General features: G+C 70.3%; 99 protein-coding genes and 6 pseudogenes (2 of these 105 running past the window's edge). 54 read left to right on the forward strand and 51 right to left on the reverse strand.

What is annotated here, in order from left to right; translation table 11 throughout:
• Positions 1–1,033 carry the 5' portion of an SDR family NAD(P)-dependent oxidoreductase gene (locus AB0469_RS00760; RefSeq protein ID WP_366449109.1) on the reverse strand. Its footprint begins 449 nt before the window's first position, so only the first 1,033 of its 1,482 coding nucleotides appear in the window; its start codon is at positions 1,031–1,033; the stop codon falls past the left edge of the window.
• A 280-nt stretch (positions 1,034–1,313) separates the two neighbouring features.
• Here AB0469_RS00760 and AB0469_RS00765 point away from each other — a divergent pair.
• Positions 1,314–2,138: pseudogene (locus tag AB0469_RS00765) on the forward strand (DMT family transporter); the annotation flags it as partial.
• Positions 2,139–2,162: 24 nt separating this feature from the next.
• On the opposite strand, the gene AB0469_RS00770 reads toward AB0469_RS00765, so the two are convergent.
• From AB0469_RS00770 to panD, 3 genes are all read right to left on the reverse strand, one after another.
• Complete coding sequence (locus AB0469_RS00770; RefSeq protein WP_366449110.1) at positions 2,163–3,554, reverse strand: transglycosylase family protein; 1,392 nt, start codon at positions 3,552–3,554, stop codon at positions 2,163–2,165.
• A gap of 314 nt (positions 3,555–3,868) precedes the next feature.
• A complete protein-coding gene (locus AB0469_RS00775; protein WP_366449111.1) occupies positions 3,869–4,510 on the reverse strand; it encodes an aspartate/glutamate racemase family protein in 642 nt (213 codons plus the stop codon).
• Between the two features lie 15 nt (positions 4,511–4,525).
• Entirely contained in the window at positions 4,526–4,945 is a 420-nt protein-coding gene (gene panD / locus AB0469_RS00780; protein ID WP_363176125.1) for an aspartate 1-decarboxylase, read from the reverse strand.
• Positions 4,946–5,598: 653 nt separating this feature from the next.
• On the opposite strand from panD, the gene AB0469_RS00785 reads away from it, so the two are divergent.
• Together AB0469_RS00785 and AB0469_RS00790 are read left to right on the forward strand one after the other, a co-directional pair.
• Positions 5,599–5,769 carry a helix-turn-helix domain-containing protein gene (locus AB0469_RS00785; protein WP_078909523.1) on the forward strand — a complete coding sequence of 57 codons (171 nt, stop codon included), beginning with the start codon at positions 5,599–5,601 and terminating at the stop codon, positions 5,767–5,769.
• Positions 5,770–5,841: 72 nt separating this feature from the next.
• The gene (locus tag AB0469_RS00790) at positions 5,842–6,663 is read left to right on the forward strand and encodes a serine/threonine-protein kinase (RefSeq protein WP_366449112.1); all 822 of its coding nucleotides are present in this window, start codon (positions 5,842–5,844) and stop codon (positions 6,661–6,663) included.
• A 59-nt stretch (positions 6,664–6,722) separates the two neighbouring features.
• On the opposite strand, the gene AB0469_RS00795 is transcribed toward AB0469_RS00790, so the two are convergent.
• Entirely contained in the window at positions 6,723–7,859 is a 1,137-nt protein-coding gene (locus tag AB0469_RS00795) for a site-specific integrase (RefSeq protein WP_366449113.1), read from the reverse strand.
• Positions 7,860–8,334: 475 nt separating this feature from the next.
• Here AB0469_RS00795 and AB0469_RS00800 point away from each other — a divergent pair, with 475 nt between their 5' ends.
• From AB0469_RS00800 to AB0469_RS00820, 5 genes are all read left to right on the forward strand, one after another.
• Entirely contained in the window at positions 8,335–9,510 is a 1,176-nt protein-coding gene (locus tag AB0469_RS00800; protein ID WP_366449114.1) for a serine/threonine-protein kinase, read from the forward strand.
• A 310-nt stretch (positions 9,511–9,820) separates the two neighbouring features.
• Complete coding sequence (locus AB0469_RS00805) at positions 9,821–12,643, forward strand: SNF2-related protein (RefSeq protein ID WP_366449115.1); 2,823 nt, start codon at positions 9,821–9,823, stop codon at positions 12,641–12,643.
• The gene (locus tag AB0469_RS00810; protein ID WP_366449116.1) at positions 12,643–18,090 is read left to right on the forward strand and encodes a hypothetical protein; all 5,448 of its coding nucleotides are present in this window, start codon (positions 12,643–12,645) and stop codon (positions 18,088–18,090) included. The genes AB0469_RS00805 and AB0469_RS00810 overlap by 1 nt, the downstream gene beginning before the upstream one ends.
• Positions 18,087–24,818: a DEAD/DEAH box helicase gene (locus AB0469_RS00815; protein WP_366449117.1), complete on the forward strand. Its 6,732-nt coding sequence runs from the start codon at positions 18,087–18,089 to the stop codon at positions 24,816–24,818. Before AB0469_RS00810 ends, AB0469_RS00815 begins: the two co-directional genes overlap by 4 nt.
• Positions 24,815–27,142 carry a UvrD-helicase domain-containing protein gene (locus AB0469_RS00820; protein WP_366449118.1) on the forward strand — a complete coding sequence of 776 codons (2,328 nt, stop codon included), beginning with the start codon at positions 24,815–24,817 and terminating at the stop codon, positions 27,140–27,142. The genes AB0469_RS00815 and AB0469_RS00820 overlap by 4 nt, the downstream gene beginning before the upstream one ends.
• Positions 27,143–27,190: 48 nt before the next feature.
• On the opposite strand, the gene AB0469_RS00825 is transcribed toward AB0469_RS00820, so the two are convergent.
• The 6 genes from AB0469_RS00825 to AB0469_RS00850 form a co-directional block, all read right to left on the reverse strand.
• Positions 27,191–27,994: a class I SAM-dependent methyltransferase gene (locus AB0469_RS00825; RefSeq protein WP_366449119.1), complete on the reverse strand. Its 804-nt coding sequence runs from the start codon at positions 27,992–27,994 to the stop codon at positions 27,191–27,193.
• 89 nt (positions 27,995–28,083) lie between these two features.
• Complete coding sequence (locus AB0469_RS00830; protein ID WP_366449120.1) at positions 28,084–28,407, reverse strand: hypothetical protein; 324 nt, start codon at positions 28,405–28,407, stop codon at positions 28,084–28,086.
• Positions 28,408–28,618: 211 nt separating this feature from the next.
• Complete coding sequence (locus tag AB0469_RS00835; RefSeq protein WP_366449121.1) at positions 28,619–29,467, reverse strand: DUF1932 domain-containing protein; 849 nt, start codon at positions 29,465–29,467, stop codon at positions 28,619–28,621.
• Positions 29,464–30,828 (reverse strand): hypothetical protein, encoded by a 1,365-nt coding sequence (locus tag AB0469_RS00840; RefSeq protein WP_366449122.1) that lies wholly within the window; start codon positions 30,826–30,828, stop codon positions 29,464–29,466. The genes AB0469_RS00835 and AB0469_RS00840 overlap by 4 nt, the downstream gene beginning before the upstream one ends.
• Before the next feature lie 368 nt (positions 30,829–31,196).
• Complete coding sequence (locus AB0469_RS00845) at positions 31,197–31,685, reverse strand: TrmO family methyltransferase (protein ID WP_366449123.1); 489 nt, start codon at positions 31,683–31,685, stop codon at positions 31,197–31,199.
• A gap of 72 nt (positions 31,686–31,757) precedes the next feature.
• Positions 31,758–33,158: a Tat pathway signal protein gene (locus AB0469_RS00850; protein WP_366449124.1), complete on the reverse strand. Its 1,401-nt coding sequence runs from the start codon at positions 33,156–33,158 to the stop codon at positions 31,758–31,760.
• 203 nt (positions 33,159–33,361) lie between these two features.
• On the opposite strand from AB0469_RS00850, the gene AB0469_RS00855 reads away from it, so the two are divergent.
• From AB0469_RS00855 to AB0469_RS00980, 26 genes and pseudogenes are all read left to right on the forward strand, one after another.
• On the forward strand, positions 33,362–34,834 hold the full coding sequence (locus AB0469_RS00855; RefSeq protein WP_366449125.1) for an SAM-dependent methyltransferase: 1,473 nt from the start codon (positions 33,362–33,364) through the stop codon (positions 34,832–34,834).
• On the forward strand, positions 34,831–35,145 hold the full coding sequence (locus AB0469_RS00860) for a hypothetical protein (RefSeq protein WP_366449126.1): 315 nt from the start codon (positions 34,831–34,833) through the stop codon (positions 35,143–35,145). Before AB0469_RS00855 ends, AB0469_RS00860 begins: the two co-directional genes overlap by 4 nt.
• A gap of 142 nt (positions 35,146–35,287) precedes the next feature.
• The gene (locus AB0469_RS00865) at positions 35,288–35,743 is read left to right on the forward strand and encodes a hypothetical protein (RefSeq protein ID WP_366449127.1); all 456 of its coding nucleotides are present in this window, start codon (positions 35,288–35,290) and stop codon (positions 35,741–35,743) included.
• Positions 35,740–36,198 (forward strand): hypothetical protein, encoded by a 459-nt coding sequence (locus tag AB0469_RS00870; protein ID WP_366449128.1) that lies wholly within the window; start codon positions 35,740–35,742, stop codon positions 36,196–36,198. The genes AB0469_RS00865 and AB0469_RS00870 overlap by 4 nt, the downstream gene beginning before the upstream one ends.
• 481 nt (positions 36,199–36,679) lie before the next feature.
• Positions 36,680–36,853: an FxLD family lanthipeptide gene (locus tag AB0469_RS00875; RefSeq protein ID WP_366449129.1), complete on the forward strand. Its 174-nt coding sequence runs from the start codon at positions 36,680–36,682 to the stop codon at positions 36,851–36,853.
• Positions 36,854–36,931: 78 nt separating this feature from the next.
• Positions 36,932–40,000, forward strand: a complete 3,069-nt coding sequence (locus tag AB0469_RS00880) for a lantibiotic dehydratase (protein ID WP_366449130.1) — start codon at positions 36,932–36,934, stop codon at positions 39,998–40,000.
• Entirely contained in the window at positions 40,000–41,265 is a 1,266-nt protein-coding gene (locus AB0469_RS00885; protein WP_366449131.1) for a lanthionine synthetase C family protein, read from the forward strand. The genes AB0469_RS00880 and AB0469_RS00885 overlap by 1 nt, the downstream gene beginning before the upstream one ends.
• Before the next feature lie 57 nt (positions 41,266–41,322).
• A complete protein-coding gene (fxlM, locus tag AB0469_RS00890) occupies positions 41,323–43,392 on the forward strand; it encodes a methyltransferase, FxLD system (RefSeq protein ID WP_366449132.1) in 2,070 nt (689 codons plus the stop codon).
• 86 nt (positions 43,393–43,478) lie between these two features.
• Entirely contained in the window at positions 43,479–44,579 is a 1,101-nt protein-coding gene (locus tag AB0469_RS00895) for a hypothetical protein (protein WP_366449133.1), read from the forward strand.
• Between the two features lie 516 nt (positions 44,580–45,095).
• Positions 45,096–46,967, forward strand: a complete 1,872-nt coding sequence (locus AB0469_RS00900) for an ABC transporter ATP-binding protein (RefSeq protein ID WP_366449286.1) — start codon at positions 45,096–45,098, stop codon at positions 46,965–46,967.
• A gap of 163 nt (positions 46,968–47,130) precedes the next feature.
• A complete protein-coding gene (locus AB0469_RS00905) occupies positions 47,131–48,474 on the forward strand; it encodes an MFS transporter (RefSeq protein WP_366449287.1) in 1,344 nt (447 codons plus the stop codon).
• The gene (locus tag AB0469_RS00910; protein ID WP_366449134.1) at positions 48,446–49,993 is read left to right on the forward strand and encodes an NUDIX domain-containing protein; all 1,548 of its coding nucleotides are present in this window, start codon (positions 48,446–48,448) and stop codon (positions 49,991–49,993) included. The genes AB0469_RS00905 and AB0469_RS00910 overlap by 29 nt, the downstream gene beginning before the upstream one ends.
• 52 nt (positions 49,994–50,045) lie before the next feature.
• Positions 50,046–50,450: a hypothetical protein gene (locus tag AB0469_RS00915; protein WP_366449135.1), complete on the forward strand. Its 405-nt coding sequence runs from the start codon at positions 50,046–50,048 to the stop codon at positions 50,448–50,450.
• On the forward strand, positions 50,402–50,911 hold the full coding sequence (locus tag AB0469_RS00920; protein ID WP_366449136.1) for a hypothetical protein: 510 nt from the start codon (positions 50,402–50,404) through the stop codon (positions 50,909–50,911). The genes AB0469_RS00915 and AB0469_RS00920 overlap by 49 nt, the downstream gene beginning before the upstream one ends.
• Positions 50,908–51,309, forward strand: coding sequence for a GFA family protein (locus tag AB0469_RS00925; protein WP_033215663.1), 402 nt, complete (start codon positions 50,908–50,910; stop codon positions 51,307–51,309). The genes AB0469_RS00920 and AB0469_RS00925 overlap by 4 nt, the downstream gene beginning before the upstream one ends.
• A 32-nt stretch (positions 51,310–51,341) precedes the next feature.
• Positions 51,342–52,148 carry a class I SAM-dependent methyltransferase gene (locus AB0469_RS00930; RefSeq protein ID WP_063782558.1) on the forward strand — a complete coding sequence of 269 codons (807 nt, stop codon included), beginning with the start codon at positions 51,342–51,344 and terminating at the stop codon, positions 52,146–52,148.
• A complete protein-coding gene (locus tag AB0469_RS00935) occupies positions 52,145–53,524 on the forward strand; it encodes an NUDIX domain-containing protein (protein WP_366449137.1) in 1,380 nt (459 codons plus the stop codon). The genes AB0469_RS00930 and AB0469_RS00935 overlap by 4 nt, the downstream gene beginning before the upstream one ends.
• 38 nt (positions 53,525–53,562) lie before the next feature.
• Positions 53,563–54,042 (forward strand): GNAT family N-acetyltransferase, encoded by a 480-nt coding sequence (locus tag AB0469_RS00940; RefSeq protein ID WP_366449138.1) that lies wholly within the window; start codon positions 53,563–53,565, stop codon positions 54,040–54,042.
• Entirely contained in the window at positions 54,039–54,545 is a 507-nt protein-coding gene (locus AB0469_RS00945) for an NUDIX domain-containing protein (RefSeq protein WP_033215659.1), read from the forward strand. Before AB0469_RS00940 ends, AB0469_RS00945 begins: the two co-directional genes overlap by 4 nt.
• A pseudogene (locus tag AB0469_RS00950) lies at positions 54,546–55,208 on the forward strand (M15 family metallopeptidase).
• Positions 55,209–55,238: 30 nt separating this feature from the next.
• Complete coding sequence (gene fxlM / locus AB0469_RS00955) at positions 55,239–57,611, forward strand: methyltransferase, FxLD system (RefSeq protein WP_366449139.1); 2,373 nt, start codon at positions 55,239–55,241, stop codon at positions 57,609–57,611.
• A complete protein-coding gene (locus AB0469_RS00960) occupies positions 57,608–58,183 on the forward strand; it encodes an AAA family ATPase (RefSeq protein ID WP_366449140.1) in 576 nt (191 codons plus the stop codon). The genes fxlM (AB0469_RS00955) and AB0469_RS00960 overlap by 4 nt, the downstream gene beginning before the upstream one ends.
• Positions 58,183–59,142 carry a hydroxymethylbilane synthase gene (gene hemC, locus AB0469_RS00965; protein ID WP_366449141.1) on the forward strand — a complete coding sequence of 320 codons (960 nt, stop codon included), beginning with the start codon at positions 58,183–58,185 and terminating at the stop codon, positions 59,140–59,142. The genes AB0469_RS00960 and hemC overlap by 1 nt, the downstream gene beginning before the upstream one ends.
• On the forward strand, positions 59,139–60,029 hold the full coding sequence (locus tag AB0469_RS00970) for a hypothetical protein (protein WP_366449142.1): 891 nt from the start codon (positions 59,139–59,141) through the stop codon (positions 60,027–60,029). The genes hemC and AB0469_RS00970 overlap by 4 nt, the downstream gene beginning before the upstream one ends.
• 85 nt (positions 60,030–60,114) lie before the next feature.
• A complete protein-coding gene (locus AB0469_RS00975) occupies positions 60,115–60,903 on the forward strand; it encodes a PIG-L family deacetylase (RefSeq protein WP_366449143.1) in 789 nt (262 codons plus the stop codon).
• A 116-nt stretch (positions 60,904–61,019) separates the two neighbouring features.
• On the forward strand, positions 61,020–62,222 hold the full coding sequence (locus AB0469_RS00980; RefSeq protein WP_366449144.1) for a hypothetical protein: 1,203 nt from the start codon (positions 61,020–61,022) through the stop codon (positions 62,220–62,222).
• A gap of 247 nt (positions 62,223–62,469) precedes the next feature.
• Here the strand turns inward: AB0469_RS00980 and AB0469_RS00985 are convergent, their stop codons facing one another.
• Complete coding sequence (locus tag AB0469_RS00985) at positions 62,470–62,940, reverse strand: NUDIX domain-containing protein (protein ID WP_366449145.1); 471 nt, start codon at positions 62,938–62,940, stop codon at positions 62,470–62,472.
• Between the two features lie 78 nt (positions 62,941–63,018).
• Positions 63,019–63,930: an FkbM family methyltransferase gene (locus AB0469_RS00990; RefSeq protein WP_366449146.1), complete on the reverse strand. Its 912-nt coding sequence runs from the start codon at positions 63,928–63,930 to the stop codon at positions 63,019–63,021.
• Between the two features lie 105 nt (positions 63,931–64,035).
• On the opposite strand from AB0469_RS00990, the gene AB0469_RS00995 reads away from it, so the two are divergent.
• Positions 64,036–64,518, forward strand: coding sequence for an ATP-binding protein (locus tag AB0469_RS00995; protein WP_366449147.1), 483 nt, complete (start codon positions 64,036–64,038; stop codon positions 64,516–64,518).
• Here the strand turns inward: AB0469_RS00995 and AB0469_RS01000 are convergent.
• The 6 genes from AB0469_RS01000 to AB0469_RS01025 form a co-directional block, all read right to left on the reverse strand.
• Positions 64,476–65,369 (reverse strand): hypothetical protein, encoded by an 894-nt coding sequence (locus AB0469_RS01000; RefSeq protein ID WP_366449148.1) that lies wholly within the window; start codon positions 65,367–65,369, stop codon positions 64,476–64,478. The genes AB0469_RS00995 and AB0469_RS01000 overlap by 43 nt on opposite strands.
• Positions 65,370–65,390: 21 nt before the next feature.
• Positions 65,391–66,596, reverse strand: coding sequence for a hypothetical protein (locus tag AB0469_RS01005; RefSeq protein ID WP_366449149.1), 1,206 nt, complete (start codon positions 66,594–66,596; stop codon positions 65,391–65,393).
• The gene (locus tag AB0469_RS01010) at positions 66,593–67,297 is read right to left on the reverse strand and encodes a hypothetical protein (RefSeq protein ID WP_366449150.1); all 705 of its coding nucleotides are present in this window, start codon (positions 67,295–67,297) and stop codon (positions 66,593–66,595) included. Before AB0469_RS01010 ends, AB0469_RS01005 begins: the two co-directional genes overlap by 4 nt.
• A complete protein-coding gene (locus AB0469_RS01015) occupies positions 67,294–68,454 on the reverse strand; it encodes a glycosyltransferase family 1 protein (RefSeq protein WP_366449151.1) in 1,161 nt (386 codons plus the stop codon). Before AB0469_RS01015 ends, AB0469_RS01010 begins: the two co-directional genes overlap by 4 nt.
• A gap of 617 nt (positions 68,455–69,071) precedes the next feature.
• Entirely contained in the window at positions 69,072–69,491 is a 420-nt protein-coding gene (locus AB0469_RS01020) for a hypothetical protein (RefSeq protein WP_366449152.1), read from the reverse strand.
• A gap of 8 nt (positions 69,492–69,499) precedes the next feature.
• Positions 69,500–69,679 carry a hypothetical protein gene (locus AB0469_RS01025; protein ID WP_366449153.1) on the reverse strand — a complete coding sequence of 60 codons (180 nt, stop codon included), beginning with the start codon at positions 69,677–69,679 and terminating at the stop codon, positions 69,500–69,502.
• Positions 69,680–70,003: 324 nt separating this feature from the next.
• Between AB0469_RS01025 and AB0469_RS01030 the strand changes: the two genes are divergently transcribed.
• The 3 genes from AB0469_RS01030 (at position 70,004) to AB0469_RS01040 (ending at position 72,188) form a co-directional block, all read left to right on the forward strand.
• Complete coding sequence (locus AB0469_RS01030; protein ID WP_366449154.1) at positions 70,004–70,867, forward strand: DUF5753 domain-containing protein; 864 nt, start codon at positions 70,004–70,006, stop codon at positions 70,865–70,867.
• Positions 70,864–71,055, forward strand: coding sequence for a DUF397 domain-containing protein (locus tag AB0469_RS01035; RefSeq protein ID WP_366449155.1), 192 nt, complete (start codon positions 70,864–70,866; stop codon positions 71,053–71,055). The genes AB0469_RS01030 and AB0469_RS01035 overlap by 4 nt, the downstream gene beginning before the upstream one ends.
• A 293-nt stretch (positions 71,056–71,348) precedes the next feature.
• Positions 71,349–72,188, forward strand: coding sequence for a hypothetical protein (locus AB0469_RS01040; protein ID WP_366449156.1), 840 nt, complete (start codon positions 71,349–71,351; stop codon positions 72,186–72,188).
• On the opposite strand, the gene AB0469_RS01045 is transcribed toward AB0469_RS01040, so the two are convergent.
• The 5 genes and pseudogenes from AB0469_RS01045 to AB0469_RS01065 all read right to left on the reverse strand — a co-directional run bounded on the left by AB0469_RS01045 (position 72,176) and on the right by AB0469_RS01065 (position 75,281).
• Positions 72,176–72,439: a hypothetical protein gene (locus AB0469_RS01045; protein ID WP_366449299.1), complete on the reverse strand. Its 264-nt coding sequence runs from the start codon at positions 72,437–72,439 to the stop codon at positions 72,176–72,178. The genes AB0469_RS01040 and AB0469_RS01045 overlap by 13 nt on opposite strands.
• A 174-nt stretch (positions 72,440–72,613) precedes the next feature.
• Positions 72,614–72,985: pseudogene (locus AB0469_RS01050) on the reverse strand (aldo/keto reductase); the annotation flags it as partial.
• Positions 72,895–74,106, reverse strand: a complete 1,212-nt coding sequence (locus AB0469_RS01055) for a cupin domain-containing protein (RefSeq protein WP_366449157.1) — start codon at positions 74,104–74,106, stop codon at positions 72,895–72,897. The gene AB0469_RS01055 and the pseudogene AB0469_RS01050, both read right to left, overlap by 91 nt.
• Positions 74,107–74,115: 9 nt before the next feature.
• On the reverse strand, positions 74,116–74,289 hold the full coding sequence (locus AB0469_RS01060; RefSeq protein WP_285528417.1) for a hypothetical protein: 174 nt from the start codon (positions 74,287–74,289) through the stop codon (positions 74,116–74,118).
• 569 nt (positions 74,290–74,858) lie between these two features.
• Complete coding sequence (locus AB0469_RS01065) at positions 74,859–75,281, reverse strand: TIGR03618 family F420-dependent PPOX class oxidoreductase (RefSeq protein WP_285528416.1); 423 nt, start codon at positions 75,279–75,281, stop codon at positions 74,859–74,861.
• 813 nt (positions 75,282–76,094) lie between these two features.
• On the opposite strand from AB0469_RS01065, the gene AB0469_RS01070 reads away from it, so the two are divergent.
• The 3 genes from AB0469_RS01070 to AB0469_RS01080 are packed head-to-tail and all read left to right on the forward strand — an operon-like array spanning position 76,095 to position 78,865.
• Complete coding sequence (locus tag AB0469_RS01070; protein WP_366449158.1) at positions 76,095–76,547, forward strand: hypothetical protein; 453 nt, start codon at positions 76,095–76,097, stop codon at positions 76,545–76,547.
• Positions 76,548–77,654, forward strand: coding sequence for an MAB_1171c family putative transporter (locus tag AB0469_RS01075; protein WP_366449159.1), 1,107 nt, complete (start codon positions 76,548–76,550; stop codon positions 77,652–77,654).
• A gap of 35 nt (positions 77,655–77,689) precedes the next feature.
• Entirely contained in the window at positions 77,690–78,865 is a 1,176-nt protein-coding gene (locus AB0469_RS01080; protein WP_366449160.1) for an amidohydrolase family protein, read from the forward strand.
• 100 nt (positions 78,866–78,965) lie between these two features.
• Here the strand turns inward: AB0469_RS01080 and AB0469_RS01085 are convergent, their stop codons facing one another.
• Together AB0469_RS01085 and AB0469_RS01090 are read right to left on the reverse strand one after the other, a co-directional pair.
• Positions 78,966–80,552: a hypothetical protein gene (locus AB0469_RS01085; RefSeq protein WP_366449161.1), complete on the reverse strand. Its 1,587-nt coding sequence runs from the start codon at positions 80,550–80,552 to the stop codon at positions 78,966–78,968.
• Between the two features lie 110 nt (positions 80,553–80,662).
• On the reverse strand, positions 80,663–81,523 hold the full coding sequence (locus tag AB0469_RS01090; RefSeq protein WP_366449162.1) for a helix-turn-helix domain-containing protein: 861 nt from the start codon (positions 81,521–81,523) through the stop codon (positions 80,663–80,665).
• 574 nt (positions 81,524–82,097) lie between these two features.
• Here AB0469_RS01090 and AB0469_RS01095 point away from each other — a divergent pair.
• The 10 genes and pseudogenes from AB0469_RS01095 (at position 82,098) to AB0469_RS01140 (ending at position 90,279) form a co-directional block, all read left to right on the forward strand.
• The gene (locus tag AB0469_RS01095; protein WP_366449163.1) at positions 82,098–83,186 is read left to right on the forward strand and encodes a hypothetical protein; all 1,089 of its coding nucleotides are present in this window, start codon (positions 82,098–82,100) and stop codon (positions 83,184–83,186) included.
• Positions 83,183–83,944, forward strand: a complete 762-nt coding sequence (locus tag AB0469_RS01100; RefSeq protein WP_366449164.1) for an ATP-binding protein — start codon at positions 83,183–83,185, stop codon at positions 83,942–83,944. Before AB0469_RS01095 ends, AB0469_RS01100 begins: the two co-directional genes overlap by 4 nt.
• Before the next feature lie 159 nt (positions 83,945–84,103).
• Positions 84,104–84,826, forward strand: a complete 723-nt coding sequence (locus AB0469_RS01105) for a WhiB family transcriptional regulator (protein WP_366449165.1) — start codon at positions 84,104–84,106, stop codon at positions 84,824–84,826.
• Positions 84,817–84,942, forward strand: a complete 126-nt coding sequence (locus tag AB0469_RS01110; RefSeq protein ID WP_285528405.1) for a hypothetical protein — start codon at positions 84,817–84,819, stop codon at positions 84,940–84,942. The genes AB0469_RS01105 and AB0469_RS01110 overlap by 10 nt, the downstream gene beginning before the upstream one ends.
• Positions 84,939–85,349, forward strand: a pseudogene (locus AB0469_RS01115) (DUF2637 domain-containing protein); the annotation flags it as partial. The gene AB0469_RS01110 and the pseudogene AB0469_RS01115, both read left to right, overlap by 4 nt.
• Positions 85,350–86,422: 1,073 nt before the next feature.
• The gene (locus AB0469_RS01120) at positions 86,423–86,614 is read left to right on the forward strand and encodes a hypothetical protein (RefSeq protein ID WP_366449166.1); all 192 of its coding nucleotides are present in this window, start codon (positions 86,423–86,425) and stop codon (positions 86,612–86,614) included.
• 552 nt (positions 86,615–87,166) lie between these two features.
• On the forward strand, positions 87,167–87,457 hold the full coding sequence (gene mobC / locus AB0469_RS01125) for a plasmid mobilization relaxosome protein MobC (protein WP_366449167.1): 291 nt from the start codon (positions 87,167–87,169) through the stop codon (positions 87,455–87,457).
• Positions 87,454–89,184: a relaxase/mobilization nuclease domain-containing protein gene (locus AB0469_RS01130; protein WP_366449168.1), complete on the forward strand. Its 1,731-nt coding sequence runs from the start codon at positions 87,454–87,456 to the stop codon at positions 89,182–89,184. Before mobC ends, AB0469_RS01130 begins: the two co-directional genes overlap by 4 nt.
• 156 nt (positions 89,185–89,340) lie before the next feature.
• Entirely contained in the window at positions 89,341–89,688 is a 348-nt protein-coding gene (locus AB0469_RS01135) for a hypothetical protein (protein ID WP_366449169.1), read from the forward strand.
• Positions 89,689–90,024: 336 nt separating this feature from the next.
• Complete coding sequence (locus AB0469_RS01140) at positions 90,025–90,279, forward strand: hypothetical protein (RefSeq protein WP_366449170.1); 255 nt, start codon at positions 90,025–90,027, stop codon at positions 90,277–90,279.
• 16 nt (positions 90,280–90,295) lie between these two features.
• On the opposite strand, the gene AB0469_RS01145 is transcribed toward AB0469_RS01140, so the two are convergent.
• From AB0469_RS01145 to AB0469_RS01160, 4 genes are all read right to left on the reverse strand, one after another.
• Positions 90,296–91,108 carry a methyltransferase domain-containing protein gene (locus AB0469_RS01145; RefSeq protein ID WP_366449171.1) on the reverse strand — a complete coding sequence of 271 codons (813 nt, stop codon included), beginning with the start codon at positions 91,106–91,108 and terminating at the stop codon, positions 90,296–90,298.
• A 518-nt stretch (positions 91,109–91,626) separates the two neighbouring features.
• A complete protein-coding gene (locus AB0469_RS01150) occupies positions 91,627–92,376 on the reverse strand; it encodes a DUF317 domain-containing protein (protein ID WP_366449288.1) in 750 nt (249 codons plus the stop codon).
• A gap of 16 nt (positions 92,377–92,392) precedes the next feature.
• On the reverse strand, positions 92,393–92,686 hold the full coding sequence (locus AB0469_RS01155) for a hypothetical protein (protein ID WP_366449289.1): 294 nt from the start codon (positions 92,684–92,686) through the stop codon (positions 92,393–92,395).
• 52 nt (positions 92,687–92,738) lie between these two features.
• On the reverse strand, positions 92,739–93,101 hold the full coding sequence (locus AB0469_RS01160; protein ID WP_366449172.1) for a DUF317 domain-containing protein: 363 nt from the start codon (positions 93,099–93,101) through the stop codon (positions 92,739–92,741).
• A 478-nt stretch (positions 93,102–93,579) separates the two neighbouring features.
• On the opposite strand from AB0469_RS01160, the gene AB0469_RS01165 reads away from it, so the two are divergent.
• Positions 93,580–95,403: an AAA family ATPase gene (locus tag AB0469_RS01165; RefSeq protein WP_366449173.1), complete on the forward strand. Its 1,824-nt coding sequence runs from the start codon at positions 93,580–93,582 to the stop codon at positions 95,401–95,403.
• Positions 95,393–97,102 carry an ATP-dependent helicase gene (locus tag AB0469_RS01170; protein WP_366449174.1) on the forward strand — a complete coding sequence of 570 codons (1,710 nt, stop codon included), beginning with the start codon at positions 95,393–95,395 and terminating at the stop codon, positions 97,100–97,102. The genes AB0469_RS01165 and AB0469_RS01170 overlap by 11 nt, the downstream gene beginning before the upstream one ends.
• Positions 97,103–97,419: 317 nt before the next feature.
• On the opposite strand, the pseudogene AB0469_RS01175 reads toward AB0469_RS01170, so the two are convergent.
• From AB0469_RS01175 to AB0469_RS01210, 8 genes and pseudogenes are all read right to left on the reverse strand, one after another.
• A pseudogene (locus AB0469_RS01175) lies at positions 97,420–98,802 on the reverse strand (transposase); the annotation flags it as partial.
• 134 nt (positions 98,803–98,936) lie between these two features.
• Positions 98,937–100,367, reverse strand: a complete 1,431-nt coding sequence (gene ltrA / locus AB0469_RS01180; protein ID WP_366449175.1) for a group II intron reverse transcriptase/maturase — start codon at positions 100,365–100,367, stop codon at positions 98,937–98,939.
• Positions 100,368–100,977: 610 nt separating this feature from the next.
• Positions 100,978–101,253 (reverse strand): annotated as a pseudogene (locus tag AB0469_RS01185) (transposase); the annotation flags it as partial.
• A 131-nt stretch (positions 101,254–101,384) separates the two neighbouring features.
• On the reverse strand, positions 101,385–102,353 hold the full coding sequence (locus tag AB0469_RS01190; RefSeq protein ID WP_366449176.1) for a bile acid:sodium symporter: 969 nt from the start codon (positions 102,351–102,353) through the stop codon (positions 101,385–101,387).
• 139 nt (positions 102,354–102,492) lie between these two features.
• Positions 102,493–102,969 (reverse strand): DUF6069 family protein, encoded by a 477-nt coding sequence (locus AB0469_RS01195; protein WP_366449177.1) that lies wholly within the window; start codon positions 102,967–102,969, stop codon positions 102,493–102,495.
• Between the two features lie 396 nt (positions 102,970–103,365).
• Positions 103,366–103,812 (reverse strand): MerR family transcriptional regulator, encoded by a 447-nt coding sequence (locus AB0469_RS01200; protein ID WP_366449178.1) that lies wholly within the window; start codon positions 103,810–103,812, stop codon positions 103,366–103,368.
• Positions 103,809–104,144, reverse strand: a complete 336-nt coding sequence (locus AB0469_RS01205) for a hypothetical protein (protein WP_366449179.1) — start codon at positions 104,142–104,144, stop codon at positions 103,809–103,811. Before AB0469_RS01205 ends, AB0469_RS01200 begins: the two co-directional genes overlap by 4 nt.
• A 282-nt stretch (positions 104,145–104,426) precedes the next feature.
• Positions 104,427–105,425 (reverse strand): SpaA isopeptide-forming pilin-related protein, encoded by a 999-nt coding sequence (locus AB0469_RS01210; protein WP_366449180.1) that lies wholly within the window; start codon positions 105,423–105,425, stop codon positions 104,427–104,429.
• Positions 105,426–105,629: 204 nt separating this feature from the next.
• Between AB0469_RS01210 and AB0469_RS01215 the strand changes: the two genes are divergently transcribed.
• On the forward strand, positions 105,630–106,112 hold the full coding sequence (locus AB0469_RS01215; protein ID WP_366449181.1) for a hypothetical protein: 483 nt from the start codon (positions 105,630–105,632) through the stop codon (positions 106,110–106,112).
• A gap of 301 nt (positions 106,113–106,413) precedes the next feature.
• Here AB0469_RS01215 and AB0469_RS01220 read toward each other — a convergent pair whose 3' ends face one another.
• From AB0469_RS01220 to AB0469_RS01280, 13 genes are all read right to left on the reverse strand, one after another.
• Positions 106,414–107,259, reverse strand: a complete 846-nt coding sequence (locus AB0469_RS01220; RefSeq protein ID WP_366449182.1) for a DUF317 domain-containing protein — start codon at positions 107,257–107,259, stop codon at positions 106,414–106,416.
• 20 nt (positions 107,260–107,279) lie between these two features.
• Positions 107,280–108,536, reverse strand: coding sequence for an ATP-grasp domain-containing protein (locus AB0469_RS01225; RefSeq protein WP_366449183.1), 1,257 nt, complete (start codon positions 108,534–108,536; stop codon positions 107,280–107,282).
• Positions 108,533–108,760, reverse strand: coding sequence for a hypothetical protein (locus AB0469_RS01230; protein ID WP_366449184.1), 228 nt, complete (start codon positions 108,758–108,760; stop codon positions 108,533–108,535). The genes AB0469_RS01225 and AB0469_RS01230 overlap by 4 nt, the downstream gene beginning before the upstream one ends.
• Positions 108,761–108,777: 17 nt before the next feature.
• Positions 108,778–110,043 (reverse strand): MFS transporter, encoded by a 1,266-nt coding sequence (locus AB0469_RS01235; protein ID WP_366449185.1) that lies wholly within the window; start codon positions 110,041–110,043, stop codon positions 108,778–108,780.
• Between the two features lie 59 nt (positions 110,044–110,102).
• The gene (locus AB0469_RS01240; protein ID WP_366449186.1) at positions 110,103–110,423 is read right to left on the reverse strand and encodes a hypothetical protein; all 321 of its coding nucleotides are present in this window, start codon (positions 110,421–110,423) and stop codon (positions 110,103–110,105) included.
• A gap of 119 nt (positions 110,424–110,542) precedes the next feature.
• Entirely contained in the window at positions 110,543–111,076 is a 534-nt protein-coding gene (locus AB0469_RS01245) for a regulator (RefSeq protein ID WP_366449187.1), read from the reverse strand.
• Positions 111,073–111,951, reverse strand: coding sequence for a winged helix-turn-helix transcriptional regulator (locus AB0469_RS01250; protein ID WP_366449188.1), 879 nt, complete (start codon positions 111,949–111,951; stop codon positions 111,073–111,075). Before AB0469_RS01250 ends, AB0469_RS01245 begins: the two co-directional genes overlap by 4 nt.
• 32 nt (positions 111,952–111,983) lie before the next feature.
• The gene (locus tag AB0469_RS01255; RefSeq protein WP_366449189.1) at positions 111,984–112,385 is read right to left on the reverse strand and encodes a hypothetical protein; all 402 of its coding nucleotides are present in this window, start codon (positions 112,383–112,385) and stop codon (positions 111,984–111,986) included.
• Positions 112,386–112,832, reverse strand: coding sequence for a hypothetical protein (locus AB0469_RS01260; RefSeq protein WP_366449190.1), 447 nt, complete (start codon positions 112,830–112,832; stop codon positions 112,386–112,388).
• Complete coding sequence (locus AB0469_RS01265; RefSeq protein WP_366449191.1) at positions 112,829–113,284, reverse strand: hypothetical protein; 456 nt, start codon at positions 113,282–113,284, stop codon at positions 112,829–112,831. The genes AB0469_RS01260 and AB0469_RS01265 overlap by 4 nt, the downstream gene beginning before the upstream one ends.
• Before the next feature lie 160 nt (positions 113,285–113,444).
• A complete protein-coding gene (locus tag AB0469_RS01270) occupies positions 113,445–114,173 on the reverse strand; it encodes a hypothetical protein (RefSeq protein ID WP_366449192.1) in 729 nt (242 codons plus the stop codon).
• A 38-nt stretch (positions 114,174–114,211) separates the two neighbouring features.
• Positions 114,212–114,754, reverse strand: coding sequence for a hypothetical protein (locus AB0469_RS01275; RefSeq protein WP_366449193.1), 543 nt, complete (start codon positions 114,752–114,754; stop codon positions 114,212–114,214).
• Positions 114,755–114,970: 216 nt separating this feature from the next.
• A protein-coding gene (locus tag AB0469_RS01280; protein WP_366449194.1) for a GNAT family N-acetyltransferase crosses the window boundary here: on the reverse strand, positions 114,971–115,343 show its 3' portion. It continues 80 nt past the right edge of the window; the window shows 373 of its 453 coding nt (coding positions 81–453); its start codon lies off the right edge, out of view; the stop codon is at positions 114,971–114,973.

The raw sequence follows: 115,343 nt of genomic DNA on the forward strand, positions 1-115,343 counted from the left end.
GCTCCACCGGGGAGATCTGGTCGATGGTCTGCACCCAGGTGTTGCTCTCGACGACGTCCGGCAGCAGGCCGCCCGCGTCGATGGCGGTCCCGGCGAGGTGCCGCTCCAGGCTGGCGTTGCCCGCCACGAGGGCGAGGTCGGCGACCTTCTGCGCCTCCAGGCCGCTCACCCCGAGGGGCAGTGCCGCGAGGCCGTCGACCGCGCCGGAGTTGAAGGCGCCGATGACGTGGTGGGCGGGGAGCTCTCCGGCCGGCAGCGGGGCGCTCTCGCCCTCGACCAGCGCGGCGTAGGCCGTGGGCAGGCGGCGCACGGTCTGCGTCGCGTTGTTGATCAGGATGTCCAGCGGGCCGGCCGCCGCGACCTGCTCGGCGAGCGCCACGGACTGGGCCGGGTCGCGCAGGTCGATGCCGACGACCTCCAGGCGGTGCATCCAGTCCGCCGAGTCCTCCATCGCCTTGAAGCGGCGGATGGCGTCCTTGGGGAAACGGGTGGTGATCGTCGTGTGGGCGCCGTCGCGCAGCAGGCGCAGCGCGATGTACATGCCGATCTTGGCGCGGCCGCCGGTGAGCAGGGCGCGCTTGCCGGAGAGGTCGGCGCGGGCCTCGCGCTTGGCGCGGTTCTGGGCGGCGCAGTCAGGGCAGAGCTGGTGGTAGAAGTAGTCGACCTCGACGTACCGCGTCTTGCAGACGTAGCAGGAGCGCGGGCGCTGGAGTATCCCGGCGATCCGTCCGGCCTCGGTGACGGAGGAGGGCAGGATGCCCTCGGTCTCGTCGTCGATGCGCTGGGCGGAGCCGGTGGCGGTCGCCTCGGTGACGGCCTTGTCGTTGGCGGTCTTGGCGGCGCGGCGCTCCTGGCGGCGGCGCTGCTTGACCGTCCGGTAGATGCCGGCGGTGGCGCGGCGTACGGTGATGGCGTCCGGGTGGTCGACGTCGATCGTGTCGAGCTCGTCGAGCACGCTGAGGCAGACGGCGAGGCGCTCGGGGTCGATGCCCGGCCCGTATGCCTGGTTGTCTTCGGTATCGGTCACCGTCATGGCCGCTGCCGTTCCTTGCTCGCTCGTCCGCGTCCGCCTGCTGCGGAAGTCCCCAAAACGGAAACTGTACGGAGCCGACACGCCCGGGACCAAACCCGTTCGCGGGACCCTCACCGACCGCGAGCGGCCTGTCACGGTATGGAGGGGATCAAGGGCGTTCGTCCCCGGGGGTGCGGCTTGCGCGTACTCCCTCTGGTGTATGCCAGGAGGATGACTCGGCCCGCGATCAAGGGGTCCGCGGACGGATGTACCGGGGGCCGGGGTGGGGCATGGTGGATCCATGAGTGCCCTGGCCCTGTCGGTTCTGCTCTGCCTGGTGTCGGCCGTCGCTTACGCGGGCGGCGCGATCGTCCAGGAACACGTCGCGGTGAGCTCCCCGGACCGCCGCGCCCTGGCCCCGCTGCACCGCCCGGGCTGGTGGGCGGCGGTCGCGCTGAACGGCCTGGGCGCACTGCTGCACGTGGTGGCGCTGGCGTACGGGCCGCTGAGCCTGGTCCAGCCGCTCGGGGCGCTGACCATCGTCTTCGCGCTCCCGATGGCGGCCGTGTGCGTGAGGCGCCGGGCGGGCGCGGCGGCCTGGCGGGGGGCGGTGCTGGCGACCGTCGGCCTGGCCGGCCTGCTGGCCCTGACCGGCGGCGAGGGCCGGGGGCGCCAGGCGCTGGCGGGCGGCGAGCGGAGCCTGCTGCTGACCGCGACGGCGGTGGGGGCGGCGGTGCTGGTGCTGGCGGCGGGGCGGATGCGGCGGCCGGTGCTGCGCAGCGTGCTGCTCGCGGCGGCCGCCGGTACGGCCTTCGGAATGGCCTCGGTGTTCACCAAGTCGGTGGCCGAGACCGTCACCCGGCCCGCGCCGGGCGGACCGGGCGGGCTGTGGCCGGACCTGGCGGCGATCGCCGTGCTGGCGGCGGGCGGCCTGCTGCTGTCCCAGGCCGCCTACCGGGGAGCGGGGCTGACGGCGCCGCTGGCCACGGTGACGGTGGTGAACCCGGTGGTGGCGGCCGCCGTGGGCGTCTCCCTGTTCGACGAGGGCTTCCGGTACGGGACCGCCGGGGCCGCGGCGGCGCTGGCGAGCGGCGCCGTGGCGGCGGCCGGCCTGGTCCTGCTCACGGCCGTGCCGCCGCACGTGCGGGGGTCAGATGTCGACGCCCTTGCCGCGGAGGTACTTCAGCGGGTCGATGTCGGAGCCGTATCCGGGGCCGGTGCGCATCTCGAAGTGCAGGTGGGGCCCGGAGGTGTTGCCGGTCGAGCCGGAGCGGCCGATGCGCTGGCCTCCGGAGACCTGCTGGCCGGCCTTGACCCCGAGCGCCGAGAGGTGGGCGTACTGGGAGTAGCGGCCGTCGGCGTGCTTGATGACGACCTGGTACCCGTAGGCCCCGGCCCAGCCGGCCGACTCGACGGTGCCGGGCCCGACGGCCTTGATGCTGGTGCCGGTCGCCACCGGGAAGTCGACGCCCGTGTGGTACCCGCTCGACCAGGAGGAGCCGGCGACGTGGTAGGCGGTGCCGAGTCCGGCGTCGACGGGGGCACTGAACCCGCCCGGGGCGGGCTTCTGCTCCGCTGAGCCGGGCTTCTCTGCGGGCTTGGCGGGCTTGGCGGCCTGCTCGGGCTTGGGCTTCTCGGCGGGCTTCGACGGCGCGGGCGCGGGCTTGGACTGCTCGGGCGCGGGCTTGGACTGCTCGGGCTTGGGCTTGGACTGCTCGGGCTTGGGCTTGACCTCGTCCTGCTGCTGCTTGTTCGGCTCGACGGGCTTGACCGGCTCGGCGGTGCGCGGCGGCTTCTCCGGGTTCTGCGCGGGGGGCGCGACGGTGACCCGGAGGGTGAGCCGCTGCCCGGGGAAGATCAGGTTCGGGTTGCCGCCGACGGTCTCCCGGTTGGTCTCGTACAGGGCCTGCCAGCCGCCTTCGACGTGCTGCCGACCGGCGATCGAGGACAGCGAGTCCCCGGGCGCCACGACGTACGGGTTCGGCAGGACGGTGGTCCCGGTCGGGCTGGGCATGCTGACGGGGGTGCCGGTGGTGGCCTTGGTGGGCTGGATCCGGTCCATGGGGGCCTGCGTCTGCGGCTTCGCGGAGGGCTTCGCGGACGGTGTCGAAGCCTTCGTGGACGGCTTCGCGGAGGGCTTCGCGTCGCCGGCCGGTGCGGCGGCACTCCGGCTGAGTCCGGCCTGGGGGCCGCAGGTCGGCCAGGCGTCGGGACCCTGTCCCCTGAGCACCTTCTCCGCGACGGCGATCTGCTGGTCCTTGGTGGCCAGGTCGGCGCGCGGGGCGTAGGCGGTGCCGCCGAACGCGCGCCAGGTGCTCTGGCTGAACTGGAGCCCGCCGTAGTAGCCGTTCCCGGTGTTGGTCTGCCAGTTGTCGGTCGACTCGCAGGCGGCGACCTTGTTCCAGGCGTCCACGGAGGCGGCCTGGGCGTCCCCGGCGCCGATGAGGGGGAGCGCGATACCGGCGCCACCCGCGGTGACGACGAGCGAGGCCCGGTTGATGCTGCTCGGCTGATACCGGCGGTGCCGGCCCCGTACACCCATGGGAGTCCCCCTGGAAGACATCAGGAACCGCACAACCTAACGGCGCCCCGACATCCTGACAAGGGCCACAACCGGCCGTTCGACAACCGGAGTTGACGTCAGCTCAACGGACCCGGCTGGGGGATCGGCGCGGGGCCGGGCGGCGGGGGAACGGGGTCGGGCTCGGGGACCGGCGAGGGGACGGGCGGCACCGGCCGCGGCACCGGCCCGGGCTCCGGCAGCGGCGGGCCCGGCGAGGGGACGGGGTCCGGCTCGGGGACCGGCGGCTGCGTCTGTTCTGCGTTTCGCACCATAGTCCCCACCTTCCCCCGATCTCAGCCCGTACGCTCCCCGAGCAGCGCGGCCGCCAGGCCGGGGGCCGGGCTGGACAGCACGGGCAGGCCCGTCCGCACGAGGTGGGCGGCTCCGGCCATGGAGGCCTGGGCCAGCACGATCACGTCGGCGCCCGCGACCGCGTCCGCGGCCCGGGCCACCGCCTCCAGGTACCCGCGGTCGTCCCCGGCCTCGAACCGCTCCCAGGCCCCTTCGACGACCTCGCTCCGGACGCTCACGGCCCGCCCGCCCGCCTCCTCGGCCAGCAGCTCCTCGGTGGGCCCGACCGTCGACGCGAGCGCGGCCAGCACGACGATCCGGGGCCCTACGCGCACGGCCTCGGCCGCCATGGGCCGGTCCACCCGCAGCACGGGCACGCCGAGCCGGGGCCCCAGCGACTCGGCGACCGCCCCCACCGTCGAACAGGTGACGAGCACGGACCCGCGGATGCCCTCCAGCACCTCGCGCATCCGCGCCGCCACGGCTCCGGGACCCGCCTTCCTCGCCAGGTCGAGCAGCTCCGGCACCACGAGGTGGCGCAGCACGGCCCCCGGATGCCGCTCGTCCCGCAAGGCGTCGAAGACGGGCACGTGCACCGGGGAGGTGTGGAGCAGGGTCAGCCCGGCCGGCGGCACGGGCGCCACGGTCCCCGACTCCTCTCAGACGGCCACCGCGTGGGGGCTGCGCTCCTGGTCCGTACCGGGCACGGGAGCGGACGGGTCCGCCCCCAGCTCGATGATCCTGTTGTCCCCGTCGACGTGCACGACCCGCGGCTTCAGCGCCCGCGCCTCGGCGTCCTCGACCTGCGCGTAGCTGATGAGGATGACCAGGTCCCCGGGGTGCACGAGGTGCGCGGCGGCCCCGTTGATCCCGATGACCCCGGACCCCCGCTCCCCCTCGATGACGTACGTCTCGAGTCGCGCGCCGTTGGTGATGTCCACGATGTGGACGAGCTCCCCGGGCAGCAGGTCGGCGGCGTCGAGCAGATCGGCGTCGATGGTCACGGACCCGACGTAGTGCAGGTCGGCCTGGGTGACGGTGGCCCGGTGGATCTTGGACTTGAACATGGTGCGCATCATCGAGGTACTCCTGGATCTATGCTCCCTGCCTGCGTTTTTGCAGGTCAAGTGCGGTTTCCCTACCCTACAACGAGTCGCAAGTTTGGTCAGCTTTCCCCATGTTTTTGAGGACTGATGCTGACTAATTGCTGACTTTTCTGACTCCCCGTCAGCTGACTTCGGAGGGGCTGAGTAGCCTCACCCGCTCCCCCGCCACGACGACGACGCCAGCCTACGCAACGACCTTCGGCAGCCATCCAGGACCACCGTCACTGTGACGGGAGCCACGCGAGCAGGTCGCCAGTCAGTACACCCCGTGGGCCACCTGGCGGCGGCCCTAGCTCGAGAAGCGCAGTACCCCCAGCCCGGATGACGCTGGCCTTGGATCGCACAGCAATCACCGGACCCGGACGGCGGAGCAAGGTAACGGCAGATCCCCGGTTAGCCAAACCGGGGATTCTCGTGACCATTGCTGTAGTCCGCACGACGACAGGGCGCCCACTGGGTGCACCTAACCCTGCCGCCGCCCGCCGGGCTGCAGGCCGATCCATTCCGAATCGGCGTGGCCGCCAAACCGAAGGAGATCCTTGCCCATAGATCCACAGACGCCCCTCGGCAGAACAAACACCACAGCAGACGGGCCTCACGGGAGGCGCGCCGTCGAGCCCGTGCTCATGAACACGTCCGAGGTGGCAACCATGCTGAATATGTCCACGAGCTGGGTGTACAAGGAGGCCGCCAAGCTCGGCCTGAAGGGTTACAAGCTCGGCCGAGGCAGGAACGCGAAGGTCCTCTACAAGAAGACCGAGGTCTTCAAGTGGCTGGAGCAGCAAAAGATCCATTAGCGCCGATCGCCAGCCAGACATCGCATCACCGATATCACTGCGGACCTGCACGCAAACTGACAGCTTCCGGAAATGAAGACGCACCCGTTCGAGGACGTTACTCACGTCCCGGCGCTCGAGCCACTGCTGGCCCGGCTGGGCACCGTGTTCCAGCGGTTCGACGATCAAGACTCCGGCTGCACCTCCTACGGATTGCTGGCATCGGGACAGCGCTGGTTCGTGAAGACCGCGTCGGCACCCGAAGCCGTCCCGTCATTGGACAGGGCGATGGCCGTTCACAATGCCATCTCACATCCGTGCATCGTGGCCTTGGCGCACTCCTTCACGTCGGACATCGGCCCTGTGCTCGTCTATCCGTGGACGAGCGGTGAGGTTCTCTACCACCCGACCCGGTCACGCCACGGCGGACGCGCCGCTCCCGGCAGCCCCATGGCACGGTTTAGGGCCCAGCCGCTCGCCCAGATCAATATCGCTCTGGAAGCGCTGCTCAACGCCCATCTGGCTGTCGAAGATGCTGGATATGTAGCCGTGGATTTGTACGACGGCTGCATGCTCTACGACTTTGATCAGCAACGCATGATGCTCTGCGATCTGGACGAGTACCGCCCCGGCCCCTTCACCCTGGAGGGGGACCGGCTCCCCGGCTCCAGCCGCTACATGGCGCCCGAGGAGTTCGTCCGGGGTTCGCTCATCGACATCCGCACCACGGTCTTCAACCTGGGCCGGGCACTGCGCCTCCTCCTCGACGCCGGCGACGAGGAGACGCAGTGGCGCGGAACCCCGGCCCAGCTCGCTGTCATCGTGCAGGCGACCGCACCTGAGCCGCAGAATCGACTGCCGTCCGTAGGCGCGCTCATCGATGCCTGGCAGGCAGCAGGAGACCAAGCTGGCTGACGCGGCGGTGTCCACGCATCACCGCCTCTGAACCAGGCCACCACAGGCGCCATACCTGATCACGCTGAGCTGGCGCCGGGCACTACCGCCCCCGTTGGGACGACCAACTGGGAGTCCAGTCGTTCCCAGGCTCCAATGACCGCCTGGTGAGCGCCCGGGGCGAGGTGTGCGTACCGCTGTGTCGTCTGATAGCTCTCGTGGCCGAGTAGGTGCTGGACGTCGTAGAGCGAGACGCCCTTCTGGACGAGCCACGACGCACATGTATGGCGGGTGGAGTGCGGCGGGTACTGCGGGACGCGCACCAGCGCACCGTCAGCGTCCATGGAGTGCGCCCGCCTCATCGCGGGCCACCATGCCTGGACCCGCCAGTTGCCGTCGTCAAGGAGCCGGCCCGACCGTCCCTTTGTGACGGTGGTGAAGACGACGCCCTCACGGTCGCGGTCGTGCATGTGTCGGGCCAGCGCGTCGAGGACGTGATCAGGAATCGGAACCTCGCGGCAGCTCTTGGAGGTCTTCGGATACTCCTTGATCCCCGATTTTGTATTGACCTCCACCACGAACAAGCGGCCGCGGCGCCAGTCAATGCGGTGCCCGTGCAGGCCGGCAAGCTCGCCCCACCGAAGGCCGGTATAGAAGGCAAGCAGCACCATCGTCTGCCACGGCTGGTCAAGCTCGTCCAGGATGGCCTGGGCCTGCGCGATCGTGAACCACTGCGGCGGCTTCACCGCCTGCGGCGGCAGAGCGATACGTCGGCATGGCGTCACCGTGATGAGCTCTTCGTCCACCGCCGCTCGCATGATGGAGGACAACAGGTTGTAGGCCCGCCGGATGGCCGAAGGACCCTTCCCGTCCACGACAAGCCTCCGGACCCAGGCCTGCACGTCCAGCCTCGAGATCGCACGCACTTCCCAGTCCGACCAGTACGGCGTGAGGTGGGTGCGGATGCACGAGGCATCGCCCCTGAGCGTTTGAGGCCCGACCAATCGGGCCTCCCACCAGCGGTCGTGCCACTGCATAAACTTGATCTTGCTGGCCGGGTGACACGGCGACGCACCTCGCCTGACCTTCGCTTCTTCATCCAAGCCCCAGCCGCGGGCCTGCGAGCGCAAAGGGAATGTTCGGCTGAACCGCTTGCCAGCACGATTCCTGACCGTGGCCTGCCAGTTTCCGGAGGGCAGCTTACGCAAATAGGGCATACGTACCGTCCATTGCCTTCGGCGTACTCGGTGGCTGCGGGAAGGACGGAGATCAGCAACCTCCCGGACACTTGCGCCCTCGCCTCACGCCTCGGATGTCCGCGAGACTGTCCGCCGCCCCACTCGACCAATCCTGAGGAGAGGACGCAGCGAGGCCTCGGACGGTCGCGACGCTGGCGAGCAGCCACCGCCGCTATCTGGCAGTCCCCGGTGGTCACGGAAGGGCACGTCGAAGCGACAGAAACTTCTGCCGTCCTGCGCCGCCTCAGCCAGGCCGCTCCTACCCCGAGAACGTCGAAACCGCCCCGCCGCATGGTCTGCCGCAGGCACGGCGAGGCGCGAGATCCGGCCAGGCTCGTCTCCCTCGTGCCCTGATCACGCCGAAAGGCCCCCAGCCTGGCCTTTTGGCCGATTAGAGTAGCCCCCGGAACGGCGCCGATCGGGTGAGGCGCACCGGAAAGGTGAGTCGGTACGGATGAGCGGGGTACCCACGCGGATCGGTCGCTACACGGTGGCGCGGGAGCTCGGCTCAGGCGGGATGGGCGAGGTCTACCTGGCCTATACCCCGGCCGGCGACCCGGTCGCCGTTAAGGTGATCCGCAACGACAAGCTGGACCCGCTGACCCGCGCCCGGTTCGAGAAGGAAGCCTTGATCGCCAGGACGGTGATCGGCACTAACCGGGTAGCCCGGTTCCTGGACGCCGACCCGTACGCGGACCAGCCGTGGCTGGCCATGGAATACGTGACCGGGCGCACGCTGCTGGCCTGCGTGGACGCCGGCGGCGCCCTGCCGCTGCCTCTCGTCGCCAGCCTCGGCGCGCTCCTCGCGGAGGGCCTGGCCGCTGTACATGCTGCGGAGCTGCTGCATCGGGACCTGAAACCGCAGAACGTGATCATGGGCGGCGATGGTCCGATGATCATCGACTTCGGGCTGGGGGCGTTCATGGACACCTCCAAGGAGACCCTGTCGCATAGCGGGATGATCATCGGCACGGTGCGGTGCATGCCGCCTGAGCAGGCCGGTGGACGGCCGCAGGTGTCTGCGGCTGCAGACGTGTACGCGCTCGGAACGGTGCTGTTGTATGCCGCGACGGGCCACTACCCGTATGACGGCACGCGCTGGGAGGCCATCGCAGCGCAGGTGACCAATCCCGAGATCGCCCCGGACCTGTCCGGGGTGCCGACACCTCTGGTGCCGCTGCTGGAGTCCATGCTGGCGCATGAGCCGGAGGACCGGCCGGACCTTGAGACGGTGTCCGACGTGTGTGCGGAGGTCATCGTCGGCTGCGGGTCCAATCCGGCGGCCGCACGGCTGGCATTGATCGCGCACACCACTGCTGGGGCTCCCACCACCGCTGGGGAGCCGCTGACTCCCTCGTTCGAGAAGCTACTCCAGGAGCAACCCGGCCTTGCTGACGAGGCCGCGGAGAGCCCACTGGATGATCCCGCCCGGTCCGCGCGCACCGAGGATGCCGGTCTGGAGCAGGTGAGCGAGGAGCCGGTCGGGCCGGATGCGGAGCCTGAGCCCGCTCCCGGTCCCGGAGCTGGTTCAACTCGGACTCGGGCGGGCTCGGCACGGGGCCGGGCGCCGGCCTCGAAGCGAGTCGCGGATGAGCTGCGCTCGCTGTATGCCGCGGATCGCGTTCTCTGACTCCTGCACTGACAGTGCCTGGTGAGAGTCTTGTCGGAATGTGCTCGTGCCGCGTGACGTGTCGGCGGGTGCATGTGGGGTGTAGGCGGCTGTTGGTGCCGCTGGTGAGGGATCGGAGCTGAGGGTGAGCGTCGAGGCGGAGGCCATGGGCGGGCCGGACGATGCGCTGTGGGCTGCCTGGCAGCCGGACGATGTTCCCGCCGCTCGTCCGGTTTCCGGTTCCTCCGGGTATGCCCCAGGTTCCCAGGTGCTGGTCCGGGACGAGCTGTGGCTAGTCCGGAACTGCAAGGATGTCGGCAGGGACGGCTGGATGCTGGAGGTCACCGGCGTCTCCTCCTTCGTCCGTGGCACCGACGCCGTCTTCTACAGCCGCCTCGACGCCATCCACGTGCTGGACCCGCGCGAGACCCAGCTGGTCGCGGACGACTCTCCGAACCACCGTCGGGGTCGGCTGTTCCTCGAAGCGGTGATGCGCAAGACGTTCCTGCCGCAGACCGAGCACGGGCTCGCACTGGCCGACGGCTTCCTCATGGACCAGCAGGTGCACCAGCTGCGTCCCGCCGAGCTGGCCCTGTCGATGAAGAATCCGCAGCCGCGCATCCTGATCGCCGATGTGGTGGGTCTGGGCAAGACTTTGGAAATCGGCGTGCTGCTGGCCGAGCTGATCCGGCGCGGGCGGGGTGAGCGGATCCTGGTGGTGACTCCGCAGCACGTGCTGGAGCAGTTCCAGCGGGAGCTGTGGACCCGCTTCGCGATTCCGCTGGTGCGGTTGGACTCCACTGGTATCCAGCGCATCCAGCAGGACATCCCGGCCGGCCGCAACCCGTTCGCGTACTTCAAGCGGGCGATCATCTCCATGGACACGCTCAAGAGCGACGTGTACGCGCATCACCTGGAGCGTACGGACTGGGACGCCGTCGTCATCGACGAGTCCCACAACCTCGTCAACCGGGGCACCAAGAACAACGCGCTGGCCCGGCTGCTGGCCCGGAAGACCGACGCGCTCATCCTGGCGTCGGCGACCCCTCACAACGGTGACGCCGGCTCTTTCGCCGAACTGATCAAGATGCTGGACGAGGCGGCGATCACGGACCCGTCGAAGTACGAGGTGAAGGACCTCGAACACCTCTATATCAGGCGGACCAAGACCTCCACGGAGGTCCGGGACTCCCTCAAGGGCGCCTGGGCGGACCGCGGCCCGTCCCAGCCCCTCCACGTGTCGGCGGGCGAGAAGGAACTCGCGGTCTTCCGCGAGCTGGCCACCCGCTGGATCCCGGCCGACCCGGACCAGCCCTCCGTCAGCCGGCACCAGCTGGTGCCGTACCAGCTGCTGAAGTCCTTCCTGTCCTCGCACCGGGCATTGCTGGAGACCGTCGGGACCCGTCTGAAGACCCTGGACGCACCGCAGACGCGCGCCCGGGAGACCGCACGGCAGGCGGAGCTGGCGGCGCTGCTGGAGCTGCGGGAGCTGGCCGGGCAGATCCAGGACGAGGACTCCGCGAAGCTCTCGGCCTTGGTGGAGGAGCTGCGGAGGATGGGGGTCGGGCCCGGCTCGGACACCCGCGTCGTGGTCTTCTCCGAGCGCATCCCGACCCTGAAGTGGCTCGCCGAGGCCGTCCCGGCCGCCCTGGGCTTCCGCCGCAGCACGACGGGCGACGAGAAGAAGCCGTGGCTCGCCTTCGGCGGCGCGGTGCAGGTCATGCACGGTGAGGCAAGCAGCGACGAGGAACAGCAGGCCATCGTCGAGAAGTTCGGGCTGCGCGACGACCCGGTGCGCATCCTGTTCACCGGTGACGTCGCCTCCGAGGGCGTCAACCTGCACCAGCAGTGCCACCGCCTGATCCACTTCGACCTGCCCTGGTCGCTGATCCGCATCGAGCAGCGCAACGGCCGCATCGACCGCTACGGCCAGGAGCACCAGCCGCAGTTCCGGGCTCTGATCCTCACCAGCGACGTCCCCTGGCGTACGGATCCGCAGACCGGCCAGGCGCGCACCCTGGACGACCGCCTGGTCGGCGAGAAGCTCCTCAGGCGCGAGGAGGAGGCCCACAAGATCGAGGGATCCGCGGAGGCCGTCACCGGGCTGTACCGGGCGAAGGAGGAGGAGAACCGCCTCACCCAGGACCTGATCGCCGGCCGGACCGTCGAGGAGTCCATCAAGCAGTCCCAGCAGGGTGGCGCTGCGTTCCTCGCCGGTCTGCTCGGCCAGGTCGGCGCCGTCCCCGATCACCCCGAGGTCCCCCGCGCGAACGTGCCCCGCCTGTTCTCCTCCACCGCCGACTACTTCGACGAGGCACTGCACCAGATCTGCCGACCCAACCCCGAGGACCAGCTCTCGCTGCGCCGCGACGACGACGGCACCATCGCCTTCGAGCCGCCGCGTGACCTGCTGTACCGGCTGAAGGCCCTCCCGAAGTCCTACCTGGACGAGCAGAAGATCCTCCCCCGGAAAGCCGAGCCGGGCCGCATGCGCATCACCTTCTCCAAGGACCTGGCCGACCGCCGGCTCAAGGCGGCCCGGGAGTCGTCCAAGTCCCAGTGGCCGAACGTCTCCTACGTCAGCGACGTCCACCCCGTCCTCGACTGGCTGACCGACAAGGTGCTCGTGGAGATCGGCCGCCACCAGGCACCCGTACTCGCTGCCGCTGTGGACACCCCGACCTTCCTCGTCCAGGGCATCTGCTCCAACGCGCTCGGCCGGCCCACCTTGGTCGAGTGGATGGCCGTCCACGGCGATCCCTCGAACCTCCAGGTCACGGCCCTGACCCCGCAGGTCCTGGACGGCTACGGAGTCGGCCCCGCCATGCCTGGCCGCGACGTACCCGACAGCCGCCGCGCCGCCCTCGGCTCCCACGTGCCCGCCGCCGTCGACCGGGCCGAGCGGCACCTCACCGAGCTGAGCGCCGTCTACGCCGCGAGGATCGAGGCCACCTTGGCCCCGTACCGCAAGCGCGTCGTGCACTGGCAGCAGGAGGCCCTCTACTCCACCGACGGCACCGGAAAGCAGGGGGTCAACCTCAGCGCGAGCAAGCGCCTGAGGCTGATCAAGTCCCTGCAGACCACCGGCAAGCCGATGCTGCGCCTGCTCGCCGTCCTCGAACCGCTCACCGCCGCTGAAGGGGGCACCCGCTGATGAGCACCGACTTCGACTCCTTCAGTAACCGCGGCGAATACTTCTCCGCGCACTACTTCGCCGAACAGCTCGGCGCCGACCTCAAGAAGGGCGTTTTCGCTACCTGGGCCACGCGGGAAGGCGACGAGCACGATCAGCGCAAGACGCCGCGCGAGCTGATCCGCTCCCTGCGCGGTAGCTACCTCTCCGACGACGTCCGCGCCTACTTCGCCGAGGCCGCCGCGCGTGATGCCGACAGCGACGTACGCCTATATACCGACGGCAACCCCGAGTGGCATAAGCGGCTGACCGAGTGGCACCAGGAGGTTCTGCGCGCCCTCGGCTTCGAGGCAGCGCCGACCGAGATCACGGTCCACCGCGCCGGACGCGACCACACGGTGACCGTCGCCTACCACGGCCACGGCATCGTCGCGCTGGACTGCGGCTGGGCGTCCGACAACGACGCCGCGGTGAACACGGTCGGACCCGGACGTCTGCTCCACCCGCTGCGCGTCAGCGCGAGCGAGACCTACGAGACCGGCACCGCCCTGGCGGCATGGCTGTTCCAGAGCGAGCTTGGCAAGGCCGGCGGCCCCCACCCCCGCTTCGTCCTGCTGCTCTGCGGCGGCGTACTTGTCCTCGCCGACCGGCAGTCCTGGAACGAGGGCCGCTACCTGGCCGTCAACCTCGACGCGGCCCTGGAACGCAACGACCGCGCCCAGCAGGGCGAACTCTCCACCATCGCCGCCCTGTTCAGCCTGGACATGCTCCGCCCCGGCGAGAACGACCAGAGCCGGGGCATCGACGGCCTGCTGAAGTCCTCCAGCACGAACGCCGCTGGCGTCTCCGGAGAGCTCCGGCACGGCCTCCAGCGCTCGGTCGAGATCATCGCCAACGAAGTCCTCGCGCGGATGGCCGAGCCGAACAACGACGTCGCCCCGGAGGACATCGAAAGCCCCAAGATCCCCTTCGCCCGGGAGCTCACCCGAGAGTCTCTGCGCTACCTGTACCGCATCCTGTTCCTCCTCTACGCCGAGGCACGGCCCGAACTCGGCATTCTGCCCTCGGACGACGGCAGCTACGAGGCCGGCTACTCCATGACCCGGCTGCGCGAGCTGGTCGAGCGCGACGAAGAGCTGGTCGAGGAGGAAGCCCGCAACGGCTTCCACCTGTTCGAGTCCCTGTCCGTCCTCTTCAACAAGGTCAACTTCGGCCACCGCCCGTACGGCACCGAGGACACCGACGACCAGCCCGGCGACGACGAGGAGACCCGCAAGGCCAAGGCCGCCCGCCGCAGCGAGGACCGCGGGCTGCGCTTCGAACCCCTGCGCAGCGAGCTCTTCGAGCCGAAGGCGGTCCGCCTCATCGGCCGGAACGTCATCGACCCCCGCAGCGACGAGGACAACGACCCCCGCTGGCTCGACCTGCGCCTGCGCAACGCGGCCCTGCACGAGGTGCTGCGCCTGCTCACCATGAAGAAGGGCAAGCGCGGCGAACGCGGCGGCTTCATCTCCTACCGCAACCTCGGCATCAACCAGCTCGGCGCCGTCTACGAGGGCCTGATGTCGTACACCGGCATCATCGCCGACGAGGAACTGTGCGAGGTCGCCAAGGGCGGAGACCCGGAGAAGGGCTCCTGGCTTATCCCCTCCCACAAGCAGGACCAGTACCCGGACAAGACCCTCGTCCACTACACCGAGGACGACGCCCGCAAGGGCCTGCGCGGGGTCATGAAGTACGAGAAGGGCTCCTTCGTCTACCGCCTCGCCGGCCGCGACCGCGAGACCTCGGCGTCGTACTACACACCGGAGTCCCTGACCCAGGTCACGGTCGAGCTCACGCTCAAGCACCGCCTCGACCAGAAACGCGACGTCGAGGACAAGGTCATCAAGACCCGGGCGTCGGAGCTGCTGAAGTACAAGATCTGCGAGCCTGCCCTCGGCTCCGGCGCCTTCCTCAACGAGGCGATCAACCAGGTCGCCGAGGAGTACCTCCGCCGGAGGCAGGAAGAGCTGGGCGTCACCATCCCGACCGCCGACGCCCTGGCCGAGAAGCAGAAGGTCAAGGCATACATCGCCCTGCACAACGCCTACGGCGTCGACCTCAACGCCACCGGTGTCGAGCTCGCCGAGGTCTCCCTCTGGCTCAATACCATGCACCCCGGCATGCGCGCCCCGTGGTTCGGCCTCCACCTTCGCCGCGGCAACAGCCTCATCGGCGCCCGCCGGGCCGTCCACGCGGCCGACGATGTCACGGGCAAGGAGTGGCTCAAGGCCAAGGGGGCCCTGGCGCCGACCTGGCTCCCCTTCCTTGAGCACGGCGAACCGCAGCCGCTCCCCCAGGACTCGATCCACCAGTTCCTGCTGCCGAACCCCGGGTGGGCGGCGGTCGCCGGCTCGAAGGAAGCCAAGGAGCTGGCCAAGGAGGGCGTGGAGCAGCTCGCCGCCTGGAAGAAGGGCATCCTCCAGCGCCCCAAGCGCGGCAAGGTCAGCCGGGGCAAGGAGCCGATCTCTCAATTCACCAAGCTCAGGGACGCCGCTCAGCGGGTGGAGTTCCTCTGGTCCCTCGTGGTCAAACGCATGGAGCTCTCCGAGCAGGCCATCGCCCGCCGCATCGACGTCTGGGGCGCCGATCCCAGCGAACCCGAGTACGCCTTCCTCGAGCACACGGGCCATGCGGTGACCAAGGAGCAGGTCCTCGAAGACCTCTTCAACGCCGCGGACACCCCGTACTGGCGACTGAAAAAGATCATGGATGCCTGGAGCGCGCTGTGGTTCTGGCCCGTGGACAAGGCCGGGCTCCTCGACGGCACGGCGAGCGAGTACGCAGTGCGCACGTCGGTCACCGAGGCAGACAGCCTCGTGCGGGTCCTCGACGGTGCACCCCTGTCCGAGGAACCGCCGACTCCTGCGACCACGCCAGAGCTGGCCACCACTCCCGAGCCCACGCCTATGCCACGATTCGTCGAGGCGACGGCGCTCTTCGCCCTCGGCCCCGAGCAAACGACCTTCGGGGACCTTGAGCTGTCCGCGGATGACTCGGTCGTGGAGGTGCGGGAACTCGGAACGAAGGCGGGGAAGAAGCCCACCACCCCCAAGCCGAAGACACCGGAGCGCCGGGCCGTCGTTCCTCTCAAGGACCTGGACGACTGGCTGGAGTTCCTCGAAGCGATGGTGGGCACGGCCGACGTCCCCGAGGGCACCCTCATCGACAGCTTCACCAGCCTGGACGACCTCAAGCGCTACGAGGAAACCCTGCCCGGCTTCATGGGCATGGACCTGGGCGATCCGGAGGACCGGTTCCCGTGGCTCCGCGAAGTTCGCGACATTGCCGTGGAACAGGGCTTCCTCCACTGGGAGCTGGAGTTCGCCCTGATCTTCGCGCGGGGCGGGGGGTTTGACCTCCAGGTAGGGAACCCGCCGTGGGTGCGACCTCGTTGGAACGAGTCGGCTGTATTGGCGGAGTACGAGCCTTGGTTTGAGCTGGAAGACAAGGTGTCGGAAAACGCAAAGGACCGTCGGCGACGGAGCGTGCTGGCAGCCGAGGAAGCTAGGCGGTACGTCGTGGGGGAGCTGACGAGCACAACGGCCCAGGTAGCCGTGTTCGCCTCACCGCAGGTGTACCCGCTGCTGACAGGCACCCAGCCGGATCTATACCGCGCATTCATGTGCCAGGTGTGGTCTCACGCCTCGTCCGAGGGGACCGCCGGGATGGTGCATCCGGATACCCACTTCACCGGGGACAAGGAGGGCGCGCTTAGAGAAGCAGCGTACCGACGGCTTCGGATTCATGGTGACTTCGTCAACTCCGGTCAGAGGTTCTTCCCCCGGCCAGTCGGTGATACAGCCCACTTCGGGGTGCACGTCTACGGCCGTCCCTCGGAGATCGGTTTCGACCATCTCTCCTGGCTCGTGTCCACGGAGGCTCTGCGCCATTCGGCCGACCATGACGGATCGGGCGAAGTACCAGGAGTCAGGTATCGCAACGGCGAGTTCGACGAGCGCCCGCATCGGGCCCGCGTGGTCCGGCTGGATGCCAAGCAGCTATCAGTTTGGCAGCGTCTGTTGGACGAATCGGACCAATCTGTGGAGCAGGCTCGCCTGCTCTTCCCCGTCAGCACGGCGGAAGCCTCAGCCATCGAAGCACTTGCTGCATACCCCCTGCGCCTCGGCACCCTCTCGCCGCAGATCTCTGCTGGATATCACGAGAGCGGGTCTAAGGAAGCCAACCTGATCGACTACAACCGGCCCGATTCGGTCACGGGGCACGAGTTTCGGCCTGCACGCTGGCGGCACGTGGTGCTCAAGGGGACCCAGCTCAGCGTCGCTACCCCTGTCTTCAAGCGTCATGACGCCAACAGCAACGATCCCTACGGAGCCGATCTGGTCAGCCTGGCACCGGATTTCGTGCCCGACACTGCCTACGTACGCTCCGAGGAGAGGACGGCTGCCTTCCTCGCAGCACAGGATCGCTGGGTCGACTACCGCGCGCTTGCCCGGCTGCGTGCCGACGACAAGGCCGTCGGCCGTGCTCGCGAACAAGTGGCAACGCGCGAGGGAGTGGCTGAGCATGAAGCCGATCCCGTCCAAGTCGACAGACTGCTCGAAGACCGCGCCCGTCGTCGCTACGCAACATTCGTCCGCCTGGCCTGGCGCCGGCAGGTGGCTCCCAACACCGAGCGGGCGTTGTACGCGGCTCTCGTACCGCCAGGTACTACCCATATCCACGCCATGCACAGTTTGGCGATGCCTGACCCTGGCCTGACAGCATTGGTCAGCGGATTTTGGGCCTCGCTTCCGCTCGACTATTTTCTCCGCGCGACTGGCCGAGGTGACCTCCAAGTGAGGGGTGCGCGGGCTATGCCCGCCCCCAGCCCCGGCCACCCCCTCGCCTCCGCCCTCCTCCTCCGCACCCTCCGCCTCAACTGCCTCACCAACGCCTACGCCGAACTCTGGGCCGAGCTCTACGACCCCACCTGGCCGGCGTACGAGCCATGGGCCTGCGACTGGCCCGGGCTCCAGCCGCTCCACGACGTCACCCCGGACTGGCGTCCCGAGACGCCGCTCCGTACCGAGCGCGCCCGCCGCTCCGCCCTGGTGGAGATCGACGCACTCGTCGCCGTCTGGCTCGGCATGGACGCCGACGCGCTCATTGCCGCGTACCGGGGCCGCTTCCCCGTGCTCCAGAAGTATGAGGCGGTGACCTGGTTCGATGCCGAGGGGTGGAAGATCGCCGGGAACGCCCGCACGATCGGGCAGCGGCAGACCAAGGAGAGCTGGGCGCAGTTCGAGGCGTACCTGGCGGACCGAGAGAACAAGCCCGTCCCCGACGGGTACACCGCTCCCTTCCACAAGGCGAAGCGTGAAGACGAGATGCGGGCGGCGCATGCCGTGTTCAAGAAGCGGCTCGACGAGGCCGTGGCCCGCGGTGAGTGGGATCCGGTGAAGCAGGAGGTGCCGAAGCCGTGAGGCCGACGCTGCAGGCGCGCGGGCTCAAGGAGAGCCTGCTCCAGTACCTGTCCACGACCTACGCGCTCACCGACGAGGGCGCGCGTGAGGCGCTGCACCGATTTTTGGGAGATGAGACATCCGGGATGTTCCGGGGGCCGTACCTGCGGGTGCGAACGCCGTTCACCGTGGCCGACGACAAGCAGTGGCGCCGGCACCTGGAGTGGCAGCCGGAGGGGTTCAGGCCGTACGCACACCAGGCCGTGGCCTTTGCCCGTCTCACCTCTGCGCGCGGGCACACCCCGCAGCCGACGCTGGTCACCACCGGCACCGGGTCCGGCAAGACCGAGTCGTTCCTGTACCCGGTGCTCGATCACTGCCGGCGGGAGCGGGAGGCGGGCCAGCCCGGCGTCAAGGCTGTCTTCCTGTACCCGATGAACGCCCTCGCCACCGATCAGGCGCAGCGCATCAACGAGCTGCTCACCGAGAACGCCGAGCTGGGGAAGCTGTCCGCGGGCCTGTACATCGGTGAGCAGGCGGCGACGCAGTACGAAAAGGTGCGCACGCGGCGGTCGGACATGCAGTTGTCGCCGCCGGACATCCTGATCACCAACTACAAGATGCTCGACCTCCTGCTCCAGCGCGCCGACGACGCCCCGCTGTGGCGGGAGTCGGACATCCGATACGTCGTCGTGGACGAGTTCCACACCTACGACGGAGCCCAGGGCACGGACGTCGGCATGCTGCTGCGCCGCCTCGCGGCGGCCGTCGGGGCTTCCGAGGAAGGGCGTCCGCTCGGGCGGATCTGTCCGGTGGCGACATCGGCGACGCTCGCGTCCGGGACGGACGAGGACGGCGTGGCGCGGCTGCTCGAAGTGGCCACGCACGTCTTCGGGACGGAGTTCACCCCTGACGCGATGGTCGGGGAGAACCGGCAGTCGGTCGAGGAGTTCGTCCCGCGCCGCGATGTGACCATGCAGCCGATGCCGACGCCGGACGAGTTGCTGGCGCTGCCGGATCCGACGACCGGGGACGAGGCGCTGCTCGACCTGATCGAGAAGGTGACGGATGTCCGTGACCTGGATCCGTTCGTGCTCGGTGGGAACCTCAAGCGGCATCTGTTCACGCATGCCGTGATGGAGGCGCTCGGTGGTGAGGTGAAGACCTCCGCCGAGGTGCTGGACGTGATGTGGCGGGTCGGCGCGGCCGGCTGGTCGCAGGCGGTGGCCCGGCAGCCGGAGAAGGCGGCGGAGGCGCTGGCGCGGTTCGTGGCGCTGCTGTCGTACGCCCGCGATCCGGAGTCGACGCCCGCCTCGCCCCGGCCGTTCGTGCACGTCGAGGTACACCAGTGGGCGCGGTCGGTGTCGCGGCTGCTGCGCGGGGTGCTGCCGTGGCCGAAGGCGGAGTTCCGGTGGGATGCCGCCGGCTCGGCCGATGCCGGTGGGGCCGACAACGGGCGGACGGCTCCGGTGACAACGGCGACCTCGGGGCAGAGCGCGAACCTGTTTCTGCCTGCGGTGTACTGCCGTGACTGCGGGCGTTCGGGGTGGGCGGTGTTCTCGCCGGAGAGCGACGACCACGACGTCCTGTTCGACACGTACAAGATCCGCCGGTCCTCGCTGGGCCAGGACAAGGCCCGGGTGCGGAATCTGATCGCGGCCACCGACCAGCAGGCCCGCGAGGGCTCCGGTGCGGCTCCAATGTCGGCCGCCGGCGGCAAGGGCAGCCCGGCCGGATCGCAGGGTGCGGGCGGGACCCTGATGGTGCTGGACGGCACCCGTAAGCGGCTGCGGTTGCCCGACCCGCTGAACGACTACGACCAGGAGACCAAGCAGCCCCGTCTGACGGCGCGTGACTCGGCGTTCGTTCTGGTGAACTTCGGCGAGACGGCCAACACGGCGGCCAAGGAGGACTGGTGCCCGGCCTGCGGTGAGCGCAACGCCATCCGCTACCTCGGTACCGGTGCCGCCGCGATGGCGGCGGCCTCGATCACCCAGCTGTTCACCGGCGGGGAGCTCGACAGGGAGCTCCGCGAGGACAAGACGCTGATGTTCAACGACTCGGTGCAGGATGCCGCGCACCGGGCCGGTTTCGTCGCCAACCGCTCGTACACCTTCTCGCTGCGTGCTCTGCTGGCCGACCACCTGCGGCACGACGAGCCGACGGCGCTGAACGACCTGATCGCGAACGTGGTCGAGGCCACGACCGACAAGGACACCCTCTCCGCGGTGGTCCCGCCGGACCTGCACGGGTTCAAGGGCGTGGACCGGCTGTTGTCCGGGCAGGGCCGCGGCGGGGACCTGAAGACGTGGCGGCTGATCGGGCAGCGGCTGGCGTTCGAGGCGCTGATGGAGTTCGGGTTCCGGTCGCGCAACGGCCGCACCCTGGAGCTGACCCGGACCGCCGCCGCGCAGGTCCGCATCGACGACCCGACGGCCGTCGTGGCACTGGTACGGGAAGCGCACGAGGAGTGCGTGCGGGACGGGCTGCCGCTGGTGCCTCAGGACGACGCCCGCTACCTGGCGTTCGTACGGATCCTCCTGGAGCGGCTGCGCACGCGCGGGGCCGTGGCACACCAGTGGCTGGACAAGTACGTCGACGAAGCCGGCACCAGCCGGTACTACGTGTGGGGGAAGCGGCCCAAGGGGATGCGGGCCTTCCCCAAGGGCATCGCGGCGCCGGTGTTCCTGCTCGGGCAGCCGAAGAACGGCAGCGAGTTCGACTTCGCGTCGGGCCGGCTGTCCTGGTACGAGCGGTGGGCCGGGCGCTGCCTGGAGCTGCCGCGCGAGCTGGCGCCCGAGCTGTGGAGCCGGTTGCTGCCCGAGCTCGCCTCGATGGGGCTGTTGTCGGTGCGTACGCCGAATGACACCTCGGCGCGGGTGTACGGGCTCAAGCCGGGTGCGATCGAGGCGCGGCTGCTGGACGACGAGCAGGTCCGCATCTCGTATGTGCGCTGCCCGGTGTGCTTCTGGGAGCAGACGGTTCACCCGGCCCTGCTGGACCAGTGGCATGGCCAGCCCTGTCCTTCGTACCGGTGCCGAGAGGGTCGGCTGGTGGCCGGCGACCGTCCGGAGGGTCTGGGCATCCACCACCGGGACCGGGACTACACGCACGACTACTACCGGCGGCTCTACCTCGGCGCGGGCACCTATCAGGTGGTGACCGCCGAGCACACGGGGATGCTGACGCGTCCTCAGCGGGAAAAGGTCGAGGAGGCGTTCAAGCGGGGTGGCGGGTTCAAGGACCCCAATGTGCTGTCCTGCACCCCGACGCTGGAGATGGGCATCGACATCGGCGACCTGTCCGCCGTGGTGCTGGCGGCACTCCCCCGGCGGCCCGCCTCGTACGCCCAGCAGGTCGGCCGGGCCGGCCGCCGTACCGGCAATGCCTTCCTGTTGACGATCCCGGACCGGCGCCGCCGTGACCTGTACTTCCTGGAGCGTCCGAAGGACCTGATCGCGGGCACCATCGTGCCGCCCGGCTGCTACCTGTCGGCGGTGGAGATCCTCAAGCGGCAGTACCTGGCGCACCTGCTCGACCTCGCCGCTGCCGGCCGGCTCGTACGGGCGGACAGGATCGTGCTGCGTGCGATGCCGCACAAGGCGCCGCGCCTGTTCGGCCCGTCCGGCTACCTCACCGACCTGGTGGAGCTGGCCCTCGACCAGGGTGAGGAGCTGGTCAAGGGGTTCCTGCGGCTGTTCCCGGCCGGCGTCAGCGAGCAGGCCCAGGACGACCTCAGGAAGTACGCCGCCCACGGTCTGCGGAGCAAGGTGGAGCAGGCCGAGCGTGAGTGGCGGCGTGGTGAGGAGGCCCTGCGGGCCCGGCTGGCGGAGATCAGCGAAGCGCACGACGAGCTGAAGGACTCCGACCCTGACCAGGCCCGCCAGAAGGCGGAGCTGGACGCCGAGCGGCGTGGCGTGGGCAAGCGACTCCTGCACCGGGGCGAGACCACGGCCCAGAGCGCGCTGTGCGACCTGGGCCTGCTCCCGAACTACGCCCTGATCGACTCCACGACCACGCTGTCGGCCACGCTGTACGGAGAGGACGGCGTCGATCCCAGGACCGGCAAGGTCGTCTACACCTCCGACACCCTCGCCTACGAGCGGCCCCGGCGGTACGCGCTCCAAGAGCTGGCTCCGGGCAACACCTTCTACGTCAACGGCTACCGGCACGAGATCACCGGACTGGAGCTGTCCACCGGCGGCCGGCAGGAGTGGCGTACCTGGCGGGTGTGCCCCGGCTGCGGCTATGTCCGCACCGAGAACGCCGCCGATGACCGCTCCCCCTGTCCACGCTGCAAGACCGGGCAGATCGCCGACGACGGCTCCTGCCTCTTCCAGGTGGTGGAGCCCGCCACCGTCACCTCGCGGGACAAGCGGGAGGACGCGCGGATCCGGGACGACAAGGACGACCGCGACCACCGCGCGTACGCCGTCGTCGACGCCGTCGATATCCCGCTCGAGGCGATCGAGCCGGGCTCCTGGCGGCACACCCGCGAGACCTTCGGCGTGGACTACTGCCGCAGTGCGATGATCCGGCGGATCAACGTCGGTCCGGTCCGCTACGACAGCCCGGCCCGGGACGACTTCGCCGGGCAGCAGGTGCGCCTGAACCCTTTCCACGTGTGCACCGCGTGCGGGGCCGCCAGCGCGGACGGCCGTCCCGTCTTCGACCACGACACCGATGCCCTGGAATCGGCCGCGGTCCGCGCCGGACAGCTAAAGCACCACCGTCCGTGGTGTCCGCTGCGCCGCGGCAAGAAGGACGGCATCACCCAGGAACAGGTGCTGCTCGCCCACCAGTTGCAGACCGAGGCGCTGCGGGTGCTGATCCCGGCCGCGACCGCGGACGTGGACGCCAAGGTCCACTCCTTCCGTGCCGCCCTGCGGCTCGGCGTGGACCTGCACTTCGGCGGGGACCCGCAGCACCTCGACACGACGGTGGCGTCCATGCCGGACAACGACAGCGGGGAGCGGCGCTGGTTCCTGGTGCTGTTCGACGCGCTGCCCGGCGGCACCGGCTACCTGGACCGGCTCACCGACCCGGCCGCCTTCCGCGACGTCCTCGCCCGGGCGTACGAGAGCCTCAAGGCCTGCGCGTGTTCCGAGGAGCACCGCCGGGCCTGCCACCGCTGCCTGCACCGCTACACCCCCGAACAGTTCCAGGACGAGGTCTCCCGCCAGGCGGCCCTCAGCATGATCGAGTCGCTGCTGTTCACCCGGGACGGCGAGGACGGCTGGGACACGGCCGAGGTGGAGCACACCGGGCTGGTCGGTCTGGACGCGCAGGTGGAGTCCGACCTGGAGGCGCGCTTCCTGGCCGCGCTGCGGGATTGGGTGAAGACCACCGATGACGCCGCCCTGGACGACGACGGCCACGCCAGCGGACACCTGCGGTTCACGGACGGCTCGGACGTCACGCACTGGCGGCTCACGGCCCAGCGGCAGCTCGAAGGGACCCGCACGGACTTCACGTTCACCCGTGTCGGCGGCCCGCAGCAGAGCGTGCACGTCTACCTGGAGGGCTTTCGCTTCCACGCCAGCCGCGAGCACAACCGCATCGCCGACGACGCGGCCCGGCGCACCCTGCTGCGCGCCGACGGAAAGATCGTCTTCCAAGTCACCTGGGCCGACATCGACCTGTTCGAACAGCGCCCGGTCCGCACCAAGCCGGTCTGGCCGCCCTACCGGGGCACCGCCCAGGAGGGCGCCAGGGCCGCGTACGAACAGTACGGGGGCACACGGGCCCACTTCGGCGAGGCGGTGTTCGCCAACCCGATCGACACCCTGATCGCCTACCTGCGCGACCCGGACGCCGAGCGCTGGGGCCGGCGGGCCCGTGCCCTGGTCACCGGCCTCACGGCGGTGCCCGCGACGACCCCTGTCGTGGCGACCGCCAAGCGCAGCGAACTGATCGCGGCGCTGAGCGGCCAGCTCGCAGGGTTCGGAGGCGGGCCACGGCACGACAAGCCGGTCGCAGCCGACTCCGCCGGCATCGCCGGTCCGGTCCACGTGTTCCGCAGCGAGGACGAGCACGGCCTCCCCCTTGTGTTCGCGGTCGACGCGGCCGACCCGGAGAACCTGCGGTGGACCGCCCTGGCCGTCCTGGACGATAGCGATGCCGTCCTGGACACTGAGGAGCACAAGCTGCGGTGGAGGTCCTGGCTGTACTGGACCAACCTCACCCAGTTCCTGTCCCTGGCCGGTGGCGACGGTGTCCAGCTCGCCGCCAGCCGGGCCGCGGACTTCGCGGTCGAAGTCCTCACCGTCTGCGGCGGGCTCGGGGAACTCGACTCGCTCTCGGACGCGCGTCCCCCGCGGCAACAGCCGGTCGTGCCTCCCGCCGTCCCGGAGGCAGGCGGCGAGACGCCGGTCGAGGCCGCTCTCCGGCACATCATCCGGGACGCGATCTGGGACGAGGACATCCTGGAACTGCTGCGTGAGGAGCCAGGCGAGAACCCCGCGCTCCTCGACCTCGCCGAACGGCTCGCGGACCAGGGCAAGCAGGCGCCCGTGTTCGGATTCGAACTCGGGACCACCAGCCGCTGGCCCGCCGAGTTCGCCTGGCAGACCCCCGACATCAAGATCGCCGTCGTCACCGCCCACCGAGGAGAGGACGACGCCGAGGCCCAGCGGCGCGACGCCGCGTACGCCGAGGCCGGCTGGACGGTCCGTACCGCCGCCGAATGGCTCGACCACCTCGACACCCTGCTCGAACAGCTCCCCGACACGGAAGGCACCACCCGATGACCGCCCGGCTCAGCCTGTACCGCAAGGCCGAACAGGAGCTGTACAAGCTCGACCGCTCGGTCAAGGCCCAGTTCTACGACTTCAGCCACATCTTCCGGAACAACCCCAACCAGCCCGGCCTGAAGCTGAAGAAGCTCAAGGGCGACTCCCGGATCTGGTCCGCCCGGGTCAACGACTCCTACCGGGCACTGCTCACCCCGACCGGCGTCGACCCGGACGGCACCGAGAGCTGGCTGGTCATCGCCGTCCGGCACCGCAGGGACGTCTACGAGGAACTCCAGGTCGCGGTCAACCGCGTCACCGGTGAGATCGAATTCGTCGACCTCGCCGTCGTCGGCGACACCGCCCTGCGCCGCGCCGGCATCACCCTCACCCCCGCCGAGCCCGACGTCGGCGAGACGCCCACGCCGCCGCCCGCGCCGACCGCTACCGAGCCCCCCGCTCCTGCGCCCGCGGTGCCGCCGCTGCTCGCCGCGTACAGCGCCCAGCAACTGCGTGAACTCGGCGTCGCCGACCAGCTGATCGAGCTGGCCCTCGCGGTCACCGACAGCACCGAGCTCGACCAGCTGGTCGAGGGCGCGCCGCTGCTGTCCAAGGACGTGCTGTACGGCCTCGCCGCCGGTATGTCGATCGACGAGGTACGCCAGGAGATCACCCAGCCCGTCGAGCTCGGCCACGAGCCGGACCTGGGCGACTTCGCGGCAGCCCTGTCCCGTACCAAGGTCACCGCCGTGGACGATGCCGTACAGGCCGCCATCGACGAGGGTGACTTCCGGGCCTGGAAGGTGTTCCTCCACCCCACCCAGGAGCGCGTCGTCCGCCGCCATTACAACGGCCCTGCCCGGGTCTCCGGTGGACCGGGCACCGGCAAGACAATCGTCGCCCTGCACCGGGTCAAGCACCTGGCCGAACAGCTCCCGCCCGGCCACGACAAGCCGATACTGCTGACCACGTTCACCAAGAACCTCACCACCGACCTGCGGCTGCGCCTGTCTTCCCTGGTCGAGCCCGAGCTGCTGGCCCGCGTCGAGATCGCCCACATCGACCAGCTGGCCGCGCGGGTCCTCGGCGAGAACACCGCTCCCGGCCGCGGCAAGCAGCGCGTGTACGACAGCGTGGCGCTGGGCGAGATGCGTCAGCTCCTCGCGGAGCTGGACGACCGCCGCTGGGAGCCCGAGTTCCTCCTCGAAGAGTGGGAGCAGGTCATCCTCGGCCAGTCGGTACCGACCAGGTCGGACTACTTCCAGGCCCGGCGGGCCGGCCGCGGCCGTTCCCTGACGCGGCCCGAGCGCAATCACATCTGGAAGCTGATCGAGCAGTTCACCGCCCGTCTCGACAAGCTGGGCGTGGAGACCTGGGGCCAGGCCTCCGAGCGAGCCGCCCGCTACGAGATCGAGCGGGCCGCGAAGATCCGCGCCCGCCGCGAGTACAAGGACGAGGTCGGCGGCAAGGACCTCATCCACCGCGACAACAGCTCCGGCATGCGCTACCTCGGCTACCGATACCGGCACATCGTGGTCGACGAGGCCCAGGACCTCAGCCCCGCCCACTGGAAGATGCTCCGCGCCATGGCCGACCCAGAGCTCCCCAACGACATGTTCATCGCTGGCGACACCCACCAGAGGATCTACGACCACCAGGTCGCGCTCGGTGCCCTCGGCATCAACATCCGCGGCCGCTCCTCGAGGCTGACCCTGAGCTACCGCACCACCAAGGAGATCCTCGCCGAGGCCCTCCGCGTCGTCGAACCCAGGAAGGCCGGCCAGGACGTCGGCTACGACGACCTCGACGACGGCACCGACAACCTCGCCGGCTACCGGTCCGTCCTCCACGGCCCCGCCCCGGCCTTCACCCCGTACACCTCGTGGGAGGAGGAACTGGCCGGCCTCGCCACCACCCTGGCTGCCTGGCGCAAAGAGTTGTCCACCGACGAGCACGGCTCCCCCCGCGACCCCAGCGGCCACATCGCCGTCTGCGTCGCGGACCGCGACATGGTCAGCCAGACGATGTACCACCTGATCACCAAGGCCGGCATCACCTGCGCCGAGCTCACCAAGGACGGTCCGAAGGGCGACGGCGAGGTCCATGTGGGCACCATGCACCGCTTCAAGGGTCTCGAGTACCAGCGCCTGGCGATCGTCGGCGCCAGCGACGGGATCATCCCCCGCACCCACGTCATCGACCGCTACCGCACCGAGGACCCGCCACGCTACGAGCGCGAGCAGCGCAAGGCCCGCTCACTGCTGTTCGTGGCCACCACCCGTGCCCGAGACGCCCTAACCATCAGCTGGCACGGAAAACCGAGCCCCTTCCTGCCAGCCTGAACCGTCAGAGTCGTCTGCCTGCCCACCGTTGGGGCAGGCAGACGACGGTCAGGAGGTTCCGACAACGAGGATGTGGGCGGAGGCATCAGTGAACACGCCCTGGTCGTCCGCCAGGCGGGCGGTCGCCACCGCGTCCGCGACCAGCGCTTGCGCGACCTCCTGTCCCCCGCACCGGCCTGCCGCCACGACGTACGCCCATCCGGGACCCTCGATGCCGTGCAGGCGCACATCCGTCAAGCCGGCCTCGACCGCCTCCTCGGCGAGCTCGGCCGCCGTGTGGAAGTGCACCACCGTGAACCCTCGGCTGCCGTCGTACGACCCGGTCCGCACCACGTCGGTGACCTCCCCTGCGAGAAGGTCCGGGGTAAGCCCGGCACTCACGGTGTAGTCCTGCATCAGGGAGTACCGGGAGATCCCGGCTGCCGCCACCAGTCCACCCGGCACCACGACGCGGCGGGCTTCGGAGAGCGCTCTGAGCCTGTCGGCGCGATCCGCCAAGTGGTACAGCGGCCCCAGGAGCAGCACCGCGTCGAAGCCGTGTGCGGGCAGCGTCACATCTCGGGCGTCACCGATCTCGGCCGCACACCCTGGAACGTACGCGCGGGCCTGTTCGACATGCTTGGGCACCGGGTCCAGGAGCACCACCTCGTACCCGTCCTCGACAAGCCACCGAGCATGGGTCCCCGGCCCTCCACCCACGTCCAGAACCCGGGCCGGCGGCGGTGGAAGGTACTGGCGTAACAGCTCTTGAGTCCGCTCGAGCTCCAGGCGGCCTGTCGCGGTGGTGTGCAGCCGGGCGGCTTCGTCGTATTCCCCGTAGAAGTCCGCGATCCGTGCGTCGATCGTCGTCATACACAACGACGGTAGGACCCGCCCGGTCGTCCTGTCACCCGGAATTCGGCACCAGCACATCGTGGAGGCGACTCCCCTTCTCTGGCCGATCAAGCGGCGCGACGTCGACCCAGCCGGTTGCCATCACGCAGGCCCCTTTCTGAAGCTGCGTAGGCTTCGAACTCAATACCGAGACGGCGCAGAGCTGTCTTCAGGCACCGTATGACCGCGCCCGTTTCCGAGTTGTCCATCAGTCCGTCGTCCTGAGGGTCCTCGGGCAGATCGTCGATCAACAGGTCGATGAGGGCGTGTGCAACCTCTTCGTCGCCGCCAGCAGCAGGGGCGCTGCGGAGATCGCTAATGGCCGCGCGATTCAACCGCCTGTACGAGTAGCTCCCATCGTGGACGGTCTCGAAGAAGAGTCCTTGCGCCACCCTGCCCCTTCGGCCTCCGACGTTCGGAAGAACCCGAACGCCTGCATCGTCTCGCACACAGCTGACAGAAGGCAGGACGTTCTCGAGAGCTCCGCCGTGCAGCAGCCGAGGCGAACCGTGGCAAGACGCCTCCAGCACAATGGCGAAGTCCTGCGGTGGCGGCTCCGACAAGAACTCGACGTGGGGCGCCGTCACACACAGGCACGATTCGTCAGGGGGAACCGGCACCTCTACCGTGCAGGTGCGCCAGGGCAACTGCGACCGGCAGGTCGTAGCGGTCTTTGTCCTGCTCCCAGCGGGCCAGCACAGCGACAGTGGCGTCCGCAATCTCCGTTGGCAGGTCAGCCGCTCGGAGAGTCTCAGCGATATCCACCATCTCCGGTGCCCAGCGCCAGGCCCGCGCGGCGACGCTCGGAAGGTAGTCGGGATCCGAGAGGATGTTCGAGGCCATGGTTTCTGCCTCGGCGGTCAGCTCGGCCCCCACGCCGTGCGTGGCGGCAAGGGCGTGGGCGACGCCGGCGAGCGTGCGAGCGGCCTTCTGGTAGCTGGCGAATGCCATCTTCAGGGCGGAGGCGGAGCCGATGTCCCCGCTCGCCCGCCGGGGCTCGAGGTGGGTGCTCTTGAAGAGTTCTTCAACAATGGCTACGGCCTGCTGGTCGCCGGCGAGGTAAAGGCGCGCCGTCCGCTGGCCGCCTGGCGGTGGCCCGAAGATCGCTCCGTCGAGTACGACCGTACCGGGGCAGATCTCGCCCGCGATGTGCCCCATGCGCTTCGGGTTGATGGCGTTGGCGTCCACGTACACCCCGGCGAAGTCGTGGTCGGCGACCAGGGTGGCCACGTCTTCGGCGGCCTGGGGCGGGCAGATGGAGAGGACCACGGAGCTGCGGTGAAGCGCCGTAGTCAGGCTGTCCACGGCTACTGCCCCGGCCTGTACGGCCCGTTCACGTGTGGCTTCGCTTCGACCGTCGGGAACCCAAAGCACCTCGTGCCCCGCTGCCACGACCTGGGCGGCAACGGCAGCGCCCATGGAACCGGGGTGCAAGACGGTCACGGTGGTCACGGGCTGCCTCCTGGTGGAAGTTCGGCAATGGGATGTTCCCTGTGAGCCATGATCGACTCCCGCAAGCCGATTGCAACAGGCACTCCGGCGCCAGGGTGTGCAGCGAGCTGTCGACTGAAATGTCCGATCCGCCGGTCCACGCTCTCCGTTCGCCGGCGGGCGTTGGTCTCAAGGACGGTGTGCACCTCTTGCGCGGCGCCTTCGATATCTCCCCGTCCGAGACGGGCCATGGCGAGATCCATCCGCGCAAGCGACATCTCACCGAGCCGCTGCCGCGCAGGCGGGGCCGCCTGGAAGATCCCCACGGCCTGAGCGGCACAAGCCTCCGCGTCCGCCAGATTGCGACGTCCAGACAGCCAGAGGTGGGTGCTGCTGGCGTAGAAGAGCTGCTTCTCTACGGGGAATGCCATCATGCCGCCAGGCAGATCGCCGCCGTCGGCTGCAAGGCCTTCGCGAAGACGCTCCGCGCCGGCCAGTGCAGCCAGCGCCTCCCCGGTCCGGCCCAGCTGGCCGTATGCACGCGCCTTGATGCTCTCCAGCCGAGTGTTCGCAGTGCCGGAGTCCGGCGCGTACGCAGCCCCCAGCTCCGCCAGCCGGACAGCATCCGCCGGTCGCCCGTCCCAGTAGGAGATCAGGGCCTGGAGCCCGCGGACCCATACACGCAGGCCGTTGTGGCCCGCCAGCTCGCCCAGGAGAAAGGCGGTGCGCGCCTGGGTGTCGGCCGCGTCGTAGCGTCCAAGGTCGAAGCTGGCGTTGGCGAGGACTCCACACAGGATGCCGGCGCAGACGTAGAGGTCACGGGTGTAGCGCGGTGGCTGCCGGCCCTCCAGAAGTACGAACGCTTGGTCGCGTAGGGAGCGGACTTCTCGAAACAGAGGGCCAACGGGTCGGTTGGGATACGTGTCGACTATCCGGCGGATGTCGGCTTCCAGCTGCTCCATCGTGTGTGGTCCCACGTTGCTGCCTTCTGCGCGAGCCGCGAACCGTGCTGACTCGCCGGCAGCGGCGGTCACGACGTCTTCGTGGTTCTCGAATGCATCCTCAGGCCTGCCCTGCTCTGCCCTGGGGACGGGTGACGAGACTAGGCCGGAGGACACAGCTTCAAGGAGACGCGAGGCCTGGAATCCCGGGAACATGAACTCCAGGACCCGGCGGGAGACGGTTTGGGGGGTTCGGACGTCCCCTCTCAGCCATCGGTGGAACTGCCGCTTCTCGACGGTGGCAGTCGCAATCGAGGGGTCGCCTTCGGCATCGGCCAGCTGTTTGGCCGCCTGCTCGTACCGCTTCTTGAAGACGGTGTAGTCCTGCCAGCCCCGCTGGTTGATGAGGGTCTGGAAGAGCGTTGGTTCTAACGGGCTCATGACCGCTCCTCTCCTCGGCGTCAGTTCGGCCACCACGCTAGACCGCAGCGGCCCCAAGAAGTGGATCTCTCCGACACAAACAGTGCTCCCGAGGCGAACTGGCACAGGTTAGGCGTGAGAAGACCGCGTTTGGCTCCGGTTAGGCCCTCGCTCAGGCAGCGCCGGGGCGGGAAACTCCAACTTCGCCCGCCCTCTGAGGGCAATGGACCTGCGTGCCGACGCTCTGTGATGCCGTCGGCATCAGGGCACTGCCCGGAGGCATCCTGACCGTCGACTTCCCGAGGCTGAGATTGCGCACGCGCCCAAGCGGTACCTACGGATGTCCGGCTGACGACGTGGACGCAACTCATCCGCCTGTACGCGAGGTTCTACTCGGGCCGGTTCGCTGCGGGGTCCCAGTAGTTCGCCAGCATCGCCGCCGGCCAGGCCGGAGCAGTGACAGGGCCGCGGGGACCCATCTCCTCGAAGTACGGGGCGAGGTCGTAGATAGGAGTTCCGGCAACGGCGTCGAGGTCGGTGACGTAGATGTCCCTGCCGTCCACTTTGAGCAGGCGGGGGAAGGAGGTTGCCATGCGGTTGGGGCGCCGGTGGTTTCGGTGGACGAAGGTGCCGGTGGGCTCCCAGGTCGGGTCGTTGCGGGGGCTGCGGGCTCCGAGGTGGAGGTCGGCGTCGGAGCCGAGGTGGAAGTGCCAGGTCACGATCAGGTGGGAGAACTCGTCGATGCCGCGCAGGGTGTCCAGTGGGAAGTCCGGGCGCAGGCGGATGATCGATTCGACTCCGCCCTGGTAGTCGTCGGCCGGCGTCTGGTGGCCGCCGATGACGTGGGCGATGGCCTCAATCGTGATCGGGTCGTGCACGCGTTCCTCCCCTGGGACTACCGGACTGGCCGGGGCGCTGCTCCGGCTTGGACCGGTGGTGTGCTGGCGCGGTCAGCGTACCCGGCTGATCATGGTGCGGGCTCGGCTGTCCAGGGCTGCAAGGGTCGTTCCTCCGCGTCCGCGGTAGGGGGAGAGGGCGCGGCGCATCTGGACGACGGTGTCCAGGGCGCGGCCGGACTGGACTCCCTGCATCGCGTCGAGGGCTTGGGACCAGGTGGTGCAGGCCATGTCGACGGCTCCGCGTTGTATCTGCACGGCGCCCAGGAGCCCCAGGGTGACGGCGTGGGTGCGCGCGAAGGGCTGAGCCTTGCGCGTGCGGACACTGCGCTGGAATTCGTGCTCGGCTCCGCGGAGGTCTCCGATGGCATGGAGGGTTCGGGCTGTCTCGTGGGCGAGGGAGGCCTCGGAGAAGAAGAAGACCCGGGCCGGCTCGTCGTCCCCCTCGCCTGCGTTGCACAGGTCGTTCTCGGCCTGGAGGAGAGTGGCGAGGGCCTGCTGCTTGTGGCCGGCGGCTGCGAGGCTGCGGGCGTGGACGACTCCGAGGAGGGAGCGTTCCCGTGGGCTGGCGTCGGTGTAGCGGCGGTGGCGGACGGAGGCCTCGGCGAGTCGGAGGGCTTGGGCGGGGTGGCCGAGGTCGAGGGTCTGGTGGGCCTGGGCGCGGAGGATGTGTCCGGCCAAGGGTGCGTCGTCGGCTTCGGCGGACAGGCGCAGGGCCACGGCGAGCCACTGCTGGGCGAGGGTGTGCTCGGAGGCGTCGAAGCTGGTCCAGCCGGCCAGGTAAGCGAGTTCGCCGGCGGCGGTGAACATGGCCTGCCGCGTGCCGGTGTCGGGGAAGTGGCCGCTGAGGTAGGCGGTGACGTCGGTGCGGAGGTAGGCGACGAGGGCGGATCGTCCGTCCGCACCGCCTCGGCGCTGTTCGCGGCGGGAGAGCAGTTGCGTCATTTCGCGTACGGCGGCCACGTCGTCCGGGCCGACGTGCCGCTTGGTCGCGGGCGTGCGCTGATGGGCCGCGGAGGCGGTGTCCTGCCACCAGCGGTCGGACGGCAGGAACATCCCTGCAAGGGAGAAGGCGGCGCCCTTCAGGGTGTGGCGGCGCTCCAGGTCCAAGTCGGTCCCCCCGAGGTCGACGATACGTGCGATGGGGTCGCTGTCCCGGGAAACCAGACATGCCTGTTCGTCGGGATCTGTGAGCCCGATGTCGGCGGCCGTGATGATCCGATGGATCCCCCGGCTGTTCAGTCCTCGCGACAGCGTCTCGCACAAGATACGGGTCGCCGGCGGCGAGGGGTGCGATCCGCGGACCCACTGGTTGATGTGCGAGGCGGACACCGCCTTCAGGTCGTCCGCACCGGATTCCGCTGCTACGAGCTGCAGTTGCCGGGCAGTTGTGGCCTGCGACCAGCCCAGTTGGCGGAGTACGCCCTCCAGCAGGGTGTTGCGCTCACGCGGCACCGGATACTCCCGTCCACGAAACGATCTTTACGTGCTTTACGCGGGGCCGCGCCTTGCCTGGGATGTCCACGCCGGGCGATGCACGGTTCGCTGAGAGTAACGCCACAAGGAGGCCTTCTCCGGCTGAAGTTCAGCCATCCGTTCCAGGCTTCCGGCGTCTGGTGTCGGCTTCACGCGCACGCTCTGAAAGGGATGAGGTGACGATGTCTCACCGGATCACGCGGGGAGACCTGCTGCGGACTCTGCAGTCGCCCAAGGCCGTCTCGGCGTGCCTGGCATTGCCCAGCAGAGCTGAATCCGTTCGCACGGCTCGTCGCTTCGTGGCGCACCAGCTTGAGGCATGGGGGTGCGCGGCAGCGGAGCCCTCCACCGCGCTGGTCTCCAGCGAGCTCGCGACCAACGCCATCAAGCACCGCAGCCCTGGAGCGGAGGCACAGGACTTCCTGGTCTCGGTGACCTTCGAGCCGGGCGTGGCCCTGGTGGTGCAGGTGGCGGACGCCAACCCCGGTCTCCCGGTGGTCAAAGCACGGCAGTCGGCCCTGGCCACGGGCGGACGCGGGCTGTTCCTGGTCACCCAGGTGGCCGACTACTGGAGCGCCTCGCCTCGAAGCGACGGCCAGGGGAAGGTCGTCAGCGCCTACTTCCGAGCCGCCCAGGTCAGCACCGACCCGCCTGGGGCCTACGGACTGAGGCTGCCGGAGGCAGCTGCTCCACCGACTTCTTCGAGCGCCGGGCCGGAAGCACATCGGCCTGATCAACAGGAAACCGGAGGGGGCATGCTCCCGTCACACGAATTCTCCCGGCCGTCGGTGCCGCGGGTGCACAACTGGCTCGGCGGAGACGTCTGGAATTTCGATGCCGACCGCATCCTCGGCAAGGAACTCCTGGAGGCTGCTCCCTGGCTCAGGCAGGCAGTTGCCGCCGCTCGAGACCACGGGCAGAAGTCGGTGAGCGTCCTCGCCCACAGCGGGATCGTCCAGTTTCTGGACCTCGGGTGCGGCCTCCCGCAGCGGCATGGCCAGAACACCCACGATGCCGCCAAGGCCGCAGCCGGGGAATCCACGGTCGTGTACGTGGATCGCGATCCTTCCGTGTGCGCCCACTACCGTTCGATGCTCGAAACGAGCCAGGAACGGGAGTGCCAGGCCGACTTCACCCAGCCCGAAGCGCTCCTGGCCCATCCCGCCCTCGCCCACCTCGACCGGAGCAGACCCATCGCGGTGCTCCTGCACGAGGTCCTGCCGTGGCTCGACGACGAGCAGACGCGACACCTGCTGGCGTCCTTGCAGGCCTGGCTGCCGACAGGCAGCGTCCTGTCCGTCATCCACACTGCAACCGACAGCGACCCGCAGGCGGCGGCGGGCCTCGTCGCCGTCTATCGCAACGCCGGCATCACCTACCGGCCACGGAGCCTGGAGCAGCTGCTCGCCCTGTTCCAGAGCTGGGACGTGGATGTCCCCGGCATCACAGCCGTGCCGCTCGACAGACTCCGCGTCGTTGGCAGCCGAAAGCCCGTGGGTCGACTCCGCGGCGTTGGAGGCCGGAAGCCCCTGTACGGCTCCTACGCCGTCATCGCCCGCGTACCGAACCTGTTGTTGGACAGGTCGTGCCCGGGTGCCGGGCCGGAGCCTGCTGGGGCGAGTGTCCCTTCACTGGCCGAGGCCGACCGCAGATGAAGCTGACCGAGGACGAGGACGCCTTCTGGACCGGGCTCCCGGACTACGAGCGCGCCCCTTCAGATGATCCGTTGTTCGCCCGGACGGTGCGCACCGGGCCGCCGCCTGGTGATGTCTGGGCGGCCTCCCCTCACGAGCTGCGGGTCGGCGACTGGCTGGTCCTCGGCAGCAGCGCGTACGAGATCACCAACATGTTCTCCCGGGGCTTCGACTGCTCCGTGAAGCAGGTGATCCTGCGTGGCCACGCCCCGCAGCTGGTCGGCACCCGGCACGAGATCGTGCGCCCCTATGCCGTCTCCCGCCTGCGGTAGGCGGCGGGCCCCGCCGAAAGCCGCTATCCGATATCCGCCCCCGTTCGAGGAGTTACCCGTGGGCCCGTCGCTTCCGCTCCCCAAGCGGCCAGCGTGCTTACCTTCACTGCCGTCAGGGCCGGAGGAAGGTCGCGCGACCGATATGCCCTGCGGGCTGCCCGAGGCGCAAGAGGGTGCCTGGCGTCTGCTGCGCTCCCTTGTCATCTCGCGGCACGAGGACATCACCGGCGAGGACAGCAGTCTGTGGGAGGCCCTGAACCGCGTTCTCGACGATGCCGTGGATGGGTGTGACGTCCGTCCGCTGACCGCAACCTTGGCTGTGAATCTCGGAGCGCTGACGGACCGAACCTCCCGCCACGTGCAGTCCGCGCTGACCGAATCGGCACGGTTACGGGCCCGCGTCCTCCTTCGCGAGGTCAGCGAGCGGCTGCGCCTTGGCACCTTGGACATCGGGCTCCTTCGCCGACTGGCCTGGATGACGCAGGAGGTCGTGGACGAGCTCCTGCAGCAGGCGTCATCGGGGCTTGCTTCGATGCCGGCGGCAACGCGTCCGAACGCCCACTCCCCCATGCCCGCGAATTGGGCGGCTTCCGCATGAGCAACTTGAATGCCGTGGATCGCGCCTTCCTCCTCGTACGCCGGCAGATCAGCATCGCGTACCCGCCAGGGACATCCGTTCCCGGCACCGAGGAGCTTGCCCGGGTACTCAGACTCCCGAAGGCGCACGTGCACCGGGCACTGCGGCGGCTGGACACACTGGGGGAGATCTCGCTGCACACCGGGAGCCTTCCGGTCCGCCTCAGCCCGCATGAACCGCACCCCCGCGACCGCGCGCTCCATGGCGCCGTCCGGGACCGGATACGTGCCGGCTACTACCTGCCCGGCCAGGCGCTGGCGACGGGGCTGCTGGGCGAGGAGTTCAGACTGCGCCCCCACCACGTCCAGCGTGCGTTGCGGTTCCTCGTGGCGGAGAAGACCCTGCGCTTCGACGAACACGGTGCCTACGGTCCGGGCCACTACGTCCCTGTGGGGTCCATGGAGGCGGTCGCGTGAACGCCGCGCTGTTACTGCTACCGGCCGCGCATCGCCAGGGCGAGTACGGCAGCGGCTGCGGGTCGCCCGCCCTGGCCGAAGCTTGTGCCGGCGTAACGGGGACGACACCGCCGCCGACGGTGGGAGTGCTGCGGTGAGGGCGGTGCAGCGCCGCAGGCTCCTGCTGCTGCACAGGCTGACCGCCGTGCCGCTGGTGGGGCCCGTCGCAGACCGGCTAGGCAAGGCATATCTCCGCTACGCCGTCCGGCAGATGCTCTCCCGCGCCCGGCTGTGTGAAGAGCGCACCGGTTCCGAGCGTTCTGCGCACGGCTCGGCGCCGCCCAGGGACAGCAGCTGATATCCGCCGCCGCCCTCGCGGCCCACGACTTCCCTCTCCGGCCCTTCCGAAGAGGGGGGCCAGGAAGCACGCCGTCAAGCACGTGCCCCTGGCGAGCAACACACCGAACACACCGAACACACCGCAGCGAGAAGAGGAGTTGCAATGGCCACCAATCCCAACCCGGGCATGACCCAGGCCCAGCCCAAGGCCACGGCCAAGGACCCGTTCCACCTGGACGTGGAGCTGCTGGAGATCGGCGACGCAGGCGCGCTGAAGACCCTGACCGACGACAACTGCGGCTCGACCTGCGGCGCGTGCACCACCGGCGTCCACTGACCCACTCGCTCCACCCTGCCGGTGCCGCCTCGCCCAACGGCGGGGCGGCACCGGGCCCGTCCGTTCCATTCATCCTTCATGGAGGTTCAGGTGACAAACCCCGCGTTCCGGTCCGGCCGCACAGCACTCGTGCGCGCGGTGGCGTCCCCCACTCCTCCGCTGCTGCCCTGGCCCGACCTGGCCGACCGGTCCCCCGGAGACTTGACCGGGCAGCTTCCCTGGCTGCGTGCAATCCGCGCCACGGATACCGGAAGGGCGTTGTGGCATGCCAGCCCGGCGCTGGGCAGTGAAGTCGACGGCCTTCTGGCAGCCGAAAGCCCCCCACACCGTGATGTGCGTAGGGCTGCACTCTCGGTGGCCCGGTACGTGCTGCGAGCACACGGCCGCCCCACTCCCTTCGGGTACTTCGCCGGCGTCACCACTGCTGGCTTTGAGGGCTCGGCCCGTGCCGACTGGAGGCGCGAGCACCGGCCGGTGGCCCGTGCGTCCGCGGAATGGATGGCGGAGATGATCACCCGACTGGAGGCCGACACCGAGCTGCTGCAGCGGATTCCGGTGGTCGCCAATACAACGCTCACCGAGCGCGGCGATCGTCTCATCGTCCCGTACCGGACGGACACCGGAGCCGCCCGCCAGCGCACGGTCGAGGCCTCCGTCCGGATGACCGGCGCCGTGACAGCCGTACTCATCGCCGCACAGGCGCCCATCCCGGTCGCCGATCTCGTGGCGAAGGTCTTGGCCGAGTTCCCGTCGACAGGGCAGAGCACGGTCACCGGGTTCGTGCAGGAGCTGGTGCGGGTCGGCGTCTTGATCAGCGCCTTGCATTCCCCGAGCACGGAGACCGATGCGCTCGGCTACCTGCTGGCCCAACTCGACGCCATCGGTGCCGGCGAGGTCGTCGGGGTATCGGAGACTCTCGCCGCTCTGCAGGCCGCCCACGCTGCACTCCAGCACGCAAGCGGGCACGAGGGCGCCCGTGCCCTGATGCGCTCCGTGGCTCCCCGGCTGCGCCGGGACCCGGTGGCCGTCGACCTGCGCCTGGCCGGGACCCTGGTACTGCCGGAGGCGGTCTCACAGGAGGCCGAGCGCGCCGCTCTGCTGCTGGCCCGCGTGTGCTCGGCACCGTTCGGGCCCGCAGCCTGGAAGGCGTACCACATGCGGTTCTACGAGCGGTTCGGGATCGGCTCCATGGTTCCGGTGCTCGATGTGGTCGCGGACAGCGGCATCGGCTACCCCAACGGATACGCGGGCGCCGGCCCTACGGACCACAAGCCGCAGCTGACGGGCCGCGACCAGGTTCTGCTGCGGCTGGCACAGCAAGCTGCCCTGGACGGCCTCCGCGAGGTCGTCCTCGACGAGGCCACGATCGACGCCCTGACCGTGGGCAGCGAACCGGTACGCCTCCCGCCCCACCTTGAGCTTGGGTTCCGGCTCCGCGCATCCGACACCGCAGCGCTGGACCAAGGCCGTTTCCGCCTGGAAGTGGTCACCGTGTCCCGGGGCGTGGGGGTCGGCACAGGCCGGTTCCTCTCCGTTCTCGACTCCGGGCAGCGGCAGGCCCTGGTCAAGGAGCTTGCATGCCTTCCGGCTTCCGATCCGGGTACGGTCGCCATGCAGCTGTCGTTCCCGCCGCTGCTGCCGGAGAGCGCGCACGTCACCCGGGCACCGCGCGTGCTGCCTACCGTGATCAGCCTTGCCGAGCACCGGCCTCCTGCTGGGGACGTGCTGACCGTCGGCGACCTGGCCCTGGGCTGCGACGGGCGCCGGATGTACCTCGCTGCCCCCGCCCGCGGCCAGCGTGTGGAGGCGGTGGGGATGCACGCCCTGAACCTGGACACCCACACCCCGCCGCTGGCCAGGTTCCTCACCGAGCTGGGCCGCGCCCAGTGCGCGCAGGTCACCACGTTCGACTGGGGGGCCGCCGCCCGCCTTCCCTACCTTCCCCGCCTGCGCACCGGCCGCATCATCCTGGCGCCGGCCCGCTGGCGGCTGGAAGCCGGCGAGCTGCCTGCAGCCGACCGGCCGTGGGAGGAATGGGACGGTGCGTTCGGCACCTGGCGCGAGACCCGCAAGCTCCCCCTGACGGTGAACGTCGGCGAAGGCGACCGGCTCCTTCCCCTCGACCTCACCGTCCCGGCCCACAGGGCACTGCTACGCGAAGAACTGGACCGCGCCGGTGCGATCAGGGTCGCCGAGGCTCCGGGCGCGGCCGAGCTGGGATGGTGCGGCGGGCGGGCCCACGAGGTCGTTGTGCCGCTCAAGGCCAGCCGCCCTCCGGCCTGGCCCCGCCTGCCTCAGCCCACGTCTGCTCGCACGGTTCGGAGGGACCTGGTTCACACTCCCGCCGTCTCGCCGGTGCTCCTGGCCAGCGTGTATGGGGACGTCCGCCGCCAGGACGTCCTGCTCGGGGAGCACTTGCCGGACCTACTGGACCGGCTCGGCGGGCCGCCCTGGTGGTTCGTACGGTTCCGCGACCCCCACCAGCACCTGAGGCTCCGCTTCGCCCTGCCCACCCCGGAAGCCTTCGCCTCCACGGCGAGCACGGTGAGCACATGGGCGGACGAACTCCGGCGCGCTGGACTGGTGTCGGACCTGCGTTACGGCACCTCCTATCCGGAGATGGGCCGGTGGGGAGAAGGGCTGGCGTGGGCTGGGGCCCAGGAAGTCTTCCGAGCCGACTCCCGAGCCGTCCTCGCACAGCTCACCTGCGCGGGCCAGCCGTCCCGGCGGGCACTGGTCGCCGCGCACAGCGTGGCCATCGCCGCCGCCTACCTGGGCAGTACGGCGAAGGCGATGTCGTGGCTGATCCATCATATCCCCGCGGCGCCTCCGGCACGGGTGGCCCGCCCGAAGTTCGCCGAGGCCGTCGCGCTCGCCAACCCCGACGACGACTGGGCAGCCCTGCGGTCCGTCGCTGGCGGCGAGACGATCCTCAATGCCTGGAGCGACCGCGGCCAGGCCCTGGACCGCTACCGGGACCACTTCCCCGGACCAGACACCCAGGGCATCGACGCAGACGACGTGCTGACCTCCCTGCTCCACGTCCACTTCGTCCGCGCCGTCGCCGTGGACTTCCCCGAGGAAGCCGTCTGCCTCTACCTCGCGCGCGCCGCCGCCCTCGCCTGGACCGCCAGGAGGTCCCGCTGATGCCCCACCCTGCCCTCGGCTTCGCCCGGGAGATCGCCGACCAGCTCGCCGACCCGGCGGCCGTTCTCGGCTCGCAGGCCGACTCCGACTGGCGCCGGCAGTCCCTCGGGCACGGCGTTCCCGGTATCGCGCTGCTGCACATCGAGCTCGCCGCCTCCGACCTCGCACCGTGGGACCGCGCGCACGCCTGGCTCTCCGCCGCGGCGGCCGAGCCGCTGACCAGCGGGGCCGACAGCCACGCCTTCTACGGTGCCCCGGCGTTCGCCCACGCCCTCGCCTGCGCGGCCGAACGCCTCCCTGGAGCGTACGGCTCCGGACTCGATGCCCTGGACCGGCATGTGACCAGCGACGTGCGCCGCCGCCTGGCCGTGGCCGAGCAGCGCATCGAGACCGGAGAACTCCCGGCGCTCGCTGAGTTCGACGCGATCCGCGGTCTCACCGGATATGGCGCCTATCTCCTTCGCCGGCGCCCCGACAGCGACACCGTCCGCGCCGTCCTCGACTACCTGATCCAGCTGACTGAGCCGCTCACCCACCGGGGCGAGGCCGTGCCCGGATGGTGGACGGCCTCCGGGCCTTCCGGCCGGCCTGACGACCGCTACCCCGACGGGCACGCCAATACCGGCCTCGCCCACGGCATCGGAGGCGTCCTTGCCCTCCTCGCGCTCGCCGCGCACCGCGGGACCATGGCCAGCGGCCATCGGGAGGCCATCAACAGCATCCTTCGCTGGCTGGACCGCTGGGAGGCCGACACCAACGGGGGACCGGCCTGGCCGTACTGGGTAACCCTTCCGGCCCTGCGAGCGGGCCACATGCCCGTGGGGCCGCAGCGGCCGTCCTGGTGCTATGGCACCGCCGGCCTCGCTCGCGCCCAGCAGCTCGCCGCCATCGCCCTCGGAGACCGGCGGCGCCAACTGGCCGTAGAGCAGAGCCTTCTGGTCGCACTGACCGACCCCCAGCAGCTCCGCAAGACCACCGACAACGGCCTGTGCCACGGATTCGCCGGTCTCGCGCACATCGCCGCCCGGGCCGCCTCGGACGCCCTGGCGCCCACCGCCGGTCAGCTCCGGGCAGTGCTCCCCGCGCTCCTGTCCGCCGTATACCCCCCTGGCAGCGACCCCGCCACCGCCGCAGCCAGCCTTCTGCGCCCGCCGGAACCTGGCCCGGGGCTCCTCGACGGCGCGGCGGGAATCGCCCTGGCCCTCATGGAACCCAGCGGCACACCGACCCAGACCGCTTGGGACACCTGCCTGCTCATCGCCTGAACCAGCACGCACGCACAACCCATGAACGCCGCCTACCCACCTGAAGGAACCTCACCGATGCAGGGCACCTGGCACCAGATCAACGTCACCTTTCCGGACCGCGCTACCGCGCAGCAGGTGATCTCACGGACGCTCGGCCCCGCCCTGTTCACAGCCGAGGAGAGAGGAGAGATCTCCGCCTGGTGGTTCATGAACAAGCAGCCGTGGAAGCTGCGCGTGCGTACCGTCGGCGACGAGACCCCCACCTTGTGGGACGCACTCAGCGGGCTTGTCCGGGACGACCAGGTACGGCAGTGGATTCCCACCATCTACGAGCCGGAGACCCTGGCCTTCGGCGGGGCCGAGGCTGTGGAGGCGGCTCACGAGCTGTTCCACGCTGACAGCCGTCACCTGCTGACCTACCCCGTCCAGATCGGGCACCTCGGCCGCCGCGAGACCGCCGTACTCCTCGTCAGCGCGATGATGCGCGCCGCCGGACTCGACTGGTACGAGCAGGGCGACGTCTGGGACAAGGTCGCCGCCGAACGCCCGGCCCCGCCGATCCTCGCCTCCGAGCTGGAGGCGGCCATGCACTCCCTGCTGACCGTCGACGCCCGCACCCTGTGCCGGGAGGACGGCCCGCTCCACGGCCACGCCGACTGGGTCCGCGCCTTCGCACGGGCCGGAACCGCCCTCGCCGTCCTCCACCACGAAGGCCGCCTGCGCCGGGGACTGAGAGCGGTTCTCGCCCACCACGTGATCTTCCACTTCAACCGGGCCGGCCTCCCCCTGGAGGACCAGAGCGCCCTGTCCAACCTCGCCCGAAAGGCCATCATGGGAACGAGTGACACCCCCGCAACCACCCCCGACCGCACCCCGGCCGCCGATAGCGTCGGATCGGTGAACACCGACACGCTCACCACCCCCGACCCGACCGCGGAACAGCTCCGCAATGCCCTCGTCGACCAGATCCGCCAGGAGGGCCACGCCGTCAACCCGGCGGCCGAGGCCGCGCTGCGCACCGTGCCACGGCACCTGTTCGTACCCGACGCCTCGCTCCAGGCGGCCTACGCCAACCAGCCGGTCCACGTGAAGTACGACACCGACGGCACGTCCATCTCCTGCGCCTCCCAGCCCGCCGTGGTCGCCCTCATGCTCGACCAGCTCGACGCCCAGCCCGGCGAGCGCATCCTCGAACTCGGCGCCGGCACCGGCTACAACGCAGCCCTCCTCGCCCACCTCGTCGGCGACACCGGACACGTCACCACCATCGACGTCGACGACGACCTCGTCGAGCGCGCCCGCGCCCACCTGGCCGCCGCCGGATACACGAACGTCGATGCCCTGACCCGCGACGGAGCCGTCGGCTACGCCGACGGGGCACCGTACGACCGGATCATCGCCACCGTCGGCGCCCACGGCATCCCGCACGCCTGGCTCGACCAACTCGCGCCGGACGGACGGCTCGTCGTTCCCCAGCGCATCAAGGGCAGCGTCTCTCGCTCCATCGTCTACGAACGCCGAGACGGCCGGTGGATCTCCCTCGGCAGCGAGATGAACACCTTCATGCCCCTGCGCCGCGGCATCGCGGACGACGACCGGCGGATCGTCTCCCTCTCCGCGGACGGGACCGTACGACTGCAGGCGCCGGCCGGAACGCCCATCGACGCCGAGGCGCTGGCCCGTGTGCTCGAAGAACCGCGGGTCGAGGAGTGGACCGGGATGACGGTTCGCGCCATGGAATCGCCCGAGTGGATGGAGCTCTTCGTCAGCTGCTCCTTCCACTCCGGCCTGATCAGGATGCTGTTCCCGGCCTCTGCAAAGGGCACCACCCTGACCGAGGACCCCTACCCCTCCTCCACCGCGGTCATCGACAAGGGCGGCCTGACCTACCTCGCCCGCCGCCTCTCGGACCAGACCACCCCCGAGGGCGGCAAGCTGTGGGAGTTCGGCGTCATCGGCCACGGCCCCGGCAGCGACGAGCTCGCCGCCAAGGTCGCTGAGGTCATTCGGACCTGGGACCGCAACTACCGCAGCCGGGAAGCCACCTTCGAGCTCCAGTCGCTCCAGGCACCGGCCTCCAAGGAAGGTCCCGGCCGGTTCTCCGTCGACACGCCCCTGAACCGGATCGTCATCGACTTCAACTGACCGTGCGCCCCTGACCGTGTGGTGCCCACTGCCCCCAATCTCCGGCCGCGGGCACCACACGTCGGGCCGACCCCTCGGAGAACTTCATGGACCCGCACGGCCAGTTAGCCCGGCGCTTCCCCCTCGTCTCGCGGTTCCGGCCCGCCTGCCTTCCCCTTCCCGACCGCGTCCAGGCCCTCGCGACCCTCTCCGAGACCGCTGCCGCCCGCGCGGACCAGGGGCTCGCCTCGGCCGTCTGCAACCAGGCCGCCCTGATCGCCAGCGACGTCGGACTTCCTGACCTCGCGCGCCAGCTGTGCCACCAGCACGCCGAGGCCTACCTGCACGCAACCCCACTCCCCGCCACGGCCGCGATCCGGGCCCTCGAGCCCGTCGTCAACCTGGCCCGCCTGCAGATCCGGGCCGGACACCCCGACGAAGGACGCAACCGTCTTCTGCGCCTCTTCGACGCCGTCACGAACGGAACCGCCGACCGATTCGACGACGTGCACATCCCCGCCGACCTGGTCCAGTCTGGAGACGACCGGCGAGAAGTGCGCGCCTGGCTGTGGCGAGTCCTCCTCGCCGACGGCTCACGCACCCTCACCGGAAGTGGCCGGTGGGCCGAAGCCCTCGCGCACACCCGCACGCATCATGGCATCGGCAAGCGGATGTTCGACGGCCGACAGATCGCAGTCGTCGCGGCCCTCACCAGCGGCGACACCGATCACGCCGCCGCCCTCATCGCCGACACGGCCGCCGGCGAGCCGTGGGAGCACGCCGTCACCTCCTGCCTCCACGCCCTATGCCTCCGTGCCTGCCTGGGCTTGGACCACAGCGCGGAGAGCGAACTCGAAGCCGCGCTCCGCGCCGTCCCCGCCGAGCAGGGCATGACGGTCTTCGATACCCGCCTGCGCCTTACGGCCCTGGACACCATCGCCTCCCCGGCGAGCCCGGCCGCGTACCGCATCACGAACGAGTTGCACCGGGCCATCGTCGGTACACGTGACGGCTTCGCCGCCCGCGAGGTCCTGGACAACTCGTTGTTCACCGAGCTCGCCGCCCCGAGACAGCTCCAGGACTGCCTCGACCTCGTCGCAGCCTGTGCTCTGGGCTCCGGCGCCGTGCCCGCGCGCCTGCGTAGCGCCTTGGCCACGGCATTGCATCGGAGCGACCGCGTGATCAGGGACAGCCTGTCGGTCCCCTGAGTCGCCCAGGTGTCCGAGCCGGTCCGGCGTACGCACTTGGTCGGCAATCCTCCGCCCGGGTGACACGGCCCTGTTCGAGCGAGTTTCAACGCCGCCGCCCCAGACGCGCCAAGCCCACTCAGCGGCACGAGAACATTCGTTCCCGTTTTGCCTCCGATCCGGCCGTGACGGACCCGGATCGGAACCGTTCTTAGAGCACCAGTACCAGTCGTGCGCCCATCCGGAGGACCCCGTGAATCTCCTACCGAAGCACCTCGACACCCTCCTATTAATCGAACATGACGCGCCTGCCCCGTGCCTGCCTTCTGCGGGTGGGGGTCGTGTTGACGCCTCATCGTCCTGCTGCCGCGGCTCACGACCGGATTTCGGGAGGGCTGCGTGAGCAAGGACTCGGCAAGCGGATCCGGCGCCGCGGGGGTGTCGGATTCCGAGCGGCTCCTCTTCGGCGGCGAGCTGGCCTACGACATCGGGTGGGACCAGCACGAGGGCGCCTGGCTCAAGCTCGGGCTCTGGACGATGGCTCGTCAACTCCCCCGGCTGGCGGGGACCGGCCTGAGGCTCGCCCACCTCGCCGACGCACGGGCCCTGCGGGTGGTCCTGGCCTCCGAGGCCGGGCGGGGCGTCGCGCAGGCGGTCGGCCTGGTCGCGGTCAACAGCGTGCTCGGCCACGTCCTCGCGGCCGGCAGCACCAACGAGCGCCTGACCCAGGCGCTGCCCGCGCTCACGGTCGTGGCCGTCACAGCGTTCCTCGGGTCACTCCTGCGCTCGGCGTCGACGGCGGCCACCGGGGCGCTGGAACCGAAGGTGCAGCGAGTCGCCACCGAGCAGTACCTCGGCCTGGTGTACCGCACGGAGCTGTCGGCGATCGAGGACGACGAGTTCCACCGGCTGCTGGACGCGGCCCGCTACGGTGCCGACTCGGCCCGGCGGATGATCCGGTACTGCACCAATACCCTGAACTCCGCGGTGTCGCTGATCGCAGCGGCTGGCGTCCTCACCGTCCTGCACCCGGTGCTGCTGCCGTTGCTGGTCCTGATGACGCTGCCGAGCGCGTGGAGTTCGCTGATGATCTCCCGCCAGCGGTACATCTCCTTCCACGCCTTCGTGCAGCACGCCCGCGCCGGACACCTCCTCGGTCAGCTGCTGACCCAGAAGGAAGCGGCGGCTGAAGTCCGCGTCCACGGTGTCGGCCCGTTCCTGCTCGGGCACTTTCGCACGATGGCCGAGACCAGCGAGCGCGAGCAGACCCGGCTGGCCCGCCGCGCTGCCCGGATCGGGCTCGCCGCCGACGGCGCTGGTGGTCTCGCCACCCTCCTCACCTACGGCGCCCTGGGTGCCCTCCTCTGGGCCGGAGCGATGGAACTGGCCGTCGCCGGCACGGCGGTACTGGCCATCCGCACCGGCGCCGCCAGCCTCGACAGCCTGGTGCTCCAGGTCACCGAGCTCCACCAGGAGTCCCTGTTCGTCGCCGACTTCGAGCGGCTGTGCCGGGAGGCGAAGACCCGGGCGATCCCCGTGGGCGGGGACCCGCTGCCCGAGCGGCTGCGGGAAGTCCGGTTTGAGAAGGTCACCTTCACGTACCCCGGCAGCGGCCAGTCCCTGCCCGAGCCCACGCTGCGCGAGGTGTCCCTGGCGTTCCCGACGGGGAAGATCATCGCGCTGGTGGGCGAGAACGGCTCCGGCAAGTCCACCCTGGTCAGGCTCCTGGCTGGCCTCTACCTTCCGGATGAGGGCAGCGGCACGATCTGGTGGGACGACGTCGATGCCCGTACCGCCGATCGCGACCAGGTCTTCGGCCGCGTCGCGCTGATGTCGCAGGACTTCTATCACTGGCCTTTCACGTTCCGGGTGAACGTCGGTATCGGGCAGCCCGGTCAGGTCATCGACGACCGGGCGGTCGAGGAGGCCTCCGGCTTCTCCGGTGCCGACGAGGTGCTCAGCGGCCTGCCTCGCGGGCTCGGCACGCTGCTGGCTCGCGGTTACCGCGGCGGGCACCAGATCTCGGGCGGTCAGTGGCAGCGCATCGGCATCGCGCGGGCCAAGTACCGGCAGGCCGAGATCCTGATCGTGGACGAGCCCACCAGCGCCCTGGACGCGGTCGCGGAGCAGCGGGTCTTCGACCAGATCAGGGCCCTGGCCGCGACCACCGGGCAGACGATCGTGCTCATCACCCACCGCCTGCACTCAGTGCGCCATGCGGACCTCATCCACGTCTTGAAGGACGGCCGGGTCGCCGAGTCGGGCACCTGGGAGGAACTGATGGACCCGGCTACGGGTACGGGGGACTTCCGCGACGCCTACCTCGTCCAAGCCGCTGCCTTCGATGCCACGATCCCCACCCAGTCCGCCGGCGACCACGACTCTCTGCGCGCCCAAGACAACGCATGACCGTCGCCGTGTCCCAGGAACAGGCCAGCGGGGTGAACGTCCGCCCGGCGTCGGGACGGGACGAGGCCCGACCGCAGACCAGCTCGCAGACCGAGTGCCGTCCGCCTGTCCCCGTTCCTGATGCCCTGCCCGCAGGCCGGCTGCTGACGGAGGCCGTCCCGTGGTGACGCTGCCCCGCCCCCGGCCTTCCGTCCACAAGAGGGCACCGCTACTTGGGACGGGGTTCCGGTTGTACCTCGGCGGGGAGTCCGCTGGCCTGGTCGGGACGTCGGTGCACCTGGTGGCACTGCCCACCCTGGCCGTCCTCGAACTGGACGCGACGGCCGGGCAAGCCGCTCTGCTCGCCTCCCTGGCCCACCTGCCCACCTTCCTCCTGGCCCTCCCCGCCGGCGGCATCGTCGACCGGTACGCCAAGCGGGCTCTGCTGGTGGGGACGGACCTGGCGGGGGCCGTCGTCGTCACGGTGGTTCCCGTGGCGGCGCTGGCCGGAGTGTTGTCGATGTCCATGCTGTACGCGGTCGCGCTGGTCCTGGGTGCGGTGACCGTGCTGCATCAGGCGGCGGCCATCGCGATCGTGCCGCAGCTGGTCGAACCCGCCCTGCTACACCGGGCCAACGCCCGGGTGGGTGCCGCGTTCGGGGCCGCGGACACAGCCGGGACCTACCTCGGCACCGCGGTCGTCGCTGCCATCGGCGCGGCCAAGGCCTTCTGGCTGGACGCCCTGTCGTACCTCGTGTCCGCCTGCTGCGCATCCCGGATCCCGGAGCCCGGCCAGCCGGCAGCGGGCGAGGGGAGGCCCAGACGCAGGTTGGCCGGGGAAATCTGGGAGGGCCTGGCCTACACCGCGCGAACTCCACTGGTCCGGGACCTCGTCTTCGCACTGACCCTGACCGGTGTGGGCGTCGGTGTGACTGGCGCGCTGTTCGCGTACTACCTGCTGACCGCGCTGGAGGCGGGCCCTACCGGGCTGGGGATCGTGATGGGCGTCTCAGGCGCGGGCGCGCTCGCAGGCGCCCTGGCAGCGCCACGGATCGTGGCCCGCCTCGGCCCCGGCCCCACCCTGCTCGCCGGGTTCGCGACCTGCCCAGTGGCGGGCCTGCCCCTGCTGTTCGCCCGGCCCGGGCCCGTATGGCTGGCCGCCCTCGCCTCGGCGGGCGGGCTCCAGCTCGCCGCCGCGGCGGTGGCTGGGACCACCCAGAGGTCGGTGCGCCAGCAGATCTGCCCGCCCCACCTGCAGGCGCGGGCGCAGCAGACGTCGACCTGGCTGGTCTCCGGGAGCAAACCATTCGCGGCCCTGGTCGGCGGCGCCGTGGCCACCGCGTTCGGGGCACGTACCGCTCTGGCCGTCGGGACGCTGGTGCTGGTCTTGCCGGTGATCGTGCTCTGGCGCTCCCCGGTCAGCCGCCTGACCGCGATGCCCGTCCCCGCACCTCCCCCCGGCGACTCCGCCCTCGCCCAAGGTGCACGTCCACCCTCTGATGCCCCAGAAGCGCGCCCTCACCCGTGAGCGCCGCCCACTCCTCCATCCCGCCGTCCCACCGACCTGTGAGGCCCTCTTGCCGCCCTCCCGCTCGCACATCCGCGATCTCGTCACCGCCTACCTGGAACGGCACCCGGCTGAACTTCCGCTGCTGGCGCCTCTGTTGCGGCTGTTGGGCGAAGACGCCGAGCCCACGAGCCGCTCGACTATGCCGGGGCACATCACGTGCAGCGCGGTCGTCGTCGACCACGACCGCCGTGTCCTTCTCATCCACCACAACCTCTTCCAGCTGATGCTCGCACCAGGAGGCCACGTCGAGACGGCGGATCGCTCGCTCCTGGAGACGGCGCTCCGCGAAGTCCACGAGGAGGTCGGCATCCCGCCCGGCGCCCTGTGCGCCACCGCCTCGTACGGTTCCCTGCCCATCGACATCGACGTCTTCGACATCGACACCAGCCCGGCTAAGGACGAAGGCCCGCACCAGCACTGGGACTTCCGCTTCGTCTTCCAGCTAGTGGACAGGGACGTCAAGGTCACGGTGCAGCCGGAGGAGGTCTCCGCCCTGGAGTGGGTCGCCTTCGACCAGGTCACGGCCCCGCAGCTGCGGGCGAAGCTCTGCGCCTCCGGGCTCGACGGCCACATCGAGCCGGTCAACGCCTCGGCACTGATCCACGACGGGCACGGCCGCTACCTGCTACACCTGCGCGACGACCTCCCCGGCATCTGGGAACCTGGGGCCTGGGCCCTGCTCGGCGGAGGCCGCGAGCCCGGCGACACCTCGCTCGAAGACACCGTCCGCCGTGAACTGCGGGAGGAAGCCGGACTCGATCCGGGGGTCGTGGAGCCGTTCGCCGTCGAACTCGCCACCGGTACCAACGGGCTGACCGTACCGGTGCAGGTCTTCACCGCCCAGTGGAACGGCGACCCCGCCGGCCTGCCACTCACCGAGGGCGTGATGCTGGCCTGGTTCCACCCCGACACCATGGCGCGCCTGCGGCTGAGCCCCTCCACCCTGGACCTCGTACGCCGGCACGCCCAGCACGCCGCCCGCAGCACGAGGGCGCCCCAGGGCGGAGGCAGCGGGCCGGACAGGCCGAAGGCGGGCAGCACCAGCGTCCCGCACATCGTCGGCGTCCACCTCTACCTGGAACGCGACGGCCAGGTGCTGCTCGGCCTGCGCCACCCCGGCTCCGCGTACGCCGGCGGCACCCACCACTTCCTCGCCGGGCACTGCGAGCAGGAGTCCGCCGTGGCCTGCCTGGTCCGCGAGGCGCAGGAAGAAGCCGGACTGCTCATCGACCCGGCCGATGTCGAGCTCGCCCACGTGGTGCACATGGTCGACAAACCCGGGGACCAGCCCCGCATCGGGTTCGTCTTCCGCGCCCGGCAGTGGACGGGGACACCCGAGGTCCGGGAGCCGGACCGCTGCGTCTCCTGGAGCTGGTGGCCCGCCGACGCCCTTCCGGAGCCGATCGTCCCCTACACCCGGTCCGCGATCGAAGGCATCCGAGCCGGTCGTCCCTACACCGAGCTCGGGTGGACCTGACCACCCCGCGCATCCCGCCCGCAGTCCCCGCCCCCTGCCGAAGGAGTCGTACGTGCTCGATCCTCTCCTACCGCCCGCCCAAACCGCACCCTCCCCTGAGGAGAGAACGAGGATCGCGCGGGCGGAGATGGTCGCCGGGCTGGAAGCGGCCGGCCACCTCCGGCCGGGCCCGGTGCGGGACGCGTTCCTCGCGGTGCGGCGGGAAGTGCTGATGCCGCAGGCGTACGTCCGGCGCAGCGGGCCTGACGAGACTCCGCCGCGCTGGGACCTGCTCGACTGGGCCGTGCCCGCGGACCGGGAGGAGCTACTCGGGCTGCTGTACGGCGGGGAGAGCGTGCTGGTCCAGCACGACGGCGAGCCGGTGCTCGGCCGAGTGGCGGCCCCGCGGTTACGGCCCGTCTGGAAGCGGTGCGGCTCGGGCACCGGGCGGGCCACGGCTGGAGCCAGCTGTACCTGAAGCCCGGTCTGCGGAGCCGGATCGAGGCCGCGGACGGGGGCAGCACCCGCACCCCGCACACAGGCCCGCCGCCGGATGATGCCCGCGGTCTGTGGCTGGCCCTGGACCACCTGCACCCCGGGCTCGTACGGAACTGGGCCGCCGACCACCTGGTCATCGGGGCCCCCGACTGCGGGTCCTGGGCCACCGCCCGGCCGGACGACTCCGGGTCGTGGACGGTGATGGTCTGCGGGCCCCGCGACATCTGGGCGGAGATCCAGGACACCGCCACCCGATGGCAGGCGGCCGGATCGCCCTCCTCCTACCGGCTGCACCTCGAACCGGACGGAACCCAGTGGGTCAGCGCCGGCAGGGGGTCGGCCGAGTTGTCCTGGCAGCTGCCAGCCGCCCTCCAGCCGGCAGCGACCGTCCCGCCGCAAGCCCCCGAACCCACCCCGGCGCCGAAGGAGTCCACCCCATGACCTCATCCACCCCGGCTTCCACCACGGCCCGTTCGGGCGGCTGCCTGTGCGGGAAGGTCCAGTTCACGGTCACCGGGGAGCCCGACTACCCCCACACCTGCAGTTGCCAGGACTGCCAGGGCCTGTCGGGGGCTCCGATGATGTCGTGGGTCTCCTTCCCGCTCGACGGTCTGGCCTGGTCCGGCGCCGAGCCGTCGTGGCACTACACGTGGCCGGACTCCAAGCGCGGCTTCTGCCCGTCCTGCGGCAGCCAGATCTGCGCCCTCGACGACGGCGCCACCAGCATCGCGGTCACCCTCTCCGCGCTGGGCAACCCGCCCGACCTGGTCCCGGTCAACCAGTCCTTCCGGGAGACCGCCGTGCCCTGGCTGCCCCAGGTCCCCGACACCCGCAGCTGACCACCACACCCACACCACGAGATCGGAGTCCCGTGTCCCTGTTCGACTCGGTGGACCGCTACTACGCCCGATACCGCCCCCGGTTGCCCGACCAGGTGGTCCAGCTCCTGGCCCGGGAACTGGCCGGCGTGGCGGCGCCCATGCTGCTCGACCTCGGCGCCGGCACCGGGCAGGTCGCCCTGTCCATGCTGCCGACCTTGCCTCTCGCGTCCCACCTGGACCTCGTGGATCACGACGAGGGGATGCTCCGCACCGCGCTCGACGAGCTCGGACCCCATCTGGGCGAGCGTACCGCCACCGTGCACGCCGTCCCGGCCGAGAAGTTCGCCCCCGACCAACCCGGCTACCAGGCGGATCTGGTCACCTGCTGCCGGGCGTTCCACTGGATGGACCGTCCTGCGGTTCTGGCCATGGTCGACCGGGTTGCCGCGCCGCACGCCGTCGTCGCGATCATGGGCGACGGCAGCCTTTGGACCCACCAGGCCGAATGGACCGTCGGGCTCCAGGGCCTGATCCGGTCCCACCTCGGAGCAGAGCGTCGCGCCGGCAGCACTGGCACCTACCGTGAGCCGGGCCGCCGCTACGAAGACGACCTCGCCGAATCCGCGTTCAGCGACATCGCCGAGCACCGCATTCCCTTCAACCGCGTGTGGACCCCCCGCAGTGTCCTGGGTTACCTGCGGTCCACCAGCTTCGCCCGGCCCGACCTCTTCGCCGACCACACGGGATTCGAGGACCAGGCCCAAGCGCTCCTTCTGCAGCACGCGCGGGACGGAGTCCTGCACGAGGACGGCGTGTTCACCGTGCTGCTCGCCCGCCGGCCGAGGGCAGCCCGGTGAGCGGCGGGGCCCGGCACGCGGTGCCGGTCGACGTCCACCTCATCCTGCGCCGGGACGGCGAGCGCGGACCGGAGGTGCTGCTGTCCCGCCGGGCCGGACCGGTGTACGCGACGGGGCTGTGGCACCTGCCGTCCGGGCACCTCGACCCTGACGAGGACATGGTCGAGGCCGTCATCCGGGAAGCCCTGGAGGAAACAGGCGTGCGCATCCAGGCGGAGGACGTGACCGCGGCGGCCACCGTCCACCACCGCCCACCGCTGGGATCCCGGTCCCGTATCGGCGTCTTCTTCGAGGTCCGCCGCTGGTCGGGCCAGCCTAGGATCATGGAGCCGGACCGGTGCGACGGCATGGACTGGTACCCGCTGGACGCCCTCCCCGACCCGATGGTGGCGTACTGCCGGGCCGGTCTGGACGCCTACCGCGCCCATCTGCCCGCCGCCGTGCACTTTCAACAGCCGGGCGACGCCATCGAGCACCGGCCGGACGGCCCCGACCGCACCCGCCTGCTCAGCGGGCCGCCCGTCGGTGGGCTGGAGGTGCCGTACCGCCTGCGGATGTTCGCGGAACAGGCCGTCGGCCGGATCGCGGAGGCGACGGAGGTGTCGTGGGTGCGCACCGGCAGCCGGGTGTGGCGGCTGACAGGGCCCGGGGGCGGCACCTGGTACCTCAAGCGGCACCGCGGGGCGAAGTTCCATGACCGGGAGGTCGCCGCGTACCGGTCATGGGTGCCGGCGCTCGGGGCGCGCGCTCCCCGTCTCGTCGCCGCCGACACTGCGGCGCGGGCCGTCGTCGTCACCGCGCTGCCCGGGCACCCGCTGCACGGCACGGTCCTCGGCGCTGGCGACGAGGCGCGCGTCCAGCAGGCCCTGGGCCGTCTCGTGGGCATCCTTCACCGCAGCGCACCCGAGCGGCCCGCCGCAGCCGCCGCGGCCGGGGACAGGATCAAACGTCATCTGGACGGGGCCCGCCCGTACTTGGCCACCGGGGACGAGGATCTGGTCCTCGCCCTCGTCGGCGCTTACGCGGACCTCCCGAAGCCCACGCTCGTGCCCACCCACGGGGACCTGCAGTACCGCAACGTCCTGCTGGACGGCGACGCTGAACCGCTGCTGTTCGACTTCGAGCGGTCCGAGTACAACACCGCGACCCGGGACATGGTGCGGCTGAGCGACACCTGGACCGGCCGCCCGGACCTGCGCGCCGCGTTCCTCGACGGGTACGGCAGATCGCTCACCCCTGCCGAGGAGCTGCGCCTGGACTGCGAGGCCGCGTTCGACGCCGTGTCCGGCATCGCCTACGGCACCAGCCACGACGACCCCGAGGTCACCGAGCGCGGCCACCGCACCCTGCGCCGACTCCGAACCCAACATCCATAGCCGGTCTCCATCTTCTACCCGTTCGAGAAAGGACCCCCGTGCCCGAACCCCGCCTCGCCACCCCTGCCGATGCCGCCGAGATCGCCCGCCTCCGGTCGGAGAACATCCTCAGCGAACCCCTCGACGAAGCCTGGCTCACCGCGTGCGCCAACCAGCTCGCCTTACGCCTCCAAGACGGCGGGGACGCCCGCGCGTACGTCGTCGACTCCCCCACCGGCGGGCTCGCCACCTGCGCCCTCGGCCTGGTCCATGCCGTCCTGCCCGCCCCCAAGTACCCCAAGGGCCTAGCCGTACGGATCCACGCGGTCGCCACCGACCCCGCACACCGGCGCCGCGGCTACGCCAAAGCCGCCCTCGCAGCACTCCTCGACCACCTGGAACACGCCGGTGTCACCCTGTACGAGCTGTACGCCAGCGACGGTTCCGCCCCGCTGTACGAGTCGCTCGGCTTCGCGGCCGACCCGGCACTCATGCGAATGACGCGCTTCCCAGTCGCCGTCGAAGGGAACGCGTCGTGAGCAAGCGGAAGTGGCTGCCTCCGGAGGAGTTCGCTGCGACGCTGCCGAAGGCCACGATGTTCGGTGCCGTGTTCTTCACCGACGAGGACGACCGGCCCGTCCAGCTGCGGGCCACCTACTCCGGTACCCACCCGTGGCAGTGGCCGGGCGGCGTGGCCGAACCGGGCGAGCGCCCCTGGGAGACCGCCGTGCGGGAGTGCCGGGAGGAGACCGGCCTCCGCGTGGAGGGGCCGCCGAAGCTCCTGGCCACCGTGTTCGGGCTGCCGGGCAAGGACTGGCCGCTGGCCACCGCGGGATGGGTGTTCGACGGCGGCCGGCTCACCCCCGGGCAGCTTGCGGGGATCGTGCTGGACCCGGACGAGCACGACGAGGTCCGCGCCCTGGCCGTCCCGGAGTGGCAGGACCTGATGCCGGGACGCGACCACGCCCGGCTCAAGGCCGTGATGGCCGCCCGCCGCACCGGGATCCCGGCGTACTTCGACACCTGGGACTGGGAGGTCTAGATGAGCATCGTCCTGATGTCCGACCCGCGGGTCGCCGCCATCCCGGTCGCGGACAACGGAGAGCCCCTGGCCGATGTCCGCGCAGGCGGAGAGCTCCTCCTCGATATCCGCCGATCCGATCCCGCGTACGCCTTCGCGCACCTACGCTCCGGCGTTCTCGACCGGCTCCTGCAGGCACAGCTGCTGCTGCCCGAAGGGCTGCGCCTGCTCATCGTCGAAGGGTTCCGCCCGCCGGCCCTGCAGCAGCGGTACTTCGAGGAATACGCGGCCGTGCTGCGCGCGGCCCACGGCGACTGGCCGGCGGAGGAACTGCGTGCGCAGGCGAGCCGGTACGTGTCACCGCCCGAGATCGCCCCGCACAGCGCCGGTGCAGCCGTCGACCTGACCCTCGTAGACGCGGACGGCACCGAGCTCGACATGGGCACCCGCGTCAACGCCAATCCGGAGGAGAGCAGGGGGCGCTGCTACACCCTCGCCGACGGCCTCCCCCACCAAGCCCGGCTACACCGCGCCACACTCAGCCGTGCGCTCACCGCCGCCGGGCTCGTCAACTAGCCGACCGAGTGGTGGCACTGGTCCTTCGGCGACCGCTACTGGGCCCTGATGACCGACCAGCCGACAGCCCTCTACGGACCCGCCTCCCAGCACTCCGACCTCTCCTGAGCCACCGACGAACAGGGAGCCCCGCAGCACATGAGCACCACGCACACCGCACAGGACTGGCACGCCCACTACGCGGCTGGCCGCGACTTCTGCCCCCTGAGCGACACCGAGAAGACCGTCCTCACCAAGCACCTGGCCCTGTCGGAAGGCGCCGAGGAGGCCCGGGCCCTGGACGTGGCCTGCGGGACCGGTGAGCTCGCCCGCTTCCTCGCCACTGCCGGGTACCAGGTGGACGCCGTGGACTGGGCCCAGTCCGCCGTCGACAAGGCCAGCGCGGCCTCGGACCAGGTCAGCTGCCACCACCTCGACCTGACCAGCGGGGACCTCTCCTCCCTCGCCTCGGCTGGCACCGGCGGCTACCAGCTGATCACCATGCGCCGGGCCCTGGCCCACCTGCCCGACCGCACCCGCACCGTCGCCGAACTCGCTGCCCTCCTCGACGAGGACGGCACCCTGTGCGTGATCACCCCGCACGCCGACCGCCACCCCGAGGAGCTGCGCGGGATCTGCCTGGACGACACCGAGATCGACCTGCTCGCCGACGGCTGGCAGCACACCGAGCGCATCGAGGCCGGCGACCTCACCATCCTGCTGCTGCGCGGGCCCAAAACCGACTCCGTCACCTACAGCGAGAAGCGCACCCCGAAACCGTCCGCGATGGCCGGCGTCGCCGTCGTGATCAACAACGACCGCGGGCAGGTCCTCCTCGGCTGGAACCCCTCCCGCGCCGTATGGGAACTCCCAGCCGGCAAGGTGGAGCCGGGCGAGGCCTTCGAGGCCACCGCGGTACGCGAGCTAGCGGAGGAGGCGGGCCTGCACGCCCGGCCGGGGTCGGTGCTCCTTCTGGGTACGTTGTGCGACTCCACGCACGGATTCACCCGGGTCACCGAGATCGCCCGCATCACCGACTACACCGGCGAGCCGACCGTCCGGGAACCGGAGTTGATCACCCGGTGGGAGTGGCACACCCCCTTCGCCGTGCGGAACCTGCCCCAGCCGCTGTTCACGGCGTCCGCGCAGGCACTGAACGTGGTGTGGCCGGGCCTGCTGCCCGACGTCCCACCCGCGCACCACACGCCCAGGCCCGCCGGAGGCGTGCCGCTGAAGTTCGGCGAACCGACCGCGGCGGTCCGGCTCCGCGAGCAGCTGGTCGAAGAGCTCACCGAGGCCGGCTGGACCGACACCCCGGAGCTGCGGCGGGCGTTCACGACGGTGCCCCGTCACGCCTTTCTCCCCGAGCAGTCGCTCCCCCGGGCGTACGCCAACGAGGCGGTGGCCACCGTGTTCGACGAGAGCACGGGGCGGTCGATGAGCTCGGTGTCCCAGCCCGAGATGCAGGCGGCCATGCTGCACCGCGCCAACCTCCGGCCCGGCGCGAACGTGCTGGAGATCGGAGGCGGCGGCTACAACGCCTGCCTGATCGCCGAACTCGTTGGTCTTCAGGGGTCGGTGGTGTGTGTGGAGATCGACCCCTACGTGCATGCACGTACGGAGCGGTTCCTGGCCGAGACCGGGTACGCCGACCGGGTCCGGGCCGTCCTGGGCGACGGCACCCACGGAGCCCCCGGAGACCTGATCCCAGCGGACGGCTTCGACGCCATCATCGTGACGGTCGCCTCGAACGACGTGGCGCGGCACTGGACGAACCAACTCGCGCAGGGCGGGCACCTGGTCTTGCCCCTGCGGATCGGCGGGTTCACGCGGGCCATCGGCTTCCGCAACGAGGATTCGGCGCTGGTGTCCACGGAGATCAGCCCCTGCGGGTTCGTCCCCATGCAAGGTGCCGGCCGGTGGGACGAGACCGCGGCCCCGCTCGGGGACACCGGCTACAGCATCCGCTGGGAGGACACCCCGCCTTCCGCGCTCGACGGCCTGGACCGCGCCCTGGCCACGGGCGGCACCGAGCTGTGGACCGGGGTGACGGTGCGCGGCGGGGAAACGCTCGAGGACCTGCAGCTGTGGCTGGCCACCTCCCTGCACGGATTCTGCCGGATGGAGGGCGATCCGGGCCAGCCCGGCCCCGTGCGGCTGCCGAAGCGGTCGGGTGCCGAAGCGGTCGTCCTCGGTCGCTCGCTGGCCTGCCTAATGACGGAACGACGTGAGCACGACGAGGCCGACGGCACGTCCACGTGGGAGTTCGGCGTCCAGGGCTTCGGGCCGGACGGCAAGGCCGCCGCGGACACCCTGGCCGCCGCCGTCCACACCTGGGACCGCGACCTTCGGGGCCGGGCCACGCCCCGACTGACGGTGATGCCCGCAGGTACCCCCGACTCCGCGCTCCCCGCCGGAGACGTCGTGGAGAAGAACGACTGCCGCATCGTGGTCTCCTGGCCCGGCCGTGACGAGGCTCCCGCCCCCGCCGTTGGACGGAACACAGCCACAGGGAGGTCCGACGAGCAGTGATCACCTGGATCAACGGGGCCTTCGTCAGCGGCAAGAGCACCCTGGCGGCCGGCCTTCATCAGGCGCTGCCCGGTTCGGTGGTGGCCGACCCCGAGGAGATCGGCGACCTGCTGCGCCGCACCCTGGCCGGGCACCCCGGAAAGCTCCGCGACTACCAGGACTATCCGGCCTGGCGGCGCCTGACCACGGCCTACATCAGCGAGATCGCCGCGCACACCAGCGGTCACGTCCTCGTGCCCATGACCGTGCTCAATCCCGCCTACGCCGCGGAAGTGTTCACGCCCTTGCGCCGCTCGCCCGGGCTCGTCCATCTCGTCCTCCACGTCGAACCGGACGAGCTGAAAACCCGGATCGACGCGAGCGAGGAGTTCCCGGGAGACGAGACCCGTAGCGAGGCCGTGCGCGCGTACCGGCGGCGAAGGGCGGTGGACTACACCACTGCCTCTGCGTGGATGCACGCCGAAGGCCACGTCATCGACACCAGTGCCCTGCCCGCGCACGCGGTCCTCCAGGCCGCCCTCAGCCGTACCTCGCCCGCCCACCCCGTAACCGCCGATGGAGCCCGACCCTGATGACCAGCAGCACCACCCTCACCGCCGTCCGGCTGGGTACGCGGCCCAGCCCCATGGCCCTGGAACAGACCGGCCGCTTCGCCGACGCCTTCCGCGCCCGCTACCCGGAGGCGGTCCTCGACATCGTCGAGATCGTCTCCGAGGGCGACCGGCACCGCGGCTTGCTGTCGGCGATCGGCGGGAAAGGGGCCTTCACCCGCAACGCGGACCGGTACCTCCTCGACGGCCTCGTCCAGGCCACGATCGCGTGCGCCAAGGACGTACCCGGCCCGCATGACCGCTCCCCTGGCATCATCATCGGAGCGGTCCTGCCCCGAGAGGACACCCGCGACGCCCTCGTCCTCCCCGCCGGTCATCCCGCGGCCACGCTCGCCGAACTCCCGCCCGGCACCAGGGTCGGAACCAGCGCACCCCGCCGCTCGGCCCTCCTCAAAGCCCTCCACCCGAAGCTCGTACAGGTACCGATCCGCGGCAACGCGGACAGTCGGCTCACGAAGCTGGACGAGGGCACGCTCGGCGCGGACGTGATGATCGCCGCCCTGGCCGGGCTGCGCCGCCTTGGCCACGAGGACCGGGCCTGCGAGATCCTCGACCCCACCGTGTGGCTGCCCGCGGCCGGCGCGGGGACCGTGATCGTCGAGCACCGCGCCGACGACCCCGCAACCGGGGAGCTGCTCGCACCCCTCACCCATGGCCCCACCCGGATTCTGCTCGACGCCGAGCGGGCCGCGCTCGCCACGCTGCACGGCGGGTGCCTGACGGCCGCTTCCGCCCACGCCATCCTCGACGCCGCGTCGGGAGTCGTCACCGTGCACGCCGCCGTGCTCGACCCGACCGGCGGCGACCCTCTGCGCGCCTGCGCGTCCGGCCCCTCGACGTCAGCCCATGAAGTTGGGCAGGACGCAGGCCGACAGCTGCTGGACGCCGGAGCCGAGCGTCTTCTCGGACGGCCCGCATGACCGATTCGATTGCCCGGCAGGCAGTGTTCGCGCCGCCAGCCCAGACGTCCGACCAGGAGCGGATGCGCAGTCGGCACCAGCAAGCTGCCCGTGCCTTCTCCGTGACCGCGTCCGGGCCGGAAGCCTGGGGATGGCAGGGCAGAACCCTAGGGCGCCGAGCCGGCCGGTGGTGGCTGCGGCTGGTCAGTGCTCCCGCCGACAAGCGCAACGCCCGCCTGTGGGAGGGCACTGCCGCCGCGGACTCCGCCCTGCCCCGCTCCGTTCCCCGGCCTCGCCTGCACGCCGTCACCGAGTGGACCGACGACGCCATCGCCTACCGGGCCGAGCTGTCCGCGTACACCGCCCAACCGGCGCTCCAATCCGGCGGACCCGTCCTGACCGGCGACGTCGACCTGCCCCGCTCCTGGTGGGCAGACCTACGCAGCGCACTCGCTGCCACCGCGACGGTGCCAACCGACCGGCAAGCCGTACGGCAGCAGTGGATCGACCGCAACTTCACCCGCTTCCTCGGGATCCCCGGGCCCACGATCACTTCCTGGACCACGGGGCACGGGGACCTCCACTGGGGCAACCTCACGCCCGAGCCCCTCGTGATCCTCGACTGGGAGGGGTGGGGGCGGCTCCCCACCGGCTACGACGTGGGCCTCCTACACGCCTACACCCTCCCCCAGCCCGCCACGGCCGCCCGCATCCGCAGGGAGTTCACCCACGTCCTCGGCACCCCCGAGGGACGGATCGGCGAACTCGTCGCCCTCGCTCAGCTTCTCCAGGTCACCGGCCGCGGCGCCCACCCCGAACTCGCCCCGCACCTGGCCCGCCGAGCCCAACAGCTCACCGGCACGCCCGTCCCAACAGCCACCAGCACGGCCAGAACCGCCGACCGCTGACCTGGCCCCACCTCCGACGTCTCGATACTGCGGCCCGCACACAAGCGTGAGGGCCGGCACCGGCACCCCAACCGAAGGAGCAGCCGTGTCGCTTCCCAGCCTGCTCGGTGTCTTCGCACACCCCGACGACGAGTCCCTCTTGGCTGGCGGCGTTCTCGCGCAGCACGCCGCCGCAGGCGCAGCAACGAACGTCGTCACCGCCACCTGGTCCTCCACCAGCCACCGGGCACCCGAGCTCGCTGACGCCCTGGCCGCGCTGGGAGCCGGAAAGCCGAGGATGCTCGGCTACGCCGACGCCCGCGTCCCCGAGTCCGCGCCCGGCCGCGCCCGGCTGTGCGATGCCCCCATCGACGAGGTCGTCGAGGTACTCGTCGGGCACATCCGCGCCGTGCGCCCTCAGGTTGTGGTGACCCACGACGCCTACGGCCAGCTGACGGGCCACCACGACCACGTCCGCACCCACCAAGCGACCGTCCTCGCGTTCCACGCCGCCGGTCTTGAACACCTCCACCCGGATGCCGGGGCCCCTTGGCAGCCCGAGGCTCTGTATGCGGCCACGCACCCGGTCTCGGGGGTGGGCGAGCTCGGCCCTCTCTTGGAGCGGGTGGGGAAGAAGATCCTCAGCGTCCCCGACGAGCACACCACCACGACGGTCAACGTGAGCGAGTGGCTCGAGCAGAAGTGGGCCGCGATCTCCGCTCACCAAAGTGAAGCCGCCAAGGAACGGCCACTTCCCGGCATCCTCTCCCGCCTCCCGGCAGCGGAGCGGGAGCCGATCATCTCGACCGAGCACTTCACCCTCCTCGCCACCCGCCCCGCACCCGCCCACCGAGCAACGGCCACGGAGCACGCCCGCCTAGGCCAGCCTGTGTGAGCGGGAGGAGTGAACGAGGTACGTCCGCCCCGGCAAGGCCGGCTTGGTCCCGGACCAGTTGCTGTCTGCTCCAGACGGAGCAGGGGTGGTGACTCCGGACGCCGGTGGACGTTGGAATGACCGTGCCGAAGACCGCGTCCAGCTCAAGCAATGCCAGCGCCGCCTCTGCCCGGAAGGAGCAGCAGCCGGGCTTCCTCTTGACGTCCCCACAGGGTGAAGCAGCACGCACGCTGCTCGGCTACGTGGCCTCGCTGGCCCTTCCCGACGCCGATGCCCAGCTCGTTGCCGTGGTGGTGGCCATCCGAGCTGCGCGTGGCGGTGTCGGCAACATCACCGGGACGGACCTGTCGGCCCTGCGGCTGGACGATGCGAGCGGAGCCGTCGATGCCCTTCGCGGGCTGGGCTGGCAGGTAGATGATGCGCTCTTCGGCGGTGATCCGGCAGTACCGGTCCCGGTCACCGTGCCGGATCTGGCCCGGGAAGCGGCCCACCCTCTGCCTTTCGGGAAGAACACGCGCTCACGGGTGTCCGGATGGACCACGCGGACCTTGTCCGCCAAGCCGGTCAAGAAGCTCCCTCCCGCTGCTCGGCTGGCCGGGCTGTTTCTTGCCGCGCACAGCACCCCCAAGCTCCTCGGTCAGATTCCGCCCGACCTTCCCGACGCCTGTCGGGCCGCCCTGCCCGACCTTCTGCGGAAGGGCTTCCTCACTGAGCTATCCGAGGACCGCTGCCGCCTCGACCCCGCGGTGCGTCACTTGTCGGGCATGCGTCAGCCCTCCGAAGAGGAGAGGGCACAGAGCGCCAAGGACGAGGGCAGGGCGGTTGCGCTCGCTGCGACTCCGGGATTCCAGTTCGAGGCAGAGGCATGGGCCGGGTGGAAGAGCGCGGTCACGCCGGCCTTGCGCCGACACGTTGAGGCCGTTGAGTACTGCACCGTGTGTGCTCGGACACCGGAGCGCGTCGCACAGGCGTTTATGGTGCCCGGGCGTCCTCAGTTCTTCTCCAAGGGCACTGCGGTCGCCTACGGCGCGTGGAAGGACACGCACCCGGACCGGGGCCAGCTGGCGGCCAAGTTCACCGTGGCCTTTCGCAGCGAGCACGGCCACGGCCCCTCATACGCCCAGCTGGGCTCGGGCCTGGGCTGGCAAGTGGATCACGCGTTGCGGAACTTTGCCGTGCGGCGGCTTCTGGCTAACGAGTGGCTGACCGAAACGGGGACGGTGCCGTGGACGTTGCGCCCCGGGCAAGTCGCGCAAGGCGAGGGCATCACCCTGCCCAAGGCACGGAATCAGGGGGCCACCGTTCAGGCCCGGACATGACGGGTGGGTGCCCAGGTCGCCACCTGGCTCGGAGGCCGTGATTTCACGTATGCGGACGTCGGCCAGACCCAGGCGTAGGCGTACGGCGAGGCGAGCGTGGTCGGAGAGCGGGTCTCCGAAGGCGGCGAGTTCCCAGTCCAGGAGGACGTACGGCTCGCGTCTGCCGATGTACCCGACCCGGTTGGTCTGGCCGGTGCTGAATCCGGTGGCGCCTTCGGGGACGCGGCCGTCGATCGTCGCTATGCGGTCAGGCGAGGTCCCCGAGGTAACGGGTGGGAACCTCACCGTGCGCGAGGTCAGCGATCAGGGGGCGCAGGCCCTGCGGCAGTAGGTTGAGGCCGGTCACGTTCTCCAGCTCCACCCATTCCAGGCCTGTCTGCACGTCGTCCTCGGCGTGGCCGCCGAGCTCGTCCGGGTCTCCCTGGGGCCGGCACAGGAAGATCGCTTCGACCCGGTGGTCTTCCGAGGCGCCACCGTGGTTGGCCCCGATGTACTCACGCAGCCACAGCAGACGCTCGGGTGCGACGTCCAGGCCGGCCTCCTCGTGGACCTCTCGGCGGACCGTGGCGTCGAGGGACTCGCCGGGTTCCTGGCCCCCGCCGGGCAGGAAGAAGCAGTCCTGGCCCTCCCAGTGGGCGCGCTGGAGCAGGACGCGGCCGTCGTGGAGGATGACGGCCTTGGCCGCGTTGCGGACGGTCGCGCTAACAGGTTCAGTCACGGGAGCTCCTACGTGTGATCGGATGTTGGGTGTTCAGCTTGTGCGGGTTCCCGTGCGCAGCGGGCCCGCGGAGGGCTCCTATAGCAGTTGGTCGGCGTCGACGCGGGAGAAGATCAGGTCGGTCATGTCGCTGATGGGACCGTCCCAACGCTCGGGGGCAGCCGGTCGGCGGACCGCGCTCGGGTAGCTGGTCGGGTCGTAGTCGTTGGCGATGCGGTACGTGTGGAAGCCGTGCGCCCGGAGGGGTTCCAGGACGTCGTGCACGCTCTGCCCCTGCTTCGCCAGGGATCGGGGGGTGACCTCGATGACGAGTTCGACGTCGGCTCGAAGGTTGCCGAGGACCGGGGCGAGGCCTTCCATGAGGAAGGCTTCGGCTCCCTCGACGTCGATCTTGATCAGGCGTGCCGCTGCGAGTTCGTGCGGAGACAGGATCTCTGGCAGGGGAAGGGCTTCAATCTGGAAGGACGAGTGCGAGGTCTTCGGCTGGACAGCGGAGGTGTTGCCGAGGTTGGCCGTGTCTTGGAGGTAGAGGGTCAGGGTGCGTGCGGTGTCGGCGGCTGCTGCGTTGACGGTGCGCACGTTATGGCAGGCGTTGCGCTGGACGGCCTCGGTGAGGCTGGTGTGGAAGGCAGGGGATGCTTCGATGGCGACGACGCGGCCGGGTGCTCCGACGAGGCGGGAAGCGAGGAGGGTGTAGTAGCCGGTGTGGGCGCCGACGTCGATGAAGGTGTCGCCGCGGGTGAGCCTTCCCCGGATCCAGGCCGTGAGGTGGGGCTCCCAGACGCCGTGGAGGTAGAGGAACCGCTGGATCAGGTCGCTGGTGGTGACGGCGACGAGGTCTCCGTCCCTGGTGCGGGTGATCGCGGTGCGCGGGCGGCGGGCCAGTTCCTGGTCGAGGTAGCGGATCAGGGGAGCCGAGGCGAGGGCGGGGGGCGCGTGCCGGACGTACGCGCGCAGCGCGCTGACGAGCGGGTGGGGAATCGGAGGCACGGCAGCTCCTTGGTTGTGGCCCGCGGCGCGGGCAGTCGGTGGCAGGCTGGTGCCAAGCAGAGGTTGGCGGTGGAGGGCGTGACGGTGGGGCGCGAAGGTGTGCCGGTGGTGTTCTTGCTTGTCGGACTGACCGGTTCGGGGAAGACGACGTACTCCCGAGAGCGGCTGGAGCCGGCGGGTGCGGTGCGGCTGTCGGTGGACGAGGTGGTGCACGACCGGCATGGCCGGTACGGGGTCGACTACCCGGAGAACACGTACTTCGAGAAGGAAGCCCCGGTCGTCGCGGAGCTCCAGGAGCAGCTTGTGCGCTTGGTGGCGGAGGGCCGGGACGTGGTGTGGGACCACGGGCTGTGGCCGCGCAAGCACCGGGAGGAGATGAAGCAGCTGGTGGAGCGGGCAGGTGCGCGGTGGCGTCTGCTGTACTTCCCTGTCGAGCGGGCGGAGCTGCTCAGACGACTCGAGGAGCGCAACCAGCGTGCGGACGCGAACTCCTTGTTCGTTTCGCCGGAGGCGTTGGACGACTTCTTCGCCCGGTTCGAGCCGCCTCAGGGCGAGGGCGAGGAAATCGTCGGCCCGGACTGGCTGTGATTGTTGGCCGGCGGCCTCCAGGTGTCCACGATCGAGGTGGCTTCCTCGGCCCACCAGCTGGGTGTGCGCGTCAGTGAGACGGGCCTGAAGGACAAGTCCTGGTCGTGGACGTCGATACGGCCGTCGTGCTGGTCGAGGTGGTCCAGGAGGCGCCAGGCCTCGGTGGGGATGGCTGGGGAGTCGGTCTGCCAGCTGCCGTCGAGGCTGTGCTGGTAGCGGCGGGTGAGGTCTTCGCGGATGCCGGAGCGCCACTTGAAGTGGTGGATGACGACCGGCGGCCGGTTGGTGGGACGGTGACCGGGGGCGCGGTGGTTTCCGGAGGACAGGGCGATGCCGGAATGCGCCAGGACGACCTTGCGCGGGTCGCCGCGCAGGAGGTGGTGGGTGAGGAACGCCCCCAGCGGGAAGCCGGCGTCCAGCCCTGCGGCTGGATCCCAGCCGGTGAGGGTGCCGTCGGCGCTGACGCGGTCGAGCATCAGGCCGCCCACGGTCTGCGTCCCGTGGCGTTCGGCGTCGAGTAGAACGTCGGTGAGCGGCGCCGGGTAGGTGTGGAACTCGTCGGAGTCCGCGATGAGGTGCCATCCGTCTCCGGCGAGAGCGCGGAGCTCGGCGGTCAGCTGCGGGTTGGTGTGTTCGTGCCAGGGTCCGCAGCTGACCAGCGCCGGGGTGATGCCCTCGCGTCGGCAGACGTCACCCAGGAGTCCCTTCACGTCCTCGGTGACGTGGTCGGGGTAGTGGAAGCCGAGGGTGAACCGCTCGATGCCGAGGGTGCGGTAGTGGTGCAGCCAGGACTCCAGGAGTTCGGGTTCGACGGGGCCGATCAGTGCCACGAGGGTGGGCATCGTGGGCATGGTTGGACTCCTTCATGTGGGTCAGCGCGAGAGGCAGACGAGGAACGCGGCTTGCTCGGCGGCGGTGGGGATGCCGATCTGCTGGGCGGTTCTTGGGCCAGGCCGCTTGGGCAGACTGCTCGACAGGCGGTCCAGGTGGTCAGCGAGGGCTGGGGCGTCACCGGCGGGGAACATGCGGACCCAGTCCAGGCCTCGCAGGCGTGCCGAGAGGCTGGGGTCGTGATCGGAGACCAGGAGCGGGACGCCGAGGCGGGCGGCGTCTGCGAGGAGTCCGGACTCTTTGCCGACGCCGGGATGGCGTGCAAGGACGGTCGCGTCAGCGGCGGCGTACACGTCGCGGATCTGCGCCTGTGTGGCCGCCGCCTGGGTGGCCTGGAGGCGGACGTGGGGCAGGTTGCGCCAGCGCCGCAGCATCTGCTCGTCCAAGGGGTCGCCGATGGCGAGCACGGTGAGGGGGCGGGTGAGGCGGTGCAAGGCGGCGTCGATGGTGGCGAGGTCCTTGGATGGCCACCAGCCGCCTACGAGGCACACGGCTCGGTCGGCGGACTTCAGGCCGGCCTGCTGCCGGGCGGCACAGCGCTCGGTCTCGCTGATCCGGTCTCCGGGATCGGCTACCGCGAACGGGCGGGTACGGCAGGGCACATGGGGAAAAAGGGAGGCCAGGTCGTCTCTTACTTGGTCGGTCGGGGCGAGGAGGGTGACACGGTCCCTGCCCCGGCTGGTGATCCTGCCCAGGAAGCGGAGCAGGGGGTCCTCGGTGGTGTTGATCTCGTGGACGTAGCGGGCGTGCGGTCCGCCGAGTAGTCCGGCGGTCGTGTGGAGGGCTTCTCCGGCCGATAGGACGGTGATCGGGTGGGCGCCTGCGAGGCGCCGGCCGGTGCGTACGGCCGCGGCCTCGGTGAGACACCGTGCCAGCGCGGTGATCTGGTGCGGTGCGCGACGCAGGGCCTTGGGCCACCGCCGTGCACGGAAGAGGGCCAGGACGAGGTGAGCCGTCGCCTCGGTGGCTCTGGCCGCGACGGTCAAGATCCGGGCAGCCGCCCCGTGGGGGCGGTCGACGACCCGGGCCTGGGCGTCGACCAGGGCTGCGCGGCTCTCGGGGGTGACGCCGTTCGGCACGATGACCATGGTCGGCTGGTAGGCGCGGGCGAGGGCGATGAGGGCGCCGTGGTGGTGGCCGCTGGCAAGGTGGGCGTTCCGCTCGACCAGCACGAGCGTCGGCTTCACGCTGTCACCCCTGTCGGGCTGTGGGTGGCGGTGAAGCGGGCCAGCAGCCAGCCAGGGTCGTTGATCCTGTCGAGGTCCTCGGGGTGATCGTCCCGGCCGGTGGCGAAGGCAATGCCCTCGTGCGCGCCGGCGACGGCGAACTCGGCGAAGTCGCCCTGTCCGCAGGACTTCCAGGCGGCGAGTCTATTCCGGGTGCCTTCCTTGCTCATTCCGTATTCGCTGCCCTGCGAGAGCATTGCGCATTCTCGGAACGCGGCCTTCCAGGCGTGGTACGGGCTCTGGTTGCAGCGGGTGGTGCCGGCGATGTCCTTGCTGAACTCGACCCTCCCGGGCAGCGCGGCCAGGACATCGACCGTGTTGCCGAGCTGGTAAAGGTCCGAGCGGCGCATCAGCTTCAGTCCGCCGTACCCGTAGACGAGGCCGTTGAGCGGGTTGAGCGCGGGCCACACCCTCATGGACACATCGGGCGCGAGCGGGGCGACGGCCGTGGGGTCGAAGTCCTCGCTGATGGCGAAGTCACCGTCGGCGAGGAAGTACAGCTCGTAGTCGACCAGCTCGGCGGTCAACCGGTAGGCACGGCGCATCCCTCGGACGCCGTGCAACCTCTTCGTGGGCCGGCGAAGCACCCGCTCCAGCCGGGCGTGGAGCTCGCCGGCGAGAGGTTCGTCGTAGCTGAGCATGACGGCGTCGGTGGCGATCACGCGACCGCCTCCAGGTACCGAGCGGCCACCGTGGCCGGGTGCAGTCCGGTCGTGGAGGCCAGGGCGCCCTTGGCGTGGTCGAGGTAGAAGTCTTCGTCGTGGGTGAGCCGTTCGACGAGGGCGACCGCTTCGGCGTCGGTGGTGAACAGCAGCCCGTCGGCGATGTGCTCAGCGAACCAGTCCATCCTGGGAGCGATGACCGGCAGGCCCATGCTCTGGCAGTCGATCACCGACATCGCCCAGGGGCAGCCGGCGCGGAACGGGCCGAAGCCGAACTGGCACTCCTCCAGCATCCGGCGGTAGGTGCCACGGTCACCGAGGTCGGTTCGGACCTCGACGCCGGGCAGGGCAGCAAGCGCGGCACGCATCCGTTCGGGGCTGTCGTCCAGGGCGACCCGCTCGGGGCTGCGGGTACCGAAGAGGTCCATTACCCGCAGCCGCGCTTTAGTACGGGACGTGAGCTGTTCGGCGAGCGTCACGAATCTCGGCGTGCCGTAGTGCTCGTAGAGCCTGTGGTTGTAGATGCCGGTCAGCGGTGTGCCCGTCGTCGGGGCAGTGAGCGTGGCGGGGTCGCGGACCAGCCGCTCGTCCCTGGGGGGCGGGACGATTCGCATCCGGTCGGCGATGTCGGTGCCCGCTCGGGCAGCCGCGTCGGTGACCCAGGAGGCGGCCGTCTCAGAGTGCACCAGGATCCGGTCGCAAGCGGCCAGGCCGGCGGCGAAGGCCAGCAACACCGGCCAGCCCAGGCCTCGGTCGTCCAGGGCCGGATCCTGTACCAGGCGGCCGGGCTGCGTGGAGAAGGGCAGGTAGTGGCAGTACCCGGTCAGTAAGGCGTGCGACTTCGCTTCCAGCAGGGCCGCGCGGACCGCAGGGGCGGCCTCGATCTGGTTGGCGACCACGACGTCTGGCGCGGTTCGCTTGATGAGCGCCACCAGCTCGTCCATGCCGGGGTCGAAGCGAGCCCGGTACTTGTTGACGGGCACCGTCGTCCGCTCGAAGCGGGCGCGGCCGTCGCTGACTCGGGCCGGGGCGGCCATCACGAACTCGGCCCCCTGGTCGATCATGGGGGGTGCGAGCAAGTCAGCGAAGATCCATCCGGAGTCCGAGGCGAGCTTGTCGGGGTTCGAGATGTTCAGCAAGTACAGGATCCTGGTCATGGGCATTTCCCTTCGGGGGTCGTCTCCGTTGGAAGCAACGAGCGGTCACTGCACGCCGGGAGGCAGCAGGGTGCTCCGGGTGGAGCGGGGCATGGATTAGTGCAGCAACCGGCCAGCGAACTGCGGTTGGGTGTGAACGTGGCGTTCTCCGGCTACCCGGCAGGTCCGCGGGCTCGGTCAGGAGCGGGGCCGGGGCAGGCCCTGCAGCGACGGGCCTCCGGGTGGAGCAGCGACGAGGGCGGTGGACGTTTCGGAACCGCACGGCAGTGGCGACGTGGCGGACAGGCTCGTACGCCCGCAGCGGGAAGCCCGTGCAGCCGGGTCCGACACTCTGATGGGATCCTGCTCCCGAGCCGTGGCCGTGGCATCGGCCGCGTAATGCGGCTGCTCTTCGGCCGAGGGGATATCGGGTGCCGCATACACGGGCCCACTCGGCGTGGCGGCTTGCGCATGATGCGGGCCGGTGACGGACACCAACGTCAGGGCCAGGCCGATGGTGTTCCCGGCCGCGAGCAGGAACCCCGCGACGACATCACCGTCGACCAGACCGAAGCGAAGGCGGAGGCGGCCCGGTAACCAGCCTGTCCCGCCGTCCTGCCCCTTCCGGGCGTGCGCGCTCACAGGTTGCCCTGAGAGGTGGCGAGGTCGGCCCAGAATCGCCTGCCTTCGGGCGTGGCCCCCACCCCCCAGGCCGGGGTGAGCCGCGGGATGAGGAACATGCCGCAGCTGTCGTGTGCGGCACCTCCCTCGACTGCTGGGCGGGAGCTGCCTCCGGAGCCGGTCACGATCATCCGCACGGCGGCGGCCTCGGTGCGGGTCACCTCGACACTCACCTCGTCCACGTCGCCGGGCATGATCAGGTGGGTGACCAGGTCGGACACCACGACCTTCGCCGTCTCCACACAGTCGTCCAGTCCCCACGTGCGCAGGTACAGAGCGATGTCCTCGCGGGCCTGCCGCGCGGTACGCGGTTCGGACGGGTAGCTGTCGGAGTAGCGCTGCGGGCCGACAGGCGAGGGGTATGGCATCGTGCTCACCCCCGCGCTCACCGGGCGCCCTCGCGAATCGGAGGGCGCGGTATCCGGGTGGGCCCGGGCTGGCTGAAGAGCTCCAGGTACAGCCGGCACGTATTCGCGTCCCAGGTGGAGGCGGGGCCGTGCGCGGCTCGGAAGGTGCGGGCGGTGTGCACCGTTGAGGTGCTGGTGCTGGTGGTGCTCTGGCTCATGATGGCCTCGGCGTCATCTCGTTGCGGTCTGGGACGGCTCTCGGCCCCGAAGGTGCCGAGCACGGCCGCTGCGCCGGGCCCGTGTTGGACCGGGCTATCCGGTGCGATGACGGGTGGTGACTGATGATCTTGAAGTGACGAGCCGTCATCTCGGCGCGATAGATAGAGTGCCTCTGACGCACCGGGTGCGCAACTAACTCACCCAGATTGATTTCTGCTCACCCTCGACGCGCGAAACCGGGCACGGGCACAATGCGACCTAGGACGACCAACACGCACCCATGGGTGACGTCGCATCACCTTCCGAGGGACGAGGGGGAGATCATGCCGAACCAGAGAGCCCGGCCCACCCTGCGCCGCCGCCGACTCGGCGAGCAGCTCGAAGCGCGGCGCGAAGCCGCCAGCCTCAGCTCGGAGGCCGCAGCGACGCTCATGGGGTGGGACAAGTTCAAGCTGTCGAAGATCGAGAACGCACGGCAGCACATCTCCGCCAAGGACGTTGAAGCCCTCCTCGGCCATTACGGCATCACCGATGCGGCGTTCGTCGGCGCCATGGCCGACCTCGCGCGGGACGCGGGCAAACGCGGCTGGTGGACCGGGTTTGCCCAGGCCGGCGACTCATACCAGGACTTGCTCAGCGTGGATGCCGACGCCGAGACGATGCGGTTCTACTCGCCCACCCTCGTACCCGGCCTGCTGCAGCGCGGCGCATACGCCCGGCAGGTCATCAACGCCGCCGCCATCACCCGAACCGACGAAGACAAGGAGGGCCTGTCCAGACTCCGACTTGCCCGCCAGTCGGTACTGGAGCGCTCCCCGAACCCACTACGACTGTGGGCCGTGATCGGTGAAGCCGCACTGCACCACAAGTTCCCGGACGTCGACGCCATGCGTGACCAGCTCGCCTACCTGCTGGAGGCGTCCACCCGCAAGGGCATCACCATCCAGGTGATGCCCCTCCACTGCGGCGCGCACCCCGGCCTCGCAGGAATGTTCAACATCATCAGCTTCCCCTCGCCATGGCCCACCGTGGTCAACCTGGAGAACCTGCGAGGGGGCACCTTCGTCGAGGGCACCGCGGACGTGGCGATCTTCGAGGAAGCCTTCGGCCAGATCGTCGCCAACGCGCTCTCGCCGGACCAGTCTCGCGACACCATCGCAACGATCTTGAAGGAGAACCACACATGAGCGCCCCAGCCCCTGACAGCCCCCACTGGTTCAAGTCCTCGCACAGCGCTGGCGAGCAGGACTGCGTAGAGGTCGCACACACCTCCGGCGCCGTCTACGTCCGCGACTCCAAGTACAAGGCCGGGCCCGCCCTTGCACTCACCTCAGCCGCGTTCGCCAGCTTGGTGGCCTTCGCCCGTGGCACCTGAAGTCTCCGGCCAACGAGAGGGCGGGCCGAACTGCTTTCCCCGTCCCACCTGAGGACACGAAGCCCGCCCTCACAACCACGTGCCGTCGTGGTCCACCGGTCGCCGCGGCCCTGGCGACCGGCTTCCTGGCCGCTTGCTGTCGGACGGTGGCCACCATGCAACCGCACGGAACGATCCATTTCTTCGGGACTTCCGCGAGCGAGCAGCATCAATCAGTCCGCCGGCCGCCGCGTCGGAAGTAGGGCGGTGTCAAACTCCACGCAAGGAGTCGTGGACTTGATACGTTCGAGTGCATGACGCTGCGTCCTGTGGATCTACGCAAAGAGCCAGTGGAAGCCGTACTTAACCGTGTGGAGCAGTCGCTGGCGGTGCACCTCAATCACGGGACCGTGGTGCGTAAGCGCCGGTCCGTGGGGGCACGTACGGACCGCGGTACGTGGGTGCGCATCGAGCGGCGGGGGCTCGACCGGATCGGGGTCCAGGGCGGGGACGGCACCGCGTCCGCCGAGGCCCTGCACGGAATCGCGAAACCGGCCTGGTTCGCCGGCGTCGCCTGGCGGGACGAGACCGAGCCTGTGATGTGGCGAGCGGACGAGACGGAGCTGCTGCCCGGGGCGCCGGTGGGTAACGCCGTGGTGGCAGAGGACCCAGGGTTGGCCGAGGAATGGTGGGTCGCGCTGAACACCTCCCTGGACGCCCTCGCTGCGCAACACACGAACCGGATCGCGACACCGGATACCGAGACCGTCACACATGAATTGGTTGCGGGGACGATCCACAGCGTCTTCCCCGGGGTCGATACGACCGTGGCCGAATGGCACCCGGCCCACGCGGATCTCAACTGGGCGAATATGACGGCGCCAGTGTTCAACGTGTTCGACTGGGAGGACTGGGGCATGGCCCCGCGCGGCCTGGACGCGGCGAATCTGTGGGGCTCCTCCCTCGCCGTCCCCGCTTTGGCCGACCGTGTCCGCCGAGAGCGGCGTGACGATCTGGAGAGCCGGGACGGGAAGCTGATGACGCTGTTCGTTGCCGCGAAGATCCTCGGCCCCTACGCCGACCCGGACGACCCCCGGCTGGGGGCCGCCCGGGAGATGGCGGAGCGAGTGGTGAAGGAGCTTCAGGCGGGCTGAAGGCGGGCCTGGAGGAGCTGCCGGTACTCCCGGACCACCTGGTCGTCGACCTCGTACGCCAGGGCTCCGGCGAGCTCCCGCAGGTGGTCGGCGTTGTCCGTACCCACCGCGACCGCGTCGACCGAGGGCAGGCCGTAGGCGGAGCGGAAGGCTGCCTGGACCCTCGTGGCGGATGGGGAATTCCGCAGGAATATCCGCGGGTCGAACTTGCCCCACACCACGTCGGCCGCACTGCCACCGAAGGGGCTCATGCCCCACACCTGCCCCGGCCGCCACCGGGCCACGAGTGTCTCGGCCGCTTCGAGGACGCCGAGACCCACGAGCAGGCCTGACCGGACCATGAGGACGTCAGGGCGCGGCGCCTCCAGGTCCACAAGCGGGCGCGGGTTCCAGCTCGATACACCCCAGGCGCCGCACAGCCCTGCCTGTGCGGCGTCGGCCAAGGCCGCACACGCCCGCTGCAGCATCTGGGCGTCCGGGTGGGAATGCTCCGGGTTGTGTAGGAGCACCACGTCCGGCTCCCGCCCCAGCTCCTTCACAGCCTGCTCGATTCCGGCGCGTAGCCGAGCGGGAGTGAGAGAGTGTTCCCCAGGGAAGTACCCGACCTTGGTGGAGAGCGAGAAATTCGGCAGGAGATCGCCGGCCACCGCCCTCAGCGCCTCGTGTGAGCGATGGCGGAAGTAATTCGAAGCGGTGTCGAGGCGTGCTACCCCGAGGCCGACGGCCGCTTCAAGTACGTCACGGGCGTGACCAGACCGGTATAGCCCGAGGACGACATCTCCGTCAGTGGTTCGCACAGTCCCTCCATGACGAGCAGATCGGCAAGGGTGATGGTGTCCTCGTCGGCTCCGTCGAGGTAGACCGGGTGACCCGACAGGAGCGCGCGCAGGCCCGGATCCGCGCGCTCGTGGAAGGTCAGCCGCTTGCCCCCGCCGCACACCTGGACCGTGTCGCCGGCGCGGACGATGGAGGGGGCGAACTCGGTGACGGCCACAACCCCCTCCGGTCGGCCGAAAGCGGTCACGTAGGGCATGTGACGTGCGGGCGGGGTATTGGACCGCAGTTCGTCCAGGTATCGCTCCGGGCTGTAGGAGGCGGCCAGGGAACTGAGCTTGTCCGTCAGCACCTTGTGCGCGGTTCCCTCGGCGCCCTCCAAGTCGCGGCGGAAGGCCTCGTCGGCGCGGGCGGCATCGGAGAGGAAGTTGGCCCACGTGACGCCGTTCCGTTTGGTGAACCCGAACGTCACATGCAGTGAGTGGCCATCACTACCGGAGCCCAGGCGGGTGGCGGTGTGCCAGAAGCCGCGGGGGATGTGCATGACGTCCCCGGCCCGCATGGTGCCCTTCCACAGCACTTCCTCGGAGGGCGTGCGGTTGCGTTCGGCATCGCGGTACATCGGGGCCAGCCGGGACGGCCCGCGCACCTCCCACGACTTCTCACCGGCAAGCTGCACGGCGATGACCTCGTGATCGTCCCAGTGCAGATGGAATCCGTCGGTGTCACCGACCGCGAGGTACGCGTTTGCAGAGGTCAGTTCCCCCGACCACCAGCCGAGGGCCCGGCAGGCGACTTCCAGGGTCGGGTCGAAGAAGTCCAGGTGGTCCAGGACCACGGTGCCGCCCTGGTTGAGGATCCGTCCGAGCGCCGCCATGTCGGCCTGACTCACGGCCTGTCGACGCCGGTTGACATTGCTGGACAGGAACAGGGAGGGGTGTACTTCGTCGCCCTCGGCGTAGCAGCGCAGCTGCGGGTTGGCCAGGTGTCGACGCTTGATCAGGTCCAAGAGCCTGTGCGGAGTCAACAGGCGTGCGGGCAGGTCCGGGTCCGTGAGGCGGCCGCGGGCGAACGCGGCCCCCACGGAACCCGGCCCGTCCCAGCCGAGAGCCTCCTCGATGTGGGCGACGAGCCGGTGCTCCATGGGCTCCCCCTACGCCCTCGGGAGGTTCAGGTCGCGGTTTTCGCCGTCATCGCCAGCGCTGTTCTGCGAGCTGGTGACGTCCGACCGCTCGGACTCGCTGCGGTCGTGTGCGGTCGCCAGCTCCTCCACCGCGATCAGGAGTGCGGGGCTGGTCCCTGCCTGTGCGGATGACTTGTCTGCCATCTCTGCTCTCCTCTCTCAGCTTCTCCACCCGGCTACGGGCGAAGTGTCTGAGTTAACCCGCCTCCACGGCAGGTCAGTAGAGCAATATTCGGACAGATGTGCGGATGCTCGGCGGTGGCACCCGCATCGGGGAGGACGACAGCGCCACACAGCGAGTTCCGTGGACGAGTGTGGGGCGTTGACGCAGCTCAGACGACCGGATCGACGCCGGGCGCTCATGTGGTGTCGGCGGGTACCGGATCGCGGGAGCGCTGCGCGACATCCGGGAGAAGGCCCCGGCCGCCGACCCGCCGACCAAGGCGTGCGCGGGCACCTCCCGCGCGCTGATCATCCTGCTCGAGTCAGCACGACTGCACCTACACGCCGAGCGACACCGAAGACGTCGCGGCCGTGCTCGGCAAGGCGGAAGAAGTGCTCACCAGCGTCAGATCCAACGTTGCCGTACTGCCTCGCTGGAGCCGCCAGCCCGGCAGTCTCGAGTAGCCGCGCACTCAGGACCAGAACCCTTTCGGTGCTGCTGGGCGCGTGATGGGCCCGCCGGCCAGGCCTTCCACCCACCGAGCACCGGCCTATGCAGCCAGCCCCGGGATTTCGAGCAACCCCAAGGCCCGGTCGGGCGTGATTTCGACTAGGACGCGCCGGGGATCTTCCGCAGGCCTGCGGCCGTAGCGCGCAGCGTAGCCGTCTACAGCAGCAGCGATCTGCTCCTGGTCGGTGATCACGCGAGCCACCCCTTCAAGGGTTATCCAACGAGGCCCATCCACTTGCGAAACCGCCACGCGCGCCTCGCCGGGAAGGGCGGAGAGGATATTGCTGATCTTTACGCTCGACTTCCGCGTGATGACACGGGCGACATTAGCGTCATGGTCGTACGTCACACCGACAGGAACAACGTGCGGCGTACCGTCGGGGCGCAGCGTCGCAAGGGTGGCGAGGTGGTATTCGGAAAAGAACTTACGAAAACCATCGGTACTGCAGAGCTCGGTAGACATACGCAGGAGGATAAACGCCTCTGTGAGGATTCGTCTGCGAGGCATCTCACGGAGCAAAGATCGATAGACCCGCACCCTGGCCGATAGGCACTATGCAGACACCCCCCTTGCGCGCCGCTCACCACACGCAGTGGGTCGCGGGTGGCGAAGCTTCCGCGCATCTCAGAGGCCCCCAGAGAATCTACGCGTGTAAACCCCTGCGATTCCGCACTTCCGCCGGGCTCGCCCGCCACGGAGACGTGGTTACCGTGCGGTAGATCACGCCCCTGACGTCATTTTGATCATGCATGCATGACGTAACGTCGTCTCTACAACCGGAATGCATCGCTCCGAAGGAATCGCCCTCCCCTTGCGTCGGATTGTTTATCAAACAATCAACCCTTGGATGCCGCTTGGAGACCCCCAAACGGTGACGCCAGGAGATTTGACGATCCCTCCACGGCGATCACTGGTCGCCGTAGCACGCCACGGCCCTCCGCCAGGCTTGGTCGATCACGAACTGCGGGATTCCGCAGTCACATTCCGGCGCCTCACACCCCCTTCGACTTACGGGTGATGAGACTGAAGCATTCTTTGGGGATTGGCTGCGTGGCACCCCCAAGTGCCGCACGCCGCTGGATATGAGGAAGCCGCATGGGGGAAATAGGGGCTGCCGCCTCTGAACATAAGCCCGCATCTGCGGGACCACGTGCCTGGCCGTGGGAATTGATCAGCCGCCTGCGCCTGCAGGCGTCTCGCACGTCAGCGAGGGCCGCCCGGGGCACGGACCGGGATCTGCAGCGGCGGATCAGACGCACCCTGCAGGAGCTGGGCGTGCAGCCGCCGCTCGATGTCGACGAGCTGCGCCGGGCCTTGTCGGAGCGACGGGGCCGTCCGATCGTGCTCCGTCCCGCCCCACTGCCGATGCCGGGGCCGCTGGGGATGTGGGTCGACACAGTGCACGGCGACCTGATCGTCTATCAGGAACGCACCACCAAGCTGCACCAGGACCACATCATCCTGCACGAACTGTGCCACGTGATCGCCGACGACGACGGCGCTCCCACGGACTGGGCCGCCCTGGTTCCGGGCGTGGACAAGGGTGAAGTACGGCGCGTGCTCAACCGCTGTTCGTACGACGACGTGGCCGAGTGCCGCGTGGAGACGGCGGCAACGATCATCATGGAATGGGCCTCCGTACTGGACCGGCTGGAGCCGGCACCGGCACGGGACCTGGCTGCGCGCCGGGTCAACATGGCCCTCGGGGACCGCAGGGGATGGCTTTAGATGTACCCGATCTTCCTTGTTCTTCTCGCCGGCGCTGTCGGCTGGAAGGTCTTCCAGCTCACCCGGGCACCGAAGGACCGCGCTCTGCGGTCGGTGACCCTGTGCCTCGCATTCGCGGGGCTACAGGTGCCGCTCGCCACTCCGGGCGGCGCGTCGGGGATGGACATGGTGGCCGGCCACGGCGCGGCCAAGCTCGGGCAGAACCTGCTTCTCCTGGGCACCATGTACTTCCTGATGTGCTTCTACCTGTATTCCGCCTCGGACCAGCAGGCGAGCAGGAAGCGGGCCCGGATCGAAGCACTGGTGGTGCTCTGCGTGGCCGCCGTGATCACCGTGGCCGCGACCACCGTGCCGCACGAGGCCTTCGCCGGGAGCTTCGCAACCGCCGACATGACCATCACGCAGCTGGCGGTCTTCTACGGCGTGGCCGGCCTGTACCTGATGTACGCGCTCGCCGCTGCCGGCGTGTGGACGGTGCGGTACGCGCGGATGTCGCCTCGGCCGCATGCGACAGGGCTGTGGATCACCGCGGTCGGGCTGCTGGCCATGGCCGTCGCATGCGCCGTGCGGGCCGTGTTCGTGGCCGTGCGCTGGGAGGGCGGGGTGGTGCCGCACTCGGTGATGGCCACGGTGGCCATGCTGCTGGTGGTCTCCATCATCCTGTTCGTGGCTGGTGTGTCCTACTCGGCGGCCCGTAGCCGCCTGGCGGCCTTCCGTCTGTGGCAGGAGCACCGCCGCGGCTACCGGCGGCTTGCCCCGCTGTGGGAGCTTCTCGCGTCCCGCTTCCCCGAGATCGTCCTCAACGGATCCTCTTCCCGTCTGGAGGAGTGGGGGCTGCGTGGCGTGCACCGGCGCTACCACCGCCGTGTTGTCGAATGTCGGGACGGGCTCGTGCGAATCAGCCCGTATCTGGGTGAGCTGGAGGCTGAGGAGCTGATGCACGTGGGCCCCGACCTGCTGGCAGGCCGCCTGCGCGCCGCCTACCAGGGTCCGGCGTCGGAGGCAGCACAGCCCGTCGTTGCGCTGGCGGTTCCCCAGCAGGACGACCGTAGTTCCGACGCGGCTCACCTGTTCGCCCTGTCCGACGCGCTGCGTACCGCCGCGTGACACCCCGTCTTAACTGATTCGGAAAGCGAGATCTGATGCTGATCACCGCCGGGCGTCTCCTGACGGGAGACGCCGAGATCACCGACGGTGCTGTACTGCTGCAGGGGGATGCCATCGCTGCCGCCGGCCCCCGCGCCGAGGTTGAGGCACAGGCCGAAGCGGGTACCGAGCGCAGGGAGTTTCCCGGCTCGACTCTGATGCCCGGGCTCATCGATGCCCACGTGCACCTGGTCTTTGACGCCGGTGCCGACCCGGTGGCCACGATGCAGGAGGCTGGCGACGAGGACCTCCTGGAGGGCATGCGCAAGCGTGCCGAGCAGCTGCTGTCCACCGGGGTCACCACCGCCCGTGATCTCGGCGACCGCGGCGGCCTGGCCCTGCGGCTGGCCGGCGAGATCGCCGACGGCCGCACGGCCGGGCCGCGGGTCGTCGGGGCGGGCGCCCCGGTGACCCCGCCGGGCGGACACTGCTGGTTCCTCGGCGGCGAGGTCTCCGATGCGGATGGCGCCCGCGCGCTCGTCCAGCGCAACCTCGCGGCCGGGGCCCAGGTCGTCAAGGTGATGGCCGGCGGCGGCGGGCTGACCAAGGGCGGGGCCGCCAGCTGGCAGAGCCAGTTCGGCGTGGCCGAGCTCTCCGTGGTCGTGGAGGAGGCTCACGCGGCCGGGGTGAAGGTCGCTGCCCATGCCCACGGGACGCAGGCCATCGCCGACGCCGTCGAGGCCGGCGTCGACACCATCGAGCACTGCACCTGGATGACCGAGACCGGCTTCGACCTCCGTACGGACGTCCTGGACCGCATCATCGAGCGCGGCATCCATGTCTGCCCGGCGGTGAGCCCGCACTGGCAGATGCTCCCGCGGTTCTTCGGGGAAGAACGCGCGAAGGCGATGTTCGACCTGGTCCGGCAGATGGCCGAGGCCGGGGTGCGCCTGGTCGCCGGCACCGATGCCGGAGTCCAGCGTGCCGGGTTCGACGGGCTGGTCCAGGCGCTGGGGTTCTACGAGCACCTGGGCGTGCCCCGCGAGCGGATCCTCGCCATGGCCACCACCGAGGCGGCCGCTGCGCTCGGCCTCGACGGCAAGGTCGGGCGTCTGGCCCCCGGCTACGCCGCCGACCTGCTCGTCGTCGACGGCAACCCGCTGGAGGATCTGGCCGCCCTCGGCACAGTGCGGGCGGTCTTCGCGGGCGGCCGGCAGTACCTGGCGTCCTGACCTGACGGCGACCACCGCAGTCTTGGGGGCGGGGCCGGCAGTCGGCCCCGCCCCCAAGGCAGTCCGCGCGGCACAACGGCGGGCCGTGCGCTCGCAGGGTTCACCCCAGGAAGAGGCCAAGGACGGACAGCACGGTCTGAACGCCTCCGACCGCGCCTTGGTTTGCCTCGAGCCAGCCGCGGACACGGTCGCCGGCGCGGCGGCGCTCGGACAGCTCCAGAGACTCGTCGGCCAGTACCTCCACTTCGTGGACGAACTCGCCCTGGTCCACGTCCAGGGCGGGACCGAGCTCGCGCAGCTGCCGCACCATCTCGGCGAACTGGTCAGGGCGAAGGCCGGCGTTCTGGGTGACGTACTGGCCCTGGGCACCGGTCGAGCCCGCGTAGTTGTTCTGGATGAACTGGATTCCCGGGGTGTTCTGGCTGGTCACGTAGTCGCTCGCTTTCGTACGGGTTCGGGCGCAGGTCCGCCCCTGCGCGGTGAGGATCAGACGGGTGGGGCGTCCTTCGGCCGGGTCCAGGTGGGCGAGCCCGTGGTCCCGCAATTCTCGTGCGGCGTCGATGACGGTGTCGACCGCGTGCGGTGCGCCCAGGTAGTACGTGGTGGCCACGAATTCCTGGACGGCCAGCTCCGAGCCTTCGCAGGCGTAGGCCCTGGCCACCAGCTCGTTGAAGGCGTGGTCGTGGCGGGCTCCCGCGTTCCTGCGGGCCAGGGCGATGCGCTCGGCCTCCAGGAGCCCTTGCGGGGTGATCCGCAGGGCCAGTCCTCGGCCGCCGCCCAAGGTGCGGAGGATTTCGACCTGTCCTCGGGTGCTGAGCAGGTTGGCCGCCTCGACCGCCCGCGCGTGCAGGACGGTGTCCGGCTCTGCGAACTCGGCGAGGGAGACGTACTGCGTGCTGGATCCACCCGCGCGTCCGGCGAGCCAGGCCAGCAGCATCACGGCGGCGTCCTCCGGAGGCGGAAGCACAGAAAGCGAAGCGGCGTCTGTCTCTCCGGCTGCGGCGGCGGGCGGACTCGAGCCGTAGGGCAGGGCGACGGCCGGCGCAGCCGCGCCGGGGGACGTGATGCTGCGGTCGTGTCCGGCGAGGTGGCCGGCGACGGCCGTCATGTATTCGGCAAGGGTGGAGACTCCCCTGTAATGCCGGATTTCCCGGCTCAGGTCGCGGAACCACGTTCCCGCAGCTGCGTCGCGGCCACTGGAGTTGCCCCACCAGGTGGCGGGCTCGCCTTCCAGGATCCCTGGCAGCCAGTTCGTGACGAAGTCCGGCATCTCCGGGAACGCGCGAAGGAGGTCTTCTGATGTCGCGCGCGGCTGCTGCACCTGCTGACTGGAGGTCAGCGGGGCCCTCTGCGCAGCGACCAGGTACGGCAGCACGCGAAGGAACCTGGGGACGATCACGCTGTCGAGTTCGCCGACATGGGCGGCCGCCGCGATCGTCAGGAAGATCTGCTCGCCGTCGGCGATATACGGCCCCAGGCCGCGGGTGAACCCGTAGGAGGTGCCCCCGGCCTTGATGCGGGGCAGGGACCGGATCAGCTGTTCGGCGTCGAGATCCATCCCGTCGAGCGTGTGGACGACCCACCTCCACGTGGGCCAGGAACCGTCGGCGCGCAGCAGATACTCGTGGGCCATTGTCCGCAGCAACGTCACCTGAGCGTCGTGGAGCGGGGCCGTCAGGTCGGTCACGCGGTTCAACCTCTCACCGAGCAGGGGAGTTCCGGGTCCGCCGCAGCACCGGCTACCCGCACGTAGGGGCGACGAGGCAGCGGTGCGGGTGATGTTCCCGAAGGGGGAGGCTACTTGCCGTCGTCCGTGCCGGGCAGGCTTTTCTGTTCCATCTCGGCGACGAACCCGTTGATCAGGGCCATGACGTCGTCGGAGAGGCCCTCGGCTCCGAGCTGGCGGCCTTTGAGGCCGCGGATGGTGCCGCTCTTGACGTGCGCCAGCAGGGTCAGCCCCTCGGCCACCTGCTGTGCCACGGCCTCGCTGCTGCGGAAGAACAGCGCGGTCACTCCGAAGGCGGCCGACAGCCCTTCCAGTACGACGGGGGATGCCTCGGTCACCGCGCCGGTCCGCAGGTCGCGAACACCGGCCTCGGAGATGACGGCGGCCCCCGCGAAGCGGTTGACTGCCTCGGCGATCTCGGCGTCGCTGAGCGCCGGGCCGTCGCTGTTCTCCAGCAGGTACTTCATCTTCTCGGCCAGGGTGGTGGGCATCTCGTCGTCGGGCTCGGGGGCGTCCAGGCCGAAGCTGCGCTCCTGGGCTGCCAGCAGGCGCTCCACGCTCACCCCGTACGCCGTTGCGAGGGGCTCGACGAACTTGCCGGACAGCCGGCGCTTGCCGCGTTCGGCGTTGGCGACGGGGCCTTCCGACTTCGTGCCGAGGATCTGCGCCATCTCGTACTGGGCGAAGCCGGCGTCGCCGCGCAGGTCGCCGAGATCGGGGGGGCCCTGGCGGGGGAAGAGCTCGTCGAGGTTGCGGCCCAGGGTGCGGGCCAAGGCCGGAAGTTTCCAGGGGTCGGGGGCCGTGGTGCCCTTCTCCCAGTTCGCCACCGCGCTGGGCGACACCCCGAGCTCCGCGGCCACGAAGTCCTGGGTCAGGTCTGCGGACCGGCGCACCGCGCGGATGCGCTGACCGTCCACGGTACGTGCCGCCACCTGCACCTCCTCTGTGTCCCGGACCGCGATCCGGTGAATTCAACGAACCTCAGCTTACCCACTTGCCGGGTCCGGCAAACAGGGTTAGCTTCATTGCGGCGAACGATACCGGCTCGGGCCGGGCGGCGCAGCCTGTGGCGCACACGTGTGCTGGGGCGCCGTCCCTGCTGGTCAGAGCGGGTACGGGAAGTTGTATGGGGTTGTAGAGCTATGCCTGGACCTTCGCGCAGCCTGCCCATATGTTCGTCGTCGCTCGCCGGGCAGCCCGCCCGGCCAAGGGGGGATCGGGGGAGGGGCATGGGCCGCACGCGCACCAGCCGCGCGGGTTAGACCGCGGAAACGGCGACGGCGTCTGAGAGAGGCAACTCTCAGACGCCGGACGCTCACGGCGCTCCCGCCCAGGCAAGGGCCGGAGATCACCTTCATCCACACCGATCCTTCTCACGGGACCACCGGTGTGGCTTCACTGCACAGGAGAGTGTCGCATGACGGCTGCCCAGCGCAAAAGGCCGAATCACTCGGCCCGCGCGGCAATGTCCCCCCTTCGCAACCCCGTCCGCGGGGGTGCTGCCTGATGGCCCGCATCCGGACGATCAAGCCCGAGATGTTCTTGTCCGAGGACATCGCCTCGGTCGACATCAGCGCCATGGTCACCTTCATCGGGCTGCTGACGCAGGCGGACGACAACGGTCGGTTCCTCGCCCACCCGGCGATCATCGCCGGGTTCCTGTGGGCGCTGCGCGCCGAGCACACCCCTGAGCACGTGGCCAACGACCTGGAGCAGCTGGAGGCGGCCGGGCTGATCTGCCGCTACATCGGGTGTGACGGCAAGAAGTACCTGCACATCGTGACGTGGGAGAAGCACCAGAAGATCGACCGTCCCTCCGCCTCCCGCCAGTCGCGCTGCCCGAAGCACCAGACGCACCAGCGGTGCGGCGGGTGCGCGGCGGAGAAGCAGACAACCTGCCCGGCCGTGGAGCCTGCCGCGGTGCAGGTTCCGGCGACGCCGGCGGGGATCAGCGGCCCGGTCCCGCAGGGTTCGGTGAACCCTCGCCGAGCCCTCGATCACCCGCTTTCCCCCGAATTCGCGCCAGCGTCCGAGCCCACCGCCGCGCTGGCCGAGCCCGATACCTCGTCGGGGCGGGCCTGCGAGGCCGTCTCGTACGCACCTCCGGCGCCGGATGAAGAATGCACAGCTCAGGTGGCATTCGACGAGGCCTCGACGCAGGCTCGCGAGGGCTCGTCGTCTGGATCTAGGATCCTGGATCCTGGATCTTCCCCTAAGGGGGGCGATGCCCCCGCGCCCGAGTCGGCTCCCGATGCCGGTTCGACCAAGCAGCTGGTGGCCGAGTACGTCGGCGGCCACGTCCAGCGCCCGCCGAAGGCTGTGATCGGACTGGTCGGGCGGCACGTCAAGGGGCTGCTGGAGGAGGGCTTCGACCCGGAGGTGATCCGAGCGGCGCTGGAGCGGCTGCGGTTCAAGAACCTGCATCCGAGCGTGCTGCCGAGTCTGGTCAACGAGGCCCTGAACGCCTCACCGCCGCCCGCTGCCGCCGGGGTGTCGTCCGCCTCCGGCGCGGGGGCCTGGGCCCGCACCTCGGGATACACGCCCTACATGAACCCGACCGCGCCGGAGCCGACCACGTTCGGAGGCAGTCTGTGACTCGCGCCCGCCTGACCGACCCGCTGCCCGTGGTCTCCGACCGGCTGCGTGAGCGCCTGGCCGCCCGCCTGGCCGAGCGCGGCATCGATGTGGCCACCGCACCGGTGCTGCCGGACACGCCGGAGCCGATCCCGGCGCTGGAGGCCGCCCAGAAGCGGATCCCGTACGCCTACCGGGAAGCCGTCCCCCGGCATCCGCAGGTCGCCGCCTGGGTGCGGACCATCGCGGACGCCGCCGTCGCCCCGGCAGCGGAGGATCTGAACTCCCAGTGGGGAAGGCCGGGTCGCCGGCGGATCGCGCACGGCCCGTCGCTGCTGCTGTGGGGCGGCACCGGGATCGGCAAGACGCACGAGGCGTACGGGGCGGTCCGGGCCCTGACCGCCGCCGGGTGCGGGGTCGAATGGCACGCGACGACCGCCGCGGACCTGTACGCGGAGATGCGCTACCGGTCCGGCGTGGACCCCGAGCACATGCTGCGGCGGATCATGCGGGTGCCCCTGCTGCTCCTGGACGACCTCGGCGCCGCGAAGACCTCGGAGTGGACGGAGGAGATCACCTTCCGGCTGGTGAACTGGCGCTGCCAGAACCGTATGCCGACGATCTTCACCACCAACCTGCCGCCCGTACGCGACGACCGCATGGACAAGCACCTCCCGGTACTGCGCGACAAGGTAGGCGACCGGGTCCTGTCCCGCCTGTCCGGCATGTGCACTGCGGTGGAGTTCACCGGACCCGACCGCCGCTTCCAGCGCGCCTGACCGGCCCCCGCGCCCGGCACACCTTCCCCGGCACGGCACCGCCGCCGTCGCCCTCCTGCCCCGCCTACCTCTGGCATCCAAGCCGCACCCCGGCCTAACCGCGGGTGCCGTGCTGCCCTGACCGCCGGCTGATGAGGCGTACCCGAAAGACAGCTCCCGATGCGCACGATCACCTCCAACACCACTCCCCCGCCGACCCTGCGGGGCATCTCCGACCACAGCTGGCACGCCCGCGCCGCCTGCCACGGCATGGACCCGGACTCCGCCGACGAGCTGTTCTTCCACGCCCCCCGCGACCGCTGGGCCATCCGTGAGGCCCTGGAGACCTGCGGCATGTGCCCCGTCCGCCAGGAGTGCTTCAACTACGCCCTCGACAACGAGGAAAAGGAAGGCATCTGGGGCGGCATGACCGCTGACGAGCGCCTCCACTGGCACGAGAAGACCGAGCACCGGCTCGACTACGACCGCGTGCTGTCGGTGATCAACGGCCGCAGCATCCAGCTCAGCGAGCACGAACGCAGGACCCTGATCCGGTACGCGGCTGCCCAGGGCTGGAGCCCCGAACGCCTGGCCTTCACCCTGCAGGTCAGCCTCAACTGGGCCCGCGACGTCCTGCGCGAGGAAGCCCGCGCCATCGAGGACCGCGACAACTTCAACGTCGTCATCGACACCAACCCCTTCGCCACAGCACGCCAGGCCGAAGTCGACGGCGTCGAACCCTCCGGTGCAGGCCTACGCCACGACGGCGATGGTCCCGAACGCGACCGCAGCAAGCAGACCCCCGAACCCGTGTCCCGACAGGTCCACACCGCCGCCCTGATCAACGACTTCCGAAAGGCCACATGCCTCCCCGCCACCACCACGCCGTCGCCATGCCCCTGAGCACCCTGCGCACGGCAACCGCCGCCGTCGGCATCTCCGCAGCAGCCGTCTCCTACGACGCCCCCCGCCAAGCGGCCGACGCCAGCACCACGACGAACGGAGGCACCACCCGATGACCACGCAGAGCGCCGAGCGATACGTCCTGATCGCCGCCGGCACCGTCATCGTGGCGCTCACCGCCGCGGGGTTCTGGCTCTCGTACGCGCACCTGGCCGAGGTCGCAGGCCTGCACGGCCTGGGCAACTCCCCCATCCGCCAGTGGGCCTGGCCCGCCACCCTGGACGCCTTCATCGTCACCGGCGAACTGCTCATGCTGCGGGCCGGGCTGCGCCGGGTCACCGACTGGTGGGCCATCGCCCTGACCACCACCGGCTCGGTCGGCTCGATCGCCCTCAACGTGGCCGGCGTGAGCGGCACCGGCACCGCGCCGGTGCCGCTGCTGAACTACGTGGTGGCCGCGATCCCTCCGACTGCCGCTCTGCTGGCCTTCGGTGTCCTGATGCGCCAGCTCCACCAGCTCGTCGCAACCCCCCAGCCCAACCAGCGCCCGGATGGGGACCGTGCCCAGGCAGCCGCCACGCCGGGACCGGCCGCCAAGGACGAGGCAGTCGGGGACCGGCTGGTCCCCGGATGGAGCCAGGGCGCCCAGCACGACGGGGACCGGGCGTACGGGACGCAGTCCTCCATCGGAGGGGACCGTCCCCACACCACCGAGGGGACCGGCCACGGTCCCCTCCGAGACCGCACCACCACGGTCCCCGACACCAGCCACGATCCCCACACGGTCCCGGTCCCCAACGGGGACCGTCCCCACGGAAACGCCCATCGCGCCGGAGGGGACCGAACCGCCACCGCCGGGACCGTCCCGCACGGCAGCGACCACGGTCCCCGATCGGTCCCCAACGCCGCCGTCCCCCAGGGGGACCGCGCGTACGGGACCGAGGGTTCCGCCGCAGGGGACCGTCCCCGCACCGAGGGGACCGTCCCCGGGACCGGCCACGGTCCCCTCCAGAACCGCACCGCCACGACGGCGGACACCGCCCTCGGTCCCCAAACGGTCCCGGTCCCCAGGGCTGCGGTCCCCAGCGGAGACCGTCCCCGGCACGAGCGCACCCTCGCGGTCCCGGGCACCGGGGACCGCCTGTGGGCTGGGCTGGGGACCGACGCCGAAGGACCGCGTCCCCACCCGGTCCCCGAAGGGGACCAGGACGGGGACGGGGACCGGGACGAGGCTGGGGACGGGGACCGCGGTGACGGCGAGGACGAGCCCGCCACCGGAGACCGGGGACCGAACCCCGCACCCACGCGCCCTCGGGACCGCGCACGGGACCGGTCCCGAACGCCAAGGGGACCACGGCCCCGTACAGGACGGGGACCGCGGTCCCGCACCCGCCTCTCGGAGGACGAGATCGTCGACCTGCTGCGCCCCCATGTCCCGGCGGCGCTCAAGCGGGACGGCAACGAGTCCATCACGCGGGTGCAACTGCGCCAGATCATGCGCGAGCACAGCATCCCGATCCGCAACGACCGCCTGACCCCGGTCCTCGCTCGCCTGCGCGACGAGAACGCCGCGTCCACGAAGAGGAGTTCCGCCCGATGAAGACCTGCCGCACCTTCAACCGCATCAAGTCCGGGTTCGAGACGGAGATGGGCCAGATGAGCAACCACTCCGTCCGCCACGCCGGCACCAGAACGGGCAAGTCCAGCGCCGGGTTCGCGGCCGGCGCCAAACAGCGCATGGCCAGGGCCCTTACCCAGCACTACGCACACTGCCCCGAATGCGGCTGACACCGCAATATCCGCAGGTCAACGGCCTGCACAGCAACACCTGACACTCGGGTGGCCCGGTCACAGGCCGGGCCACCCCGCCCCCCTTGCACCCGTCCACGCGAGCAGCAAGACAGGCAACCCCGACAGGCACCCCACACCACCGGCCAGCCCAGCAACGAGGACCGCAACCCCATGACCCGCCCTAACACCACGCCCGCAACCGAGCGCGCACAGGCGAAGTCCAACTCGACCTCGACGCGAGCAAGTTATACCTTTTGTAGTACTCCCGTCGGGAGTACTACAAAAGGAGTCCCCGCCCCGGGGGTGGCGGGACCGGTCCAGCGCCAGGGGGCGCAGGACCGTGGGGATGCGGCCGAGGGCGGACCGCATCCCGAAGGGGAGACGCATCCCTGCCACAACCCGCACTGCGCGCATCGCACGCCCTCGACTCAGCCGACCGCGCGTAACCGTCCGCGCAAGCCCCGTGCCGAGAAGCGCACGCACCTGATCGCCAGTCGTTTCAACGACGCCGAGCGCGCCCGCCTCGTCGCCGCCGCAAAAGCCTGCGCGATGACCACGTCCGGTTTCCTCGCCCACGCCGCCCTCAGTGCCGCCCGCGACCTCACCCGCACCGCCGAGCAGATCGCCGGCGAACGCGAGGTGATCGACGAGCTGTTCGCGCTGCGCCGGCACCTTGGCCAGATCGGCAACAACCTCAACCAGGTGGCCAAGGCCACGAACTCCGGTGCCGAGGCCGCCAACGCCGAAGCCGTACTCGCCGCCGTCAAGCGAGCTGCAGCGCGGGTGGACGCCTTCACCCTGCGCTTCACCGCCACCGGCACGGAGGACGCCGCCGGATGATCCCCCGAGTCCACAAGCGCGGCACCCGCACCATCGGTCTGCTGTACTACCTGTACGGGCCGGGCACCCACGAGGAGCACATCGACCCGCATCTGGTGGCGGCCTGGGACAGTCTCGCCCCCGACCCCGGCCGCGATCCCGAGGCCACGTACGCCGACCTCCAGCAGCTCCTCGACCTCCCGCTCGCCGGGGTGGCGGAGGGCCGCCGTCCGGCCAAGCACGTGTGGCACCTGTCGGTCCGGGCCGCTCCCGAGGACCCGGTCCTGTCCGACGAGCAGTGGGGCGAGATCGCCCGGCGGATGGCGGCCGCGACCGGCATCGCCCCGGCGGACGGGGCACCGGGCTGTCGCTGGGCGGCCGTGCGGCACGCCGAGGACCACATCCACATCATCGCCACCCTCGTCCGCGAGGACGGCCGAAAGCCCCGCCTCCACAACGACGCCGGCCGCGCCCAGGCCGAAGCCCGCCTGATCGAAGCCGAGTACGGGCTCAAGCAGCTCAACGCCGGGGACGGGACGGCCGCCCAGCGGCCCACGAGCGCCGAGCGACACAAGGCCGACCGGGAGCAGCGGGAGCGGACCCCGCGGGAGGAACTGCGTGAGACCGTGCGCCGGGCGGTGGCCGGCGCCGTCGGCGAGGAGGAGTTCTTCGGGCGCCTCGCCGCCGCCGGCCTGCTGGTACGCCGTCGTACCGCGCCGTCCGGGGACCTGCTCGGCTACACCGTCGCCCTGCCGGACGACCGCAACACGGACGGCGAGCCCATCTTCTACTCCGGCAGCAAGCTCGCCCCCGACCTCTCCCTGCCCCGCATCCGTGAACGCTGGAGCACCCCGGACACCCCTGGCCGGGACAACGGCACCACTCCGGTGCAGCTGGCCGCTCCCCCGGCCACCGGGCCGGCCGCTGCCCGTCGCCGGGCCACGACCGCGGCATGGCAGGCGATGCTGGTCATCGACCACGGTGACGACGGTGACATCGCCGCGCAGATCGCGGCGGCCGGGGAGATCCTGGACGCCCTGGCCAAGACCTCCGCCGCCCACACCCGCGAGGAACTGCGCGACGCGGCCTTCGTGTTCGAGCGGGCCTCCCGCTCCCACATCCGCGCCGTACGCGGGCACGACCGCGCCCTGCGCCAAGCGGCCCGCGACCTCGTGCACGGGGGCCCGCCCCTCGGGCGCGGCGAGGACGGCGCCACCACCGCCATGCTCATCGACATGGCGTTCTTCCTCGTCACCGCCGCCGCGAACTGGCACGGCAAGAAGCAGCACGCCCAGCAGGCCGAGGCCGCCCGCCAAGCCGCCGAACACCTGCGCGCCGCCTACCGGGCCGCAGCCTCCCAGCCCATGGCCGTCCTCCACCACCGCGGACGCATGCTGCCTCTGCCGCTGCAGCGCCGCCACACCCTCTTGGTGCGGCAGGCGCTGCCGGAGCTGGCCGAGCAGATCCTTACCGAGGCGGGCTGGCCCGCCCTCGCGGCCACCCTCGCCGACGCCGAAGCCGCCGGCCACGACCCCGCCCTCCTGCTCACCGATGCAGTAGCGCGGCGGGAGTTGGACAGCGCGTCCTCCGTCAGCGACGTTCTGGTGTGGCGGCTGCGCCGCGCCGCAGACCTCCCCGCCGACGCCTCCACCCAGCCGCTCCCCGGCACGGCCGCAACCCCGGCATCGTCGCGGTCGCGTACGAGCAGGCCCGCAGAGAACCGTGGCGACCGCCGCCGGGGCCGGTGACCTGTTCATGGATTTGCTAGTTGCGGCAGGTCACGGGGTTGGTGCACCATCTCCCGTGCCCGGCTGGATCAGGACGAGGGGGAACTGATGCTTCGACGCAAACGTGAACGACAGCAGCGGCTGCAAGCACAGCGGCAATGGGAAGCCTGGGACGCCATGCACGTCGAACCGGCACCACTGTCGGCCGGACAGGCCGCTGCCCCGGTGGTGGACGACTTCCTGCCGGCCGACCTGCGGATGCCGAGTCGTGAGGAGCTGGCCGGGATCCTGATGCCCCACAAGGCACCCCTCGTCATCGACGACGAGGTCCACGCCTGCGCCGACTGCGGCGCCTACCGGGGATGGATCGTGGCCAGCACCCGCGACGGGGTGTGGCTGCGCTGCCCGGCCGGCCACGAGAAGCCCGAGCCCCGCCTGGATGCGGCCTGGTTCAACCGGGTCAGCGGTCCCATCACCGAGCAGCACGCCTCGTACGAGGAGTGCCTGCGCCACCTCGGGCACTGAAACACGGCCCCTGCCACCACCCCGACATCTGCCGGAGGAGAGCCCCACGCGGGTCCGGCTGTCAGACCCGCCGTACGCCAGCGCCTGCTCACCGCCGCGGACCTCGGCCAGGGCTACACCCCCAAAGCCGAACGCGAGAGCCGCCGAGACGACGTCACCGTCATCGGCTGCCCCGCACTCGAGCAGCTCGGCGGCGACGCCGCAGCCGGCGGCAGCCTGGACTTCCCGAACAAGGCGAAGGCCGCGTTCACGTACAACGGCAGCACCGGCTCCGAGGAGCTCTACAGCGACACCCCCGACAAACTCGCCGACGGCACGAAGAAGATCTTCGACGCGATGACCGGCTGCCCGGTGTACCAGGTCGTCATCGGCAACAGGCCCGTCAAGGTCACCACCCAGAAGCTCACCCCGCCAGCACTGGGCGAGCAGGCGTGGAGCCAGCTGCTCACCTTCACCGCCGGTGGGCAGGAGAGCGTCGTCAAGCAGACCGCCGTACGCACCGGAGCCGTCCTCGTGGTGGTGGCCGGGTCGCCTGGGCTAGTCGATGCTCACGCGGAGAAGGCACTGGGCAAGGCCTCGTCCGCTGGCTGACCGGACAAGTCCGGGGTCAGCCTCGGGCGACGGCCAGCATGTGGGCGGAGGAGTCCGTCAGGGCTGGGTACGGCTCGGCGACGCGGGCGGCGGCCAGTGCCGCTTCGTACATGGGGGTGCCGATCAGGTCGATGCCCGCGTACTTCGTGAGTGCCTTGACCGCGACCCAGCCGGGACCCTCCACTCCGTAGACGGTGTGCTCGGCGTAGCCTGCCGCCGTCAGCTCTTCGCGGAGCTCGGCGGAGGTCTGGAAATAGGCATGGGTGAACCCGCGGGCGCCGGAGTAGCGTCCTTCGTCGAGAGTGGTGCGGACACCGTCCTGGATGGCGGGTTCGGCGATGCCGGTCGTGGCCAGGTAGTCGAGCAGTGGGCTGTAGCGGCTGATCACGGCGGCGGCGAGGAGTCCGCCGGGCCGCAGGACGCGGCGGGTCTCGCGCAGGGCTGCGAGTCGGTCGGACTGTTCGTGGAGGTGGTAGAGCGGGCCCAGGAGCAGGACGACGTCGAAGGAGTCGTCGGTCGCGGTCAAGGTCCGGGCGTCGCCGAGTTCGGTGGTGACGCGCGGGATTTCGGCGGCCTGGGCGATGTGCTTGGCGACGGGGTCGATGAGGTGCACGGCGTGGCCGTCTTCGGTGAGCCAGCGGGCGTGGGCGCCGGGTCCACCGCCAACGTCGAGGATCCTCGCTGGTGCGGGTGGCAGGTGCCGGCGTAACAGCTCCCGGGTGCGTTCCAGTTCGAGCATGCCGGTGGCCGTGGCGTGCAGGCGTCCTGCTTCGTCGGACTGGTCGTAGAAGTCGAGGATCTCCGGGCGTACGGGCTGGAAGCTGGACATGGGGTTCCCTTCGTCGGTCGGATGGCGAGCAGGCTAGAGCAGGCCGTGAGGTGATCGCCTCGCGTTTTCTGCCGGGTCTCCTCCCCTCGGTGCGGAGAGCCAGCCCGGCGGGGGTGCGCCGCTGTCCGCGGTCCGCTTCGTCGACCAACGCGTCAGGCCCGGAACCCCCGTCGGGGTTCCGGGCCTGGTGTCATGGGTGCCGAGCAGGCTGCACACCATCTGAGGCTGCCTTCCGACGGGCCGGGCAGGTGCTGTCGTCAGCATGCGTGCCGTCGTCGGGCGTCATCGGGCACGACTTTGAGATTGGCCTTGCAGGTCCATCCGCAGGTGCAGGCGGCTTCCCAGGTGGCGCGGCCGGTGCAGCCTTCGGTGCGGGGGTATCCGCGCGGGGAAAGGCGGTGCCGGTCGCGGCCAGCGGTGGGGCATTCCGTGCCGTCGGGGTGGTAGGCGGTCAGCTTGGGCAGGCTGCGGGCCAAGGGATCCTCCAGGAAGACGTGCAGGTGGGGCGGTGTCCGGGTTCAGTGGGCCCGGGTGAGGATGAGGCGGCCCTCGGTGCCCTCGGGCAGGTTGCGGCGCAGGACCGGGGCGGGTGAGGCCAGGGAGGCGGCGAACGCGGCGACGAGGTCGTGCGGAACGCTCGGGCTGAAGGTGGCGGCCCACTGGTACGGGGCGCCGAGCACGGGTTCGGCCCATGCCTGCCAGCCCATGAGATCGGGGCGCGGGTCGGCGTCCTGGATCTCCGCCGGGGCGGGTCCCCAGGTGAAGCCGGCGGACAGGGCGGGATCCCAGGCGGTGGTCTCAGGCCGGTCCACATCGCGGGCCCAGCCGAGCGCAGTCAGCGCGCCGAGGACGGCCTCGGGACCGTCGTAGTTGAGGGCCGGGTCGGTGCGTGCCTCGACGGCGAGGAGAAAGTCCGCCACGGCCTCGTGCGGGGTGCCGGCGGTGAAGTAGGCGTTCCACTCGGCCAGCGCGCTGTCGGCGGCGGGGCGGGCGGAGACCTGCCAGGCGACGGGGAGGTCTCCGAGGTGGAAGAGGTTGTCGGTGAGGATCCATTCAGCGCCGCACAGCCGGCCCGGACTGAGGAACAGCCAAGTGCTGCGGGCCGTGGTCCAACTCGCCCAGCCTGCGTCGGTGAGCAGGCCGGTGATCCGGTCGGCGAGGATGCCGTCATCGCCGGCGAGGTGGCGCGGAGTGACCCAGTACGCGGGGTCGGCGGAGTTGGGGGTGGACGGGTAGCGGGGGTGGTGCGGGTTCAGCAGCGCCTCCAGGCGTGTGCGGTCGGGGTCACTGGCCGGCGCCTGCAGTGCCGGTGGCGGAGCGGCGGCGACGCTCAGGTGCCTCGGTGGGCGCATGCCAGGCGAGGCCGACTGCGACCGCGGGCGGTACGGGGCCGAGTTGTTCGCCGCGCTCGGCGATGTAGACAACTGTCCGCCCCTGCGTGTCCACGGTCGCGGCGATGCCGGCGACAGTGTGCTCCAGCGGGAAGAAGGGGTTGATGGCCAGGCGCACAGGCACGCGGCGGTCGTAGGCCGACAGGAGGTCGATGACCTCGCCGACAGTGATCTCGCGATCCAACAGGGTCTCCTTCGCAAGCGTGGGTGGCTGTCATGCCGGCGGAGCCGGACGCTGTTCAACCCAGGGCCACCGGGCGGGAGGTGGCCAGCACGTGCGCGACGGTGGCCGCGACGAGCTCGGCGGGGGTGTCGACGTCGAACGAGACGTGGTAGCCGGGGAACTCGGCGGGCCCGGTGACCGCGAGTTTCCAGCCCTCGCCGTCGGTGCCGGGGCGTCCAGTGGGGAACCAGCCGAGGTAGAAGCGGCCGTCCTTGCTGCTGATGTGGAGATCGGCCCGGTCGTCCACGATGAGGTTGAAGTCCTCGGCGGTGAACTGGTCGATCACGCTGGACGGCTGGCCGGGACCGACCTGCCAGGAGCGGAGCCTCAGCGCCTCGATCGTCGTAGCGAAGCCGTGCTTCGAACCTGCTGCAGTCATGAGCGCACACCTCTCTGACCTGGGGTTTCTTGGGAAGGTGTCTACGTTGACATCGGTTGCCGCGCTCCACCAGCCCTTTGCCTCTCTTTCCTGTCTGCCCCAGGCGAACTGGTGTCCTTTGTCATCCAATCGAGTCGTTTGACAGCGAACCCAGTCGCACGAGGAAGCTCGCACGCTCCTGCTGCATGCTTGGGAATCCGACTGGCCAGGTAGCCCCTACGTGTCGCGGATTGGCCACCCGCAGGGGCAGCACACGCGTTGCGGGGTGACGGCTCCTCCGTATGGCGCCGCCGCCGATCATTCGCGTCTAGGAGCGGTCTGAAGATCCCGCTTGTCGTAGAATCGACTCCGGTTTGCGTCAGGGGATGCTCCGATCTGTCCTCGTGGCGACGGCTTTCGCGCGAGGAAGCGCCAGCGGCGACGAGTCGACTGTGTCCTGCTCCCTCGAAGATGGGGGGCGGGCGTGCAGGTACGACGGGTGGTCCTGGAGAACTTCCGTGGGGTGAAGAGCGGGACGATTCTCCTGAACGGCCACTCCTTGTTGGTCGGCTCGAACAGCGTCGGCAAGTCGACTGTGTGCGAGGGGCTGGAGCTCGTGCTGGGGCCCGAGCGCATGTTCCGACGACCGGTGGTCGACGAATACGACTTCTACGGCGGGTGCTACCAGGAACGGGAGGGCAAGCTACCCGAAGTGAGGATCGAGGTGGTCCTCACCAACCTGTCCGACGCTGCCGAGCGCCGATTCGGAAGCCATCTGCGCCGCTGGTCGGCGCAGACGAGTGACTTCCTCGACATGGTTCCGGACGCTGTCGAAGACGCCGAGACCGGCGAATGGTGCCTGCCGGTGGTCTTCCTCGGCCGCTACGACCCTCAGGAGGACGACTTCATCGGGGGTACGTTCTTCGCGCATCCCGAGAGCGTCCCGGACGGCCTAGACGGGGAGGAGAGCGGGCTCGGCGCGGGACTGAAATCATTCACCCGGGCGGACAAGCGGCACTGTGGATTCCTCTACCTGCGGCCGAACCGTACGGGCAACAGGGCGCTCACCTTTCAGCGTGGTTCGCTGCTGGACACGATCGTGCGGCTGGAAGCCGAGCTGGCGGGTCCGCTGTGGGAGAAGGCGCTGCGTGACCTGGAGCAGGTCGCCGTGGCCGCGGCCGAATCAGGATTCGGAAAGATCCGTACGGAGATCCGCGATCGCGTCGACCGCTTTGTCAGCCTCGGCGACACAGCGGATCCGGTCGATCTGCAGGCGTCTGAACTCACGCGCGAACACTTGCGTGAGGTATTGCGCCTGTTCATCGCTACCCAACCTGGGCCGCACGCCGTGCCGTTCAACCGGCTGAGCACCGGGTCGCTGAACCTGCTGGTGTTCGCCCTGCTCACCTACATCGCTGAACTCAAGGGCGACAAATCGGTGATCTTCGCGATGGAGGAGCCGGAGATCGCGCTCCCTCCGCACGCGCAGCGCCGTCTCATCGACTTCGTGGTCAAACGCATGGGCCAGGTGATCGTCACTTCCCATTCGCCGTACGTGATCGAGAAGTTCGAGCCCTCCCGCATTGTCGTGATCAGCCGCGACTCAAAGGGCACACTCAGCAGCAACCGTGTCGTCCTGCCTGGTGACTTCAAGCTGAAGAGGTACCGGGACAACCGCCGGCAGTTCGCTGAGGCCGTCCTGGGGCGTGCCGTACTGGTGGTGGAGGGTGCTGCGGAAGCGGCCCTGTTCCCAGCCGTATCGGATGTGCTGGAGGCTGATCCCTCCGTCGTGGGCTACGTCCCACTCGACCTGGCCGGTGTCACGATCTTCGACGCTCAGAACGACGTCTCCGTGCCCTTGTTCGCCACCGTCTTCAAAGGGCTGGGCAAGCCGGTCTACGGGATCCACGACCAGCCCGACAAGCCGCTCGACGCCAAGGTCGCAGCCAAGACTGCCGACTTCACGCACTACACGGTGCTGAACTACAAGAGCGTCGAGAAGCTGCTGGTCGCCGAAGTACCGGTCGATGCCCAGCGTCGCTTCCTCGCCACCGTGGCCCAGCGCACGGACTACCCCTCCGGATGCGCCCGACCCGACCCGTCCGCCACGGACACGGCGGTAAACACCCTCACCCACGAGGTGTTGCGGGCCCGCAAGGGTGACGGCTATGCCGCGCTGCTCATCGCCGAGTGCACGGGCCGAAGTCAACTACCCGCCGTGCTAGCCGATCTCCTTCTCCAAATCGACCGCGACCTGGGGACCTCTGCGAGCGGCGGAGAGACCGACGACACCGCCCACTCGGACGAGACCGATGGAAATTGACCCGGTCAGGCAAGAGATCCTCGATGCTTCCGGCCACCTTCTGATCGTCGGCGGCCCCGGCTGCGGCAAGACCACCATCGCTCTGCTCAAGGCCCAGGCGAGACTGGCCGACCTCGAACCCGAACAGCGCGTCCTCTTCCTGAGCTTCTCGCGCGCCGCCGTACGCCAGATCACGGACCGGATGTCCGGAGTGCTGGACCGGGCCAGCCGCCAGCGCCTGGAAGTACGCACCTTTCACGCCTTCTTCCTTGACGTCGTACGCAGCCACGGACGGCTGCTCACCGGTCGGCCGTCTTCGTTCATCACGCCCGATCGTGAACGGCAGATCCAGGCGGACTTCGACGGCGACTGGAAGAGCGAGCGCCGTCGCCTCGCGACCGAGGAGGGCCGCTACGTCTTCGACCTCCTCGCCGACACAACGGCGACTCTCCTGGAACGCAGCGCCGCCCTGCGTGCCCTCTACAGCAGCATTTACCCGCTGGTCATCGTGGACGAATTCCAGGACACCAACACCGACCAATGGCGCGTGATCAAGGCCGTCAGCGGCGCCTCCACCGTCATCTGCCTCGCCGACCCCGACCAACGCATCTTCGACCACCTGGACGGCGTCGAGGAGCAACGCCTCGACGACGCCGTGGCGCACCTCGCGCCTACGCCCTTCGACCTGTCCAAGGACAACCACCGCAGCCCCGGCGGCGGACTCCTCGACTACGCCAACGCCGTCCTGAACAACACCCTTCACGCCGAGCCGGCCAACGTCCACACCTGGACCTACACCCCGGGCTACGGCGTTCCGTGGCAGACGCGTGTCCATCACGGGGTCATCGCCATGCGGGATTACCTCACCACCCAGCTTGGGCACACACCGACCATCGCAGTCCTGGCGAGCGTCAACTCCCTGCTGGGCCAGGTCTCCGAGGCCCTGGCCACCGACACCATCACCGGCAACACCACACTTCCCGCAGTCGACCACGCCCTGCAATGGGATCCCGAACTGACCGCCGCGGCCGGCTACGTCGTAGCGTCAATCATGGAATGGCCCGGTCTGCCCCGTGTGGAGGCAGTCACTCGCACCGTGCAAGCCCTCGCCGACTTCTACCGGGTCAAGCTGACCAGCGGCACCGCCGGCGCACGCGACAAGATCAAAACCATGGAGAACGGGCTCAGTGCGTTCACGTCCGGCAAGACCATCCGCTCCAAGACCGTCAAAGCCGTGACCGCTGCCTACGACGCGGGGATCTCCTACCTCGGACAACCGGTCGCTGACTGGCCAACCGCTCGCGACCGCCTACACGGCTCCAACGAACTCGAAGAAGTCCTCAAGCACGCACGCCTGTTGCGCCTACTCAACGCTACCGATGCACTGGCCTGGGGCCTATCCGATAGTTGGGACGGCGACTCCGCCTACAAAGACGCGGCAGCCACCGTCCGCGCCGTCCTTGCCGCCGAATCCCTCACCGCCGCCCAACAACCACCAGAGACCGTTTCCCTGATGAGCATGCACCGCTCCAAGGGCAAGGAATTCGACGGTGTCATCATCGTCGAAGGACCCTACACAGGCACCCTGCTCGACCCCAGCTGGCTACCCGAACGGCTCCGTGCCCAGCGACGCCTCCTGCGCGTCGCTATCACGCGAGCGCGCACCATGGTCCTTTTCGTCCGCCCACAGGGCAGTCAACAGCTCACGAGGACGCGCTAATCCCCGGAATCGCGGTTGCGCTAGGGGGCGATCTCCACTGCCTTTCGGACGAATGGCGAAATGCCAAGACCGGGAGGTTGCGCCACGGCTTGAGAGCACACACCGCGTACTGATGTGTCTGTCTGTCGACCCGTCCCAGCCGGTATGGCCACACATCTCCCGGCGTGTTCACCCCGCACGACTAAGTTCGCTGTCAAACGACTCGTTTGGACGACAAGAGACAACTGGAGCCCCCGATGCCCCTGCCCCGTGCGGGCAACGCAACAGGCCCCAGGAACCTGCACGGACGCTGTTGGCCAATTCGGTTGTGGCATCTGCTATTTCGCCCCGTCGAGCTTCTGCTCGGCGGGGCGAAGTGCTGCGAAGTGGCTGGTGCGGGTACGGGCTCTGGGTGTGTCGGTGAGGTGGGCGTCGATGCGGGCGAGGTTGATCGCGGCGCCGGTGAGCTGGTGTTGGAGGCTTGTCTTTGCGAGGCCGCGGTAGCGGGATCTGCGCAGGTCGCAGCGTTGGACTCCTTGGGAAATGGTGCCTTCAACGCCAGCGCGGATCTTGTAGCGCGCCTTCCACTTGTCGGTCCCCTGCTCGGCCCGGCACTCGTGCAGGACCATGTGGAGGTCCTGGTCGTGGAAGGCCAGCTTGCGGCGTGGTCCGCGGGTGCAGGACTCCTTGACCGGGCATGAGTGGCAGTCGGTCTTCGAGAACTGCACCCGGATCGTGATCTTGTCGTCGTTGGACTCCCTGGCCCAGCGGGTGCTGGTTTTCCCGCCGGGGCAGGTCACCTTCTGACCGCTCCAGTCGATGGTGAACGCGTCGATGGGAAAACAGTCCTGTGTCCTGCTCTGCCAAGCGCCACTGCTTTTGAGTGGGCCCACGAGTTCGACGCCGTGGTCTCGCCGGGCGGCCACCATGTGCTGGGTGCTGACATAGCCGGTGTCGACCAGGTGCTCGTCTGGCAGCAGGCGGCGCTCGGCAAGGCCAGCAAGAACAACGGGGACCAGGTGGAAGTCGCTCACCGTGGCGTCGGTCGTCACGACATGGGTGATCAGGTTCGGCGTTCCGGCGCCGCAGGTCTCGGTGAGATGGACCTTGTATCCGTTCCAGAAGCAATCGCGCTTCGCACCCGCCCGCGCCTCGGTGTCGTAGGGGGTCACCAGCCGGATCGCACCCGGTGGCCGGTCCTTGGAGTCCCGCCTGCGCACCTGATCATCAACGACGTGGAAGTGCTGCACCCAGACCTGACGGAGGATTTCAACCTGCTCGATCGCTCGCAGGCCGGCGGGCGCGTCAGGCGAGAAGACTGCCTCAAGCAGCCGCAGCCCGTCTCGACCGGTCCGCTGGCCGACCTCGTCCCGCCGGGTACGGGTCTTGGGGAAGCGGAAGTCCTCGGCGCGGCTGCCGTAGTGCTTGAACCAGTCAGGCTCGGCGATCTCCGTCAGCCACTCCGGGGCTGTGGTCGCGAGGGCGTTCAACGCCGTACGCAGGGTTTCGGCGATCAGCTCCAACTAGCCCAGCTCCCGGGCCGAGGACATCACGTGCGTGGAATCGGTGCGGGCCTTCCCGCCTCCCCTCAGCAGCCCTTTGTCCTGGGCCGAGGCCAGGATCCCGTCCAGGACGCGTCGTCCGGCGTCCGCCTCGACCAGGCGGTTCCTGAACTCCGAGAGCACGGAGAAGTCGAAGCCCGGATCTTCCAGCTCCAGCCCGTGAAGTCGGTCCGGAGCGCGGTTCCGGCCTTTCGACCGGCCCGTTTCTCCGGACCGCTTCCCGCACCCGCCGTGCGCCTCTCAACGCAACGGGCGCTCCACAAGCCCCGCTTGTCGACCCGTGAGGTGCTCCCTCATCCCGTGGTCGGCCATGGGGAGGGGATGACTGATCCCCGGTAGCGGTAGCGCGTGGTGCCTACCTTCGCCGGACTGAACAGTTCCCGTTCCTCGCTGGCCGGCCACCAACCCCCGCCGCAGAAGCGCCGACGGAGGTCCTTCCAGTTCATCCGGGGGTGCTTGCGCCGCAGCCACCAGATGACCCGGCCCCAGACGTATGAGGTCAGGTACTGGAAGGTGGCGCTGGACACTCCCGGCCGGAAGTAGGCGCACCAACCCCGCAGCATCCGGTTGAGCTGGATGAGCAGGTTGTCGAACGGCAGGTCGGTACCTGTCTTTCGGCACTGCGTCCTGACCTTGTCCATCACGGCCGCCAGGGCCTTGCGGGACGGGTAGGTGTAGACGTAGTACTTCTCGGCCCCTCGCTTCCGATGGCGCTGGATGCGCCAGCCGAGAAAGTCGAGACCCTCGTCGATATGGGTGATCAGGGTCTTCTCCGGCGACAGGCGCAGGCCCATCGTGGCGAGGACCCCGGCGGCCTCCTCCTTGAGCACCTCCGCGTGGGCACGGGTGCCCGACACGACCAGGCACCAGTCGTCCGCGTAACGGATCAGCCGGTAGTTCGGCAGTCCGCGACGGCGGCGCTTGAGCCGGTCATTGAAGGTGCTCGCCGGTCCTCCCGGGCCCCGGGCGATGTGCTCGTCCAGGACGGAGAGGGCCACGTTGCTGAGCAACGGGGAGAGGATCGACCCTTGCGGGGTTCCGGTGTTGTTCTCCCGAAGGACGCGGTCCTCACCAAGGATTCCGGACTTCAGGAACGCCTTCACCAAGGCCAGGACGCGCTTGTCCCCGACGCGAGCGCGCACCCGGTCCATCAGGGCCGTGTGCGAGATCTCGTCGAAGCAGGCTTTGATGTCGCCCTCCACGATCCACTCGTAGGAGTGGGAGGTGAGGTGGCGGACCTCGGCCACCGCGTCGTGAGCCCGGTGATTGGGGCGGAACCCGTAGGAACACGGGAGGAAATCCGCCTCGAAGATCGGCTCCAACACCAGCTTCAGGGACGCCTGCACCACCCGGTCAGTCACGGTCGCGATCCCCAGACGACGCAACTTGCCGCCTGCCTTGGGGATCATCCGTTCCCTCACCGGGAGCGGGCAGAAACTGCGGTCTCTGATCGAGGTCCGCAGCCCGTCGAGGAAGACCTCGACGCCCCGCACGGACTCCACGTAGTAGGCGGTCTCACCGTCCACTCCGGCCGTGCGGGCTCCCTTGTTGCCCCGCACCCGAACCCACGCCACCAGCAGGAACGCGGGATCGGCAACGAGATTGAACAGGTCATCGAACCTGCGATGAGAATCCTCGCGGGCCCAACGGTGCAGCTTCGTCTGGATCTCCAGTACCCGCAGCTCCGCCCCGAACAGGGCGGACTCCAGCTCGTCGGTGTTCACCGGCGACAACCTCCTGGCCTTCCAGTCCTTCCACTGCTGACTTGCTGTCCTCCTTCGCCATGTACGCGCCTCTCGCGCGCTCGGACTACTACGAGGACTCCGCCACGACCCGGTGCCGTCAGCCGACGACGGACCTGCCCTTCGCCCAACTGGCCGTTGGACGGGAAGGGCGGCACCAGGACGCTTCCCACGTTCACCACCATCCGGTTGTCGAGTGAGCCGCCCAGCTGTACCCCGGCAGCATCGCCATGCCTACGCCGCAGGCTTTCGGCATGGCCTCCCCACCGGCGCACTTATCCGGCTTCGGAGACGCCCCCGCGCCATTCGCGGGGGTCGAGCACTGCGTCCCGGCCCAGATCCGCCAGATTGGAGCCGGTTCAAGTGTTACGGGGCTTCAGACGCTGGTTCCTCTCGTACGGCTTCTCGTCTCGCTTGCCGGACCCGCACCGTCTGGCAGTGCCGATGCGTCCCGTCGTTGTCAGGGCTGCTTGCCGCCCTCCCGCGCGTCTCCGCGGTCAGGCTGCCCCCAGCTTCGCTGATCTGCTGCGACAGACCAGCGGCAAGGGTCTCTCACCCTTGCCCGGAGTGATGGCGCCTCGTGGCGCACGAGGGCGTACTTGAAGTCGATGCGGGCCCGCACGGCCTCTGCTGCCTGCCGGTCGGTGAGCCCCTCCACGAACTGCAACACCAGCACCAGAGCAAGCCGGCCCGGCGACCATGCCGGCTTCCCCCGGGCCGGGTAGAGGTCCGAGAACTCCTCATCCTTGAACAGCGGCCCCAGCTCATCACGGACCCGGATCGCCAGGCTCCCCTTCGGGAACGCCGCCCGCGCCACCCGCACCGTGTCCGGCGGAATCTCCCCCGGCGTCTTCGGCTGCATCGACATCGACACCCACCCCACACAACAACGTCGGCCTTCAAGACCACAACCAGGTCTTGAAGGCCGACGTCACGCGAAGCCCCTGCGCCTGTACGACGAGAACCGGGAGGCAACCCGCCAGGAGCGACTGGGGCGCCCTACCGCCGGTCAGCCCGGGCGGGGGCACCGGGGGCCGGCAGCAGTCGCGGAATCGTCCGGACGTAAGCGACCATGCCGATCACCTCGACGAGGGTCTGGGTGACCACGACGACCGCGGCGACGGCCAGCGAGTCGGGAAGGGCCAGGGCGAGGGGAAGCACGACGAGGGAGTTGCGGGTCGCGCCGGTGAACACGACGGCCCGCCCGTCGGGGGCGTCGAGGCGAAAGACGCGGGCGACAGCGAGCCCGGCGAAGGCCATCACGGCGAGGAACAGGACGTAGAAGGGCACCACCTTGGCCACGTCGGAGAGGCTGTCGCCGAGCTTGGGAACCTGCGAGGCCACCACGGTCAGCAGGGTCGCAGCCATCAGCGGGACCATGGTCGTGCCCATCGCGTCGGCGAACTTCTGCCCGGCGGGGCGGCGGCCGGCCCAGCCTTGGGTGAACCAGGCCAGGGCGAGCGGGACGACGATCAGGATCACGAACGCCTCGAGGAACGGCCCGGCTTCCACGACGTCGGCCAGGCCGGAGCCCATGAACAGGAACAGGAAGAGGGGCAGCAGGATCATCTGTGCCAGCAGGAGCAGCGGAGTCGCGGCCAGGAGGCGCTGGCTACTCCCGCCGGCGAGGCCCGAGAAGACGATGACGTAGTCGACGCACGGGGCCAGCAGCACCAGCAGCACCCCCAGCCGGACGGCCTGGTCGGCCGGCAGGAACGGGAACATGCCCGCCACGACCAGCGGCACCACCACGAAGTTGACCACCAGCGCGGCGGTCAGGAACCGGCCCGCCCGCAGCGAGCGGAGCAGGTCGACCGCGGGCACCTGCAGGAAGGTGACGTAGAGCAGGACGGCGAGCACCGGGTTGATGGCGTGCTCCAGGCCCGGCCCGGCGCCGGGGGCGGCCCAGCCGACCAGGGCGCCAGCCGCGAGTGCGCCGAGGTAAACGGCGACCTGGTGGTGTTCCATCCGCTCGACCAGACCTCGCGGTCCCTGCTCCGCCACCACCTTGCCGACTCCCTTGCGCTCTGCTGTACCCCGGGCCCCACGGCCCGGCTCGGAGACCATCGTCCCAGGCCACAGGGCACAGGCACTCCGGCGAGGTTTCTTACCCCCGGGCCGGACCTGCCCGCTCGGCCCGCTGCGGGCGGGCCAGTGCCTCCAGGGCGAGGAGTACGACCGCGGCAACGACGACGTGCATGACGCTGAGCGCGATCGTGCTGGGCACATCGAAACCGGTGGTGAACGTCTGCACCGTCGTGGCGAGCGCGGCACCCACCCCCACGACCTGGGCCGAGCGCAGGACGAACCGCCGCCGCCCGGCCGCCGCCAGCAGTACGGATAGCGCCAGGCCGCCACTCAAGGGCAGCACCGTCATGGTGATCACGCCCTGCGGCGCGGTGGTGGTGTGCAGCGTCCCGTCGGCCTCGACGTATTGGAAGGACCCGCCGAAGGCCAGGCCCACCAGCCACAGGGCGAGATTGACCCCCAGAGCGGCGGCTACCGCCCCCGCGATGACCGCGGCCGGAGGCCGGTCCGCGATCCGGCCGAGGGACCTGCCCCCAGCATGTACGTCCCCAGGCATGGGGGATCTCCGATCTGCACAGACGATGCCGACACGAACACCAGGGCACTCACTGCCTGGGGACAGCGGGAACGGACCGCGCCCGCCCCAGGGCTCTACCGTGCGTCCGGGCCGCCGACAACCAGAGGCTCCGCCGGCCTGTGACAGCCGCACCCGTCCCCGCCAGCGGCCTTCGGCCCGCAAGAGCAGGACCGGGAGCTGCGGCGCTGGCCGTACCACCAGGCCCCGGCTGCAAGGACGGCCAGGACGACGGCGACGGCGGGCAGCCAGCCCACCACGGCCCCGGCGCCGGCACCGACGACCCCGGCGGTGATCAGGACGGGCAGGGCGCAGCACGCCACGCAGGCCAGAGCGGCCAGGCCGCCCAAGGCCTTCGGCGCTCGCTGGGGGCGCGGGTCAGCAGCAGGGTCCGGCATGGCGGTTCTCCTCGGCGAGGTCGGTGAAGGGGATGGGGCAGCAGGAACTTCCGGCGCAGACGGTCAGGTCGTCGCAGCCGGCCTCTACGGCCGCGGACAGCGCGCTGCGGATGGTGGTGAGGTCGGCGATCTTCGCGTCGACCTCGGCGAGCTTCGCCGCGGCCCGCTCCTGGAGCCCGGCCACGGGGCGGCCGTGCCGGTGGCGGCCCGCCTCCAGAAGTTCGGCGACCTCCTCCAGCGTGAACCCCAGCCGCTGCGCCGCCTTGATCACCCGCAGCGCGGTCACTGCCTCCTCGCCGTACAGGCGGTGGCCGCCGTTGCTGCGCTCCGGCTCGGCCAGCAGCCCACGGCGCTCGTAGTAGCGCAGGGTCTGGATGTTCACCCCGGCCGCCTCGGCGACCTGCCCGCTGCGCAGCCCCGCGCTCACCGCGGGCCCCCGGCCGCCGTCCGGGAGGCCAGGGCGTCCAGGACCGCGGCGTGCTCCTGGTCCACCCCGATGTCCAGGCCGACCCGGTCGTCCTCGCCCAGGGTGACGGTGAAGGCGAAGAACGAGCAGCAGCCGCCCTCCCGCTCCACCAGGCCCCGCACCCGCTCCTCGACACCGGGCCCGCCGGCCAGGTCCAGGCGCAGCTTCAGCGGTCCGGGACGCGACACCGCGACCAACCGCTCGGCGAACAGCCCGTCCCACTCCGCAACCCGCAGCGGCTGCTCCTCGGTGGGCAGCGTGCAGGACTGCGGCACCCACGCCAGATCACTCATCGTGCTCACTCCCGTCGTCACGTCCCTGGTGGGGACACCTCCGACGGTAAACCTGTACCTAGGTACAGGATGCAAGCCCCCGCCGAGGTGGGGACAGAAGAAGCCGCCGCGATGGACGGAGCGTGCAGCCGCAGTCCCTACCCTGCCACGCTCGCAGCCGTCCCTTCGCGGAAGTGCCAGCTGCTCGTGGACAAAGCCACCCCGGATTGGCCAACAGCGTCCTGCACGGTTCCTGGGGCCTGGCCTGGGGGTTGTTGAGCTATGGGGGTGTCAGGTGCGGGATCAGCCGTTCGGCTGGCTGTCCTGGTTGGCTTCTCGACGGCGGCGCAGGGCGAGCAGCGCGCCGCCGCCCGCGCTGATCAGCAGTCCGGCGCCGGCGAGTAGCCAGGACGTGGGGTCTGCGCCGGTCTGGGCAAGGGAGCCCTTCGGGGCGGGAGAAGCGGTGCTCGAAGCGGTCTCGGTCGGCCGCGGAGCAGCCGAGGTCGGCGTTGTCGCCGAGGGGGTGGGGGCGGCGGTCGTGGCGGGGGTGGTGGGGGTGCCGGACGGTGTGGCCGGGGTGGTCGGTGCGGTGGGTGTCGGGGTGGTGGGCGGGTGGGTCGGCTGGTCCTTCTTGGTGTTGGTGAAGGCGGCGGTGGTCTTCTCGCCGGGCTTGGCAGTGATTTTTACGGGGGTGGAGTTGAGCTGGTAGCCGTCGGGGGCCTTGGTCTCGGTGGCGGTGTAGGAGGTGCCGGTGCGGGAGGAGACGTCGAGCTTGGCAGTGGCGGTGCCGTCCTTGCCAGTGGTGAGCGTGAGCGGCTTGCCGCCGCCGGCCTGTGGGGTGATGTTGATGACGGCGCCGGCGAGCGGCTTGCCGGTGTCCTTGTCCTTCTTGGTCACCGTGACTTCGGCAGGCTTGAACGGGTCGACGACGGTGAGCTTGGCACTCTGGCCGGGGGTGACGACTATGTCCTGGTCCGGGGCGAGGTCGTGGATCGGGCTGCCGGAGTTGATTTCCTTGAGACGCCACACACCTGGGGTGACGCCCTCGAAGCGCAGGATGCCATCCTTGCCGGTCCTACCGGTGAGGGCCTTGGTGCCGTTGAGGGTGTCGAGCAGAGAGAACTCCGCTCCGGCCAGGAGGTCGCCGCCGGGATCCTTCTTCGTGATCTCGATGTGGCCGGGCTGCGGTTCGGGGGCTTCAGCCCAGGCGGACGGTGCCCAGGTCAGGGTGCCGGCGGCGAGGGTGGCCGCGGCGGCGACGGCTGCCGGTGCGGTGTGGCGGGAATTGGTGCGGGTACGCATGCGGTGGAACAGTCTCCTGATGTGGCGGTGGGGGTGCACTGCCGGAATCCCTTGACGGGGCCGGGACGGACGTCAGGGGGTACGGCCAGATACGACCTGGCCGAGTGCCGGGGCAGGCACAGCGGGCCGGATGGTGGGCGCGCTAGTCAGAACCGGCTGTGCCTGGGGAGCGCGGTAGCGGTGAGCTGCGGCCTTGACCAGGGAATGCTGGTCTTCCAGGCTCAGGGCGTCGATGCGGGCCAGGGCCGCGGCGGTGCCGGGACCGTACGGGCGTCCGGCGGTCTGGGTGATGTGGGCGACAGCCTCGGCCTCGGCCAGGACGCCGTACTCGATCGGCAAGCCGAGGGTGTCGCGGACGCCTTCGCGGGCGTAGCGCAGGTTCTGCGAAACGGGGATGCCGTCGAGGGTGCCGTACTCGGCGAAGTCGAAGACGAGCAGGGTCGCCTGGTTGAGCAGGTCGAGGAAGTCGGTGTCGGCGGCCCAGAAGCCAGCCGGGTGTTGCAGCCCGGGCGCGTCGAGGGTGTCTCTGCCTTACTCGTCCGCTCGCGCTGGTGTCCGGTAGAGGGTGCGGTCGGTGGGTGGGTCCACATCGCGGTGAAGTCGGTGACGGCCTGCCGCAGTCCGGTGAGGTCGGCGCCCCGCCAGGGCGCCGGGCCGGAAGACTGCCAGTCGCGGATGCGGGCGTAGCCGTCGTGGCCCGGGGACTTGCCGCGTGCGGCGTCTCGGTGGGTGAAGGTGTGGTGGTCGGCGAAGGCGAGGGTCTCCACGTGGAGGGCGCCGCGCTCGGGGTGGATCACGGTCAGGCGCAGTCCGTCGTACTCCCCGTGGCGGATCGTCGGGGCGAAGTCGATGCGCAGCCGCAGTGCCGAGCCGTCGGCGAGGGCGGCGTAGTAGCGGTCACCGATGACGGTGCTGGTGGCAAAGGACAGGTTGAGTTCGGCGAAGAACTCCTTGGCGTGCAAGGGCACGTGGGCTCCGGGGTACGGGGTCAGCGGCGGGCGGCGGCTGGGTGAGTGCTGGAGCTGGTGCTCCAGCGGGGGACGCTGGTCGTGGTGAGGGCCGGCCGTGGCCTTGCCTTGGTGCGGCGGTGTACGTCCAGCGGGGTCGGTGCCGGCGGCGGGGGCGGGACGACCGGCGTGAGCTGGACGTGCGGGCGCAGCAACGGGCTGAGGAAGCTGTCCCAGCGGGCGACCGGGGCCGGGTCGGCGAGCGCGGTGGTGACCGCGGCAACCAGCGGCACGGGAGTTCCGGTGGAGGCGGTGGCGTACCAGCGGGGGCCCTTGGGGCCGCCTTCCATGTACCAGCGGGCCTGCAGCGTGGTGATCTCCTGCTGCGGGTCGAGGCGGCCGGTGGCGTACTCCAGGCCGGCCATGCCGTCGGGGGACCGTAGGGCCAGTGCGGAGCCGTAGCCCGTGTACTGGGGCTTCCACCGTTCGTCCAGGAGTGGGGCAATGGCGTCGTACCGGTCCTGTTCGGCGCCGTTGTGGAGGTAGGCCCCCGGGCCTGCGGCGTACGCGGTGGCGAGGGCGGTGGTGAAGGCGGTGACCAGTTCGGTGGGGGCGGTGTCGTTGAAGCAGACGCCCCAGGCGGGTGCGGCGAAGGGGTCGGTGTAGGCGGTGATGCGCCACAGGCCGTCGTCGTCGCCTTCGGGGAGGAAGCCGAGGCGGACCTTGCGGTCCGGGGAGGCGAGGTAGAGGTTGCCGTATTCGTCGTTGTGGCGGTCGAAGCAGAGGTCGAACAGCGGCTTCAATGCGGGGTCGACGTTCGCGGCGCCACCGGCGAGGTAGCGGGGGGTTACCCACACGTCGCCGTCGATGTCGGAGGGGTCGGTCAAGGGGTTCCAGGTCTAGGGGTTCAGGCGGCGGGTGCGACGGTGATCGTGGTGTGTCGGGTGGCCGCGTCGATGCGTTCGCGGGCCTGCTCGGCGTTGGCCGCGGTGACGACGAGGAGGCCGACGCGGGCGACGTCGACGTCGCCCTCGGGCGGGAGGGTGACCTGGTCGCCGACGTCGAGGATCCAGTTGGTCTGGTGCAGCCAGTCGGCCTCGGCGAGGGCGGGGGCGATGCCGCGGGCGGTGACGGTGCCGGAGGTTTCGGGGTAGAGCAGGGCGATGGCCGCGGCCTGGTGCCGGGTTGGGGTGAGGTCGGGGCGGTGGCCGAGGGCGAGGTCGGCGGCGGCTCGGGGCAGGTCGATGCCGGTGGCGAGCAGGACGAGCTTGCCGATCAGGTCGCCGCCGATCCGCGCGTTGACCTCGACGATGCGCGGTCCGCTCGCCGTGAGCCGCATCTCCACGTGCTGGATGCCGTTGGTGACGCCCAGGGCGGCGACGGCGGCCTGGGCGACGGGGCCGACCTGGGGCAGCAGTGGGTCGGCGGCGTCCACGGTGTGGCCGGTCTCCTCGAAGTACGGGGCGAAGCCCAGTTGCTTGCGGGTGACGGCGACCGGGGTGGTGATGCCCTGGTGGGTGACGCACTCGACGGAGATCTCCTCGCCGTCGAGGTACTCCTCCACCAGCACCGCGGTGGACTCCCCGCCGTGCAGGTGGGCGCCGGTGGTGGCGAAGTCGAAGGCGGAGGGGAGGTGTTCGGGGGCATCGACGCGGATGACGCCGACGCTTCCGGCCTGGCCTGCCGGTTTGACCACGACCGGGTAGCCAATGACCTGGGCAGCCGCTGCAGCCTCCAGGAGGCTCGCGGCCTTGATCGAGGTGGCGGAGGGTACCTGGTGGCGGTCGAAGAGGGCCCGGCTGGTGGCCTTGTCACGGCAGGCCCTCAGGATGCCGGGCCGGTCGCCGGGCAGGCCGAGGTGGCGGGCGAGGCGGCTGGTGTTGACCAGCAGGGTCTCGTTCCAGGTGAGCACGCCGACGACCGGGTGCCGCGCGGCCAGCACCTGCCCTGCGGTGAGGAGGGCCTCGAGGTCGTAGGGGTCGGCCTGTTCGTGGTCGGTGACGTGGGGGTGTTCCCAGGTGAGGGGGGTGGGGGTGATGACGACGGCGTCGTACGTGTTGGCGACGGAGGCGAGGCAGTAGCCGCGGTACAGCTCGTCGCTGGGGGCGACGACCAGGACGACGGGGCGTCCGGTCGGCTGACGGAGCGGTCGGGGATCGGTCAAGACGCGGGGTCCTTGTCTGCGGGGGCGGGATGGTGGGCGGCTTCGAGGAGGGTCTGCATGTCGGTGACCAGGCCGCCGGGTGCCCGCAGCAGGCGGGCCAGGGCGTCGGCCTGGTCGGCGGGCAGGGTGTGGAGGCGGCTGGTCAGGGTGCGCAGCAGGGCGGCGGCACAGGCGGCCTGGTCGGCGGTATAGGCGGAGACGGCCGCCGGCTGGTCGTTGGGCATGGGCAGTTCCATGGGGGTCAGGTGGTGGCCGGGGCCAAGGGGTGGCGGTCGCGCATGGCGGGTTCGCGGCGCAGGCGCCAGAAGGCTGCGGCGAGGCCGAGGGCCTGGAGGGCGGCGCAGGCGGTGAGGACGTGGCCGAGGAAGCCCGGTGGGGTGAGGGCGACGAGGATGCCTGCGAGCGGGAACGGCAGGAGCATCACGAGGATGGTGATGCTCAAGGTGGCGCCGAAGACCTGTTCGGGGATGAGGTGGGAGCGCAGGGTACGCAGCACGACGGTCATGCCGCCCTCCCCCGCCATCAGTACGGCGGTGAGCACCAGGAACTGGGTGTAGGTCCCGGCCTGGGATACGGCGAGCCCGGCCGCGGCGGCGACGAGGGCGCTGGCTGCTCCGGTGGGCCACAGGCCGACGCGGTCGATAGCGAAACGGCAGCAGGCGACCGTGAGGAGCGAGGCAGCTGCGGCGGCGGACCAGATGACGCCGACGGCCGCGCTGGAGTACCCGTAGCTCTGCACGACGATGATCGGGGCGGCGGCCTGCAGCATGCCGGTGGCGACGTTGGAGACGGTCAGTCCGGCAATCAGCCAGGCAAGCGCCGGCAGGGAGATAAGGGTCTTCCAGCCGGTCGCCAGTCCGGTCAGCGCGGAGGCGGCCGGGTCCACCAGACGCGGCTCGCGGTGCCACGGGGCGAGGATCGCGCCGAGGAGGGAGAAGGCGGCGATGGTGACCAGGGTGCCGGTCACCCCTGCCCAGTGCAGCAGGAATCCTGCGGCGGCAGGGCCTGCGAGGGTGGCGGTCTGGTCGATGCCCAGCAGCACCGACTGCACCCGGTGGGCGCGCTCGCCCGCGTCCCGGCTGGCGGTGGCGCCGGCGGTCTCGGCCGCGATGTAGGAGAACTCGGTGACCACCCCGGTGACGGCGGCGAGCGCCATCACCGTGACTGTCGCACCCACGCCGTCGACCTGCGGCAGGAGGCACGCGGCGGCCAGCACCACCAGGGCCCGCAGTACGGAGGCGATACGGAAGACGCGTTTGGTGCCGTGCCGGTCGACCATCGCCCCGGCCAGGGAGAACGCCGCGAGGCGGGGAATCCACTCCAGGGCGAAGGCCAGGCCGGTCAGGGCCGCCGAGCCGGTGGTGGCCAGCACGGTCAGCGGGATGCCGTACGTGGTCATGGCGAACGCCGCAGCGTCGGCGTTGCGGGGGAGGTAGATCCGGCGCAGCAGGGACAGCTGCGGCAGGAGGGCGTGCCGGGGGCCGGCGGTCACGAGCTCGGTGGTCATCGTCGCTTTCTGGAAGGCGCACTGCCCGCTGGGTCAGCGGAACGAGAAGGGGGTACGGGCTACGGGCGGCGCCGTGCCGGCGGCGGGGCGGGCGCGTGTGAGGGGGTTGCCTGCGGGGTGCGCTGCTGCGCGGCGGTGTGCAGGTCCGCGTAGGAGTTGGTGAGCAGCTTGAGCAGGCGGATGCCGTCACCGCGGCGGGCGACGAGCATGTCGATCTCGACGCCGACGTACTGCAGGACGCCGTCGGTGGCCGTGTGGCGCACTGTGTCCCGCCCTGTAGTGATCCGTTCCAAGGAGCGAAGCGCCGTTTCGGCGCGGGCGAGCAGTTGTTGCTGGATCTCGTCGACCTGCATGGCCGTGTCGCGGATGAGCTGGGCCACAGCGGCGAGGGCGGTGCCCGGCGGGTGGGATGCGAGGGATGTGAGGGGGACGCCCCGAGTGGCGAGCGCCTGCGTGGCCACGCTTGTCCCAAGGCACTCGGTCGGCCCGGTCGGCACCTTCACGCGGCGAGCCCCAGTCCCTGAGGTGTGTCCTGCCGGACCGGCTCCGTGCTCAGGTCGGCGCCGTGGTCGTCGGCCCACTGCGACAGGGCGGCCCGTACGGCGTCCAGCCCGGCGCCGGCCTCGCCTTCCAGCCCGGCCGTATCGGTGGTGGCGGGGTGCTGGGCGAGGAGGGTGAGGGTGGACTGGACGCGGGTGGTGAAGTCGCTGACGGGGTGGGGGTAGTGGTGGGCGCGGGCCCAGCGGGCGGCGGTGTCGTACACCTCGGCGAGGTCGCGTCCGGCGCTGGTGAGGGCGTAGCAGGTGTTGCCGCCCTGGCTGGTGGTGCGCAGCAGGCCCAGCCGCCGGCTGGTGGTGGTGGCGCGGGTGAGCTGGCGGCGTGAGAGGCCGTGCAGGGTGGTGGCGAGCATGCGTCGCTGGAGGCGGCCGTTGTCGTCGATTTCGCTGATGAGGCGGATCAGCCCCGTGTGGGCCAGGGCCCGGGCGAAGCGGGGCATCGGGGAGGCCGAGGTCGAGGTGGGGACGGTGTTCATCGGGTGCGGCCTCCTGCCGGTGCGGGGGTGATGGGGCGGGTGGGGGCGGTGTGGGAGAACAGGTCGCCCGGCTTCCACGCGGCCTGCGTCGGCCGGGGCGGCTCCGATGGCCGGCGGGGCTGGGTGGTGAGCCACACGCCGGGCCCGGCGCTCGTGGCCAAGGACGGCTCTGGCGCCGGCCCCCCGACCGGGTGGTCTCCGGCCTCCGCCAGTGGGCGGCCGGCCGCCCAGGCGGACAGGGCCCGGTAGACGGGTGCCAGGTTCCGGCCGGCCGCGGTCAGCTCGACGTGGCCGTCGCGGTGGCGGTCGCGGGTGATCAGGCCGTCCTCGGCCAGCCGGGTCAGGGGCTGGTAGATCACGGAGAGGCTGGAGTCGGGCATGACGCTGGCGGCGATGGCCTTGGCGCTGGAGGCGCCGCGGGCCTGGAGCGTCCACAGGATCGCGGTGGCGTGCCGGGGGGCGAGCAGCGTGAGGGTGTCCTCGATGTCCTGGGCCTTGGGCACCGCCTTGGGCACGCGCTGTCCCGTCGTCGGGTCCACGGCGGTGTCCTTCTCCAGGTGTGTCTGGCCCCAGCGGGCCACTTCCGTCAGCACCGGAAAGACCGCCTTGCCACGGGCGGACAGGCCGTAGAGGACGTTGCGCCGGTCGAGGACGGTGCGCTCGACGAGGCCGGCGTCGGTCAGCTTGCGGAGCTTGGGGTGGAGCTGGCCGTCGACGAGCCAAGGCAGGCGGGTCTTGATGTCGCTGTAGCGCAGGGGCTGTTCGGCCACGGTCATCAGCACCCACACGTTCCAGCGCGGGGCCAGCATCTGCAGGCTTTCGGTGACGCGGGACAGGTCGGCGGCGACGGATTCGGGCAGGCCGGGGGTAGGCAAAGGGTGCTCCTGGAACGTGGGTGGAGGAAGGTTCAGCGAGTCCGTGCGGCGGCAGCGGGGGCCGGAGGGCCGGGCATGGCCGGGGCTTGTTCTGCGGGTGCGGGGGTGCGGTGCAGGCTCTGCAGGACGGCGGAGGTGTGCTGGGCCTGGGAGTCGCGGACGGCTACGGCTTCGCCGATGCGGCGGGCGCAGTCAAGGAGGTGTCCGGCGGTGAAGCGGCCGATCTCGCGGTCGGGGTGGGTCAGCTGGCGAATGCGCTCGGTCTGGAAGGCGATGTCCCGTTCGGCGAACTCGACCGCGGACAGGGAGCCGAGGAGCGCGGCCAGCATGCTGGCGTGGCCGGTAGCGTCTGCGTGGGCTTCGAGTTCGACACGGGGCCGGCCGTAGAGGGCTTCGATGCGTTCGGTGATGGACTGGGAGGTGCGGTGGGGCAATCAGCGGCCTCTCGTTGCGGGCTGTGTCGGTAAAGCAGCCGGGGCAGGACGGGGGCTCAGCCGGGCCGCGAGACGCTGCTGGTCGAACGCGACCGGCCGATGGGAGCGGACGCCCGGGGCCGGCATCGTCTTGAGGAGCTCGCCCAGGGCGGTGAGGTACTCGCCTCGGGCGGACAGGGCGGCGTCCATCCACTGCGAGTCCATCCGCAGTTGCGCGGCCGACAGCTCGTTCATGTCGCGGTCCGGGGCCATGGCGGCATACACGCGGCCCCGGACACGGGCGACCTGTTCCTCGGTCAGCGCGAGGAAGGAACGCAGCTCCAGCGCCCGGGCTACCGCCGGCGGAGCGATCCCGGCCGCGACCTGCGCGTACAGCTCGCCGACCGGGGCGCCGAAGACCTCTTCGAGACGGGTGTCCTGGCTGGAGGGCTTGGTGGAAGTGCTCATCGCACAGCTCCTCTCAGGGGCACCGTGGTGGCGGCGGGGCGGGCGACCGGCGTGGCATGGATGGCCGGGGCCAGTGCCGCCGTGCGGGACGGAGCGGACCAGGCGGTGCGGTTGCCGGGGGCGTTGCCGTCGAGGAGGTAGCGCACGACCATGGCGCGGCCGTCGCGGACGGAGACCGCCGCGTTCACCTGGTGGGCCAGGGCCATGGCCGCATCGTCCAGCTCGCCTGGCGTGCGGCCGAGTTCCTCCACGAGGGCGTCCTCGGCTCGGGTGAGGGCTTCCTGGGCATCGGCGAGATGCCCGTACCAGCGGACGACCGAGGCCGCGCCGGGGTCGGCGCCCGGTGCCGCCGTGGCCGCGGCCCGCAGCTCGTCGAGCGTCATCCCGTAGCGGGCTTCGATCTGCTGGGTGATGGTTCTCACGACGTCGTCGGACTCCGGTGCTTGGGACACCGTGGTCTCCTCTCCAGAAGAAATTGGGCATGCCTCGCCCAAGGCGCAGGGCAAGGGTGGGAAGCCCGGGCAGCGGATGTCCGCCGGGCTGATTCAAGAGTCCGGACAATCCCCGGTTTGGCTAACCGGGGATGTGCTGATAACTTCCGCCGCCGCGTGGTCAGCGGGACGGCCCCGGTCGCGGACTCGTGGCAGGGGCCGGGGGGCGTGCCGGCGCCATTGGAGTGCGTGTGACCGGTGGCCCAAGCGGCGGCGGTGTCGGGAGCGGGGTGTCGCGGTCCTCCAGCCACGCGTCGGCGGCCTCGAAGGTCTCGAAGGCGCCTTCGCGCAGGGTGTGGGTCCAGGTGTCGGTGTCCACCTGCTCCAGCAGGACGCGGTACGGGTACGGCGCCCGCTCGTCGAGGGCCCGCAGCAGCACCGTGATCTCCGGCCTCGGGCCGGAATCCTCGGTGTAGCTGAACAGGAGGGCGAAGTTGTCCCCGTCGCCCGTCAGCCGCCGCTCCAAGGATGCGGTGGTCTCGTCCGCCGGCCTCGTACCCATCCCCTGCGGCAGGCCTATGCCGTCGGCGGGGCAGCCGCGCTTGATCAGCCAGGACTGGGCCATCGAGACCAGCGGCAGGCGGACGAAGTCGGCCGTGAAGATGCGGGCTGTGGTGTCGCGCGTCAGGTGCAGGGCGATCAACTGCGGCTCGCCGGGGATGCCCCAGGTCGCGGTGCCGTCGTGGAGTGCGAAGAAGCTGGTGCGCCCGTCCGGGCTGTGATGGGAGGCCAGCACGGTCAACATGTCGGAGTTGACCTCCATGGCGGACCGGAAGCTCTCGCCCATCGCGGGGTTCGCGGGCTGCAGGCCGTCGAGTCGGAAGTCGGGCGTGTAGTCGGGTGGTGGCATACGGGTCCGTTCGTCGTACGTGGGGGTGGGAGGGCCGGTCAGCGATGGGCCCGTCTGGCAGGGGAGGGCCAGGCTCCGGCTCGCACGGCAGGAGTCGCCCCGGCCGTGTCCGCACGCGGCGTGCCGGTGAGGGTGGCGCGTCCGGCCTCGGTCAGGGTGAGGGGGACACCGGCATGGACGGGGCGGGAGGCATCCCGCGCAACCAGGCCGGCCGACTCGAGCCGCTGGAGTGCCGAGTAGGCGATGCGGGTGCCGGAGGACGTGACGACCGACAGCCGCTGCGTCAGCAGGTTCTCGTGGAGCTTGGCCCCGCGGGCGATGGCCAGCAGCGCGGCAGTGTCCGGGGCCGACAGGTCCGATGGCACGCAGGTGTCCGGACGGTCGGGGCCGGCGGACTGAAGTTCGGCCACGACCGCAAGGACGGCGTCGCGGTGGGTGTCGCGGGTGGCCGCGGCCTGCCGCAGGTGGCCGATGGACCGGTCGATGCGGTCCGCGACCGTGGTGTCCACGACAGGCTCGTGGAACAACAGCCGGCGCAGGTGCTCGCGGTGGTAGTCCACGGCCCGCTGCGCCTGCCGCATCAGCCGGTGGGCGTCGGCCAGGGCCGCCGTCGGCTCGTCGAGGAGGCCCCGTTCGTGGTATTCGGCGAGGTCGGTGACGCTGTGACCGGTGGCGGCGTGGATCCGGTCGGCGAGCGCCGCATCCGGTGCCGAAGAGGCGGGTGGTGGGGTGGAGATGGGCGGCTCCCGGAGGTGAGGAAGGTCAGATGTGTTCGCCAGGGCTTGGGCGGGCGGGCGTCAGCTTCTGAGCCGGACGCGGACGTCCACGTGGCTGCCGTGCGGTGTCTGCTCTGCGGGGCCGAGGCGGCGCAGGATGCGGAGCATCGGCGTGTTCGACGCCGCGGTGTAGACCGACAGGGTGTGGGCGCCGCTGCTGCGGGCGTGTGCGACGGTATGGCGGGCCATCAGCTTCCCGATGCCGCGCTGCTGCGCTGCGTCGGCGACCTGCAGGCCGAGATCCATCACCCCCGGCTCGCCGCTGATGCCCCCGGCAGTCGCCATCGCGGTCACCTGCCCGGCAGCGTCAAGGCCCAGCCACGTCGTACCGGCGGCCAGAAGGCGTTCGATATCGCGGATTGCGACGCGGGTCCGGCCCCACCGTCGGTGAAGA

Origin of the sequence: Streptomyces sp. NPDC093801, assembly GCF_040701585.1 — a bacterium.
Classification (GTDB): domain Bacteria; phylum Actinomycetota; class Actinomycetes; order Streptomycetales; family Streptomycetaceae; genus Streptomyces.

What these genes read in the sequence shown, in the direction of transcription:
- AB0469_RS00970 (WP_366449142.1), top strand. Translation starts at nt 59,139, where the DNA reads ATGACCGATTCGATTGCCCGGCAGGCAGTGTTCGCGCCGCCAGCCCAG.
- AB0469_RS00980 (WP_366449144.1), top strand. Translation starts at nt 61,020, where the DNA reads ATGACCGTGCCGAAGACCGCGTCCAGCTCAAGCAATGCCAGCGCCGCC.
- AB0469_RS01145 (WP_366449171.1), bottom strand. Translation starts at nt 91,108, where the DNA reads ATGTCCAGCTTCCAGCCCGTACGCCCGGAGATCCTCGACTTCTACGAC.
- AB0469_RS00880 (WP_366449130.1), top strand. Translation starts at nt 36,932, where the DNA reads ATGGAGGTTCAGGTGACAAACCCCGCGTTCCGGTCCGGCCGCACAGCA.
- AB0469_RS01270 (WP_366449192.1), bottom strand. Translation starts at nt 114,173, where the DNA reads ATGCCACCACCCGACTACACGCCCGACTTCCGACTCGACGGCCTGCAG.
- AB0469_RS01055 (WP_366449157.1), bottom strand. Translation starts at nt 74,106, where the DNA reads ATGGAGCACCGGCTCGTCGCCCACATCGAGGAGGCTCTCGGCTGGGAC.
- AB0469_RS00885 (WP_366449131.1), top strand. Translation starts at nt 40,000, where the DNA reads ATGCCCCACCCTGCCCTCGGCTTCGCCCGGGAGATCGCCGACCAGCTC.
- AB0469_RS00895 (WP_366449133.1), top strand. Translation starts at nt 43,479, where the DNA reads ATGGACCCGCACGGCCAGTTAGCCCGGCGCTTCCCCCTCGTCTCGCGG.
- fxlM (WP_366449139.1), top strand. Translation starts at nt 55,239, where the DNA reads ATGAGCACCACGCACACCGCACAGGACTGGCACGCCCACTACGCGGCT.
- AB0469_RS00875 (WP_366449129.1), top strand. Translation starts at nt 36,680, where the DNA reads ATGGCCACCAATCCCAACCCGGGCATGACCCAGGCCCAGCCCAAGGCC.
- AB0469_RS00820 (WP_366449118.1), top strand. Translation starts at nt 24,815, where the DNA reads ATGACCGCCCGGCTCAGCCTGTACCGCAAGGCCGAACAGGAGCTGTAC.
- AB0469_RS01245 (WP_366449187.1), bottom strand. Translation starts at nt 111,076, where the DNA reads ATGAACACCGTCCCCACCTCGACCTCGGCCTCCCCGATGCCCCGCTTC.
- AB0469_RS00910 (WP_366449134.1), top strand. Translation starts at nt 48,446, where the DNA reads ATGCCCCAGAAGCGCGCCCTCACCCGTGAGCGCCGCCCACTCCTCCAT.
- AB0469_RS01205 (WP_366449179.1), bottom strand. Translation starts at nt 104,144, where the DNA reads ATGAGTGATCTGGCGTGGGTGCCGCAGTCCTGCACGCTGCCCACCGAG.
- AB0469_RS01000 (WP_366449148.1), bottom strand. Translation starts at nt 65,369, where the DNA reads ATGCCCACGATGCCCACCCTCGTGGCACTGATCGGCCCCGTCGAACCC.
- AB0469_RS01035 (WP_366449155.1), top strand. Translation starts at nt 70,864, where the DNA reads ATGAGCGCCCCAGCCCCTGACAGCCCCCACTGGTTCAAGTCCTCGCAC.
- AB0469_RS00855 (WP_366449125.1), top strand. Translation starts at nt 33,362, where the DNA reads ATGTCTCACCGGATCACGCGGGGAGACCTGCTGCGGACTCTGCAGTCG.
- AB0469_RS00840 (WP_366449122.1), bottom strand. Translation starts at nt 30,828, where the DNA reads ATGAGCCCGTTAGAACCAACGCTCTTCCAGACCCTCATCAACCAGCGG.
- AB0469_RS01260 (WP_366449190.1), bottom strand. Translation starts at nt 112,832, where the DNA reads ATGAGCACTTCCACCAAGCCCTCCAGCCAGGACACCCGTCTCGAAGAG.
- AB0469_RS01030 (WP_366449154.1), top strand. Translation starts at nt 70,004, where the DNA reads ATGCCGAACCAGAGAGCCCGGCCCACCCTGCGCCGCCGCCGACTCGGC.
- panD (WP_363176125.1), bottom strand. Translation starts at nt 4,945, where the DNA reads ATGATGCGCACCATGTTCAAGTCCAAGATCCACCGGGCCACCGTCACC.
- fxlM (WP_366449132.1), top strand. Translation starts at nt 41,323, where the DNA reads ATGCAGGGCACCTGGCACCAGATCAACGTCACCTTTCCGGACCGCGCT.
- AB0469_RS00805 (WP_366449115.1), top strand. Translation starts at nt 9,821, where the DNA reads ATGCTGGAGGTCACCGGCGTCTCCTCCTTCGTCCGTGGCACCGACGCC.
- AB0469_RS01075 (WP_366449159.1), top strand. Translation starts at nt 76,548, where the DNA reads ATGTACCCGATCTTCCTTGTTCTTCTCGCCGGCGCTGTCGGCTGGAAG.
- AB0469_RS00810 (WP_366449116.1), top strand. Translation starts at nt 12,643, where the DNA reads ATGAGCACCGACTTCGACTCCTTCAGTAACCGCGGCGAATACTTCTCC.
- AB0469_RS00860 (WP_366449126.1), top strand. Translation starts at nt 34,831, where the DNA reads ATGAAGCTGACCGAGGACGAGGACGCCTTCTGGACCGGGCTCCCGGAC.
- AB0469_RS01195 (WP_366449177.1), bottom strand. Translation starts at nt 102,969, where the DNA reads ATGCCTGGGGACGTACATGCTGGGGGCAGGTCCCTCGGCCGGATCGCG.
- AB0469_RS01015 (WP_366449151.1), bottom strand. Translation starts at nt 68,454, where the DNA reads ATGACCAGGATCCTGTACTTGCTGAACATCTCGAACCCCGACAAGCTC.
- AB0469_RS01135 (WP_366449169.1), top strand. Translation starts at nt 89,341, where the DNA reads ATGCACGTCGAACCGGCACCACTGTCGGCCGGACAGGCCGCTGCCCCG.
- AB0469_RS01120 (WP_366449166.1), top strand. Translation starts at nt 86,423, where the DNA reads ATGAAGACCTGCCGCACCTTCAACCGCATCAAGTCCGGGTTCGAGACG.
- AB0469_RS00870 (WP_366449128.1), top strand. Translation starts at nt 35,740, where the DNA reads ATGAGCAACTTGAATGCCGTGGATCGCGCCTTCCTCCTCGTACGCCGG.
- AB0469_RS01190 (WP_366449176.1), bottom strand. Translation starts at nt 102,353, where the DNA reads ATGGAACACCACCAGGTCGCCGTTTACCTCGGCGCACTCGCGGCTGGC.
- AB0469_RS01095 (WP_366449163.1), top strand. Translation starts at nt 82,098, where the DNA reads ATGGCCCGCATCCGGACGATCAAGCCCGAGATGTTCTTGTCCGAGGAC.
- AB0469_RS01130 (WP_366449168.1), top strand. Translation starts at nt 87,454, where the DNA reads ATGATCCCCCGAGTCCACAAGCGCGGCACCCGCACCATCGGTCTGCTG.
- AB0469_RS00900 (WP_366449286.1), top strand. Translation starts at nt 45,096, where the DNA reads ATGGCTCGTCAACTCCCCCGGCTGGCGGGGACCGGCCTGAGGCTCGCC.
- AB0469_RS00925 (WP_033215663.1), top strand. Translation starts at nt 50,908, where the DNA reads ATGACCTCATCCACCCCGGCTTCCACCACGGCCCGTTCGGGCGGCTGC.
- AB0469_RS01275 (WP_366449193.1), bottom strand. Translation starts at nt 114,754, where the DNA reads ATGCGGCAGGCGCAGCGGGCCGTGGACTACCACCGCGAGCACCTGCGC.
- AB0469_RS01105 (WP_366449165.1), top strand. Translation starts at nt 84,104, where the DNA reads ATGCGCACGATCACCTCCAACACCACTCCCCCGCCGACCCTGCGGGGC.
- AB0469_RS01065 (WP_285528416.1), bottom strand. Translation starts at nt 75,281, where the DNA reads ATGTCTACCGAGCTCTGCAGTACCGATGGTTTTCGTAAGTTCTTTTCC.
- AB0469_RS01210 (WP_366449180.1), bottom strand. Translation starts at nt 105,425, where the DNA reads ATGCGTACCCGCACCAATTCCCGCCACACCGCACCGGCAGCCGTCGCC.
- AB0469_RS01235 (WP_366449185.1), bottom strand. Translation starts at nt 110,043, where the DNA reads ATGACCACCGAGCTCGTGACCGCCGGCCCCCGGCACGCCCTCCTGCCG.
- AB0469_RS01080 (WP_366449160.1), top strand. Translation starts at nt 77,690, where the DNA reads ATGCTGATCACCGCCGGGCGTCTCCTGACGGGAGACGCCGAGATCACC.
- AB0469_RS00785 (WP_078909523.1), top strand. Translation starts at nt 5,599, where the DNA reads ATGAACACGTCCGAGGTGGCAACCATGCTGAATATGTCCACGAGCTGG.
- AB0469_RS00865 (WP_366449127.1), top strand. Translation starts at nt 35,288, where the DNA reads ATGCCCTGCGGGCTGCCCGAGGCGCAAGAGGGTGCCTGGCGTCTGCTG.
- AB0469_RS01160 (WP_366449172.1), bottom strand. Translation starts at nt 93,101, where the DNA reads ATGACTGCAGCAGGTTCGAAGCACGGCTTCGCTACGACGATCGAGGCG.
- AB0469_RS01140 (WP_366449170.1), top strand. Translation starts at nt 90,025, where the DNA reads ATGACCGGCTGCCCGGTGTACCAGGTCGTCATCGGCAACAGGCCCGTC.
- AB0469_RS01170 (WP_366449174.1), top strand. Translation starts at nt 95,393, where the DNA reads ATGGAAATTGACCCGGTCAGGCAAGAGATCCTCGATGCTTCCGGCCAC.
- AB0469_RS00770 (WP_366449110.1), bottom strand. Translation starts at nt 3,554, where the DNA reads ATGGGTGTACGGGGCCGGCACCGCCGGTATCAGCCGAGCAGCATCAAC.
- AB0469_RS01045 (WP_366449299.1), bottom strand. Translation starts at nt 72,439, where the DNA reads ATGAGCCCCTTCGGTGGCAGTGCGGCCGACGTGGTGTGGGGCAAGTTC.
- AB0469_RS01040 (WP_366449156.1), top strand. Translation starts at nt 71,349, where the DNA reads ATGACGCTGCGTCCTGTGGATCTACGCAAAGAGCCAGTGGAAGCCGTA.
- AB0469_RS01060 (WP_285528417.1), bottom strand. Translation starts at nt 74,289, where the DNA reads ATGGCAGACAAGTCATCCGCACAGGCAGGGACCAGCCCCGCACTCCTG.
- AB0469_RS00800 (WP_366449114.1), top strand. Translation starts at nt 8,335, where the DNA reads ATGAGCGGGGTACCCACGCGGATCGGTCGCTACACGGTGGCGCGGGAG.
- AB0469_RS01215 (WP_366449181.1), top strand. Translation starts at nt 105,630, where the DNA reads ATGCTGGTCTTCCAGGCTCAGGGCGTCGATGCGGGCCAGGGCCGCGGC.
- AB0469_RS01025 (WP_366449153.1), bottom strand. Translation starts at nt 69,679, where the DNA reads ATGAGCCAGAGCACCACCAGCACCAGCACCTCAACGGTGCACACCGCC.
- AB0469_RS00825 (WP_366449119.1), bottom strand. Translation starts at nt 27,994, where the DNA reads ATGACGACGATCGACGCACGGATCGCGGACTTCTACGGGGAATACGAC.
- AB0469_RS01230 (WP_366449184.1), bottom strand. Translation starts at nt 108,760, where the DNA reads ATGCCCAACGACCAGCCGGCGGCCGTCTCCGCCTATACCGCCGACCAG.
- AB0469_RS00790 (WP_366449112.1), top strand. Translation starts at nt 5,842, where the DNA reads ATGAAGACGCACCCGTTCGAGGACGTTACTCACGTCCCGGCGCTCGAG.
- mobC (WP_366449167.1), top strand. Translation starts at nt 87,167, where the DNA reads ATGACCACGTCCGGTTTCCTCGCCCACGCCGCCCTCAGTGCCGCCCGC.
- hemC (WP_366449141.1), top strand. Translation starts at nt 58,183, where the DNA reads ATGACCAGCAGCACCACCCTCACCGCCGTCCGGCTGGGTACGCGGCCC.
- AB0469_RS01110 (WP_285528405.1), top strand. Translation starts at nt 84,817, where the DNA reads ATGCCCCTGAGCACCCTGCGCACGGCAACCGCCGCCGTCGGCATCTCC.
- AB0469_RS00795 (WP_366449113.1), bottom strand. Translation starts at nt 7,859, where the DNA reads ATGCCCTATTTGCGTAAGCTGCCCTCCGGAAACTGGCAGGCCACGGTC.